This is a genomic window from Zobellia sp. OII3, from assembly GCF_002211465.1.
In the GTDB taxonomy this organism is placed as follows: Bacteria; Bacteroidota; Bacteroidia; order Flavobacteriales; family Flavobacteriaceae; genus Zobellia; species Zobellia galactanivorans.
Genome location: NZ_MWRZ01000001.1, coordinates 1,211,104 through 1,326,446, shown reverse-complemented (window position 1 = coordinate 1,326,446; position 115,343 = coordinate 1,211,104). Strand labels below are relative to the sequence as shown.

The window sequence follows — 115,343 nt, the reverse complement described above, 5'->3', positions numbered from 1 at the left end:
TACCCCGATGCGCTTTTTGAAAAAGTGGTCACCCGACGTGAACTGGAAAAGAATACGCTTAAGATCAAGTTAAACGACACTATTTCGCTCGATTTTCTCAACGAGGTGCTTTTCGAATACAAGTTCAAAAGAGTGGACTTCGTTACCGAACCCGGTGAATTCTCGGTTCGCGGTGGTATCGTCGATGTCTTCTCGTTTTCTAACGACGAACCCTATCGAATAGAGTTCTTTGGCGACGAAGTAGACAGCATCCGTACCTTCGATGTCGACACCCAGCTGTCTACGAACAAAGTGAACAAGATAAACGTCATTCCCAACGTTGCCAATAAATTTTTGGAGGAGAAACGACAGAACTTTTTAGAATACGTCGCTTCCGACACCATTGTTTTCGCCAAAAACACCGATTATATTTTTGACCGTTTGGATGATTTCTTCGGAAAGGCCATCGAAGCCTTTTCAAAGTTATCGCAAGACATCAAGCATTTAGAACCCGAGGCGCTTTTTATGAATTCGGATAGTTTTAGGAAACAACTGGGTGCCTTCGCCCTCATGACCTCGGAGGCCTCTACGACTTCCGAGCTGATCCATGGGGCCGTTACGGTGCAGTTCAACACCAAACCCCAGCCTTCGTTCAATAAAAAGTTCGACCTACTGATCGAAAACCTCAACACCTATAAAGACCAAGGCTACACGAATTATATTTTCTGTGCCAGCGATCAACAGGCCAAGCGCTTTCAGGCTATTTTTGAAGAGGTCAACGAACATGTACACTACCAGACCATAGTAACCCCCATTTACCAGGGTTTCATTGATGACGACCAAAAACTGGTCTGTTATACCGACCATCAAATTTTTGAGCGCTACCATAAGTTCAATCTCAAGAACGGATACGCCAAAAAGCAGGCCATTACCCTAAAAGAGCTCAACAAGCTTGAAATCGGCGATTATGTAACCCATATCGACCATGGTATCGGCAAATTTGGAGGACTTCAAAAAATAGATGTAGAAGGCAAAAAACAAGAAGCCATCAAGTTAATGTACGGTGAACGCGACATTCTCTATGTCAGCATTCATTCCCTCCACAAAATATCAAAATTCAACGGGAAGGATGGAACGGTTCCCAAAATATACAAATTGGGATCTGCCGCTTGGAAAAAACTCAAACAAAAAACCAAGAGCAGGGTCAAGAAAATTGCTTTCGACCTTATTAAGATCTATGCCAAACGACGTTTGGAAAAAGGATTTCAGTACGCCCCCGACAGCTACTTGCAAACCGAACTTGAAGCTTCCTTTATTTATGAGGACACCCCAGACCAGAGCAAGGCTACCGAAGACCTCAAAAAAGACATGGAAAGCGAACGCCCCATGGACCGCCTTATCTGTGGCGACGTAGGTTTCGGAAAAACCGAAGTGGCCATACGCGCCGCTTTCAAGGCCGTAGACAACGGAAAACAGGTTGCCGTGCTCGTACCTACCACCATCCTTGCCTTTCAGCATCACCGCACATTTAGCGAGCGCCTAAAAGAAATGCCGGTAACCGTAGATTACCTGAACCGTTTTAGAACCGCAAAGGAACGTAAGGAAACTTTGGCCAAACTTGAATCGGGGCAGGTAGATATTATCATCGGCACCCACCAATTGGTAAACAAAAACGTAAAATTCAAAGACTTGGGACTGCTCATTGTCGATGAAGAACAAAAATTTGGGGTTGCGGTAAAAGACAAACTGAAATCCATCAAGGAAAATGTTGACGTCCTTACCTTGACGGCGACGCCTATACCCAGAACCCTGCAGTTCAGCTTAATGGCGGCACGCGACCTTTCGGTCATAAAAACGGCCCCGCCCAACCGCTACCCTATTGAAAGTAGGGTCATTCGTTTTGGCGAGGAAGTCATACGCGATGCCATCAGATACGAAATAGAACGCGGCGGGCAGATTTTCTTCATCCATAACCGTATCGAAAACATAAAAGAAGTCGCTGGTATGATCCAACGGCTTGTCCCCGATGCCAAAGTAGGTATCGGCCATGGCCAAATGGACGGCAAGAAATTGGAAAACCTCATGCTTTCTTTTATGAACGGTGAATTTGACGTACTCGTTTCAACCACGATTATCGAAAGTGGTCTTGACGTCACCAATGCGAACACTATTTTTATCAACAACGCCAATAATTTCGGATTGAGCGACCTGCACCAAATGCGCGGCCGGGTCGGGCGTAGTAACAAAAAGGCCTTTTGCTATTTTATAACCCCGCCCTATGAATCAATGACCCCCGAAGCCAGAAAACGGATTGAGGCCTTGGCCCAGTTTACCGAATTGGGCAGCGGTTTTAATATCGCCATGAAAGACCTTGAAATTAGAGGGGCAGGAGATTTGCTTGGTGGTGAACAAAGTGGATTTATCAATGAAATCGGTTTTGAAACCTATCAAAAAATATTGGCCGAAGCCATTGACGAACTAAAAGAGAACGAGTTCAAGGACCTTTATGAAGAAGTGGAAGGCCACCAGCAAAAAGTATATGTAAAGGAAACACAGCTCGATTCGGACTTTCAACTGCTCTTTCCCGATGACTACATCAACAACATTACGGAGCGACTTACATTGTACACCGACCTGAACGATATTAAGGACGAGGAAAACCTTCAAAAGTTCGAAGCCCAACTGGTCGACCGTTTCGGGGAGCTTCCGACCGAAGCCGAAGATTTACTCAATTCGGTACGTATCAAATGGATAGCGAACAGTATCGGTATTGAAAAAGTGGTCATGAAAAAAGGAAAACTCATCGGTTACTTTATCTCGGACCAAGAGTCGGACTTTTATCAAAGTTCCATTTTCACCAAGGTCCTACGATTTGTACAAAGCCATCCACAGCATTGTAAGATCAAGGAAAAACAGACCCGAAACGGCCTTCGCCTGTTATTGGTGTTCGAGCGGATTACCTCGGTCGACAAAGCACTAAAGGCCATGGCGCCATTTACGGAAACAGTACAATCGGTTTCATAAAATGTTTTAATTCAGCTATATTAGTTTCGGCTAAGGTGGAAAACCTTAAGACCCTAATCATATAATTGACCAAACAACCCACTTTTATGAAACTTAAAATCTACCTTAGCATAGCGGCTACGCTACTTCTGTGCTTTAATTTAAGTGCCCAACCCCGAAAAGAACTTGTCAATGTAATTGTAACGCCCGACCGTACCGATTGGACTTACGACCTTGGCGAACGCGCCGAATTCTCGATTACAGTTTTAAGAAACAACGTGCCCCTAGAGAACATCTCCATCAATTACACCGTCGAAACCGACCCGGGTTACCGCTCCGTAAAAATATGGGACCAAGGAAACCTGACCTTGAAAAATGGAACGGTAAAAGTGAAGTCGCCTAAATTCAATACTCCGGGTTTTCTTCGTTGCACGGCTAGGGTAACGGTAGACGGAAAAGAATACAGTTCATACGCCACGGCCGGCTTTTCCCCCGAAAAAATAAAAGCTACAACCTCCTTGCCTTCAGACTTTGAAGCCTTTTGGAACAAGGGGAAAGAAGAACTTGCCGCCATACCCATGGACGCGGTTATGACCCTAATGCCCGAGCGATGTACCGATAAGGTCAATGTTTACCACGTGCAACTGAACAATATAAAAGGGAAGATCTACGGCATTCTTTGCACCCCTAAAAAAGAAGGGAAATACCCCGCCATTTTACACGTGCCCGGAGCTGGCATCCGCCCGTATTACGGTGATGTTGATGAAGCGGCACAAGGCTTTGTCTCCTTTACCATAGGCATTCACGGCATACCCGTAAACCTCGACCAACAAATCTATGACGACCTAAGATCGGGAGCCTTGGCCGGTTATAACACCATGAATTTAGACGACAAGGAAAACATGTACTACCGAAGGGTATACCTCGGGTGTATTCGGGCGGTAGATTTTCTGGAGAGCGTTTCGAACTTTAACGGCGAGGATATTGCGGTTACCGGAGGAAGTCAAGGTGGCGCCCTGTCTATAGTGACCGCTGCCCTTGATGACCGTATCGATTATTTGGCGGCCTTCTATCCTGCCTTGAGCGACCTCACCGGATTTCTGCAGGGCCGTGCCGGCGGATGGCCACAGATATTTCTTGACGATTTCACCAATACACCTGAAAAGATCGAGGTTTCAAAATACTATGACGTGGCCAACTTTTCACGCTTCGTAAAAGCGGAAGGTTGGTATAGCTGGGGCTATAACGACAATGTCTGTCCCCCCGCTTCCACCTATGCGGCATACAATCTTATTCCTGCCAAAAAAGAGCTCCATGTGTTTCAGGAAACCCAACATTGGACGTTTCCCGAGCAGCATGAACTTAAAAATAAATGGCTTTTTTCAAAATTGGGAGAATAGTAACAATCGCCATAAATAGTTATCTTTAATCCTATCGAAAAAAAACACTACTATGAAATTCAGGTTTGTACTCGTCCTCCTTGTTGCCTTGGGTTGCTTGCCCTTGCAAGCCCAAAACGCCGATTCGCTATACTTTAGACAGCATTATGACCTAAAGGAATACCGTATACCCATGCGTGATGGCGCAGAGCTCTTTACGGCCGTGTACACCCCGAAGGACAAGTCAAAGGACTATCCCATTTTACTGAACCGCACCTGTTACAATGCGAGTAAATATTCCAACTACAACTATAGCAACTACCCTTCAAAATACTTGATCGAAGACGGCTATATCCTAGCTTTTCAGGATGTGCGCGGAAGGTATATGTCGGATGGCGAGTTCGATAATATGCGCCCGAACATTCCCGGAAACAACCGCAGGAACAAAAAGGATATCGACGAAAGCTCAGACACTTACGATACCATCGACTGGATGATAAAACACATCAAAGGGAATAATGGCCGTGTGGGCATGTACGGTATTTCATATCCGGGGCATTACACCGCTGCCGGCATGATAGATGCCCACCCCGCCCTCAAAGCATCATCGCCCCAGGCGCCTATTGCCGATTTTTTCTTTGACGATTTTCACCATCAAGGAGCCTACCTAGAAAGTTATACCGCCGCTTTTGCCGTCTTTGGCTACCAAAAGGATAGCCTAACGAGAGACCCGTGGTATATGGACATGTTGATGCGCCTCTACGAAGACCCGGCAGCCGATGCCTATGATTTCTACTTGAAATTGGGGCCCCTGAAGAACATCACCAAAAACTACCATCATGACAATTTCTTCTGGAACCAAGTCGTGGAACACCCCAACTACGATGAATTTTGGCAAAAAAGGAACATCCTTCCCCATTTAAAGGATATTGACCATGCGGTAATGACCGTTGGCGGTTGGTTCGATGCCGAAGACCTCTATGGCCCCCTGAACATCTACAAGACCGTAGAAGCCACCAGCCCAAAGGCTAAGAACAGCATTGTAATGGGCCCTTGGGACCATGGCGCTTGGGCGCGCGAAAAAGGAAAGGCCATTCACAACCATATTTATTTTGGAGATAGCATATCTTCCTTCTTTCTTAAGAATATTGAACGAAAGTTCTTTGCCCATCACTTAAAGGATGAAGGCCCCGATACACTACCCGAAGCTTACATGTTCGACACGGGAACCAAAAAATGGGAAACCTTTGATACTTGGCCTCCCAAAGAAATAGAACCCGTAAGTCTTTATTTTGGTGAAAATGGTAAGTTGGGCATCAATAAGCCCATAGACGAAAAAGCAGTATTTGAATATACCAGCGACCCACAAAAACCTGTGCCCTATACTTCCCAAACGGAAGGACTGACCTTTACACCTAGAAAGTATATGTCAGATGATCAAAGGCAGGCTTCAAGGCGCCCCGATGTACTGACATTTCAGACCGATGTGCTTCAAGACAATAAGGTTTTGGCCGGAGAAATCATGGCGAAGCTAAAAGTGGCCATGACCGGAACCGATGCCGATTTTATCGTAAAACTTATAGACGTTTACCCCAACGACCACGAAAACTACGAGCATAACCCCGAAAACATTGTAATGGGCGGATACCAACAGCTCGTACGTGCCGAAGTATTTAGGGGAAGGTTCAGAAATAGCTTTGAAAAACCCGAACCCTTTGTCCCGGGCGAGCCTAGCGATGTTCATTTTCGTTTACAGGACATACTGCATACGTTCAAAAAAGGACACCGTATCATGATTCAGATACACAGCACCTGGTTTCCTTATATTGACCGAAATCCGCAGAAATACGTAGATAATATTTACAAGGCGAATGAAGACGACTTTATTAAATCGACCATAAAAGTATTCGGCTCTTCTTCGGTAGAAGTTGGGGGCACGCAAGACTGTTGCCCACCGGAACCTTTCCGTTCCAGGAATGAAAATGCAATAAAAGACTAGGGGATCGCTCTAAAACCGGTACTTTTGTACCATCATTTAAGAGCATAGAACCATGAAAAGATACCTTGTCGTATTTGCCTTGCTTACTGCCTTTTGGGTAGAGGCCCAGCATACTATTTCAGGAACCTTCACACCCGCCAACGAATACAAATATATATTGGCGTACCGATTAAAAACGGGCTCGCAGTCCTTTATAACGAATACCTCGATCAAAGACGGTAAATTTTCATTGCAAATACCGGAAAATGCCGAACCGGGAATGTATCGTTTGGTCTATGCCGTTCCACAAGACGAGTTCTATTTTGATGTCATTTACAACGGTAAAGAAGATATTGAACTGGCCTTTGACGCCGACAAAGGAGTCTCCTTCATTTCCTCAAAGGAAAACAAGATCATGACTTCCTATTTTCAGACCATGGCTTCCTTAATGGGCCAATTGGTCGATGTTTACATGAAAAAGAAATTTGACAAAAAGGAATTTCAGGAATGCACCTACCAATTAAAGACGACCCAAGAAGCCTATGAAGCACAGTCTAAAAACCTAATGGTAGAAAATTTTGTTTTAGCGAACCGACCTTATATCCCGACCGAATTTGAATCGGTTGAAGAATACGTCACGCATAAGAAAGAACATTATTTTGACCACCTCAAGCTCGACAATACAATTTTACAAGCTTCCGATTTTTTATCCGATAAGTTAAGAAATTACGTTTTCACGGCGTTACCAATGGAACCTAGGTCATCTGCCGAAACCGAAAGTATCATTCAAGACAACATTAAGAAGGTCGGTGCCAAACTTGCCCCAATATCGGATGCCTACAAATTCGACGTCTTTTATCGTTTATGGAAAATGAGTTCGAGCAGTGGATTGAACGAAACCACCGACTTCATATACAACACCTATTTAAAGTCGCTTGCCTCAGCTTCGAACGACCCGAACAAAGCGCGTGAAATAACGGTACAACACCGTTTACGTATAGGGGCCATTGCCCCTGAAATCGAATGGAAGGTAGGCCAGACCACCAAAAAACTCAGTACCATAAATGGGCCCGAAAATTACCTTTTGGTATTTTGGAGCAGCACTTGTTCGCATTGTTTAAAGGAACTTCCCGCCCTTCACAAGGAACTGAAAAATTATAAATCGACCCAAGTAATCGCCATAGGTCTAGAAGATGACAAGACCACATGGACTCCAGAATCGGCCAAACTGCCCGATTTCGAGCACGCCATTGCATTGGGAAGGTGGGAAAGCGATTACGCACAATTATACGATATTCACCAGACCCCTACCTACTATTTACTAGATTCGGAAAAGCGTATAGTGGCCAAACCCGAGAGCGATAAAGAAGTGGTAGAATTACTGAAAAAGTAATACCACTAAAGGGTTTTTAGGTCTTTAATGGTCTTAAAGGCTACATCTACTTGGGTATCGTCGACCAAAATAGTAAATTCGTTGGTAGTCGAGATGACTTCGTAGAGTACGATACCTTCCCACGCCAATCGTTGAAAAATAAAGTAATAGATACCTGGTACCGATACATTCTCAGCAGGAAGCTTAACGGTAATCGATGATAGGTTCTCTGCTTTTTGTGTGCATTTTTCATGCTTAAAAAGATCTTCTACCGTTTGATCCAAGGCATTGCTTACCACAATGTTAAGCTCATTAACGCCCCTTGAAGAGGTATAGAAGACATCTTTGTTTTTGTTTACGTGCTCGAGCAATAAGGTCTGGTTCTCTAGAATAGACTCCGAAACCAAAAAAGTGAAATCGGTGAGTGAGGAACGCACCGTTATTTCCCCAATATTTTTTAAGACCTTGATAATTTTATGGGTCGCCCTGAACTCAAGGTCATCGGACAAGCGCTTAAGGGCCATGACTATGGCTCCATTACGGATATCCTTACCTAATTCGTTCTCGATTTCGGGTTTTACAATTCTTGAAAGCGAAGTCAGGTTAATAATCCCTTGGGCTAAGGCACTTTGTAAAAATGGTTTCTTTTTAATGTACTGTTCGACTACGGAAGAAATCGTTTTCATGGGTTCATAAGATTGATTGATGAGCAAAAATAACATATTGTTACAAATAAAACAAATTGTGTCGTAAGCTTCTTTCCCAAAAAATTTTAGAAATGTCCCTTTTACCCTTAATACGGGACTTTTGAGCTATACCCCTTCCGAAAAAAAAGCTTTAAAAGTGATAAAATGCGCTTTCCAAATGCTCAATTTTAAAGATTTTCCGGTTCTTTAGAATGGTAATAACATCGAAACGCACCTCTACATCTAAGTCATTTTCAGTAGCGTAGTGATCTGCGGCACTGACCAATAACTTAATTTTTCCTGGCGTGATGGTTTCGGCAATAGGTATAATTTGATCATTGCTTCTCGCCCGTACTTCAACAATGGCCAAAATTTCATCCTTTTGTGCAATAATATCGACCTCCGCCTTCAGGTAGCGGTAATTCCTATGAAGGATACGATACCCCTTATCGACCAAAAAATCGACGGCGAGCTGTTCCCCTTCTTTGCCAAATTCGTTGTGTTTGCCCATAAAATCCTCCTTAAATCTTAATAAAAAGTGCAGTTCATCGAAAACAACAGTAGTGTAACATCAAAAATTGGAACTCGGCCGTAAATAAACGCACCGTATGTCGAAAATACCATAAAAGGCATACTATCCAAAATCTTTGTACGTTAAGAACTTGCCCCAAACACATGAAACGGTTCTTTAAAGCCTACATTTATTATGGAATATTTTATTAACTGTAATACGGCGTCCCTAGCTCCGTATACCACTCCCTTAGACAGAAACAGGGCGGCTCATCTGTACAGAAGACTAGGGTTCAGTGCTTCGGTCGAAACCATCGACCAAGCCGTTGGCGCAAATGCCAGCACCCTTGTCGATACGCTCATATCCCAAGCTTTGGGCGCACCGACTATACCCGAGCCGGAATGGGCCAACTGGAACAACAGCAACTACCCTGAAGACGACGACCTCAGCAATGAAATGAAGCGAACGCAGAAAAACGAGTTTAGCGTGGCCTATGCCAAAAACATGCTGAACAATAACCTGCGCGACCGTTTGAGCTTCTTTTGGAGCAATCATTTCGTTACGCAAATCGAAGTGTACCGATGTAACCCGTTTCTTTATCACTACGTAGAGTGCCTGCAGCGAAACGCCTTGGGCAATTTCAAAACCTTCGTTAGCGAGATCGGGCTTACCGACGCCATGTTGTATTATTTGGATGGCGCCTATAACAACGGTAACAACCCCAATGAAAACTACGCCAGGGAACTCTATGAGCTTTTCACCCTTGGTGAAGGAAACAATTATACCGAACAGGATATTATTGAAACCGCCCGTGCCATTTCAGGCTATGTTGAACGTGGGGAACTTGGCTGCGAACATGTCACCTTCGACCCTGAGAAACACGATTCCGGCAGCAAGACCATATTCGGTCAAACAGGGAACTGGGGCTATGATGACGTTATCGACATCCTATTCGAGCAACGCCCCAACGAACTAGCTTGGTTTATCTGTAAGAAGTTGTACGAGTTCTTTGTCCACCCCGATTCAAATGACGATGCGGGTAACGCACAAACCATAATTTTGGGTATGGCCGACACCTTTATAGCCAATGATTTTGAAATTGCACCCGTACTGTCCCAATTGTTCAAAAGCCAACACTTTTTTGATGACGAGGCCATCGGTGTAATCATCAAAAGCCCTTACGACCTTTATTTCAACCTATTAAAGGAAAGTAGTTTTAGTTATGACGATACCCTCATTTCCAGTGTGATCAATTATACGGGACTATTAAGCCAGGTTATGTTCAATCCGTTTGACGTAAATGGCTGGCAACGTAACCGCACATGGATCAACACCAATTTTATGATCGGTAGATGGTTGACCTCCGAAGCCCTCATCGAAGAGTTTTTCCAAGCCAACAGCGAACAGTTTAGAGTCCTTGGACTGGCCTTATCCGGTACTGACGGACAAACAAGCAGTAACCCAGACGTCGTTGCCAAGCCTATTATAGATTTCTTTCTTCCTAAAGGCCTACTCAACGAATCGGAATACCAAAAAGCTTATGACATTTTCAGAAGTGACATCCAACCCGAATATTACGAAGGAGGAACCTTTGAGACCTGGACGCTACAAACTTCTTTGGAAGGACCGAAACAAGTATATCTACTCTTGCAATATCTAGCCAGACAACCCGAATTTCAACTAAAGTAAACCTACTGATTATGTGCGATACTCATCACAACGATCCCTATAAAGGCCTAGAACACGATGGCCACGATCAAGAACATAAAGCTTGGAGCAGACGCTCGTTTTTACAGGCCTTGGGCATTGCAGGTTCGGGCTCAATGATGCTAGGAAGCAGTATGCTTTCGGCTTCGGCTCCCTCTCCCCTGACAGCGGCTATTGCCGCGGCAGAAACAGACAAAATTCTCATTCTCATAAGGCTGGCCGGAGGGAATGACGGCCTTAGTACGGTAATCCCCATGGAGCAGTACGAGTCGTATGCCAAAGCCCGCCCCAATATATACATCCCCGAGAGTAAGGTTTTAAAACTTACCGATGAATATGGTGTACCCTCTTATATGAAATCATTGGAACCCATGTGGGGCGACGGTAAATTTAAGGCGGTTCACGGCGTAGGCTATGAAAACCAAAGCCTCTCGCATTTTACAGGCTCCGATATTTTTGCCAATACCGACTTGACCACTACAGGTTTTAGCGGACTCAACACGGGTTGGATGGGACGACATTTTGAAAATACCTATCCCGATTATTTGATTTCCCCACCACCAGCACCGGCCGCAATTCAAATCGGACAGTTCGGGAGTTTGGTCTTTCAAGGGGAAGAAACCAATTATGCCTTTGTAACCTCAAACGTAAATCAGCTTGAAGAAATCGCCGAATCGGGCGTACGATATGGGCTTGACGATAGCCTCTACAACGATTGTATGTATGGCGACCAACTTAAATTCTTAAGAGGGGTGGCCAATACCACATATGAATATTCGGGAGTCATCCACGAGGCCTGGTCAAGGGGCAAGAACGATGTAGAGTACCAAGAAAACAGCTTTGCCAAACAATTGGCCCTCTTGGCCCGATTGATAAAAGGGAATTTGGGAACAAAGGTCTATATGATTTCCATGAGCGGTTTCGACACCCACGGAAACCAACCGCTGACCCACGAGCGCCTAATGAGCAATCTCTCTATAGCCGTTGACAACTTCTATGAAGATTTAGGCTATACCGAACAAGACAACAATGTTCTTAGTATGACCTTCTCCGAGTTCGGAAGGCGTATCTTCGAGAATGGATCTAAGGGCACCGACCACGGTAAGGCAGCACCTAGCCTGTTCTTCGGACCAGGTTTGCAAGGTAGCGCCTTTGTAGGCGAACACCCGACCCTCGACAATCCTGACGGCAGGGGGAACCTTGAGTATACCATGGACTTTAGGGACTTATACGCTACGGTCTTGGCCGAATGGCTCTGTGTACCCATACCCTTGGTAGAACAACATTTATTGGGCCATACCTATGCCCCTGTAAACCTTGGCTTCAATTGTAGTGGAACGGACTTTCCCGACATTGTCTATAGCGACGGCGAACCGACCATACCGACCACACCCGATGGTGTAGCCGATAAGCCGGTGATACCGAATGCCGAACAATTGAATGCCATTGTCCACAAACCGTTTTATCCTACGGCGAATTCACCACATATTTATTTGGAAATGCCCGTTACGGCCCATGTAGATATTCAGCTGTTCAACATTATAGGACAAAAAGTGGGCACAATCAGCAATGCCATCATGTCCGAAGGTGTGAACGAAATCAATATTAAGGAAAGAATTCCCGGGAATTTGGCCGCCGGTAAGTATATTTATCGCATTCAGGTGCAACAGCACAAGATGAGCAAATCGGTCATGGTAGCATAAATCGCCCCCAAATCACTCTATATATAAAACCTTCGTTATGGGCCTTCCATAACGAAGGTTTGTTTTTTATAGGCGAATAACAACGCCCGGGCCACGGCCCATTTCACAACGGTTACTTTCGGCTCTAAATCCATATCCCTTCCCCCAACCTCAAGACCCGCTCCCTTTCACCAAAAATCCCTTCATTTCAACTTTCCACAAAAACCTCGATACATCAACTTGTGTAATGCTAGGCAAAATCAGTACTTTTGCACCCTAATTCGAAATCAATGGCCGAAAAGCTAACACATCCAGAGAGATATACCATTACCGCCGCATTGCCTTACACCAACGGCCCCTTACATATTGGCCATTTGGCAGGCGTTTATGTACCCGCAGATATTTATGCACGCTATTTACGCCTCAACGGTAACGACGTTGCCTTCGTATGCGGAAGTGACGAACATGGTGTGGCCATCTCGATGAAAGCAAAAAAAGAAGGGATTACACCTAAGGAGGTCATTGATAAATACGACGGTATCATTCGCAAATCATTCCAAGAGTTCGGTATTACCTTTGACAACTACTCACGTACTTCAAGGGAAATCCACCACAAAACGGCTTCCGATTTTTTTGTAAAGCTTTACGAACAGGGTGATTTTATAGAAGAAACCACCGCACAGTTATACGACGAAGAGGCCAAACAATTTTTGGCCGACCGCTTTGTAGTGGGCACTTGTCCCAAATGTGGACATGAAGAAGCCTATGGCGATCAATGTGAAAATTGCGGTTCTACCCTGAACGCGACCGACCTTATCAATCCGAAATCTACAATTACCGGTACGGTGCCGACGACCAAAGAAACCAAGCATTGGTTCTTGCCCTTGGACCGATACGAAGATTTCTTAAAGGAATGGATTCTGGTCGGGCACAAATCCGATTGGAAACCCAACGTCTACGGCCAATGCAAAAGCTGGATCGATGACGGACTAAAACCCCGTGCGGTAACCCGTGATTTAGATTGGGGCATTCCCGTACCTGTAGAAGGAGGCGAAGGCAAGGTACTCTACGTATGGTTCGATGCGCCTATCGGCTATATTTCGTCTACCAAAGAATGGGCAGAACGTGAAGGCAAGGACTGGGAACCCTACTGGAAAGACGAAAACACCAAATTGATCCACTTTATAGGAAAAGACAACATAGTCTTTCACTGTATCATCTTCCCTGCCATTTTAAAGGCACACGGCGATTATATTTTACCGGAAAACGTACCGGCCAACGAATTCTTGAACTTGGAAGGAAACAAACTCTCCACTTCAAAGAATTGGGCGGTATGGCTGCATGAATATTTAGAGGAATTTCCAGATATGCAAGATGTGCTTCGGTACACCTTAACGGCCAACGCACCCGAAACCAAGGACAATGATTTTACTTGGAAGGATTTTCAAGCGAGAAACAATAACGAATTGGTGGCCATACTCGGTAACTTTATAAACCGCGTAGTGGTATTGACCAATAAGTATTACGAGGGCATTGTCCCTACTCCTTCGGAGTTCTCACAAGTTGACAAGGAAACCCTAGAACAACTTCGGAAGTTTCCGGAAATCATTTCAAGTTCCATAGAGCGCTACCGTTTTAGGGAAGCCGGCCAAGAATTGATGAATTTAGCCCGTTTAGGGAACAAATACTTGGCCGACGAAGAACCATGGAAGGTCATTAAACAAGATGAAGAGCGTGTAAAGACCATTATGTTCGTCGCGCTTCAGATTGCCACGGGTCTATCCGTATTAAGTGAACCGTTTTTACCTTTTACCTCGGAAAAACTTAAAAATATATTGGCCATTAATTCGGAGGAAGCCGTTTCCTCTTGGGCAGAAGTTTCAACCAAAGAAACATTACTTCCTGCCGATCATAAAATCAACAAGGCCGAGCTACTTTTTAGAAAAATAGAAGACAGCGAAATACAAGCTCAGCTAGACAAACTGGAAGCCACCAAAAAGGCTAACGAAAACGAGAACAAAGAACTTATGCCACAAAAAGACACGATTACCTTTGACGATTTTACCAAATTGGATATGCGTGTAGGGACCATTGTCGAAGCCGAAAAAATGCCCAAGGCCAAAAAATTGTTGGTTCTGAAGGTTGATACCGGACTTGACACCCGAACCATTGTATCGGGTATTGCAGAGAGTTTTACCCCTGAGGAAATCGTAGGCAAAAAAGTAACGGTTCTGATCAACTTGGCCCCACGCGCATTGCGTGGCGTTGAAAGCGAAGGAATGATTTTGATGACGGAAAATGCAGACGGAAAGCTGGTGTTCGTAAATCCTGACGAAGATGGTGTAGGTAACGGCGAAGGCATAAGCTAGCCCGTCGACACCTAAAGGTTTTATATTGGTATCAGCTATTTTCAACGGTCGTTAAAAAAGTCCTATGCAACTCATTCCCTTTCTCTCCAAACACACCCAACTCCCTCAAAAGAGTATTGAGAATACCGTGGAACTTCTGAACGAAGATTGTACCGTACCCTTTATCTCTCGCTATCGAAAAGAACGAACGGGCAATCTAGACGAGGTACAGATTGGGGCCATAGTACAGTTCAAGGCACAGTTCGAGGCTCTTGAAAAGCGAAAAACGGCAGTCATAAAGGCTATTGAAGAGCAAAATGCCCTGACCGACGAACTTCGCCTCAAGATAGAACAGACCGACGAACTCGTTACGCTTGAAGACCTATACCTCCCGTTCAAGAAGAAACGAAAGACCAAGGCGGAAACCGCCCGGAAAAACGGACTAGAACCCCTTGCTAAAATCATTATGGCCCAAAACCATAACGATATTGAATCGGCAGCCCTACAATATACCAACAATGAAGTCGCCGATGCGGACGAAGCCCTTGAAGGGGCCCGGCATATCATTTCCGAGTGGATCAACGAACGTATCTCGGTAAGAAACCAAGTGCGTAATCAATTGGAACGCAGTGCCCTGATCGTCACAAAGGTTATCTCTACCAAAAAAGACGAAGAAAAAGCACAAAAGTTCCGCGATTACTTTGATTGGAGCGAAGCTTTAAAACGTTGTCCCTCACACCGGTTATTGGCCATTTTACGTGCCGAAAACGAGGGTTTTATCCGCGTTAAGATAGAAATCGACTCCGACGAAATGCTTCGGCGTATCGAAGATCGCATCATAAAATCGAATAATTCGTGTACGCCCCAAATACAACTGGCCATTGCCGATGCGTACAAACGCCTACTTTTTCCTTCCTTATCGAATGAAATCCTCAAAAACGCCAAGGAAAAGGCAGACGACGACGCCATCAAGGTATTCAGCAAGAACCTAAAACAATTATTGCTCGGGGCTCCCCTAGGGGAAAAACGCATCCTGGCAATAGACCCCGGCTTCCGAACCGGCTGTAAGATCGTATGTTTGAGCGCCCAGGGAGAGCTCGAACACAATGAGACCATCTATCCGCATCCGCCTCAGAACAAGAGTTCAGAGGCCATAAAAAAAATCAGTTCGCTTTGCGATGCCTACAAAATAGAGGCCATTGCCATTGGCAACGGAACGGCTTCAAGGGAGACCGAACACTTGGTTAAGCGCATCCATTTCAAAAACCCTATGGAGGTTTTTATAGTGAGCGAAGCCGGAGCTTCAATTTATTCCGCCTCAAAAATCGCCCGTGACGAATTCCCTAATTACGATGTTACCGTCAGGGGTGCCATTTCCATAGGAAGGCGACTCGCCGACCCCTTGGCAGAACTGGTGAAAATAGACCCCAAATCTATCGGTGTCGGACAGTACCAGCACGATGTAGACCAAGGAAAACTTCAGACCTCATTGGATAGCGTAGTGGAAAGCTGCGTAAATTCGGTTGGGGTAAACATCAATACGGCCAGTGTACCCTTATTGAGCTACGTATCCGGTATCGGGCCGAAACTCGCGGAAAACATTGTCGCCTATCGCAATGAAAACGGAGCGTTCAAAAGTAGGACCGACATTAAAAAAGTAGCCCGGCTCGGCGGAAAGGCTTTTGAACAAGGAGCTGCCTTCCTGCGGATAAAAGATGCCAAAAACCCCTTAGATGACTCTGCCGTTCACCCCGAGAGCTATAACATTGTCCAAAAAATCGCAAAGGACCAAGGCATACCCGTCACCGAATTGATAGGAAACAGCAAGGCCCTAAAGAGTGTGGACCTACAAGCGTATTGTACCGAAACTATCGGCTTACCTACGTTAAAGGATATTGTAGAAGAACTTGAAAAACCCGGCCTTGACCGTCGTGAAAAAGCGAAGGTTTTTACTTTTGACCAAAATATAAAAACGATATCCGATTTGAGGGAAGGCCAGTTGTTGCCCGGCATTGTCAACAACATTACCAATTTCGGGTGTTTTGTCGACATAGGAATCAAGGAAAGCGGTCTTATCCACGTATCGAACCTATCGGATACTTTTGTTAAAGACGTAAATGCACATGTGAGCCTGCACGAGCAGATTATAGTAAAAGTACTGCAAGTGGATGTGCCCCGAAAACGCATTCAGCTAAAGCTGCACAAATAAGTAAGCACCACGCTATCTTGACATTTCACGCATCATAGCCCCTGTTACTTTTTATCTTTTTGATGATGGAGGCTTCTTCTAGGTTTCCATTGCCAAAAAAGCGAAGAATACCCCGTATTTCAAGGAAAGAAACAAAGCCATATACCTTGCCTTTTCGTTTATAAAATACCCTTACCATACAAGCGCTTCAAAAAATTAACACCTTAACCTTATTTAGATTTATTTAAAATAAGTACTTTTGGACTTCTATTTAGAATCAGTATTGTGTCAAAAAAGAAAAAATCCTCCAAAAAGAAGGATAAAAAAATAAAGAAAGCCGTCCTGCTACAGCAGAAGGTTGAAAAGGCGTTGGACAGTGACGCCAAGCTCAAGAGCAAGTGCTGTAAAAAATATAAAAAGGGCGAAAACAAAAGGTGCGGACGCTGCCCTTGTTTCGACCTTATGAAAAAAGTGGCCTAACCTCCTTCCCATCCGTTTGCCCTTTATTGATTGCATATAGCCCTATATTTGCAGCATGCTCAAGATTGCCTATCACCCCATTTACAAGCACTCCTTACCCGAAGGGCACCGATTTCCGATGCTTAAGTATGAATTATTGCCCAAACAACTCTTGCACGAGGGCACCTGTACCGCCGAAAACTTCTTTGAACCCGAAATACCGAACGACAAATACATTGTTGCCGTTCACGAGCCCGAGTATTTCTACGATCTCTTGAACTTAAAGATTTCCTCTCGTGATGCAAGAAAAATTGGCTTCCCCCTAACCGAAGACCTTATTGAACGGGAGCGCATCATAGCCGATGGCACCATCCAAGCCTGCCGCTTCGCCATTGAAAACGGCATCGCCATGAATATTGCCGGCGGCACCCACCATGCCTATACCGACCATGGTGAAGCCTTCTGTATGCTGAACGACCAAGCTATCGGGGCCCGATACCTACAGGCGCGCCAATTGGCAAAGAAAATCTTGATCGTAGACCTAGATGTCCATCAAGGCAACGGTACGGCAGAAATTTTCGGGAACGACACCTCGGTATTTACGTTTTCAATGCATGGGGCCAGCAACTATCCTTTTAAAAAAGAGCGTTCCGACCTAGACATCCCCCTAGCTAAATACACGGACGACACTACCTACCTATCCCTACTCAAGCAAACCTTGCCCCGATTGATCAGTGAGGAAAAACCCGATTTTATTTTTTATCTCGCCGGGGTAGATATTATCGGTTCGGACAAACTCGGCACCCTAGCCCTTAGTATAGACGGCTGTAAAGAGCGCGATGCCTTTGTACTAGAAACCTGCCATCGATTGCAAATACCCGTTCAATGCAGTATGGGAGGCGGCTACTCCCCAGCCATAAAAACCATTGTAGAGGCACATGCCAACACTTATAGGCTGGCCCAACAAATCTACTTTTAACCTCCCTCCTTTCGCCAATTCACCGGGCTATCTCGAGCTTACTATTCATTTATTTTGTAATTTAATGGGAATACCCCCCTTAAACCCCATATAAATACACCCCACCTAGCTGGCCGTGTCCATTTTTTTTAAGTAAAACATAGACACTTTACAGAATAGATTTAGTTTTGCCTGTATTATGAAAAAAACCATAGCCCTGCTGTTCACCATCTTTACGCTTGGTGTATATGCCCAAGACTCGATCGTATCGGTTCCCGAAAAACGTTGGGACATGTTCAAGTACGATATCGGAAATATGTTCAAAGGTGTAGCTTACTCCTATTCTAGACCATTTCAGTGGAAGGGCCAACAATGGGCGCAATTTGGGGGGGTACTCGCAGGTACCGGAGCGGTATATCTTGCCGACGAAGAAACGTCGGAGTTTTTTAAAAGACAAAGGGAAGGGGTACCTAACGTTTTCCGCGAATACGGCGAACTCTATGGAAGCCCCGAAAACAATTACTTGGCAACTTCAGGTGTGTATTTGGTAGGCTTGATTACCAAGAACGAAAAACTTCGTCGTACGGGAGTTCTATTGATATCGTCGGCTACCTCTGCAGGATTTTTGCAGCAAGTTTTAAAATCTGCCGTAGGTCGGGCACGGCCGGTGGCAGAAAGGGGGAAGGATACTTTTGACCCCTTCAATCCGCATAGGAACTACAATTCTTTTCCATCGGGACATGCCTTATTGGCCTTTACCAACGCCTATGCCATCGGTAAACAGTTCAAAAGTCCCTGGGTCAAGGCAGGGGTATATACCTTAGGCGCCATCCCCGGCATTTCACGTATTTGGGACGGTCAACACTGGTTGAGCGATTTTGTATTTGCCGTAGCCATCAGTGTGGCCACGGTAGAATCCATTGATCGCTATCTCGACCGAAAATACGATGAGAAATACAATGACCGATCCAAAAAAATGAGCTGGAACCTCAACTTCGGTCCCGGAACCTTGGGTGTGGTCCTTCAGTTTTAGACGGTAGCCCGTTAAAATATCAGATAGGTACTCAACACTAAAGCCGTAATAACGGCCCCTGCTATAAAGGCATATTTCCAAGGCTCTACACTAACCGCATCGGTTGTCATCGGTTGATAATCCGTATCTCTGGGATAGAGTTTCCCAATAAACAACATAATCGCGATATTGAGCACGAACAAAATAGCCATGACGTGTAAAAAATGCGGGTAGGCTTCGGCCTGGATCACACTCAACGCCTTGGCGTCGCTTATGCCGTTTTGTGCCGCTTCGGCCAGCGCCTTATCCACAAAATAGGGCTTGACCAAAAACTGACTGATCGAATAGAGGACCACTCCCGAAATTACCCCGACCTTGGCAGCAATGGCCGGCACCCGTTTAGTAAAAAAGCCTATTACGATAACCGTTAAAATAGGAATACTATAACAACCATTGGCCTCTTGCAACCACGCGAAAAGCCCCTGTGGCGCATTGGCGATCAGAGGAGCGACAAACATTCCCAAAATACCAAGAACAAGTCCGAACATCTTCCCCGCTTTTACGGTTTCAAGCTCGGTCGCACCCTTCTTGAAATACTGCCGATAAAGGTCGAATCCGAATAAGGTGGCACTACTGTTCAACAGACTGTTGAAGGAACTCAGTATGGCCCCAAAAAGTACAGCGGCAAAAAGGCCGGTAAATGTTGCGGGAAGTACGGTAGCCACCAATTTCGGGTAAGCTTGGTCGGGGTTATCAAGATTGCCCTCGAAAATATGCCAGGCGATGATACCGGGCAATACCACGATAATGGGAATCAAAAACTTGACCAAGGCGGCAAGTATCACCCCTTTTTGGCCTTCCTTAAGGTTTTTTGCCCCAAATACACGTTGTAAAATCACTTGGTTGGTACCCCAATAGAACATCTGTACCAGCATCATTCCCGTAAAAATGGTGCCAAACGGTATGGATGCATCAACATCACCCTTTACATTGAACTTTTCCGGATGGCTTTCCCAAAGCAGGCTTATTCCATCGGAAATACTTCCATCCCCAATGGCCAACAATCCAAAAACCGGAATAAGGAGTCCCCCGATCAAAAGTCCGATCGAGTTGATAAGATCGGAGACCGCCACAGCCTTCAATCCGCCAAAAATGGCATATATGATACCGATAATTCCAATACTCCAAACACAGAGCCACAAAGTAGCCGTATCCGAAAGTCCTAAAAGGGTCGGCAAATCGAACATGGTGCTAAAGGCCAAAGATCCGGAATACAGTACGGAAGGAATGACCACAATAACGTAACCCGATAAAAATAAGGCCGTGAGAATAGCTTTTGTACCGTGATCGAACCGATCTTCCACAAATTGGGGAATGGTCGTTATACCGCCTCGCATGTACCTGGGAAGCAGGAAAACCGCAGTAATGATCATGGCAATAGCGGCCAGTGTCTCCCAAGCCATAACCAATACCCCCTCGGTAAAGGCCTGTCCGTTCAGCCCCACGATCTGCTCGGCGGAAAGGTTGGTCAAAAGCAAGGAACCCGCAATGGTTATCGCCCCTAAGCTTCTTCCCGCCAAAAAATAACCGTCGGCGGATTTTTCATTGGTACTTCTGGTAGCGTACCAAGCGATTACCGCCACTAAGAGCGTAAACCCCACAAAAGAAATAATTGAAAGCATATCTTTGGTCTTTTAGTTGGTATTGGGCCTATGTAGGCGGGAACTATGGGTTGTCTATATTCTTTAATACGCGACACGGGTTGCCAACGGCCACCACATTCTCGGGGATATCTTTTACCACCACACTTCCGGAACCGATGACACTGTTGTTTCCTATGGTAACCCCAGGATTGACAATTACCCCTCCACCGATCCAAACGTTATCCCCTATCCGTATCGGTTTTGCGAATTCGATTCCAGAGTTACGGGCTTCAAACTCCAATGGGTGTGTAGCCGTAAGCAACTTTACCCCCGGGGCCATCATTACGTTCTTACCGATGTACACCGGTGCAGCGTCCAAAATAATACAATCAAAATTGGCATATGCGTTCTCGCCCCAATAAATATTGAAACCATAATCGCAGGTAAAGCGGTTTTCGATATAGAAATTCTTTCCGGTCTCGGCAAATAGCTCTTTAAAAAAGTGCTTGCGCTGCCGTTCTTTGTCCATGGGGATGGCCGCTATTTCCTGCATCAACTTTCGGGCCCGCAACCTGGCCCTTACCAACTCTTTATCACTTGGATCATAGGCTTGCCCGCTGATCATTTTCTCTTTTTCGGTCATGTGAACTCTACTCTATTTTCTCGGCCCTTATGATTCCGCATTCGGGAACCTCCACCTCTATTACCCCTTTCGAAAATACTACATTCTCCTCCCTTATCAAATTTCCTTGGCAATCATAGACTTTACAGGCATAAGCCCCCAAATCATTTAAAATTCGAACGACTACTTGGGTGGCTATTTGAGCATTCAAGATATCTATGTGCGTATAAGCCCCATCGAGCTCTACTACCCAAGCATCATAAACCCCAATAATGAGGTGTCCGTTCTTAGATACCCGTTGGGTGGGGTAATTGGCCAACGGTTTAGAAGGAAGGAAATATCCGTTCATAAGCACATCGGCATTTTCGTTCCAGTACTTCGTATAAAAGCCGATCATGTTTACGTATGCTTCGGGTGTCTCACTCAACATAACGGAAAGTTGGGGCACCCCAAAAAGCGTATTGATGACTTGAAGAGCCGCAATTTCCAAGGGTTCGTCCGCATGCCAGGTAACCATATCGGAGTGTACCGCAGTATTTCCGGCAAGCATACGAATATCCGCAATTCGCAATCGGTTCATGGTAGCATCTCCTGGGCAGTCGAAGGCTCTGAACATATTACCGTATTTACGCATCGCAGGTCCCGTATACTTCTGTCTGAACTCAATAAAGATTTCGGGGTTAATTTTTGTCAAGGCGTCTTTCACATCTGTCAACAAGCGATCAACAGCCCCATTTATCGACGCATAATCCGCATCTGGCCCCAATTTAGTCGGGGTATCTTTATAAAACCTAAAGTCGTCGATAAAATCAAGCTTGAAGCCGTCGAGGCTCCAATCTCGCGCGGCATTGGTATAAATATCGATAAGGTATTGCCTAACATCGGGATAACGTGGATCAAAAACAGGAGCCCATCTATGGTCTTCGGTCAGGAATTTCCCTTTAAAACGTTTGTAGGCCTTTGATTTTTCACCACAGAAGGGAACGGAGTACCAAAGAGCGATTTTCATACCGGTTTCATGTACACTTTTTACGAATTCCGCCATTTCAGGAATACGGTCTGGCTGCCAATCCCCCGTAAAATCATAGCCTCGGTTCGAATCGAAGGTTTGCCAACCGTCATCAATGATGATAGCTTTGTAGCCCAGATTTTTGGCCAATCGACATTCTTTCAAAAGCAAGGGTACATCGAGGTTCTGATGAAACTGGTACCAGGTAGAGTACAATGGCGTTTTAGCGATATCAGGTACATAGGCCGGCTTCAATTGCTCAAAGCTTTCCCACCACGAAGCCACCGCCCGAAGGCTATCGGAAAAATGCCGGTCTTGATAATCCAATCGCAATTGCACCTTAAAATTTTTAAGGGGATAATGTTGTTCCGTAAAAAAGGTAACGTGGCAATAAAAACAATTGTCCTCTTCACGTAAACGGGCATTCATTTCCAATTTATTGATGGCATTGGAGCAAGCGAAGGTCAAGACATTGCCATCGCTATTCCCAAATAGGGAAATTACGGGCGAATCGATAGAAATCCGCGATTCCATATTGTCAAGTTCCCAATCGGCTTGAATACGTTTATTGAAATCCGTGGTGGGTTTCCAAACGCCCTTTACGTTGATGGCCGGAACCTTCCATTGCAAGGTTATAGGTTTGGGCACCTCTTCGACATCATTGTTGACTTCAAAATCGTATAACGTTACCCCTTCATCCCCATATACCTTATTCAGGGTGGTACGGAAATTTTGTTTTTCCCCGATAATGATTATTTCCGGAAAGCTTGTAATGGTAGTGTTTGCAATCATCTCAATTATATGGCCAGTGATTAATTAATGGTTCGCTATCGTAAAATCCCTCCCAAAAAAGAGGAAATTCCCCTTTCATGGAATGTTTAAGTAAAACTCGTAGAAAAGACATCCCATATGTATTCTATACTATGATATTCTATGCTACTTTTCAAATATACAGTGTATCCTATTGACCACAAAACAAAATTGTGTCAATTATGCACTAATGAGCCTATTACCCTAAAAAACGCCTCAACCTCAGGGGCAAATCTCATCCTAATCTTCAGATTTTACTCCTTAAACCGACAAATAAAGAGGAATAAAAGTTTTGAAATATAGCTATTTTCCTAATTCTATATAGGAATAATCTTCATATGACACAAATACAACCCCATTTGTTAACCCAAAGAAGAAATGGGAAGATTTCGATACTAACAACGGGATATACTATGAAGCCTACGGAAGAATCAATGCTCCTTTCTTAATCGCTCGAGAACCAATCGGCCCACGGCCCTGCCCTGTTTAACGCCCAGTTCAATGGCCGGCCTATAGTGAATCCCCCCGTAAAGCCTGCTGATCGCTGCTTCTTCCGCTGCTTGCCAAAACGACTGAAAGCTTCTTGGAGGAAGGCCGTATGGTACTTCCGTAGCATCTACAAATGCATAATCATCGCCGAATACCCCGGTAAGCACCGTAGCTGCTGCACTTGACGCCACACTATGTCCAGACGTATGCTCAGGAAAAGCCGGCGTTTGCAATATAGGTTCCCAATCTTGGTCAATATAGTTATTGATATAGGTTTCAGGCCGGGTCAAACTGCTTTTATACTTCTGGTCCCAACAACTGATAAAGGCATCGGCCAGGGCCACCCCTAACATCGACATGGTTTCGGCAGCCTTTACCCCGTCGGCCTTTTGTTCTTCCAGTATCTGTGCAGCTATATGCATCCAATGGCCCCCAGGGGAAATTTGTTGTTGGAAATACATGACATGCCCCTTGGTGTGCGATATATTCGGGTTACAGTCCCAAAACTTCGCCACCTCCAACTTATCATCGTCAAGATTTTCCACCGTTTCATAGACCTCCATGGCTTCCTTATAAAATGGGGAGTCTTCGGCACTGTCAAAAGGCGTGGGCAGTCCTGGATCAAATTGTGCTGCCGAATCAAGTACAAAGGGCCGTAAGGTATTCCAATGCGGTTCAATGGCCTCCATATAGTCCGGTGGCGTAGGCCTCCAACGGCCCGGGTCATCACTGACCGAATATCGGGGCAATGCCGTACGGCGGAGATACCCATCTTTTGCCGCCCAAGCCAAGATTTCGCTTGCCAGGGTCTCCCCTAGATCAATTGAATTCCGATAAACTTCTTGGTCCATACCTATTTCCTTGACCTCCCCGAGCATCTTGTTCTTGATGGCCTCGACCTTGTCCAAATCAAAAACCAAGGATTTTCCCACCTGGGTAAACGCTACAATTGACACTAAGGGATAGTAATAATTCTTGGACGGATCAGGTGTCGATAACTCTTTTAACCCATTCAATCGGGACGACAGCGACAATTTTGTCGAGTCCATAAAGCGTATCCCTTCGTAGGCCGCAATATTGGAATAAGCATAGATCCTACTGGCCACCGGTGGGGTAAAAATATCAGATACGATTACATTGGTGAGTTCCCGGTTGTATCTCGACAAACTGCCTTCAAAATACGTATCTAACCGCTCTTTGTCGTGATTTGTTCCACAGGATACCATAAGCACCGTACATACGATAATAAACCTACTTAATCGCTTCATTTGTATACACTATTTTTGTGTTTCCTTCAGAGTCGGTAATTTCAATTTCTTGTATATTCCGATTCAATAAAATACTTCTTGAACTTTGGGATAAATAACCGGATCCGAGATAAAACTCTTTTCGATATTCCTTTCCGTTTTTCAATCTGACCGTTGCAAATGCCACATCGGCGGTTAGGGTCAATCGTTTTGAACCTGCCTTCGAAGGCCTCGACCCAAATACTTTCAAGGGACCGTTACTTTGGGCAGAGAGCACATACCTACCTTGTTCAGAATCCATAATCGCTAATCCGCTCGCGTCAAAATCGCTTAAAAAGCCACTTTTTTCCAAAGGAATACTTTCAAAAGACTCACCATCCCCCTTGAAAAACGCCCCCAAAAAAGCATCATACCGACCGGTGGCGGCTTCCGTTGCATATGAGTTACCGGTAAACAGTACATCTTCATTTCCGTCCCAATCAAAATCCCCAACTGCGATACCCTCAAGAGGTGCGGTCTGTAAAGTCAAGGGCAATGGCCGCAGTGCAAACTTTCCTCCCCCTAAATTTTCAAGATAACTACTAGCAAAATTATAGCTCTTGACCACATAGGCATCTTCAAGTTCTTCGGGCAAAAAAGATTTTTCAAAATTCGTTTCAGCATAAGACCTATAAGTCTTAAACCTGCTCCGCATCGCATTGACCTGTCCAATGATTTCATCCCGAGAATGGGCCAAATGGTTTTCGCCTTCTATGTAATAACACATTATAGGGTCTACACGGCCATCTTTGTCGTAGTCTTTGGCATAGATGCACAGCGGCTCTTCCTCAGTGGCGGTATATTTACTGTTCAGACCAAGGTTCCCTAAAATATAATCGGTATCGCCATCTTGATCAAAATCACCTCCATTGATACCGTTCCACCATCCTTCGGTTTTTGTTAGACCCGTCGTTTCCTTTTGTAAGACCAGCTTTCCATTCTCATTATGGAATACGACAATAGGCATAAATTCACCCACCGCAATAAGGTCGACCCATCCATCATTGTCATAATCGGTCCACAATCCGGAAGTAACCATGGTGAGTTCGTTCCACCCCTCAATCTGTTCACTTACATCAATGAACTTAGCTTCCCCACTTTCGCCTGAACGATTCTCAAGCAAGTAACTATGGGCGGGCATCGGATATTTGCCCGGGTCAACCCTACCTCCCACAAACAAATCAAGATCTCCATCTTTATCATAATCATTCGCTACCACGCAAGAACCACTCGTCCTGATTTCGGGCAAGGCATCGGACCGTTTAAAATTACCCTTGCCGTCATTCAAATAAAGCCGGTCTTGATATATCTCGGAATCAGCAGATACAACCACACCCCCACTGACCACATAGAGATCCTTATATCCATCGCCATTGGCATCAAAAAACAAGGCGCCCATATCTTCAAACATAGCCTCAAAGCCCATACCCGACCTAAAAGTACCATCCTCATTTTGATGAAATACTTTTCCCGATTGGCCCGAAGCCCCTCCTACGAAAAAATCTTCCAAACCATCACCATCTATATCAGCGACCGCAACCCCGGGTCCGTTTCGGGAATGCATGTGTGGTAAAATCGGCTGCAACTTAAAATCCACAACATCATCTTCATGATGTTCAAAGCTTACGCCCAGACTATCCGTTGCATCGATAAAAAATGTTTTTTGGGACATCTCTTCTTGAACTATGTTTTTAGAGGCATTCGATTGTTGCAAGCTCAGAGTCGTATCAACGGCTTGAGCGGTTAAGGCCTGATAACTCCCATCGGGCCACCATACTTCGACACTTTTTACCTCTAGTGCCTTGCCCAAACCGAAATGCACTACGGGATCAACACTGGATTCGTATCCCCGACTCAAGTAATGTTGATAGAACTGTTCCGAGTCTTCGGTAGTAACCTTCAATTTTGCACCTATCCCCTGAAGATTTCCCGGACTCCCTTTAAGTTGAATACGCAGGTAATGATTCCTTTCCTCAGGCGTCCCAACATTTTCATAGACAAAAGCAGGTTGGTCCATATTGTTGACCAAAAGATCTAGGTCTCCATCGTTATCCAAATCTGCGTAAGCCGCACCATGTGAACAACTACTTTTATCAACGCCCCAAACATCGGAGACCTTTTCAAAGGTCATATCTCCCTTGTTCCTATAGGCATAATTCGGAAGATCGGCCATGGGCAGTTCACTAATCGATTTCAGTTTTTGTTGAATCTTGGTATCGACATCCCCTACCGGGGTATCATAGGTCTTTTGATAATGAATATAATCCAAGTCGCCCAAATCCCTTAAAAAGCCGTTGGTAACGTATAGATCTTTACGACCATCGTTATCATAATCGGCCAAGAGCGGGCTCCAACTCCAATCAGTACTACTGATCCCGGCCAGAAAGCCGATTTCACTAAACTTGCCCTGGCCTTGGTTCAACTGTAAGGTATTGCGACTATACTGAGCATTATAACCCGCTTCCAACATGATTTGAAAACGATCATAACCCGTTGATGAAATGATCATTTTTTGTCTCTCATTATCTTCGGGACGCATGTCCAACACCAGAATATCAGGTTCCCCGTTATTATCGATATCGGCTACATCATTGCCCATACCTGCGTAAGAAGTATGCTTTATCTGTTCGGAAATCCGGTCTTTGAACGTACCGTCCTTTTGGTTGATATAAAGAATGTCATTACCGATAAAATCGTTGGAGACATACATATCGGGCCAGCTGTCGCCATTTATATCGGAAACCCCTACGCCAAGGCCATAACCCTCTAACAAAATACCGGCTTCCCGAGAAACATCCTCAAACCTACCGTTCCCCATATTTTTGTACAAACGGTCATTACTCACGGATTGTCCATCGACCTCCCTTGGTTTGCTCACATTTACGTTATATTCGTAAGCGGCAGGGTTGACCAAGAGGTACATGTCTAGGTCACCATCTTTATCATAATCAAAAAAAGCCGAATGCATACTTTGTCGTGTATCGGCCAGTCCGTATTCTTCTGCCCTTTCAGTAAAAGTCATATCGCCATTGTTGATATACAACATATTGGCCCTCTGCGCTACTTCGGCACTTCCCGACACGCAGATATAGATATCCAAAAATCCATCTTGGTTCACATCTACCATACTTACGCCCGTGCCCCAGCGGGAGTTCAACAGACCTGCAGACTCGGTAATATCTTCGAATTCCATATTACCCTTGTTGCGATATAATCTTCCAGAAACCATGTTCCCACTAAAATACACGTCGGTAAGACCATCGTTATCGATATCGCCAACGGCCACGCCGGCACCGGTGTATACATTCATGAATTCGAACACATTGATACTATCGTTTTCCGTAATGGTGTTCTGAAAATCGATTCCCGTCTTGGAGGCATCCAACAAACGGAAACGATGGGTTTTGTTCTCGCCACAACCCGTTAAAAGAAGGAAAAGGCCCCACACCAGCACAAACCGATTCATTTTCTTCATAGCGTATCCAAAATTTCGGTTTCCCTTCCGTTTCCATCCATAATTTTAACCGAGACGGCCGCTTCCGGAATAGCAATATTGCGACTCGTACTTGAAAGGTAACCGCCACCATAATGGATTTCCACTTTTTGCTTATCCCCATTTTCAAAAGTCATCAAGGCATATACGTCATTAGGCTTTGGAATATACATTCTATTTTTCATGGGACGATAAAAAGTTTTCAAACCCTCGTTGTTCCGCCCTACGACAACCAGTTCTTTCCCAGCGGCATTCAAACCCACCAGACTTTTTGCATCGCCTTCTACGAAAAATCCGCTTTGTGAAACATCCGCCAAGCCAAAACTTCCCGAGCCGTCCCCCAAAAACAACCAACCAATAGAAGCATCGTACCTACCGGAAAACACCTCGCCACCGTAAAAATTACCCACGGCGAGCACATCAAGATTCCGGTCACCATTGTAGTCTCCGACCATCATACCGTACATCGGGGCAATCTGGGCCGGTCTTGACAACTCTGAAAGTCTAAATTTTCCACTACCCAGATTCTCAAGATACGAATTGGCAAAGGTCTCACTTTTCACCACATGGGCATTTTCTATTTCTTCCTTCAAAAACGATTCCTCAAAAGTAGCCTCGGCATAATCTGAAAACGTTCTAAAACGCGAACGCATGGCATTGATCTGATCGATCAGGTCGTTGCGCGAGTGGGCCACGTAATTCTTACCATCTACATAATGACACATAACGGGATCAATTTGACCATTCTTGTCATAATCACTTGCGTAAATGCACAAGGGCTCTTTTGCACTTGCCTTGAACTTAGAATTGAGGCCAAGGTTGCCCAATATATAATCCGTATCCCCATCATTATCGAAATCACCCGAAACGATGCTATTCCACCAACCATGCGTGTGCGAAAGGCCGGTTTGTTCAGTAATCTCGGAAAATTGGCCTTTGTCGTTCCTAAAGAACCGAATAGCCATAAATTCACCCGTTACGATCAAATCTGGCCAATTGTCGTTGTTGAAATCTGTCCAGAGGGCGGAGGTAACCATTCCCAAGTCCTTAAAAACACCGCTAATAGACTGAGAGTCTTTCGTAAACTTTAGCTTACCGGGAACACTATTGTTTTGTAAAAGAAAGCTTTCAGGTGCCATTGGATATTCGCCCGGCCTTACCCGCCCACCGATGAAAAGGTCTAGATCGCCATCTTTGTCGTAATCTGCGGCCGCGGCCACCGACCCACTAACCGGCATATTCGGCAGTGCCCCTCTTTTAGTAAAGTTCCCACTGCCGTCATTCTCGTAGAGGCGATCTTGATAAGCCTTATCGCCCACCGGGAAGGAAGACCCTCCGCTCACTACGTATAAATCTTGGTCCCCGTCATTATCCACATCGAAAAACAGGGCGCCCATATCTTCATGTTCCGTTTCCTCAAATTCATAGGAGGTAAAGGAGCCCTCTTTTTCCTGTAGCATCAATACTCCGGCCTGCCCCCTAGCCCCGCCCATATAGAGGTCCTCCAAGCCGTCGCCATTACTATCGGCCACGGCCAATCCGGGTCCGTTTCTAGAGTGCATATGGGGCAATAACGCCTGAACCTTAAAGTCTACAAAATCGTTTTCGACATGTAAGCGATCAAGACCGATGCTATCGACAGACCGGAACCATGTACCCGATGCGGGAACCCGTGAATTTGGTTTTGTTTCTTCTGCATCTTCATAGGCTAATACCAGCTCTTGATTTGTTGAAATATTTTCAAGTTTTTGCATCTTGCCATCGGGCCAAATCACCTTTACACTGTCCAATGTTTTCAATTGTCCCACCCCAAAATGCAATGCTTGTTCTACGGTCGACAAATATCCGCGATAAGGGGTGAAATACTTTTTCTGTATACTATCATCATAAAAAACCTCCACTTGGCTCCCTAAAGCCTGTTTGTTCTTTTGAGGGCCTTTGAACTTAAACCTGATATACCTATTCATTTCCGAAGAAATCGTATTTTCATATAATCCGGCCGGATCGTCAATATTGTTTATGACCAAATCCAAATCACCGTCATTGTCTAAATCGGCATAAGCCATACCGTTGGAATAGGTAGGCGTATCAAAACCGACCTCTTCCGATTGGTCTTCAAAGCTTAAGTTTCCCGTATTTTTAAAAAAGTAGTTCGTTTCTTTTATCCCGGGCAGTTTGTTCAGCTCTTCAATGCGCTTTTTTCTATTGGCCTCTTCGGTTCCCATGGTAAGTACCCTGTCTCCGTAGACCATAAAATCAAGATTAGTGATGTCTTGCCGGTAGCCGTTGGTAATACAAAGGTCGTTAAGTCCGTCTTGATCAAAGTCGGCGAACAAGGCGCTCCAGCTCCATTCCGTAGCATCGATTCCCGCCAGTTGCCCGACTTCACTAAACGAACCATTGCCGTTGTTGAGCTGCAAGGTGTTTCTGATGTATTGTGGTTGATACCCATAATCAAGCCTAGTCCTAAACTGATCATAATTATTGCCCATCATGGTCAATTTCCAACGCTTATTATCGGGAGGAAGCATATCGAGAACCACCACATCCATATTACCATCATTATCGATGTCGGCAATATCATTGCCCATACCATTAAATGTAAGATGTTTGAAATAAGAGGCTATTTCATTTTTGAAGCTTCCGTCCTTCTGGTTGATATAAAGCAAATCGTCGGTAAGAAAATCGTTGGACACGTATACATCGGGCCAACCGTCTTCATTGATATCGCAGACCTCAACACCAAGACCGTAGCCCTCAATTAAGATACCCGATTCCAAGGAAACATCGGTAAACACCGGTTTCCCTTCAGTTTTTTTACCACTATCGTTTCTATAGAGTTTGTCTACCGAAGGAACTTTATCGGCCTTATCCTTAGGTCTTGCCGTATTTCTATTGAAATCGACCAGTGCGTTGTTCAATAGATACATATCCAAGTCGCCATCACCATCATAATCGAAAAAAACCGACTGCACGGAATAACTCGTGTCTGCCAAGCCCCATTTTTGGGCTTCCTCGGTAAAAAACAGTTTGCCATTTTCCATACCATTGTTAACGAACAGCAAGTTGGCCATATCTTCATCTTTCGCACCCCGCGGCCCCGCCCTACATACATAAATATCAGGATAGCCATCTTGGTTGATATCAACTATGGCCACACCGTTCGACCAGTTTGCAGAACCTACGTTAGCGGCCTCGGTAATATCTTCGAACTTAAAACCGCCCAGATTACGGTACAGTCGATTACTGACCATATTGCCGGTAAAATATATATCTTGTAGCCCATCTAAATCAAAATCGGCTATCGCCACCCCGGCCCCATTGTACATGTACTCAAAATCGAGTATGGTAAGGGAATCGCGTAATTGCAGCCTATTTTCGAATGTCAGCCCTGATTCGGATACCGCTATCGACCTGAACAAGGCATCCTTTTTTGCATCAGCACATGATATAAGAACCAATGCTGCAAACGTAAAGAGAACACGACAGAACAACCTTATTTTAGACCCGACCAACATGAAAGAAATTAAAAAATGCCTATGAATAGAAAGGAACCCAATCTAGGAGTTACTCAGAATTGGATTCCTTTCAGTAAAATTAATTTTTTTTAGGGACTCCCCTAGAAAGACTGATTAATATCCTGGATTCTGTTTTAGCAATCCTTTTGAACGGTCTATCTCTGTTAGCGGAAAAGGAAGCACATTGAACTTATCATCCCATGCGGCACCAAAAATATCGGCTCCGATACCCCATCTGGCTATATCGAAATACCTGTGCGGCTCCAAGGCCAACTCAACTCGTTTTTCCTGCATTAGCGCATCCATAGGATCTAAACCGCGATCAACAGGACCTAAACCTGCCCGCTCTCGGATGTCATCGATCTCATCGAAGGCCAGACCAACATCGCCTCCGCCCTGTATCAAAGCTTCGGCATAGAGCAATTTTAGCTCTGCAAACCTGAACCATCTTTCATTGTTAAAGTCGGCCGCACCATTCGGAGACCTATTGGCCCCAACTGCATTTTCCTTTCCTAAATACTTTTTGGCGCTAAGACCATTTGAAGACCATTCGGGATCATATGGTTCGGTAACTACTGAATTTGCCGACCAAACATAATAATCTTCACCTTCTTGGTAGATGGTAGTTTCCAACCTAGAGTCTCCCGCCTCATAAGCGTTCAGAAGGTCTTCAGAAGGTATAAACCAGCCTCTTTTCCCTCCAGGTGCCCCATTTGCAGCCCCCCAATGATAGCTTCGGGTCGTACCTTGCGAAGCTTTAAAATTTTCAGAGTGGGTATCATCGAACACCCAAATATTATCATCGGAAAATGGTCCGCCGAACTGAATTTCAAAAATAGATTCCGCGTTGTTTTCAAACAAGTGGCTAAAATTATTGCTATACTCCGGCATTAACATATAAGGCCCCCTAAGAACCACATCTTCCAAAGCAGTAATGGCCGCAGGCCAATCTTCTTTCCAAACATTGACCTTGCCTATATACGATTTGGCGGCCCAAGAAGTAGCCCTTCCCGTATTGGAACCATCCCATTCCTCTGGAAGACCGGCGGCGGCATCAGCCAAATCCGATAATATCGAAGCATACAATTCTTCTTGAGTTGCGTTAGGAAGTGCCAGATCATTAAGATCGGTCTTAACTTCTATGGCCAATGGCGGTGTACCGAACATTTTCAAGGCCTGAAAGTGAAACCATCCCCTTAAGAATTTGGCCTCGGCCCCAATAATGGTTTTATCTTCTTCCGACAACTCGTTCTCTCCCTCTAAGTTTTCCAGAACTAGGTTAGCCCTATAGATTCCTTCGTAGATTTGGGTATAGGCAGCTCCATAAGGAACATCACTAGATCGAATCAGAAGTTTATCAATGTCTTGTGACACTGCGTCACCCACTTCGGTATCGGCCTCCGCATCATCGCTAATGACTACGGAAATTTTCCAATACTCTCCGTTCTCCCCCAAGGTTTCTGCGCTGATACCCCATAAATCCTGAATAGAAGAATAGGAAGCGAAAATAGCCCCATCAAAGTCTCCCCGCGTTTTATAAAAAGTATCCGCGGTAACCCTATCCAAAGGCAAAAGATCCAGTTCTTTCTCTCCACACGAAAGTGCGAAGAGCACACTGGCAAGTATTATATATTTTTTCATGATAGCTATATTTTATATTAAGTGAACTAAAGTATGATTCTAATTAAATGTAACGGACCAACCCAATTGTACAATTCTCGGCAATGGAGAAGCGCCTCCGTCTTGACCGCTAGCCAATGTAAAATCACCTTTTTGAAAACTTTGGGTACGCCCCACCTCGGGATCAAAACCTGAATATTTGGTAAAAGTGGCCAAATTTTGCACCCCTACATAAAATCGCATTCTAGAAACAAAGTCACCTGTCCAGCCTTTCAACTTTTCCGCAGGAAGGCTATACCCAAACTGTATGTTCTGAATACGTAGGTAACCGGCGTCTTCAACCCAACGGTCAGAAAAACGGTTGTTACCATTGGGATCGTTTCTTACCAACCTTGGATGAGAGCTTGAGTTGGTAGTCCCTTCTCCCGTCCATCGATCGAGCACCTGCGTACTAAAATTATTTGCCCCATCCAAGCTTTCCAAGCTTGTACGTGCTTGGTTATACACCTGCTGGTCACCGACACCCCTGAAGTTAACAGAAAAATCAAAGCCATGATATTCGCCCTGAAAATTAAACCCATAGAAAAACCCGGGGAAAGGGCTACCCAAATAGGTTCTGTCGTTTGAATCTACCTTGCCATCACCATTGACATCTACAAAACGAATGTCTCCAGGAGATGGGGTGCCGTTGGCATCTGGCAACGCGGCCGCAACCTCAGCATCATTTTGATAAAGACCATCGGTCTTATAGCCGTAAAAATGTCCTAGGCTCTCCCCAACAATAGTACGGTGTGTATCAGGACCTCCTAGACCAGTAACGATCTGATCGATTTCCCCTAAATCCGTAACCTCGTTCTTAACCGTGGTAATATTGGCCCCGATGTTGAAACTAAAATCCCCTATTTCATCGCCGTAATTCACGGAGAACTCCACACCGGAGTTCTTGATCTCACCAACGTTCGCATCTACAGGCAAGAAGAAGCCTGATACGTACGGTACCGGAAGCCCCAACAAAACATCACTCGTTACCTTACTGTAGTAATCAGCGGTCATATTCAGCTTTCCGCCCATAAACGCCCCATCGATACCTACATCCAATTGCGTACTCGTTTCCCATTTAAGGTCCCTATTCGCAAAATTCGTGGGTGCAGGTGCGATCTTCGTATCTTGACTATCCCCTACCACGTATCTAATATTATTGTTCAACGCCAATAGGTATGCAAAGTTCAACCCTGTAAACTGGTTACCGGATTGCCCCCAACCTACACGAACCTTTAAATCATCTACAAAACCTTCCTGCGGAAAGAATTCTTCTTGAGAGATTCTCCAACCAGCGGAAACCGATGGAAAATAATCATCTCTATTACCTTGGGCAAACCTTGAAGTCGCATCCCTACGAACATTGAAGGTCGCTAAATATTTCCCCTGAAAATTATAGCTCAAACGACCTAACCATCCTTGCAAAACCCAATTATCGGCTTCATTGGCACCAGAAACCGTAGATCCCGTACCAGCAAAATTCTGGTTAAAAAGATCACGCCCCTGAAGTCTCACCTTATCAAATCGAAACTCGGTTTGCTCAAACCCGAAAAGGGCCGAAATATTATGATCGCTGCCAAAGGTCTTATCGTAAGACAAGGTTGTAGAAGGCGTAAGCGTCAATTCAACAGGACGCGATGACACCAATAGTGATTGTCTTGGATTATTCCCTGCGTAATCCGTAGCGGCCTGGTAATATTCACCACGTCCTACGTTATAATCCAAACCTAATGAAGCACGTAGTTTCAAGCCTTCAAGAATGGAAAGTTCCCCATAGAAATTACCTAGGACCTTTCGGTTTCGGATCGTGGTACTGTTAAGCCTAGTATCATTTCTCATGACATAGTTAGCACCCGTACCATCACCACTAGTCTCTGGATTTTCTAGGTTATAACCAAAAGGACCATCTCCGTAAATTTTATAATAAGGGGCGTTCAAGGCCGAATTGAACCCTGAAAAGAAGGCCCCCTCACTTTGTACCAAACGATCCGTTTGGCTTATTAACAAAGATTGTCCGAAACGCAATCTTTTCCCCACTTTAATATCGGAGTTCGCTTTAAACGAATATCTTTCGAATCCTTGAGCCAACTCGATACCGTCTTGATTCAAATAACCTCCCGATATCAAATAGTTGGCATTTTCACTACCCCCGCTTACCGTAACGTTATGGTTTTGAACAAAACCTGTTTTGAATATGGCATCTTGCCAATCAACAAATCCAGCGCCACTAAACTCGGATACATCACGCCCCAATTGACCCTGAATATCGATGTATTGCTCCACATCCAAAACATCGTAACGATCTCTTATCTGACTAAAGGAGGTATAGCCGTCATAATTAACCTTGGCATCACCGGCCTTACCTCTTTTGGTGGTTACTATAATAACCCCATTTGCCGCCCTGGCACCATAAATGGCCGCCGATGCCGCATCTTTTAAAACGTCAATGGACTCAATATCACTCGGGTTTATACCTGCAAGCGGATTAGAATCCGTAGTAGAAGAAGTGTTAACGGTAATGTTACTGGTCTGAACGATGGGCACACCATCGATCACCCATAAGGGATCGTTTACCCCTGGGGTACCTATACCGCGAATACGCACATTGATAGGAGCACCAGGATCCCCACTCCTATTGGTAATATTCACCCCCGACAGTGTTCCTGCAAGCACTTGATCCGGACTGGTAATCGGCTTAGATACGATTTCCGCACTGCTAAGTGACCCTACGGCACCGGTAAGATCGGCCTTTCGTTGTGTACCATATCCTACAACAACCACCTCACTGAGGGTTTGTGCATCTTCAGACATAACAACATTAATTGTGGTTTGACCAGCAATAGTCACTTCTTGCTTGGAATAGCCCACATAGGAAAAAACCAGGGTAGAGCTACCATCGGGCACCTCTATACTGTAATTTCCATCAAAATCGGAGACACTTCCTACAGTGGTTCCCTTTACCAAGACGTTTACACCGGGCAATACACCCTGCTCGTCAGAGGTAGTACCTGAAATTGTAGTTTGTGCGCACAACGATGTCACACTGAAGAAAAACAAGGCCACGAGCACGAAACCATGTGATCGAACCCTGTTTAATCCCTTAAAGTTCTGGTTCATAATGAGTAGTTTAAGTTAGTAATTAATTGAGTTAGTAATTTTTTCCTTTATCCTTTGTTACTTTAAATATGTTAATAAACACCAAAAAGCCTTTCGACCATATTATCACACAATCACCCTTAAATGACAATATATACCAATTTAACCCCTTTATTTTTAATAAAGCAAAAATTTATAGGATTTGATGTTCAAAAGTTTAACAAAATAAACATAATCTATGCTACTTTATGCTACTATCATAAAAATAAGTATTTTTTAAATACCAAAAACAAAAAAAACCGCTAAAATTGAGAAATACTCAATCTAGCGGGGAAAAATTATTAAATCGGAAATAAATCGACCTTGGTTATATCAAACCGAAACCACTAATCAAATGAAGTTATAAGGATTTACGCTTAAAGAGTTTTGATGTGACCATGACCTGCGAGACCATATTGTTTTTTATATGCTGCGCGGCCATTGTAGCCATATCCTTAAAATCCGTAGAAATGGTGGTAATTCCTCCAAAAGCGATTTCTTTGACCACATGGTCATTATGCGACAAGATACCGATATCTTCACCGATAGCCATATTGGAATTATGGCAATCGCGAAGAAGCTCCCATAAGGAAGTATCACTTACACAAAAGTACAAAGTTCCTTTTTCAAGACTGCCCGCCTCATAGTCTTCCTCAACCACTCCATTGATCCCGTATTCGGAAACAAACCTTTGAAACGCCTTGAAAATACCATCGGGATAATCCCTGTCATTGGCAAAAAAGAGAACGAAGCGCTTATATTTTTTAATCTTAGGAAGCAGCTCTACCAACTTACTTAGGGTATTCTCTTCAAACTCTTGGGAGATGTACGAATACTGTTCGGGCATTGGAAAATATCGGTCAACGATCAATAACTTCTGGGGGTCTATGCTTTCAAGCAACGGCCGTATGCTTAAATCAGGCATAGGGGCCACTACGTACATACCGTACTTTCCTTTTATATTATTGAATATGGTTTCAAAAACCGATACGTTGTTATGATGAAAAAAGACATCGATCTGGTACCGCTTGCCCAATTCCTTCCTGAAGGCATTATAGAATTCCTCTTGAAAACGTTGAAACGAAAACAACAAGAGGGCGATTCTCAGCGTCACCTTGGTCTCGTCACTGATAATAAAGTACCCCTTTAACTTTTTTGACTCTACGAGCCCCCTTTCCTTTAGCTCTTCGTAAGCTTTTACGATGGTTTTTCTGGCGTAGCCCACATCACCCACCATTTTATTGATCGATGGCAGTTTATCTCCGACCGAAAGTTCGCCGGTATTTAAAGCCTCCAAAACGCCTTGTACAAGCTGTTCGTGCTTGGTGAGGGTATTCACTTCTTTTAGTCGATGGATTATGTGGAGTAATGACATTTATATGATTCAGTAATTAAAACTAATTTGTAAGTTTAATAATACAAATTTTACACGAATATACGCCTAAAACAAAATTTATAACGTACAAAAACAAAAATATTGACCTAGGGATATTACTATGAAAAAAATCCAATTCCAAAAACATAAGTGCCATGACAAACCTTTCCCGTATTATACCAACCGCCTGAACAATGGGGCCTCCTTACAAACGGGCGCCTGCAAAACAAACCACTTCCGCCACAGAGCTACCACCCCCTTATTTTAAGTTATTTTTGATTAGATTCCAAAACTTTTGAATTATTACACAAGAAAGTAACAAGTCACAATGGTATCTAACTATGCTCTTCACTGGTCTGCTCCTCCATCTTCGCTATATGGGCCACCGTCTTGACCAATCGGTTATGGTTTTTCACGAACGGATTGCTCTTATCCCAAACATATCCGGCCAGTACTGCACAAATCTGTTCTTTTATGGTTTCATTCTCTTTATTGTGAAAGAATATGGTCTGAAGGTTTCCGGTATACCATTCCGCCACATAGGTCGAAAAGACATCTACCCCTTCCAGCATATAGTCGGTATATTCCGTTTGCCAATCCACTTCTTCCCCCTTGATCGACCTCGCTATTAACTGTCCCGCCAGATGGGCCGACTCAACGGCAAAGGTCACCCCGGAAGAAAATACGGGATCTAAGAATTCGGCACTGTTACCAGTAAGCACAAATCCATTTCCGTAAAGTTGTTTTACCGACTTCGCTATGTTCCTTATCATTCGAGGCTCAAATGTGTAGTCCACTCCATCGAACCGATCGAAATAATAGCTCGACAGCTTCATCATTTGTTGAAGTTTTTCGGTATTGCTTCCTTCCAACGACTCCAGATGTTCCGATTTCCCGACAAAACCGATACTCGTATATCCGTTAGAAAACGGAATGACCCACAACCAGGTATGGGTATCGATGACATCAAAAGTAATCATGGTTCCCTCCCTACCTTCAGGGCGGTTAACATCTTTTACGTGGGTAAATATGGAGGAATGTTGTGGTATTTTGGAAGGCTTCTCCAAATCTAACAACCGTGGCAAAACCCTACCGAAACCACTGGAATCAACAATAAACTTGGCCTGAACGCTAGATTCGTTTCCATCGATGTCCTTGACCGTGGTCACCGATGATCCGTCTTCAGCGAAACTAACCGTTGTCACCTCGTGTTCAAAAGCAATATCAACACCCCAAGACTGCAACTCATCGGTCAGGGCCTTATCAAAATCGGCCCGGGGCACCTGCCATGTCCAATCCCAGCCGTCCCCATGCTTTTTACTAAAGTCAAAATTACAGACCACCCCTTTATTGTTTATAAATCGGGCACCGTCCTTTACCTCAAAATTCATGGCCTTTAGACAATCCAACAGGCCCACGGCCTCAAAATGATCCATACAACGCGGAATCAAACTCTCCCCTATGACAAAACGAGGGAATCTACCCTTCTCCACGACCTTCACATTTAACCCCTGTTTATGGAGGTATGCGGCAGCCACCGAACCCGACGGTCCCGCCCCAATTATCAAAACATCAACCTTTTCCTGTTGCATATGCATCACTTTTATATGAGGCTCCTATGGTTTATGATCTCCATAAAATGAAGATACATGACCTGAAGAAGCGTATTGTCTGCTAAATTAAGACATTGATTCACTAATTATTATAAATTTGCAATCCAAAATCGCTAATTTTAGCTTAAGGAGTCTTATTTGAAGACGTCACTAAAATATTACAAATACCTCATAGAATCAACCATAGATGACGAAAATAAAAGGAACGTTGGGAATTGAAGAATTCTACAGAACCATCTTTAAAAACGAGCCAATATCAATAGACGAAAAAGTCATCAAGACCGTAAAAGACAGTTTTGATTTCCTAAAAGAGTTTTCAAAGAACAAAGTAATCTATGGGGTGAACACCGGTTTCGGGCCCATGGCCCAGTACAAAATAAAGGATTCTGAAACCATTCAGCTGCAATACAACCTGATCCGAAGTCACGCTTCCGGCACGGGCAATCCGATACCCCCAAAATACGTAAAAGCGGCAATGCTGGCCCGATTGAATACCTTAAGCCTAGGAAATTCAGGCGTACACCCTTCGGTATTGGAGGTTATGACCACTTTGATCAATCAAGACATCACTCCACTCATATACGAACATGGAGGCGTGGGCGCCAGTGGCGACCTTGTTCAATTGGCCCATTTGGCCCTGGTTCTTATCGGTGAGGGCGAAGTTTTCTACAAAGGGGTCAAAAGACCGACCGAAGAAGTTTTCAAAGAACTCAACATCACCCCGATAAAGGTAGAACTAAGGGAAGGTCTTGGCCTAATCAACGGAACCTCGGTAATGACAGGCATCGGAATCGTCAATACCATTTATACGCGAAGATTGCTGGAGTGGGCCATATGCTGCTCTTCCGCCATCAACGAAATCGTTCAGGCCTATGACGACCACCTATCGGAAGACCTGAACCACACCAAAAGACATAAAGGCCAGCGCGAGATTGCACGTGCTATGCGAAGCCACCTAAAAGACAGTACCCTTACGCGAAAAAGGGAACACCACTTATACGTAGACAACAATGGGGTATCCGTTTTTGAGGAAAAAGTACAGGAGTATTACTCCCTACGTTGCGTACCCCAAATTTTAGGGCCCGTACTAGACACACTCAACAATGTTGAAAGCGTACTTATAGAGGAGGTCAATTCAGCCAATGACAACCCCATCGTCAATGTAGAGAAAAAACACGTCTACCATGGCGGCAATTTTCACGGCGACTATATCTCCTTGGAAATGGACAAACTCAAACTGGTAGTCACCAAAATGAGCATGTTGGCCGAAAGACAACTTAACTATCTCTTAAACTCAAAACTCAACGATATTCTGCCTCCTTTCGTAAATTTAGGCACCTTGGGACTCAACTTCGGCATGCAAGGGGTACAGTTCACCGCCACCTCGACCACTGCCGAAAACCAAATGCTGTCAAACCCCATGTACGTTCATAGTATACCGAACAACAACGACAACCAAGACATTGTCAGCATGGGCACCAATGCGGCCAATACCACCAAAAAGGTTATCGAAAATGCTTTTGAGGTACTTGCCATAGAAATGATCACGGTCGTACAGGCCATAGAATACCTTGACCTTAAAGACAAGGTTTCGTCCAAGACAAGAATGATGTACGATGCAGTTCGTAAAATAGTTCCCCCGTTTAAGGAAGACATTGTAATGTATCCTTATGTAAATCAAGTGAAGAACTATATTATTAACCATCAAAACAAAGAAGTAAAATGAAAACATTAGCATTTTTATTGGTACTCCTTATCAACTCATCGACTCTTCTTGCACAAGAGTATGCCTTGGTCAGGGAAAATGGAAAATTCGGTTTCATCGACAAAACGGGAGCATACGTAATCGAACCTCAATTTGATCAAGCGGATAGCTTTTCCGATGGACGTGCCGCAGCACTTCAAGACGACAAATGGGGCTACATAGACATTTCGGGAAAATTTGTGATCCAACCTGAATATGACAGGGTAAAAATGTTCAATTCAGGACTTGCCTTGGTACTGAAAGATGACCAATGGCGTTACATCGACACCTCGGGCAAAGAATTAAAAACCCCTGCCAGCGAAAAGTATTACGATTTTGAAGAAGGAGTCGCCCTTTTTCGTTCAGGAGAAAAAATAGGTCTCTTAGGCACTGACGGCAAACTCATTCTAGAGCCTACTTACGACGCCATAAAGAAATTCAGGAATGGCCATGCCAAAGTGAGCAAGGGCGAACTTTGGGGCATGATAAACACTTCGGGGAAAGTGGTCATACCCGTAGAATACGAAGAAATAGGAAACACATATAAGGAAGCCGGTGTTTACGGAAAAAAAGATGGCACCTTTGGTATCATCCACAACGGAAGCTTTAACCCTATCGACAACGCCGACAAGGTCTACAACTTTCATGGAGATTCTAAACTCACTTACGCCTCCCGCGCCAAAAAAACGGGTTTTGTAAATAGCAAAGGAGAATGGGTATTAGAACCAAAATACGATAAGGCCAGGGCCTTCTCCCTCGGTTTGGCCCCTGTTGCCATCGGCAAAAAATGGGGATACATCAACGAAAAGGGCGAAATGGTCATTGAGCCCCAATTCCGCGATGCCGAAGTATTTTCAACAAACGGTTTTGCTCCCGTAAAGGACAAGGCCTGGGGGTTTATCAACACCTCTGGCAAGGTCATCATTCCAATGGAATACGGTATTTCAGGGAATTTTGCCTTTCTAAAAGGATCTGAAGAAAAAGGTTTTGTCAATGGCCTGGCCCGGGTAAAATCAAAAAAAGGCTGGGGATATTTTAACGAACAGGGGCAATTATTGGGCGACAAATGGTTTCAGAACGCCGAACCCTTTGTATCCGTCAAATAAAAACATTCCTTTTTTTAACTACTAAATTTCGCTAGTTTTAATTAAAACTAGCCGAACGACCAAGGTATGCCCAACCGTTCAGTAAGTGTTCAAAACATATATAACTTAAATGAAAGAAAAGAAAGCGGAAAAACAAAAATACGCACTGGTAACCGGTGGCTCTAGGGGAATAGGACGGGCAGTTTGCATTCAACTGGCCAAAGACCTCGATTACCAAATTCTTATCAACTACAACAGCAATAAGGCAGCTGCCGAAGAAACCCTTAAGCTTGTAGAGGAAGCGGGGGGAAAGGGTGAATTGCTACCATTTAGCGTAACCGACGCAGAAGCGGTCAAATCGGCTTTGGACAATTGGCACCAAACCCACGAAAACGATATCATTGAGGTCATCGTGAACAATGCAGGAATCACGCAGGACGGTATGTTCATGTGGATGAAATACGAAGACTGGTCCAAGGTCATAGACACTAGCCTGAACGGTTTTTTCAATGTAACCAACCACCTCATTCAAAAGCTTTTGGTCAACAAATACGGCCGCGTCATCAACATGGTTTCCGTATCCGGCCTCAAGGGCACCCCCGGACAGACCAACTATTCCGCGGCCAAAGGCGCGGTCATAGGGGCCACCAAGGCATTGGCACAAGAAATCGCAAAAAGAAACGTTACTGTAAATGCCGTTGCACCAGGTTTCATACGAACCGACATGACGAACGACCTTGACGAAAAGGAATTAAAACGGATGATACCCGCAAACAGGTTCGGAGAAGCCGAAGAAGTAGCACACGTAGTCTCTTTTCTCGCTTCAAAAAAATCGGGTTATATTACAGGTGAGGTCATCAATATAAACGGCGGTATATATTCATAAAATTACAGTAAGGGGCAATGAAAAGAGTCGTAATCACGGGTATGGGTATTTATTCTTGCATTGGCAAGAATCTTGACGAGGTAAAGACCTCCCTGTTCGAGGGAAAGTCGGGCATCTCTATAGATGAAGAACGCCTTAGCTTTGGATACCGTTCCCCTCTTACCGGCAAGGTAGAAGAACCCAACCTAAAGAAACTACTGTCGAGAAGACAGCGCCTTAGTCTCGGGGAAGAAGGCCAATACGCCTACATGGCGACCATTGAAGCCCTAAAAAATGCCCAAATAGAAGATCATTTTTTTGACGAAAATGAAGTTGGTGTTATTTACGGCAATGATAGCACCGCAAGATCGGTAGTAGAATCTACCGATATTTTACGCGAAAAGAAAGACACCACCTTGGTAGGTTCAGGGGCTATTTTCAAAGCCATGAACTCTACCATTACCATGAACCTGTCTACCATATTCAGGCTAAGGGGCGTCAACTTTACCATTAGTGCCGCCTGTGCCAGTGGATCTCATGCCATCGGCATGGGCTACCACCTTATCAAAAGTGGTTTACAAGACTGTATCATTACGGGCGGGGCCCAAGAAATAAACAAATTGGCCATGGGCAGTTTTGACGGACTCGGGGTTTTTGCCACACGCGAAGGCGACCCGACAAAAGCCTCAAGACCTTTCGACCAGGCCAGGAACGGATTGGTACCCAGTGGCGGGGGAGCGACCCTAATCTTGGAAAGTTACGAGTCGGCCGTTAAAAGGGGCGCACCCATTTTAGGCGAAATCATCGGCTATGGTTTTTCATCGAACGGAGGACATATATCGACACCAAACGTTGACGGCCCCTCGCGGGCCATGCGCAATGCCTTGCAAGATGCAGGTCTTGACGCCTCTGCCATAGATTACGTAAACGCCCATGCCACATCAACACCGGTAGGTGACGCAAACGAGGCAAAAGCCATATACGAAGTCTTCGGCGAACACAATCCGCCCATAAGCTCAACAAAATCGATGACCGGCCATGAGTGCTGGATGGCAGGTGCAAGTGAAGTCATTTACGGAATGATCATGATGCAAAATTCTTTTGTCGCCCCCAACATCAATCTTGACAACATTGATGAAGATGCGGCGAAATTAAACATAGTTAAGGAAACGTTAAATAAAAAAATTGACGTATTTTTGTCAAATTCATTCGGGTTTGGTGGTACAAACTCCGCTTTGATATTAAAAAAATGCTAGCGAAAGATGGTGATGACCAAAGAACTTATAATACAAAAAATAGATGATTTCCTAATCGACGAGTTTGAAGTCGAGGAAGAGGAAATCGCTGCCGATGCCAACCTTAAAGATACCCTAGGTCTAGACAGCTTAGACTTTGTTGACCTTGTAGTAGCCGTTGAGAGTAATTTTGGTGTAAAATTAGTAGGTGAAGACTTTGTAAATGTCACCACCCTACAAAACTTTTACGACCTGATAGAGCGCAAACTTCACTGATATTCCCCTGAGAAAATCCTAAAATGGCAACAGAATGGAAAGGAAAGTCCAAAGGCACCGTTTTAGGGTATAGAATCTATATTTTCTTTATCAAAAAACTGGGGCTGGGAGCTTCATACCTGCTTCTGCATTTTGTGGTCTTGTACTACTGCATCTTTTCCGTTGACAGCACCAGGTCTATTTTTTATTACTTCCATAAGAGACTGGGGCATTCGACCCTAAAAAGTCTTTTCAATATCTACAGAAGCTACTACATTTTTGGCCAGACCATTATTGACAAAGCCGCTATATCGGCCGGTCTTCGAGATCGGTTCACTTATGAGTTTGACGGAATAGAAAAGATCGAGCAACTGCTTTCCGAAAAAAAAGGAGGCATTCTACTAAGCGCCCACATCGGAAATTTCGAGGTCGCCGAATTTTTTCTACAAGATGTAAATGCATTTTCTTCGATCAACTTGGTTACTTGGGACCAAGAGCACGAAGAGATCAAGGCCTACATGGAGAGTGTTACTTCTAAATCGAACATCAAGCTTATCTTGATAAAAGAAGATATGTCGCATATCTTTGAAATACACACCGCCCTGACCAATGGCGAACTCGTTTGTTTTACGGGCGACCGATATATTGAAGGATCCAAATTCTTAGAACAACAGCTCTTAGGGGCCACCGCCAAATTTCCGCTAGGCCCTTACCTACTGGCTTCACGTTTAAAGGTTCCCGTCTTGTTCGTTTACGTAATGAAAGAATCGCGAAAACACTATCACCTATATGCTAGAACCGCCGAAGTAAAACGCGGCGACGCCCAAGGCTTACTTGAAAAATACACCGACAACCTCGAATGGATCATTGCCAAATATCCATTACAATGGTTTAATTATTTTGATTTTTGGGGAGATAAGACAAATAAATAAGATATTTGAACTATCCCTAAAGTACCCGTGAATCATTTATTGCTCAATGACCATCCTATAACCGAAAGCAAATGAAAGAAGTACTCGTTGTATATTACTCCCAGACCGGCCAGCTACGGTCCATTATAGACTCCGTAATATCCCCCTTACAACAAGAATCGATCAATATTACCTACCATCAGATCCTTCCTAAAACCCCTTATGGGTTTCCATGGAAAAAGGAAAGGTTTTTCGATGTATTTCCGGAAGCCTTCCTTCAAATTCCCACAGAAATCAATACCCCAGATGCATCGGTCTTATCGCGCAAATACGATTTGGTCATCTTAGGACATCAAGTATGGTACCTCTCGCCTTCCATTCCCTTAAATTCATTTTTAACCTCCGAAGCCGCAAAAACACTATTGAACGATACTCCGGTTATTACGGTCATCGGTGTACGTAATATGTGGGCCATGTCGCAAGAAAAGGTGAAAAAAATACTTATAGGCCTTAACGCCAAACTCGTCGGAAACATAGCCTTGGTCGATAAAAGTCCCAACCACGTTAGTGTAATCACCATCGTGTACTGGATGCTTCAGGGGAAAAAAGACCGCATGTGGGGAATTTTCCCCAAACCCGGCGTATCGGAAAACACCATAGCCTCGGCAGATAAATTTGGCCATCCGATCAAAGAAGCCCTTATGGCCTCCGATTTTTCTACGCTACAAGAAAAACTGAACGATTTAAACGCATCAAAAATCAGTAACCTACTGGTTCAGATGGACAAGCGCGGCAACCTATTGTTTTCAAAATGGGCCAATCTCATTAGAAAGAAGGGAAATCAAGGCGATCCTGCCCGAAAAAAATGGCTACGTTTGTTCAACTATTACCTGATATTTGCCATTTGGATAATCGCACCTATAGTTTTTATTGTATTTTTGCTCACTTATATCCCTATGTACAGAAAAATCCAAAGGGAAAACAAATATTACGCCTCTGTTGATTATAAGGAGTAAGACCGACACATGAAAAACGCCTACATTACCAAAATATCCAAGTTTCTGCCCAATTCCCCTGTCGAAAATGACCAAATTGAAGATAAATTAGGGTTTATAGACGGACAAAAATCCAGGGCTAAAAGCATCATCCTACGCAATAACAAAATTAAAAAGAGGTACTACGCCATTGATGAAAACGGCAATGTAACCCATAATAATGCCCAGCTCACCGCAGCGGCGATAGAAGAGCTTTGCGACGCCAATTTCAGCAAAGACCAAATAGAGCTTTTATCGTGCGGCACCTCTACACCCGATCAACTTTTGCCTTCCCATGCCGCCATGGTACATGGTGAATTGAAAAACGGCAACATGGAAATCAATTCGGCATCGGGAGTTTGCTGTTCAGGAATGAACGCCCTAAAATATGGCTATATGGCCATAAAAGTGGGCCAAGTAAACAATGCGGTCTGTACCGGTTCGGAAAAAGTTTCGACTTGGACCAAGGCCGATTTCTACCAAGAAGAAATCGAGCACCTTAAGGCCTTGGAAGAAAACCCCATGATCGCCTTTGACAAAGATTTTTTACGATGGATGCTTTCCGACGGATCCGGAGCGATGTTGGTGGAAAACGAACCCAAGGGAGACACTCCATTAAAAATCGAATGGATGGAAGGCTTTTCGTACGCCTTTGAAATGGAAACCTGTATGTATGCCGGCGGAGAAAAACTTGAAAACGGCGAGCTAAAACCTTGGAGCGAATTTGCCCCTGAAGATTGGGCGAAGAAATCGGTTTTCGCCATTAAGCAAGACGTAAAGCTACTTGGGGAGAACATCTTGAAAAAAGGGGTCGACTGCCTAAAAGAAGTATACGAAAAACACGGTATCGGTCCTGATGACGTCGACTACTACCTTCCCCATATTTCCTCGTATTTTTTCAAACAAGGACTCTACGACGAAATGAAAGACCGAGGTGTGGAAATGCCTTGGGAAAAATGGTTCTTAAACCTTGAACACGTGGGCAACGTAGGCGCTGCTTCCATATATCTAATGCTTGAAGAACTTGTTGCATCGGGCAAATTGAAGAAGGGCGATAGAATTTTATTACATGTGCCCGAAAGCGCACGTTTTTCATACACCTATGCCTATTTAACAGTGTGCTAGCATGAACTTATTGAAAACGCCCCTTATCGATAGTGAGTTTCTACAGAATTTAATCCCGCAGAAACCACCCTTTATCATGGTGGGCAAATTACTTCACTATTCAGAGAAGAAAATCATATCGGGCTTTGTCGTTCCCGCAGACAATCTATTTGTTTTTGAAAAACGCTTTATGGCCCCCGGCCTTATAGAAAACATGGCACAGACCGTAGCCCTGCATACGGGCTATAAATTTTACCTGGCCCAACAACCTGCACCTACCGGATATATCGGGGCCATAAAAAAGGCCACCGTAAACGCCCTCCCCTTTGTAGGCCAAGAATTGGAAACCACCGTAGAGATCTTGCACGACATGATGGGAATTACCATGGTATCGGCCACGGTTACCTGCGAAGGTATAGTACTGGCATCAAGTGAAATGAAAACCGCACTGGCAAACTAATTTGGAAGCACGGACCAACATAGATATCAAGAATTTTTTACCGCACCGTGAGCCTATGCTCATGGCCAACGTAACCCCATATCTAGACGAAACCTCCGTAGAGACCTGTTTTAAGGTGGAAGCCTCGTGCATTTTTGTAAAAAACGGACACCTATCGGAAACCGGACTCATTGAAAATGCGGCCCAAACCTGTGCTACCATAGTAGGACAAAGCTTTTTTGACGACAAGGACAAAGACGGGAATAAAAACAAGGTCGTTGGCTATATCAGTGCCGTAAAAAAAGTCGAGGTTTTTGCCCTACCGAAAGTAGGCGAAACCATAACGACCAAAGGGGAACTGATTTCAAGGTATGACAACGAAGCCTTTAGCAGCTGCACCATTGCTTCTGAAACTTTCAGAAATGGAGAATTAATCGTAGCTTGTACTTTGAACTTTTTGATCCATGAAGTTTAAGAGGGAAAAATTAATAATCCCCCAAATTAACGAACAGTGAAAAAAGAAGAAGTACCACAAGATAAAGGCCTGTTAAATTCTGCCCACACCAAAGAACTTACCTATGCCGTAGACGAGAATGGCGAATATACCACAGCCCTTAGTTCTGGCTGGGACCCCAAGACCATCGCACTCAACAACGCCATAAAAGAAATCGAGGAGCGTGTTGCCAAGGCCAAAGAACGCGTTCAAAATAATGAGACCAGCCCCATTGAATACTATATGGAACTTCACAAAATGGACCTCCCTATCTTATCGAGCTATGTGGGTCTCTGGCAATGGCGCGTAAAGCGACATTTTAAGCCCAAAATTTTTAAAAAACTGAGCCAAAAAACCCTTCAAAAGTATGCCGATGTCTTCGAAATCAGCATTGAAGAACTGAAACATATTTCTTAAACATCCCCATGCAAATAGAATTTACCCATAAACAATCTGCGCACTGCGAAAATGGTGTGGTAAGCAACTTAATGCGCCACAATGGTTTTGAGGTGAGCGAACCCATGGTTTTCGGCATTGGGTCGGGACTATTGTTCTGCTACATCCCTTTTTTAAAGGTCAACCATGCGCCGGTTGTAACCTACCGGGCCATGCCAGGCCTTATCTTCAATCGATTTGCCAAGAGGGTAGGCATAAAAATAAAGCGCGAAAAATTCAGTAGTCCCGAAACGGCAAAGGCACGGCTCGATGAAAATTTACAAAAGAACAATCCCGTCGGACTTCAGGTAGGGGTCTACAACCTCTTGTACTTTCCCGACGAATACCGCTTTCACTTTAACGCCCACAATTTGGTGGTCTACGGCAAGGTAAACGGAAACTACCTGATCAGCGACCCCGTCATGGAACAGGTCACCACCCTGACCGAAAGGCAACTGGAAAAAGTGCGTTTTGCCAAAGGCGCTTTTGCCCCTAAAGGCCATATTTACTATCCGACCGCCTTTCCTAAAGAATTGGAATTGAAAAATGCCATTATCAAAGGCATCAAACAAACCTGCCGAGAAATGACGGCACCCGTACCCATAGTGGGCTATAAAGGCATAAAGACAATCTCAAAACTGATCCGCAAATGGCCTAAGAAAAAAGGGGCCAAGGCGGCCAACCACTACTTGGGCCAAATCGTTCGCATGCAAGAAGAGATAGGAACCGGAGGCGGTGGGTTTCGTTATATCTACGCCGCTTTTCTACAAGAGGCCAGCCAAGTACTCGGCAACGAAAAACTCAAGGAACTTTCAAAGGAAATGACCAAAATCGGTGACGACTGGCGCGATTTTGCCGTAAATGCATCCCGCATCTACAAAAACCGCAGTGCCCAAGACGATGCCTATAACAAAGTGGCTGATGAACTAGATGCCATTGCCGATAGCGAAGCGGCCTTTTTTAAGAAATTGAAAAAAGCGATTTAGCATCGACCGAAGTCCGATTCACTAAAAAGGAAAAACAAGACTTTATCTTAGAATTTTCGATTAGTTTTGACATCATGATCCAAATCAACGATCTTTCAAAAAAGTACAAAAGTGCCGACGATTTTTCCGTCCGGAATTTGGATTTGACCATAGCGGAAGGGGAAATTTTCGGACTTTTAGGTCCCAATGGAGCAGGAAAGACCACCCTTATTTCTATGTTGAGCTCTTTATTGAAACCTACTTCCGGAAGTTTTACGATCGACGGATTGAACTTCAAAGAGCACAAGAACCAACTTAAGCAGTTGATAGGCATCGTTCCACAGGAATATGCCCTCTACCCTTCCCTGACCGCCTATGAAAACCTCGTGTATTTTGGAAGCATGTACGGACTTAAGGGACAAGCGTTAAAGAACGATATCAATTCGCACCTTGAAACCATGGGGCTATCAAAGTTCGCCCATAAGAAAATAAAGGCCTTTTCGGGCGGTATGAAACGCCGCATCAACCTTATATCGAGCATTCTGCACAAACCCAAAGTACTATTTTTAGACGAACCTACCGTAGGTGTAGATGTGCAGTCGAAAAATGTGATCATGGCCTATCTAAAAGAATTGAATGCCTCGGGAACGACCATTATTTACACCTCCCACCACTTGAACGAGGCAGAGCAATTTTGTACCCGCGTTGGCATTATCGACCACGGTACATTGGTTTGTTTGGGCAAACCCAAGGAACTTATCGCCCAGGAAGAAAATGCCGAACACCTAGAAGAGGTATTCTTGGCAAAAACCGGTAAAGCCCTACGTGACCATGCATAAACTTTGGGCCTCTACATACAAGGAGTTTTTACTCGTAACACGCGACATCGGGGGCTTGGCCGTACTATTTCTGATGCCCTTGCTATTGGTGATCGTTATCACCACCATTCAAGACAATTCATTCAAGTCCGTAAAAGAGACCAAACTGCCGATCCTATTGGTCGATCTTGACAAGGGAAAAGTATCGGAAGACATCTTACAGGGTTTAGCCGACTCCAAATTATTTCAAGTGGATATGGCAGCTACCGATGAGGAAGCCAAAGCACAAGTACTTAAAGGCGACTATCAACTGGCCATCGTCATACCTGAAAACCTATCGTCGGAACTCGAGGTCAAAATCAACGAGAACGTAGACGGCATTCTTTCTAAATTCAGCGATAACGAAGAAAGCATTCCCGAGCCTAAATCGATAGCCAAGTCCAAGGAAGTAAAACTTTACTTTGATCCGGCTACGCAGCAATCGTTCAAGAGCTCGGTTCGCAGTAACATTGACAAGATGATCTCAAAAATAGAGACCGAGACCATCTACAAGGCCTTTCAAGAGCAGTTGACCGACGATCCCTCGGAACAAATCTTTGAGACGGAGCAATTCATCACCTTTACCGAAATTGTACCCAGCAAGCACAAAGAAGCCTTGATCCCGAACTCTACCCAGCACAACATTCCCGCATGGACGCTTTTTGCCATCTTTTTCATCATTCTGCCCCTGGCCATTAATATGGTCAAAGAAAAAAATCAAGGGACTTTTGTGCGATTGAGGACGAACCCCGTATCGTATGCCACCGTTCTTGGCGGTAAAACCATAGTGTTTGTAGGCGTTTCCTTGGTGCAGTTCGCCTTAATGTTGGCCGTGGGCATTTTTCTCTTCCCCCTAATAGGACTTCCTAAACTCGATGTTTCGGGCAGACTGCCCCTTTTGTTCGTGGTGGCCTTCTTTGCAGGTCTGGCGGCCGTTGGCCTTGGCCTGTTGCTGGGCACCATTGCCAAGACCCAAGAACAGTCGGCTCCTTTCGGTGCCACTTTTGTGGTCATCTTAGCCGCTATCGGAGGGGTTTGGGTCCCTGTTTTTGCCATGCCCAAATTTATGCAGTTGCTCTCTAACCTATCACCAATGAATTGGGGGTTAAGTGCATTTTATGATGTATTTTTGCGCAACGCAACCTTTATTGAGCTTATCCCCGAAATATCGCTTTTACTCGGTTTTTTCGTAATCACAACGCTCATTGCCATTATCTATAACGAAAGAAAAAATGCCGTCTAAAACTAAAAAAGAAATTAGCTTCACAAGTGAGGTACGTGTACGTTTTGCGGAAACGGACCCATTGGGCATTGTCTGGCACGGCAATTATATTCAGTATTTTGAAGATGGGCGCGAAGCCTTTGGACGCCACCATGGCATTTCGTACCTAGATCAAAAAGCCCACAATTTTTCCACCCCCATAGTCAAATCGGTCTGCGAGCACAAACTACCTTTGAGCTATGGCGATGTGGCCACTATAAAAACCACCTATGTTGACTGTGCCGCCGCTAAAATGATTTTCAAATATGAGATTTACAACCCAAAGGGGGCCGTGGTCTGTACCGGGGAGACCGTTCAGGTCTTTGTGGAATTGGGTGGAGAACTCTCATTGGTAATCCCTCCATTTTTTGCCGAATGGAAGAAAAAAGTAGGCCTTTTAGATGGATAGTGTTTACCTCTCACATAACAATATTGTTTCCGCTTACGGACTCGATAGCGCAGCCGCGATAAATGGTATTAAGAACGAAGTATCCGGACTCACCTTGGTGAACGACCCCGACGTGCTTCCCAACCCTTTTTACTCTTCCCTGATCGACCAAAAAAGCGTGCATGAGGCATTCTCGAAGCTCAACCCCCAAGAAGCCTATACCCGACTCGAACAAATCCTTTTGGTCTCTTTGGCCGACACCCTTAAGAAATCGGGTATCCCCCTAACGGACAGGGTCGGACTCATCATATCGACTACCAAAGGCAATATCGATGTCTTGGATGCCGACAGCCCTTTCGATGAAAACAGGGCCTACCTGAGTGAACTGGGAGAAAAAATAAAGTCCTTTTTCGGCTTCAAAAACGAAGCCTTAGTAGTATCCAATGCTTGTGTTTCGGGAGTTTTAGCCTTGGCCGTAGCCAAGCGCCTCATTCATCAAAAACGCTATGACCACGTATTCGTGGTTGCCGGAGACTTGGTCAGCAAATTTATTTTATCGGGCTTTAACTCGTTTCAGGCCTTAAGCGAATCTCCCTGTAGACCGTATTGTAAGACCCGGGCAGGAATCAATATAGGCGAAGTTGGCTGCAGTATTCTCGTAACCAAGGACAAAGACCGACTCATTGATGCATCCGTTCGTATACTCGGGGAAGCCTCGTGCAACGATGCCAACCATATATCGGGACCCTCCCGAACGGGCGAGGGCCTTTATCGCAGTATTACATCGGCCATGGACCAGGCCCAACTAGCACCCAAGGCCATAGATTTTATTTCGGCCCACGGTACGGCTACCATGTACAACGACGAAATGGAGGCCATTGCCTTTAACCGCGCCCATATACAAGACAGCCCCCTAAATAGCTTAAAGGGCTATTTTGGGCATACCTTAGGGGCTTCCGGTCTTTTGGAAACCATTATCGGCATGTATTCCTTACATTCGAACACTTTGTTCGCCTCCCTTGGCTTTCAAGAGCTGGGCGTTTCGCAACCCCTGAACATCATACAAGAAACCTCCGCCAAGGAAAGCAGTGTTTTTCTAAAGACAGCTTCGGGTTTCGGAGGTTGCAATACAGCGGCAATCTTTCAAAAAGTCAATCCATGAATATGCCCGGTTACCATATAAAATCATATTGCCGCATAGCCAATGGAAAAATTTCCAGAAATGGAAAAGTATTGTTTTCCGATGCCTCCGAAGAGTTTCCGGCCTTTATAAAAGCGGCTTACAAACAATTTGAAACCGACTATTCCAAGTTCTTCAAAATGGACAACCTCAGTAAATTGGCCTTTATGGGTGCCGAGGTGCTATTAAAAGACCAGGAAGAAAAAAATACCGCCCTTGTGCTTTCAAATAAGGCCTCAAGCTTAGACACCGACCGTAAGCACCAGGCCGCCATTAGTGACCGATCAGGCGCATTTGCCAGTCCGGCCGTATTCGTCTACACCCTCCCAAATATCTGTATGGGCGAAATTAGCATTCGCCACAAACTGTATTCTGAAAATAGTTTCTTTATATTTGCCGAGTTTAACCCCCATTTATTGTCAGATTATGCCAATGATCTGCTAGAAACGGGCAAAGCCGATGAAGTACTATGCGGCTGGGTTGATTATGATAAAGGAAAATATGATGCGTTTTTATACGTTATCGCTAAAAAAGGTTTGTTGCCCCATGATACCGGAGAACTGACCAAATTATACAGAACAAAATGAGCGAACTTAAACAAGAATTGAAGGAGAAAATCATCGAGCAATTAAACTTGGAAGATGTTTCCGTTGACGAAATCGCAAATAACGACCCGCTTTTTGGAGAGGGTCTTGGTCTTGACTCTATCGATGCGCTAGAGCTTATTGTAATGCTCGACAAAGATTACGGCATTAAATTGGCCGACCCGAAAGAAGGGCGTAAGATTTTTGAGTCTATCGATACCATGGCCGCCTATATTGCGGCGAACCGATCGAACTAAAAATCCCTCGTTTTTTAAGCTACCTGGCACACCGACCTATCGGTCGTAAGCGGTATACAGAATTCGCACTTAAGTCTAAGATTCGTATTTTTATTCTATATCTATAATACTTCCAAATTAATATGTGCAAGGGCGTAGCAATTACGGGAATGGGAGCAATTTCCGCCATTGGGAACAATGTGCAGGAAAACTATGAGGCGCTGGTCTCTGGCAAACTTGGCATTTCTAGAGTTTCAAAAATAGATACCGTTCACAAAAACGATATCATGGTAGGCGAAATAGGGATGACCAATACCCAATTAAAAGTAAAATTGGGAATAGCCGAAGAAACGGCCGTATCAAGAACGGCCCTATTGGCCATGCTTGCCGCAGAGGAAGCCGTATCACAAGCCGGAATAACCGACATCAACGATTGTGAGACCGGACTCATTTCCGGAACTACCGTAGGTGGTATGGACCAATCGGAAAAATATTATTTTGAATATTTTGAAACCGACGAACATTGGGGCCATATCAATGGACTTCATGCGGGCGATTCTACACAAAAACTGGCCGACCATCTTGGCATATCAGAGAGTTTTGTCTCTACCATAAGTACCGCTTGTTCATCGGCTGCCAACGCCATTATGTTGGGGGCACGAATGATAAAATCGGGGCAATTAGACCGTGTTATCGTGGGGGGCACCGATAGCCTGTGCAAATTCACCATCAACGGTTTCAAGACTTTGATGATTCTCTCCGACACCTACAACACGCCATTTGACGACAACAGAAAAGGACTTAACCTGGGTGAGGCCGCGGCCTACCTTGTGTTAGAATCCGATGAGATCGTAAAAAGGGACCAGAAAAAAGTATTGGGTTACGTAAAAGGCTACGGCAATGCCAATGATGCCTTTCACCAAACCGCCTCCTCTGAAAATGGGGACGGTGCCGTATTGGCGATGGAAAAGGCCTTAAAAGTTTCAGGCTTGACCCCATCCGATATCGATTACATAAACGCACACGGAACCGCAACACCGAACAACGACCTTTCCGAAGGCCGTTCCTTACTTCGTATCTTCGGCGACAAAGTGCCCGAATTCAGTTCAACCAAGGCCTTTACGGGCCATACGCTGGCCGTAGCAGGTGGTATAGAGGCCGTATATTCGGTTTTGGCATTACAGAACAACGTAATTTACCCTAACCTCAACTTTACCACCCCGATGAAGGAATTTGAACTGCTTCCGCAAACGACGGTAAAACAAAAGGAGTTGCACCATGTACTCTCCAATTCTTTCGGGTTCGGCGGAAATTGTTCCACTTTAATCTTTTCCAAAGAAGCCTAATGAAACCAGTATATATAAATAGCGTAGGTTCGGTTTCGGCCCAAAAAACCTTTGACAACAGCGAGTTTCTAAATGAAATTACGGAGTACAACGCGAGCACGGTACCCGTAATCGACCCCAATTATAAGGAATACATTCCTCCTGCGGCCGCACGCCGTATGGCCCGAGGTATAAAAATGAGCACGGTAAGTTCTAAAAACGCCCTTAACGAAGCCGGAATAGAAAACATAGATGCCATTATCGTAGGCACCGGACTGGGCTGTATTGGTGACTCCGAACGTTTCGTTAGCGATATCATCAAGAACGATGAGCAGTTTTTAACCCCTACCCGCTTTATTCAGTCATCACACAATACCGTGGCAGGGCAAATTGCGCTTGGCCTAGGTTGCAAAGGACACAATTTCACCTTTGTACATTCGGCCGTTTCGTTTGAATCGTCTTTGATCGACGCCAAGATGATGATCGAAAACGATGAAGCCGAAACCGTTCTTGTCGGCGGTGTAGACGAATTGGTAGACCACCATGTGGAAACCCACCGTTTGATCGGGCATATCAAGAAAGAACCTGTAGCCTCCCAAGAGCTTTTGCAATCGAAGACCGAGGGCATGGTAATGGGTGAAGGCGCCCACTTTTTTGTGCTTTCGAATCAAAAAGCCCCCTCTTGTTACGCCGAACTGCTTGCCGTAAAAACATTCAACACCCTATCAAAAGAACGCCTCGAAGAAAAAGTACTCGCCTTTTTAGAACGGCAACAACTTAATATCGATGATATAGACCTTGCCATACTCGGTAACAATGGCGATGTTAATTTTGACACTTATTACGACCAGCTGGGCTCTTCCTTGTTAAAAGATACGCCCCAAGCCTATTACAAACACCTTTCGGGTGAATTCGATACTGCAACGGGATTTGCTTTTTGGTTGGCCAATAAAATTATAAAGACACAGACGGTTCCCGAAGTGGTACAACTCAATGCAATCGTCCCTGCAAAGCTAGAGACCATTTTGATATACAACCAATATAGAGGAGAAAACCACAGCCTTACCTTAATTCGCAAATGCTAAGGCGGAAAAGGGTAAATACCGCTGTTGTTTTTCTTTTGCTGCCCTTGGTCGCGCTATGCTTTATGGAATACCTACCCTGGTGGCCGGTTTTTGCGCTTTTGTTCCTTTGGTTCTCCCTTACGGTTTTTGGCTCATTCTTTATCCAGTGGAATTACCATCTCACCTCAAGACACTCCAACAAAAAAACTGAAAACAATTGGGTCGCCATTACGTTTGACGATGGCCCGAACCCTGAATTCACCCCCAAAGCACTCGAACTATTGGCAAAATACAATGCCAAGGCGACCTTCTTTTGCGTTGGACAACGGATCGAGAAACATCCGGAAATTTTAAAACAGATCATTTCCCAAGGGCACGCCATTGGCAACCATACTTACTCACACGCCAATACTTTCGGTTTTTTTTCGTTAGATAAGGTTTTGAACGAGCTCGTTCAAACCGAAAACCTTGTGCACACCTTGACCGAGAAAAAAATAAAACTCTATCGACCCGCTTTTGGGGTGACCAATCCGCAGATTGCAAAAGCGGTAGACAAACTAAAAGTACACAGCATAGGGTGGAACGTACGCTCATTGGACACGACATCAAGGTCGGAAGAAACCGTCTTAAAACGAATAACGCACAAGGTATCAAAGGGCGATATTATACTGCTGCACGACACCAGCGAAAAAACAATCGCCGTTTTGGAACAGTTATTGTTATTTTTGCGGAAGAAAAATCTCAGTTCGGTCACTGTTGACCGTCTACTAGAAATCGAAGCTTATGCGTAAGATACTTTTTCTTATCCTTTTTATTTCCGTTTCGGCCGTTGCACAAAAGCAAATGACGCCGGACGAAGCCACGGCGCTAAAGGCCAAGGTAAAGACCCGGGCAGAGGCGATTACCACGGTAATGAGCGATTTTACCCAATACAAGCACCTAGACTTCCTATCAGACGATATCGTATCACAGGGCCAATTGGCCTTCAAGGCCCCCAACCTGGTCAAGTGGCAATACACCAAGCCCTTTGCCTATTCGGTCTTGTTCAAAAACGAAACCCTATACATCAACGATGACGGTAACAAGAGTAATATGGACGTGGGGTCGAACAAAATATTCAAACAGTTGAACCAACTCATTACGGCCAGTATACGTGGCGATATGTTCGACGACAACGAGTTCAACATCAAATATTTTAAAATAAACGATTCTAGTTTGGTATACTTTCTTCCGAAAGACGAACAGTTTGCCAAGTTCATCAAAGCCTTTCACCTTTCCTTTAACGCCAACGGCGATGTAACCGAGGTGAAAATGATCGAACCCTCAGACGACTATACCCAAATTAAATTTACCGATCGTGTCGTGAACAAAACCTTGTCAGATGCGGTCTTTACTCAGTAGCCTTTGCCTTTTTCTATGGGTCGGATGCGCTTCTTACCCTGCCAAAAATGGGTTTGAACCCCGCACAGAATCTTCTCAAGAGCTTCAAAACCCCTATTTTTCAAATCCCGAGAAAGACTATGTATACAAGGCCAAAATCGATGCGTTCAACAAATCGTTCGGAGGTATTTTTATCGTCAAAAAGTTGGGGCCCGACCATCATCGCATTGCGTTTACCACCGAAATAGGCAATACCATTTTCGATTTCACCTTTAAGGAAAACGACTTCGTGGTAAACCGGATTTTAAAGGAATTGGACAAAAAAGTACTCATCAATATCTTAAAACGGGATTTTAAAGCGTTAATACAGGAACAATCGCAAGTAAGGAATCAATTTAGCCTAGATGGCGATACCGTATTACAGAGCGACATCCTATCTAAAAAACATTATTTTTATTACAAGAGGGGGCAGCTGAACAGAATTGCCCGAGTTGACCGAAACCAAAAAAAAGTAGAATTCTTCTTTAGCAATATCGATGACCAGTTTGCCAAGGAAATTGAAATAGCACACTACAACTTCAAACTTCATATTACATTAAAATCGTTCAAATGAAAACCGTAAAACTTCTTATCATGCTAGTGGTTTTTTGCAGCACGGGCATGACCATGGCACAGACGCGCCCCGGTATAAAGGTAGGTCTGAACAGTTCGAACATCAGTAACACCGCGCTTGATACCAAATCGGGAATATACATAGGCGCCTTTGCCGACATTTCACTAACGGATTACTACTCCTTACAGCCCGAAATCCTATATTCCAATCAAGGGGGCAAATCGAATTCCGACGCATATGGCGATCTAAACATCAACTATATTTCCATCGGCATACCGAACAAATTTTATGTAAGCCCTGACAAGGGATTTCATTTTATACTGGGTCTTGGATTGGATATTAATTTTGACAACAATTTTGTTAACTTGACCAACTTTAACGTCGATGATGAAATCTCGCCTCTAGATGTCGTCGTTTTTGGAGGAATAGGCTACGAGTTTGATTTTGGCCTGATACTTGAAGCAAGGTACAAGCAAGGAACCATAAGCGTTGACTTCTTTGGCGAAGACGATTATTACGAAGAAGCCGGAAGCAATCTCAATGGGGTATTTCAAATAGGTGCCGCATACAAATTTAAATTATAAAGGACATGTTGATCGAAGGATTGTATTCCGTTGAAAGTTTTGAAAAGGAAGGGCAGAACGTAACTGCCACGGTTAAACTGAACGCCGCGCATGATGTTTTCAAGGGCCATTTTCCCGGCAACCCCGTGATGCCCGGCGTATGTATGATCCAAATCATCAAAGAACTCACCGAGCAGGCCACGGAAAAAATGCTGTTTCTTTCGGTCGCCACGAACGTGAAGTTCATGGCCATTATCAATCCCGAGAAAAACGACACCATTCAACTCAAGCTGACGATTACGGAGGAAGAGGCTATCGTAAAAGTGAAGAATACCACAACTTTTGACGATACATTAGCCTTAAAATTAAGCGCTACCTTTAATATTCTAACCTAGATTTTATGCACTTAAAACTAGTTCTGTTCGCTTTTTTTTCACTTTTATCCCTTACAAATCCGGTAGATTTGTCCCGGGTAAGAACAGCCTATGTTGAAGCTTCAGGTAATGAAAGCGCCACCATTGCACTAAACGACGACCTGGTTTCGGTGGCCAAAACCGACAACAAAACGCTAGTAGCCTTTAAAGGGGCGGTGACTACAATGATGGCGAAATACGCCAAAGGAATAAAAGAAAAAAAGACCTTTTTTAAGGAAGGGGCGGAACTTTTGGAATTTGCCATAGCGGCAGAACCCGATAATGTTGAAATACGCTGCATCCGTCTAAGCGTTCAAGAGAACGTACCCAAGATTACGGGGTACACCAAAAACATTGAGGAAGACAAACAATTTATAATCGAGAACTTCAATACCATCCCCAATAAGAACAGCAAGGATTTCGTAAAAGGGTATATTTCAAAATCAGAAGCCTTTAACGAATCAGAAAGGCAATTGTTACAAGGTTCGTAATACGTATCTTTGCTGAAAATTCAGAACCTGTTTTCTGAACCCTTTGAAAAAAATTGCTCGTGCCGACCCTTACCCCATCACTTCAAAATACCATGCAGCAGCTCAATTGTTGCGTATTGGTGCCCACTTATAATAATGCGGGGACACTAAAGCGGGTGCTTGACAGTATTTTAGAACGTACCGACGCCGTCATCGTAATAAACGACGGGGCCACTGATGCTACGTCCGACATCCTAAAAAACTATCCGACAATAGAGCAAATCCATTTGCCGGAAAACAAAGGTAAGGGCAATGCCCTTCAAGTAGGGTTTAAGGCCGCTATTTCCCAAGGATACGATTATGCGATAACCATAGACTCCGACGGGCAGCATTTTCCCGAAGACCTCAGCGTTTTCTTAGATGAATTGCAAAAGGAAGAAACCCCAAACGTGCTGTATATCGGCTCACGGAACATGCAACAAGAAGATGTTCCCGGCAAAAGCAGTTTTGGCAACAAGTTCTCCAACTTTTGGTTCTGGTTCGAAACGGGAACCAAGCTTCAAGATACCCAATGCGGCTACCGTCTATACCCGCTGCATGCCTTAAAAGACCTAAAGTTCTATACCCCGAAATTCGAATTTGAAATAGAGGTCATCGTTCGTTTGGCCTGGGACGGCACCCTTGTAAAAAATGTGCCCGTCCGTATTTTGTACGACGAAACCGAAAGGGTATCGCACTTTAGGACCGTACCTGACTTTGCTCGGATCAGCGTGCTCAACACCTGGTTGGTCATCGTTACGATTTTCTACATAAAGCCTCGCAACTTTATTAGGAAAATAAAAAAAAAAGGGTTTAAAAAATTTTTATTGGAAGACCTGCTCCGCAGTGACGACTCCCCAAAAATAAAGGCCTTATCCATAGCCCTTGGCATCTTTTTGGGCATTGCCCCCTTTTGGGGCTTTCAAACCATACTCGTTTTTGCCCTGGCCACGGTCTTTCGACTGAACAAGGCCATCACTTTTGCATTTTCGAATATCAGCCTCCCGCCCCTAATCCCTTTTATTGTCTATTTTAGTATTAAAATCGGGGTATGGATAACCGGCGAAGAGGTTTCCTTTTCCATGGAACACATGACCGAAAATTTTGGAATGCTACAAAACCTAAAGACATATCTTATCGGCAGTTTTGCCTTGGCCATTATGTCCGCCCTACTTTTCGGCATCATAGGTTATCTAACGATTGTATTCTTCGGAAAGAAAAAAATAATCGTAGACAATGGGTAATTTTTTCTTTAAGGCATATCGACTCATAGCGCGAAAACGCAAATTATCATTAGCGGTACTTCTATTGGTAGTGATGGGCCTAGCTACCATTGTTTCCAAAATACAGTTTGAAGACGATATCACCTCGCTCATTCCCGCCAATGAAGAAGCGCAACGCATTCAAAAGGTCTTAAAGTCGATTACATTTACCGACAAGATCATCATCAGCATACAAAAAGACGAAGAAGGCAGCGTAAACGACCTTACCCAATACGCCAAAGACCTTCTCGATAGCCTAGAGCAAAACCAATCGGAGTTTATTAAAAACGTACAAGGCCGGGTCAATTCCGATGACGTACCCAAGACCCTAGACCTAGTATACGAGCATCTACCCCTATTTTTAGAACCCGATGACTATCCACAGATTGCCCAAAAAATAAACTCTGACAGTATTGCCCATATCACTGCCGAAAATTACAGGACGCTTATCTCACCATCGGGTATCGTTGCCAAAAAGACCATTGTAAAAGACCCTTTGCGGCTCTCGTTCATTGCGCTTAAAAGGCTACAGGAATTAGGTGTAGGCGAAGATTTTAAATTAAAGAACGGTTTTCTTGTCGACCAAGAGGAAAAAAACATCCTTCTTTTTCTAACCCCGGCCTATGGCTCCAACGAAACCGACAAAAACCTACCCTTTTCAGATGCCTTGTACGAACTGCAGAACCAACTGAACGCAGCCTATACCGGCAAGGTGCACAGCGAATACTATGGGGCCGCCTTGGTTGCCGTAGCCAATGCCAAACAGATCAGAAGCGACATCCAATTTACGGTAAGCATAGCCATGACCCTGCTCATCGTTATTTTAATGCTTTTTTACAGAAAACTGGCCCTGCCCTTTATCCTTTTCCTGCCTACATTGATCGGCGCACTATTATCGATTGCCTTTTTGTGTATTCTTCGCGAAAAGATTTCGGCCATATCCCTGGGCATAGGTTCGGTACTCTTAGGGGTCACCCTTGATTATGCCCTGCATATACTGACCCATATACGAAACGGAAACGGGGCGGAAAACCTCTACAAAGAAGTAGCCCCCTCCATTTTAATGAGCAGCCTTACTACGGCATCTGCCTTTTTATGCCTCCTCTTTTTAGAATCACAGGCCTTGCAAGACCTCGGTATTTTTGCGGCGGTCAGTGTATTGGGCGCATCGGTTTTTGCCTTGCTCTTTGTCCCACAGGTCTACTCCGCAAAAAAAGCGGTGAGCTCTAGACGCACCATTTTAGATCGGGTGGCATCTTTTGATTTCCACAAATCGAAATGGGCCATTATGGGGCTAGTACTTTTTTCCGTCATTAGCATCTTTACCTATAACAAGGTGGTCTTCAACAAAGATATTGCCAGGCTGAACTACGAGACCGAACTATTGCGCGATGCACGAAAACGATTGGAAACCTTAACGGACATCAGTTCAAAATCCATTTACCTGGCCACTTATGGTAACGACACCCAGACCGTATTAGGACAGAACGATTCGCTCTACAACATTCTAAAAACCCTCGAAGCGAACGACAAAATACTAAGCTTCAGCTCTGTAGGCGGACTCATACGGGCAAAAAGGACCCAAGAGGAAAAAATAGCCCTGTGGAAGGATTTCTGGAGCACCAATAAAATCAAAACGACCCAAAGGGAGCTGATCGAAAGCGGAAACGAATTCGGTTTTAAACCCACTACCTTCAACAAGTTTTACGATCTGCTGAACGCCGATTTCGAACCCCTAGAGGTCGACGACTTTGTTGCCATAAAATCGTTTTCCCTTGATGATTATATCGTAAAGGACGAAAACGGAACCACCATCACCTCCCTGATAAAGGTAGATGAAGACCATATCGACCTTATTCGCGAGCAGTTCGAGAACTCGCCCAACACCCTGCTCATTGACCGCCAACAGGTAAACGAAACCTTTTTGGGCAATTTAAAGAACGATTTCAATAGCCTTATCAGTTATTCCTTGATCGTGGTGCTATTTATTCTCTTCTTTTTCTACCGCAGCCTTTCCCTGACCGTAGTGACCAGCATACCCATATTTCTCACCTGGTTTTTGACCGTGGGCATCATGGGCCTTTTCCATATTGAATTCAATATTTTCAATATCATCATCTGTAGTTTTATTTTCGGTCTTGGGGTAGATTACAGTATTTTCATAACCAACGGCTTGCTTACCGAATACCGTACTGGGGAAAAGGTGCTACACACCCATAAGACCTCCATATTACTTTCGGTCATTACCACCATTGCAGGCGTTGGGGTCTTGATTTTTGCCAAGCATCCCGTACTGTACACTATTTCTACCGTTTCCTTAATCGGGATCCTTTCGGCGGCCTTTGTGGCCTTTACCGTTCAACCCCTGCTCTTCAGGCTCTTTATCGGAAGTACCGATAAACGCCCTATATCATTGCGCTATTTTATACATTCGGTATTGTCGTTCGGGTATTTTGGTACGGGAGGATTTTTGTATTCCATATACGGATGGGCCAAATTAAAACTATCGCCCCAAAGCCGGATGGAAGAAAATATCGGCTTTCATCGAGCGGTTTCCAAACTCATGGGTTCGGTGTTGTACACCAACCCCTTTGTATCCAAAAAAATAAAAAACCTCAGTAAGGAAACCTTTGAAAAACCCGTAATGATCATTGCCAACCACACCAGCTTTTTAGACATTCTGGCCATTGGCATGCTCCACCCTAAAATTGTATTTTTGGTAAACGACTGGGTTTACAATTCGCCCGTATTCGGTAGTGCGGCAAAACTGGCAGGCGCCTATCCTGTTTCTGGAGGTATAGAAAACGGCGAGGCCTATTTAAAGGAAAAAGTCGCCCAAGGATTCAGCTTGATCGCTTTTCCCGAAGGCACGCGTTCTTCCAGCAACAAGATCAAACGTTTTCACAAAGGGGCCTTTTATTTGGCGCAGCAATTTGAATTGGATATTCTTCCGGTACTGATACACGGTAATTCCGAAGTGCTACCAAAGGGAAGTTTTATTATTCGCGATGGTAGTATCACCGTAGAACTATTGCCCAAGATCAAGGCCAACGACCCTAAATTCGGCAAAAACTATAGCGAACGTGCCAAGCAATTGGGCGCCTATTTCAGGAAGGAATTCCAAAGGCTTAGAAATGAAATCGAAGATCAAGACTATTGGACCAAAACCCTTTTGGAAAACTATAGATACAAGGGCGATGTGGTTTACAAAAGCGTCAAACTTGACTTGGCCGCCCATAAAGAAACCTATACATCACTTTTAAAGCACATAGGAAAGAAAACCAAAATGGTACACCTGTCGCAAGACTTCGGACAGCTAGACCTAATGCTTGCCCTAGATTCCATCGACAGGAAAATAACGACATATTTGGCCGACCACGAAGCGGCCTTGTTGCTAAAGAACAACTTTTTGACCCAAAACTACAGTAAAATAAGCCTTGCCAAAAATATGGCCCAGGCACTGGAAGCCGATGCCGAGCTCGTTCTGGTCGATATAAAAATGGAAAGCCGGCAACTGGCCAAGCTTTTGGGCGATACGGTCGAGACCTTGATTTTATTGAAAGAAGCACAACAAATGGAATTATCGCCTATAGAAGCATTAGGTTTCGTTCCCAGCCAACAAAATGATAACTTTAGGTTATTAAAAAAACGACGCAGTTAATGAACCAACATTATGACGTAGTGATAATAGGCAGTGGTATGGGCGGACTTGTTTCGGCCATTATCATGGCGCGTGAGGGCAAAAGTGTCTGCGTATTGGAAAAAAACAACCAATACGGGGGCAACCTACAGACCTTTGTACGCGAACGTACTATTTTTGATACGGGTGTTCATTATTTAGGAGGATTGGAAAAAGGCCAAAACCTCTACCGTTATTTTGAATATTTAGATATTCTAGACGGACTGCACCTGACCCGTTTGGACGAAGACGGTTTTGACCTGATCACATTTGATGGCGATCCAAAGGAATATCCCCATGCCCAAGGCTACGAAAATTTTGAACGCAGACTGGTAGAAGAGTTTCCCGAAGAAAAGGAAGCCATTCATCAATATTGTAAAAAACTACAGGATACCTGTGGAAAGTTTCCGCTGTATAACTTAAGACTCGGCAAGCCATATCATGACGATACCGAGCTTTTTACCCTGCCCGCCAAAAAGTATATTGACTCCATCACCGAAAACGAGAAGCTGCGTGCCGTGCTTGCCGGCTCCAACCTTTTGTATGCAGGCGAACCCGACAAGACCCCTTTCTACGTACACGCACTTTCCATAAACTCGTACATACAAAGCTCGTACAGGTGTGCCGATGGCGGTAGCCAAATTACCAAATTGCTCATAAAACGTTTAAAGGAAAACGGGGGAAAAACCTATAAACATTGCGAGGTAACCAAGTTCAACGTTGAAGATCAAAAGGTAGTTTCGGTGGTAACCAAAAAGGGAGACATCATAAAAGGCGACCTGTTCATTTCGAACATAGAACCGAAGATTACCATAAAAATGGTGGGGCAAGAGCATTTTAGAAAATCGTACACCAAACGTATAGAAAGTATAGAAAGTACTATTTCCGCTTTCAGCATCCATATTGTACTCAAACCAAAAACCTTTAAATACCTAAACCACAACTATTACCATTTTAAGGACTATAACGCAGTTTGGAATTCGCACAACTACACCCAAGAATCATGGCCCGAAGCCTATATGGTATCTATGGGGGCCCGTAAAAACCAAGGCGAATGGGCCGACCAATTGACCGCCATAACCTATATGCGCTATGAAGAACTCGAACCATGGTCCGGCACTTTCAATACCGTTACCCAAAAAAACAGTCGGGGCGAGACTTACGAAGAATTCAAACAGACCAAAATAGAAGCGTTTTTATGCGCATTGGAAAAAAAGTTTCCGAATATCCGTGAAAGCATTCAATCGGTTCATACCTCTACCCCTTTATCATATAGAGACTACATAGGCTCTAACGAAGGCTCGATGTACGGGTATGCCAAAAACGTAAACACCCCCTTAAAGACCTTTATCTCGCCGCGCACCAAAATAAAAAACCTGTTTTTTACGGGGCAAAGCATCAATATGCACGGCATTCTAGGGGTAACCATCAGTAGCGTGGTCACTTGCTCGGAAATCTTGGGCAGCGAATACTTAGTAGAGAAAATAACCAAAGGAAGTACAAAGACCAATAAAAAAATAGATGCATAATGGGACAGTTTAAGACAACTTCTATCGAACGGGTAGAAAACATCTCAAAAGCGGATTTTATCAAACACTACTACAAACCGCAAAAGCCTGTCTTGATTACCGGATTGACCAAAGATTGGCCAGCCTACGAAAAATGGAAGCTAGACTATATCCAAGAACGTGCGGGAGACCAAATTGTGCCCTTGTACAACAACGAACCCGCCAAAGACAAACAAAGTGTATACGCTCCGGTCAAAGAAATGAAATTGAGCGAATATATCGAAGTCTTAAAGACCGAACCTACCGACCTCCGTATTTTCTTTTATAATATCTTAAAGGAAATGCCCGAACTTCTCAAAGATTTTCAATACCCCGATATCGGCCTGAAGTTCTTTAAAAAGCTTCCTGCCTTGTTCTTTGGAGGAGGAAAATCGAAGGTATTTATGCATTACGACATCGACCTGCCTGACAGCATGCACTTTCATTTTGACGGCGACAAGGTGGTCAATCTCTTTTCCCCCGAGCAAACGCAATACTTGTACAAAGTACCTTTTTCCATACACAATATCGAGAGCATAGATATGGACAACCCCGATTTTGACCAATACCCGGCCCTACAATATGCCGAAGGTATACGTGCCGAAATGAAGCATGGGGACGCCCTCTATATGCCCAGCGGATATTGGCACAGCATACGCTACCTGAACGGAGGTTTTTCTATGACCCTACGTGCCTTGCCCAGGCACCCGCTCCGTTTCGCCAACATGCTCTACAACGTAATGGTCATGCGCCATATCGACAATATCATCAGAAGCTACCGCGGACAGAAGTGGCTCGATTTCAAAGACCGATGGGCCATAAAGCGCACGGAAAAGAACCTAAAACTCAAAAAAGACAGCTAAGGCCCGTACTTTTGCCCTAAAATTGTTTCTTTCATAGCCGATTGACATAATGCCAAAAAAAATAGTTTCAAACATATACGTTCTTCTAGGCCTAGCCTTGCTTTTGGGCTCATGTGGCGTTTCGCGATCATTGAAAGACCTTCCCGACGTAAGTATCTATGAAACCAAGCTGCCCCCTAGGCAACAACTCTCTGATTCTACCTACCGCCTCGGTACCAACTTTTTGACCAAGAACCCCCAAGGCCTTTACGAACTCTATGTTTCGGGAAATCCTTACGAACTGGGACTTAAGACAGGTAGCCTAACCCAAGAGCTTTTTCAGGAACAAGAGCGGGTCTTTGTAGAGAAAATAGATGAGCTCGTGCCCTCAAAAGGAAAGCAAAAAATGCTCAGAAAGTTCTTGGCCTGGTTCAACCGAAAAATGTACAAGAACATTGACGAGCAGTACAAGGCCGAAATCTATGGTATTTCGCAATACGCCTCAAAAGATTATGATCGCATTGCGGCCCCTTACCCGCGTGTCATGTACTTTCACGGGGCACACGATATCGGCCATGCCCTACAAGACCTCGCCCTGGTAGGCTGCTCTTCCTTCGCCGCCTGGGGACCACATACCGAAGACGGCAAACTTATCATCGGTAGGAATTTCGATTTTTACGCCGGCGACGATTTTGCAAAGAACAAGATCATTGCATTCGTTGCTCCCGATCAGGGCCATAAATTTATGTCGGTGAGCTGGGGCGGTATGATCGGCGTGGTTTCCGGAATGAACGACCAAGGCCTGACCGTTACCATCAACGCGGGCAAGTCAAAATTCCCCTTGGTGGCCAAAACCCCCATATCATTGGTTACCCGGGAAATCTTGCAGTACGCCTCTACCATAGAAGAAGCCATTGCCATTGCCAAAAAACGCGAGGTATTTGTCTCCGAATCGATTTTTGTGGGAAGTGCCAAAGACAAAAAAGCGGCCCTCATTGAGGTTTCACCACATAACTTCGGTGTGTACGAGGTAGAAAACGGCAATCAGCTCGTTTGCTCCAACCACTTTCAAAGTGAAGCTTATGCCGATGATAAAAAGAACCAGAAACATATCTTTGAAAGCCATTCGAAATACCGCTACCAACGTATGGAAGAGCTTTTGGAAAACACCCCAAAAGTAACCCCCAAGAGTGCCGTAAGCATCTTAAGGAACAAAAACGGACTCGAAGACAAACATATCGGTTACGGAAACGAAAAAGCCCTCAACCAAATGTTGGCACACCACGGCATTGTCTTTCAACCGGAAGACCTTTTGGTCTGGGTTTCTAGCAATCCCTATCAATTGGGTGAATTTGTAGCTTACGACCTAAAGGAAGTATTCGGCACAGCCGACCAAAACCAAAAGACACGCCCCATATCTTCGCCCGATAGGAACATAGCCCCTGACCCTTTTTTGAGAACCTTGGCATATCGGCACTACGAACGTTATCGAAAATTAAGGCGTCAGATTACGGAGGCCATGGTCTCGGAAGAAGAAATCGAACCGGCCCTATGGACTGAATTTATAGCCGTAAACCCCGATTTTTGGGAGGTGTATTTCCTTAAGGGGAAGTATTACTATGAAAACCGAAACTACAAGGAAGCCTTAGACGCCTTCGAGAAAGCCAAGACCAAAGAAGTGACCACGGTACCCGATAAGGAATCCATAGACACTTATATTAAAAAACTAAAACGGAAGCTCAAATAAATGATTCCAGAAATAGAAAAAGCATCGTCCGAAAAAATAAAAGCCTTTCAAGAAGAAAAGCTTCAAGAGCTGATTGCCTATATAGCCGAAAAATCGCCTTACTACAAGCGCGTTTTTAAGGAACATGACATTAAAGTATCGGATATCAGAACCCTTGAGGACCTAGCCAAGCTTCCGGTAACCACCAAAGAAGAGCTACAGCATTACAACGATGATTTTCTGTGTGTACCCAAATCGCAGATTATTGATTTTGTAACGACCTCGGGCACCTTGGGCGACCCCGTAATCTTGGGGCAGACCGACAAAGACCTTGACCGATTGGCCCATAACGAGGCCATATCCTTGGCCTGCTCGGGTGTTGGCGAAAATGACATCATACAAATGACCACGACCATGGACCGTCGTTTTATGGCCGGTCTGGCCTACTTTTTAGGAGTCAGAAAATTGGGTGCGGGTATCATCCGTGTGGGAGCAGGTATCCCCGAACTACAATGGGACACCATTCTCAAATTCAGGCCCACCTATCTAATTGTGGTGCCCTCCTTTTTGCTGAAATTGATCCAATATGCCGAAACACATGGTATCGATATCAATACCTCAGGGGTCAAAGGAGCCATTTGTATAGGCGAATCGTTAAGGAACCAAGATTTTTCATTGAACGTTCTGGCCGATAAAATAAAGTCGAAATGGAACATTGAACTCTACTCCACATACGCCTCGACAGAAATGAGCACGGCTTTTGCCGAGTGTTCCGAACAACGCGGGGGACATCACCACCCCGAACTCATCGTTGCCGAGATCTTAGATGACAACGACCAGGCCGTTGCCGATGGCCAAGAAGGGGAGCTTACGATCACCACCCTAGGTGTTGAGGCCATGCCCTTGTTGCGATTTAAAACCGGGGATATTGTCGTGGCCCATACTTCTCCCTGTGTCTGTGGCAGAAATACCATGCGTTTAGGCCCAGTAATAGGACGGAAGAAGCAAATGATAAAATACAAGGGCACTACCCTCTACCCTCCTGCCATGGACAACCTTCTGAACGATTTTGAAGAAGTGGAAGGCTATGTGTTCGAAATCTACCAAAACGAAATCGGCACGGATGAAATCCTTATAAAAATCGCTTCATCTTCAGCCGACCATAAGTTGATGCAGGCCATTAAAGACCATTTTAGGTCTAAATTGAGGGTTTCTCCCAATATTGAAATCTGTCCTAATGAAGAGATTCAGAAATTGCGGATGTCGAAGCTGGGAAGGAAGCCTATCAGCGTAATCGATAAGAGGCAGTAACACCTATCTTCGGCTGCGCTTGGCCACACATTTTACTTTCCGATCAGATACAGTCCCATTTGAATTTTCCAGTAGGGCATCTTGCCTTCAAAATATTCGAAGAATACTTTTAGGCCTTCGGCATCCTGAAGTTCAGATTGCGCTTTTTTGATGCTTTTGATCTCATCGGAAGAAATAAACTGCCCCAAATCTACGGGAGCCCCTTCGGCATGGGCCTTTTGCAGGTGGGTATAGATACTACTTTCCTGTATTCCCCGTTGTTTGGCGATATCTTCAACGGAAAATCCCTCCTTCAACAATTGAAATGAAAGCTGGTGACTGGGATTCTTTTTCGCCTTTTTTCGCTTCTTTTCCGCTTTATGTTCGTTGATTTCCTTCAAGAATATGGCCGCATATTTTTCCAGCTTCGCTTGACCTACCCCGGAAATTTCCATGAACTCGGTTTCGTTCTTAGGAAGTTTTTCCTCCATATCCTTTAAACTGGCATCGCTAAAGACCACATAGGCAGGTACCCCTTGCTCCGCCGCTACTTGTTGCCGTAGCAACCGAAGCTTTTCGAATAGTCCTGACGCACTGGCCTTGGTTTTTCGTTCCTTTTTCGGTTGGGCCTTTTGTTTTTCTAAAATGGCAAGCTGTATTTTTTTGTCTTCGTAAAGCACCTGTTTGGCCAATGGAGTAAGCGCCAAGCGACCGCCTTCCCTAAAGTTTATGGAAAGGACCCCTTGGTTGAGCAATTGAATGATATACTGCTGCAGGTCTTGCCATGATACCTCCTTTACCGCCCCGTAAGTCTTTATATGTTGATAGCCCTTCTCGAACACCTGGGCGTTTCGAGCCCCGCGAAGCACATCGACCAACATGCCCATAGCTTCCCGTTCTTTTAAGCGTGCCACGCCAGAACAGATTTTTTGTGTGAGTACGGTAGCATCAAAATACTTTGGAGGACGCTTGCACATATCGCAATTGCCACAATTCTCGACCATATGTTCCCCGAAATAGTTCAGCAGGGCGATCCGTCGGCAACTTAGGGCTTCTGCAAACTGCTGCATACGCTCTAACTTGGCGTATTCCACATCGGCATTCTCGCTCGAGGAAATAAACCTGCGGAGTTGTGCCACATCGGCAAAACTGTAGAAGAGCAAGGCTTTTGCAGGCAGGCCATCACGTCCGCTACGCCCGATTTCCTGATAGTAGCCCTCCACATTTTTGGGCAGGTTGTAATGGATTACCCATCGCACGTTGCTCTTATCAATGCCCATTCCGAAAGCAATGGTCGCCACAATGATAGGTACACGGTCGGTAATGAAATCTTCTTGTACCTGACTCCTTTCCTCGGCAGGAAGACCGGCATGATAGGCTTTGGCATCAAAACCCGATGCCAACAGTTTATCCGCAATGGTCTGTGTACTTTTTCGGCTGAGGCAGTAGATGATTCCACTTTCGTTCGGCCGTTCCGAGATAAAATCAAGAATCTGCGAAATTCGGTCTTGGGCCGGACGCACCTCCAAGGAGATATTAGGGCGATTAAAGGAGGCCAAATGGCGTAATGCACCGGGAACGCCCAACTGTTCCAAAATGTCGTCTTGGGTCGTGGTATCGGCCGTAGCCGTCAAGGCAATTAGGGGTACTCCGGGAAATTGCCGCTTTAGGGTCCCCAACTGCGTATAGGCCGGACGAAAATCGTGCCCCCAGGAAGAGATACAATGTGCCTCGTCTATGGCAAAAAGGCTGATGGTGATTTCAGATAGGATATGTTGTACCAAGGCCAAACTTTCCGGAGCCACATAGAGCAACTTCAATTCGCCTTTCACTAATCGATTCTCAACTTCCAGCCGTTTTTCGGGTGCTAAGGAGCTGTTGAAATAGGCCGCGGAAATACCATTGGCGGTCAAGGCATCCACTTGATCCTTCATCAGGGCAATCAGCGGGGAAATAACAATGGCCGTTCCGTTCATGGCCAAGGCCGGAAGCTGAAAGCAAAGCGACTTCCCACCGCCCGTGGGCATTATGGCCAAAACGTCTTTTTTGGCAAGTACATCGCTGATTACGCTCCATTGGTTGGGCCGGAACGAATCGTAGCCAAAATTCGTCTTTAAAAGGGGAAGGAGTTCTTGTTCTGTTGTAAGCGTCATGTAATAAGTATAGCGATTGTTTTATAAAAGTACCGATGTAACAAATGAAGCGAGGCCAAAAAACTTAAAATAGCCCCTTGGAGTCGCTTCATTTGCAAAGAACGGCATATTCTATTTACCCAACATCAAAAGTTCGTTACAACGTACTTCGGTAATATATCGTTTTTCACCCTCCTTGGTCTCGTACGAGCGGTGGGTGAGCTTGCCCTCTACGGCCACCTGTTTTCCCTTGGTCAAATAATTTTCTACGATTTCGGCCGTCTTTCCCCAGGCCACCACATTGTGCCATTGGGTATCGTCTACACGCTCACCCTGGGCGTTTTTATAAGTTTCCGTAGTAGCAATGGAAAATTTGGCCAGTTTATTGCCATTGTCCATGTTTACAATTTCTGGGTCTTGGCCCAAGTTTCCAATCAACTGTACTTTGTTTTTTAAGGCGTTCATTTTACTAATTTTTACGTTAAACAGTTCATACTATTGAACCACTGCGATTCAACACTGCAAACCTAGAACGGCGACCAAATTCTAATCGGTTACAAAACAATTGTTTTCGTTTGTAAACGTTTAAAAACGTCTTATTTATTGAATACAAACATTTTATGTTTTGTAAGAAAATTTACTAATTTTAGTACGTATTATACACCCAGTCATAATAACCTACTAAATGCTAAACATGAGAATACTAGACCGATTTTTTAAAAGACAGAAAAAATACTTGGACACCCCAGAGCATTATAGAGCTTTCTCTGCACACCCTAAACGGGCCTATTGTCAACTCTCCAATTTACTCGATAATTCGTCTGCAATTGAATTTCTTCAAAACCACACACTTAAACTCAAGCACGTACCGTCGGGAACAAGCCTCGAACTTAAGGAGCTCATCGATTATCATGTGATTTTTGTCGTAACATGGGATACCTATTGTGCGAAATCGATCGGGTCCTTAAAGCGAAAGGTTGAAAACAAGGAAATATCAAAATGGTGCCTAGTCTTATTTGAGGAAACCAAAAAGGACGTAAAAGCGAACAAATCCGATTCTTGGTATTACGACCATATTTATGTTCTTGACAAAGATTCGAAAGAATTTGCAGCCAAACTGGGCAGGGTGCCTTTGATTGTCAGCAATGACGATACAGGAAAGGCAGGACAGTTTATAACAGGCTTGATCGAATAGCAAACATTGCCTAGAACTAAGAACGGAACAAGGACGCGAAGCCTATCACATTAAGGGAGGTAGTCCCTTTCCCCAAAACCAGGCCCTTTGTAAACAAGTGATTATACATGAATACTAGGGCATAATTATTTGAGTTATTATAAAATACGATCGCAGTAATAACCATAAATAATTTAAAAAAAAACAAATATGGGTTGGGATATAAGTTATCATCCAATATCGGAAAAGCAAATAAACGAATGGTATTTTGACGTACTCGACAATCAAAATTTAATAGAGAAACGCGCAACCGAAAATAAAATTGAAGATTTCTACAAGGAAAAGTATGAGAACACGATCAACGTAGCTTTAGAAACCAAGCAGAATGATATTTTTGACAAAAGCCATGGCTATTACGTTGCCGTTGTCCAAGGCTTTTTTGAAAAATTTTTCTACACTAGAGGCGCTGCCCTTTCCTTTTCCGAGAAACCTTTTCTTCAGGCGTATTACAAAAAATGGAATGAAATAGTGCCCAGTAAAAGGTTAACCGAACAAGTGCACAATGCCATTATAGAGAATTATTGTTCGGGCGTTTATATTCCTGCCAACAAAGTAGCTGAGCTATTAGAAGATTATGAAAATAAGCCTGAAGTCAAAAGTGAACTGGACAATTTGTTTTCGTACGACAGGATCAAGGTGTTTTTAAAGGCTTTAAACTATGCGAAAGACCATGATTTAGGCCTGCTAGAGGCAACAGAAGTTGTGGAGCCCAATCCCTTGGACTTAAACCAATCTTCTTGCTATTCAAATCTGTTGAACTGCGACCCAGAGGGAGCAATACTATACCGGCAAGCCGCCATGGAACAAATTGCGGAAATTGAAAAACAAGAGAAATTAAAAGAAGGGGAAATCGCTTCAAACGCAGAATATAAAGTAAGAAATATTGCCCCCGAAAAGAAAGAGGCGAAAAAAGGATTTTGGAAAAAACTATTCAGAAAATAAGTTAGGGCCGAGAATGCGCTATAATTCCTTCGGATTTTGGCCCAGTGCCCAATAAACAGAACCCCCTTTAAAACATACAGCAAATGGGAATAATCAGAATAGAAAGTGCCACAGGAGCAAAAATATACATCAACGAAAAAGACCATGGCACCATAAAAAAGGGAACCCAAGAATATGAAGTAGAAAACGGTCCATGCGAAATTTATGCCAAAGCCGGTTGGTGTACGAGTCAAAAACGCACTGTAAACCTTAGCGAGGCACAAAGCGTAACATTTACCCTAAATACTTTTAAGTATGAGGGTGTCGCTAAAGCCATTTTCATGTTATTGGCACTACTTCTTGTGCTTACGAAGATCATGATACTAGGCATCATAGCGGGACTAGTGTTTTTGTATCCATTGTATTATCTGACCATAGGAAAAGATAAATACTTCGAGCTCGTTGAGAAAGAAACTAGCGACAAGGAAAATGTACAAAGCGTATAATGGCACCATTATAAGTGCTTTTTTTACTGTGATGGGCAACCGCTTTAGATTCAGACCGAGACGGGCAAATAGGGTTTGGGGCTATTGAGAGTTTAAATTTAGTAGTTTTGGTTTCATCTAGTAAGACTATAAATTGATGTTACCCAAAAACAACATCCGGAACAATATATTTGTCAACACCCTAATAACAAATTAGGGTGGTATGTGACAAACTAATGGCCCGTGTATGTTTGCGAGCCCAGCAAAACCCAAAGATTTGGTGACTAAAAGAAATTGAGCTATAAGCTTCACCCTAAAACAAACAGAATTTATGAAAAAAACTTTTTTGTTCCTGACATTATTTGCCTTGGCCTTTTCCGCCCAATGCCAAGACGCAACCGTTGAAAAATCGACATATGGGATACAAACAGGGGTTTTAGGACTCTGGTTTCACAACGAAAGTAAGTTAAGTGACCTATTTGCCTTGAGAAGTGAAGTGGGGCTCGATGCCGGTTTTTTCGGAGGCAGCGTTTTTTATGACGATGGAACAGGATATTTACTGATTCCCACCATTTCGGTTGAACCAAGGTGGTATTACAACTTAAAGAAACGAGCTTCAAAAACTAAAAATACGGCAGATAATGCAGGTAATTTTGTTTCCTTAAAAACCAGTTTTTTGCCCGATTGGTTCGTTATATCGAATTACGAAAACATTAATGTTATTAACCAGCTGACAATAATACCCACTTGGGGAATTCGAAGAAATATCGGAAATCATTTGAACTACGAAGCCGGTATTGGAATTGGTTACCGCTATTCTTTCGCAAAAAGTGCCGGATTTTCTGAAAACGAAGGAGACGCCGCCGCGAACTTACACCTCCGCATTGGATATCGATTTTAGAACCAAAAAGCAGCTCGGGACCCAGACCCATACCGCAAAGTGATTCTGCCTCTAACAAACCGAGAGGCAAAACACAAGAGATTACAAGGTTTTCCTGATTTTTAGATCATCAAGATGACAAAGGGATAAAGAAAGAAAAAACTAACCGCACTCTTGAAAGATGACCTTGTAGCATTTAACCTTTGCAAAAAATCCAAAACTTTCAGCCCCTACGTAATGAGCATTTTTATAAAAACCTTATCCATCGTTCTTTTTTTGTCCGTTATAGGCCCCAATAGAATGCACCTATCGCAAGAGAAACCGAAAACGGAACCAGGGACTTTACCATCGGGCATATATCTATTAAACGACTCCGCAGGCGTTAAAAGGGTTCTAGAAGATAAGCCTAACGAATACTATTTTATTCAAAAAAGACCTTGGTTACCTATCGGTAATTTTGACAAGGTTAAACGAATATGTCTGGAGCAGAAATATTTTAAAGCATCCGAAAAACAGTGCGGACTATCTTTTACATTAAACCCAAAAGGGCGGTCCGAAATACAAAACCTATCTAGCATTGGCATGAGAACCCGCCAAAAGCTGGGGCTTATCGTTAAGGATGAACTTATCTTTGCACTTCATGTAGGTTCCGAAATAAATGGCGAATCTTTTTTTATAGAACTGTATAATTCCAAAGACGAAATGAAACGACTTGAAAAAATGGTCAAAAACGAATTAAAAGAATTCAAATAAGTCCTGTATTGCCCCATAATGATTCCCAAAACAGAAATAGAGCTAGAAACCTGGATGAAGCGGCATTGCTATAATTTTAATAGTTATTCCATAAACGGAAACGCAATTCTCGAAGGGTTCGGAATCGATAAAATCAAGGGCGAATTCATTTGGTATTACACCGAACGCGGAATCAAAGAAAACATCAAAATTTTCAATACGGAAAAGGAGTTGATCGCCTATGCCTTTGATCAAATTCAATCGGACAAATGGGCGAAAACCCATTGTATCGGAATGACAACTTCAAAGGAAGAGAAAATCAAATTATCCGAAGAACTAAGAAAACGAGATATTGAATTCATTCAAGATGAGATTCCCTATTTCGGACCAGAAAGGCCCGCCTACAGAACTTTTGTTTTGGGCTGCGATGTGCTAAAAACAAAAGACTTAAAAAGTAAGTACTTCAAAACCGTATAGAATTCCATACCAAAGCCTAAAGCGTATGGCCCGGTCCTTTAATCCTCTAAATCAAAATACGCCGCGATCTCTTCATACGACATCTTTTCAAAATTCGGTCGAGAAGAACGCCCTGAGAGACTCACCCCACCGGGAATCATGACATATCTGTACTGCGGTTCGGCAATGGATGAGCCTGTAAGCTCATGCTCCGAAAGATCCGTATCGTCTATAGAATTTACATCAAACCGAACCTCTCCGTAATCAGAAAAATGGATGGCCACAAAATCACGACGTATGGCAAAGCTCGCATGGTCAAAAACAAGGGGCAATTGGTATACCGCATTATTCGAACTTCTGTAAAAGCCCAATACAATACCGCCATTATTTAAAAAATCTTGAGTCAGTTTAGCTTCTATAACTCTCATTGATTTGTAGCTTGCCTCATCGCTAAAATTAAAGTCTTGGTCCAGCCAGTCACTATACATTACATTGACAGTCCCTGGTTCGCCTTGGTCTCCCTTATCCCCTTTTGGGCCTTGTTCCCCTTGGGGTCCTTGAAGACCTGTTTCCCCTTGTGCTCCGGCATCACCATTCACACCATCTTTGGAACATGAGGCCAATGCAATCGTAAATACCATTACCATACTAGTCAAAATCTTTACAGTAGTTTTCATATTTCAATTTTATCTGTTTGTTGTACTACTTCATACCCAAACAGCAGCAAAGGTTAACATCAGGAAGAAAAAATAACCATTTCTCCCAGACTCCCCATTTCTGGTCCCAACCAAAAAAAGCATCTCTTTATGCCGTTTCCCCCGGCATTGCGTATTTTTCACGGACAAACCAAATCCCTTCCTTAAAAACGTAGTATGCGTAAAGAAATTAATATCGATACGTGGAATAGAAAAGACCACTTTGAGTTCTTTTCCAAATTTGACGAGCCCTTTCACGGCATTGCCACAAAAATAGATTGTACGGAAACCTACAAAGCCGCAAAGACTAATGGTCATTCCTTTTTTCTATCCTACTTGCACAAATCATTGGTTGCCGTAAACAGAACGCTTGAATTCAGGTACCGGATCGTCTATGGCAAGTTGTACGAGTACGAGACCATTAATGCCTCGCCGACCATCAACAAAAAAAATGGTGCTTTTGGCTTTTCGCATGTAAAATATCGCGAGGACTTTAAAGATTTTCTTGCCCTGGCCCTACCGGCCATAGAAAAGGTTCGGAATTCAGACCGGCTCATGCCGCCTGAAGAATCGGGAGAGAATGTAGTGCACTGCTCGGCCATTCCTTGGGTGGATTTTACTTCGATCTCACACGCCCGCCACTATGCCCGGCCCGATAGCTGTCCGAAGATTACTTTTGGGAAAATGACTGCCGACGGCGATCGACTGTTTATGCCTGTTTCCGTTCATGTACACCACGCCTTGGTAGACGGGTATCACGTAGCGCAGTTTCTCGAGAAGTTTCAAAACCTAATGCTGGAATAACGCCAAAACTTCGAGTACAATAAAAGGGCTACGGAAATATTCCGTAACCCTTTCAACTCAACTAACATGCAACTCACTATAAACTGCCCCCTAGTAACCAGGGTTCTGCGGAAGTAAATTAGGATTCTTTTCAATTTCGGCCTGAGGAACCGGGAACAGATCAAACTTCTCAGAGTAGATGGTAACAGGCCTGTTGTCAACTGGAAAAGGCTCTAGTTCCATTTCCCCAGTTACAGGGTCGACATCCAGTACCTTCATTCCCGTAAAGATTTTATTGTTCAATACTTCTACGCCCATGCCCCATCGTTTAAGGTCCCAAAAACGGTGACCCTCCAAGGCCAATTCAATTTTGCGCTCATGTACGATCCTATCGAACATATCGGCTTTTGAGAGTCCTGCGGGCAAGTCGGGCTGACCCGCTCTTGTACGCACCCTGTTGATGGCATCATAGACCGACGCATCTGGACCTGCTACCTCATTTTGTGCTTCGGCATAGTTCAGCAATACCTCTGCCAACCTCATCTCTATCCAACTTTGCTTGCTTTGTCCAAAATCAACACCAAAAGGCGCGCTTTGATCCATAAATTTTCTAATGTAGTAGCCGGTTATGGTATGTAGGCCGGTACGCAAAGGGGCATCTACCCCGTCGGGAAAAAGCAAATCCATTTTCCTGCCCATAAAATCGGCTCCTTGATACAATATGGTAGCGTAGAACCTTGAGTCCCTTCCTTCGTAAGGCTTTAAGGGATTATACCCAGATGCCGGATCCGTAATCGGCAGACCATTGGCCATTTCATAGCTATCTACAAACTCTTGCGTAGGGTTACATTGCGAACCCCAATCAGCCCTATAACTGAACGGCAGCATTACCTTATCCATCGAATGGCCCTTGTCGGTACCGTTAAAAAGGACTTCAAAAATAACCTCTGGATCTCCGCCATAGGTTTGAAACAAACCTTCGTAATCTGAAGACAGGGTGTACCCGTTCCCGTCAATGACGGCCTTCGACAATTCTGCGGAACGCGCATAGTTTTTAGCAAACAATTGGGCCCTTCCGTTAAAGGCCCATGCGGCCTCTTTTGTGGCCCTTCCGATTTCAGAATCGGGAAGTTCCGATACCGATGGCAAATCGGCAGCAGCAGCGGTAAACTCTTGATCGATATACTCGTAAATCTCATCTACCGGGGTTCTGGGCAACAATAGTTCATCATCGATCGATTGCAACTCTTTGATCAAGGGTACGGCCCCATATCTTCGGGCCAGGTCGAAATATTGAAACGCCTTTACAAAACGGGCCTCTGCCGTAACCCTGGCCTTGACCTCATCATCCAACTCGCTATCTTTAATATTGGCCAGAATGGTATTCGCCAAGTATATTCCTTTGTACAGGGTTTCCCAGTTGTCCAAAGGGTTATTGGTAGCATCCATCAAACCGGGACGAATCACCTTCCACGTTTCGATCCAAGCACTTTTGGTCATGGCTATATCGGTATTGTTATCCAAGATGGAAGAAAAACCATAGGCATTGTTTCCCGGCTGATTGTCCTGCCCCCTTCCCGGGAAACCTACGGGCATATAGTTATACAATCGATACAGAACAGATTCTACATAACCTTGGTCATTATAGACCACGTCTTCACTAATAATATCTAAGGGTTCTCTTTCTAAAAATCCGTCTTCACATGAAATTGCAAATGCAAAAATCACGACCAGGGACATATATATTTTTATCCTTTTCATTTTTTTAATTTTAAAAATTTACACTAAAACCAAGGTTTACCCGTCGTAACTGGGGATAATAGAGGGAATTGCCACTTTCCTCCAAAGGTCGTTCCGGATCATAGAAGTCATATTTTGAAAAAGTCAAGAGATTGTTTCCGGAAACAAAGAAACGAATCGAATCAATTCCCAATTTATCCATTACGGCATCGGGCAAATTGTAACCTACTTCTACATTTCTCAACTTTAAATACGATCCATCGATCATCCAGAAGGTAGAGGTACGCTCATTATTCGGGGGTGTATTGAAATAGGCCCGAGGGAAGGTCGCATTCTCGTTTCCTTCCCTGTACGAATCCAAAACCCTTTCGCGAATGGCATTCGACCCTAGGCTAAAAGCACCGATATAGGCATAGCTGTTATAATCGGTAGCGCCCTGAAAACTGGCGTTCAAATCAAGGTTCTTGTAAGACATGGATAGGTTTAGGCCATATACGATTTCTGGAATAACACTCTTTCCAATTTGTTGGACATCAAAACCATCAATAACATCATCGTTGTTGATGTCTTTGTACTTGATATCACCGGTTTTAAGCGAGGCATTGCCTTGACCATCTTGGTCGGCCCATCCATCTATTTCTTCCTGTGATTTAAAGAGGCCTTCGGAAGTATATCCGTACAATTGATCAAAGGGTCGGCCTGTTTTTCGTATTCTATCCTCAACGTCTTCGGGCTCATCGATAAAGATGACCTCACTGGTGGCCTTGGTCATATTGGGCGACAGCTCAAACTTAAAATTCTCACCGATGCGCCCCTTGTAGGTCAAGGCCAATTCAAAACCTTTGTTATCTACAATACCGAGGTTTTCTTTGGGCAAACTGGCACCAAAGCTTTTTGGAATGGAAGCATTTCGGGCAATCAAGATGTCTTTGGTTCGCTTACTGAAAATATCGAATTCACCCGAGAGACGGCCTTTCCAAAGGCTAAAATCCAAACCAAGGTTTTTGGCCGTTGCCGTTTCCCATGTGATGTTCGGGTTGGGAATGCCCGTATCTTGAATACCGGGCTTATACGCCCCCGAAGTTCCGATGACGGACCCTGAGTTAAAGGTATAGCCCGACAAGAATTGAAACGGCCCTACCCTATCGTTACCGAACTTACCCCATGAAGCCCTAAGCTTTAGGGTCTCTATGGCATCCACACCCGATAAAAATCCTTCTTCCGAAATCTTCCAACCCACAGAGAAAGCGGGGAACGTACCCCATCTTTTATCTTTTGGGAAGTTATAAGACCCATCATGCCTTACATTGGCCTGAAACAAATATTTGTCCGCATAGCTGTATGTTACACGTCCAATATAACCTTGTCTTGCGCTTTCAGAGGCCGTTCCGTCAGAAATCTGGCCCGTTGCCCCACCGGCAAATAACTGGTCAATAGAGGGCGAAACAAAACCTTGGCGGCCTGCTTCTATATTTTTCCTTTCGTTGTCCACCTTCTCATAAACGAACAGGGCCCCTAAATTATGCTTCCCAAACGCCCTGTCATAATTCACAAAAAACTGGGTGGTCTCTTGCACGATTTCATCATAGCCCTCGGTCAACGTAATGTTCGAAATGCTATTGAATGGGGTATAGATATTATTGACCGGATCCGATACGTAGAAGGTATAAGGCTCCTTAAACTCCTTTTCGTTTTTAAAAGAATGGTCATAATTGTACTTGAAAGTAGTGGTCAATCCCTCAATGGGGATATCGTATTTCAATTTAAAATTACCTTGGAACACGTTCCAATTGGTCCTTTTATACCCTGAATATATCGCCTCGCCAATAGGATTGATATTCACACCATTATAGCCTAATCCACCTGGTTCGACACTATCGGGCACATACGCCGGCGAGGTGGGTTGGGAATTCAATAGTGAATTAAAGGGTGAATTACTTGAATCGCTTATTTTCTCTTTTCTTCCCGCCAAATCGATTCCGAGGGTAAACCGGTCGGTTAAATCAATGTCTACGTTGGCCCTTACATTATACCTTTTAAAAGAAGAGGTTTCATACAACCCTTTTTGATCGAGCATACCTAAACTTGTAAAATACCTGACCCTTTCGCCACCCCCACTTACGGTAATACCTTGTTGTTGGATCGGTGCCGATTTACGGATTACCTCTCCCCACCAATCGGTACTGGGCAAAGTTCCGTTTTGGTATTGCTGTACTTGTTCATCTGTAAAAGCCGGGTTATCGCCACTGTTCAAACTGGCTTCATTAAAATACTCGGCAAATTCGCCCGCGTTGAGCATTTCGGGTACCTGTACCGCAGATTGAAAACCAAAGGAACTGTTATAACTTATGCTCGGTGCACCCAAGGCACCGCGCTTTGTCGTTACCAAGACCACACCGTTGGCTGCACGTGCCCCATAAATGGCGGCCGAAGCGGCATCTTTCAATATGGTTATACTCTCTATGGCGTTCGGGTCGAGCCGATCAATACTACGCTCCACTCCATCGACTAAAATAAGTGCACTGTTGTTTCCGAAGGTACTTTTACCTCGAATCAAAAATTCCCCTCCATCGGCACCAGGCTTGCCCGTTTCCTGTCGAGTAATGACCCCTGGTAATTTTCCCGATAGATTCTGCGTCAAACTTGGGGTAGGCGCAATATTTACCTTTTCTCCCTTTACCACTGCTACCGCGCCGGTCAAATCACTTTTCTTTTGGGTTCCGTAACCCACTACTACAACCTCCTCCAAAGACTCTGCATCTTCTTCCAAGGTTACATTGATGACCGTTTGTCCGTTCAAGGCAACTTCCTTCGTCTTGAACCCCACATAACTGAACACCAAAGAGGCATCGTCGGCAACATTGTCCAAGGCATAGTTTCCATCGAAATCAGCTTGGGCACCGTTATTGGTTCCTTTTACAATTACATTGGCCCCCGGCAAAGGTCCATTGCTATCGGAAACGGTTCCGCTCACCGAATTTTGGCCCATAACGGCCAAACTTGTCAAAAACAACATCATACAGAGCAAAGTCTTGCCATGTATGAATGTCTTAAATTTAGGGTTGGTTTTTTTCATAATTATTGAGTTAAATAGTTTCTGACCCAAAGAACTACAACTACAAAATATTTGAGGTGGAAAATGAGGTTTAAAAAAGGGGGTAAATAAGGCAGGCCCATTTTTTGTCATAATCGACCGCTGTCATCCCTTTACCTATATCCCTAGAATTTTGACCCTAAGCGCCATAGCCGAATTGCTACGTACCGTTTCTCGATTGGGTCAGCATTTCCCCCTATCGCTTCCTTTAATGTGCCATCCATTTCTTTTCTTAGGAAAAACATCATTACGGACACTATGATCAGAAAAGGAACACAGGTAAAGTGGAAATGGGGTTCGGGCCAGGCCCAAGGAAAAGTGGAAGACACATATTCGGAATCGGTCACCCGAAAAATCGAAAATCATGAAATTACCCGCAACGGCTCGGCCGACAATAAAGCCCTCTTAATCAAACAGGAAGACGGCAGTGATGTATTGAAGCTCGAGAGTGAGGTTGAACGCATCGATTGATACGGTTTAAGACGAAACCATGCTTTTTTTAGGATATTCAAAGGCATTTCAAGAAATTGCACATCAATTGACCTGATTATGGATAAACCCTTTATTGCCGACCAAACCTTTAAGGGAAGCGACCTGACCAAAAACAAACTGCCCAAAGGGGATTACGAAAACTGCACTTTTGAAGGTTGCGATTTTTCAGATGCCTACCTCGACAACCAAAATTTTATGGAATGTGAGTTTATCGACTGTAACCTCAGCAATGCCAACATTCGCCATACCACTTTTAAGGAGGTATCCTTCTCCCATTGCAAAATGATGGGACTCAAATTTGAAGATTGCAATACCTTTCTCATCGGTTTTGGTTTTAACGATTGCACGCTCAACTATTCCTCTTTCTACGGACTCACTTTAACAAAGCAACAATTTGTCGACTGTAAAATGATTCAAACGGACTTTACCGAGGCCCTTCTCAAAAATGCCATTTTCGACTCATGCGACCTAGAAAATACCATTTTCGAACGCACCGACCTAGAAAAGGCCGATTTTAGAACGGCCATCAACTTTAATATAGACCCTGAAAAAAACAATATCAAAAAAGCCCGCTTCTCAAAAGAGGGTCTTATTGGCCTCTTAAACAAATATGACTTATCAATAGAGCCTTAATTTTTGAATGCGTTTAAAAACGGATAATTATGTATCTTACAACTCCGTAAACCTATAGACCATGCGCTATTTTATTTGTGCTTTATTTTTTGTTGTATCGGCCGCACATGCCCAAAACACTACGGCACTTCCGGAAGGGGCCGCGTCGCCGAAGGCCACGTTAAACGATATTTCTTGGATGCAAGGCCATTGGTCGGGCGAAGCCTTTGGGGGTATTACCGAAGAAATATGGGGCCCTCCATTGGGAGGTTCCATGATGTTTTCCTTTAAGCTGGTATCCGACGGCCAAGTTGGTTTTTATGAACTGGGACACATTCGCGAGCTCGACAACACCCTAGTATATGAACTCAAGCATTTTCACGGTGATTTAAAGGGATGGGAAGAGAAAGACGAAGTGCAATCGTTCAAATTGGTAAAAGTAGACGGTAAGCGCGTGTATTTTGAAGGATTTACCTTCGAAAAGGTAAGTAATGACGAAATCAATATTTACGCCCAAATCGGCGACGAAGATGGTTCCGCCGAGGAGGTAACCTTTAACTTTAAAAAAGAATAAGGTGAAAAAAAAGTGTTTGGATTGTGGCCGGGAAATTATAGGCCGTATCGACAAAAAATTCTGTTCCGACTATTGCCGAAACGCCTACCACAACAAGGCGAACAAAGACGCTAACAACCTCATTCGCAATACGAACAACCGCTTGCGAAAGAACTACCGGATTTTAGATAGCTTCCCCCTAAAAGACGGCAAGACCACTACCACCAAGGCAAAGTTGTTGGACAAGGGCTTCGATTTCGATTTTATCACCAACCTCTACACTACCAAAAAAGGCACGGTCTACTACTTTGTGTACGACTTGGGCTACCTACCACTCGACAACGATGTCTATATGATCGTAAAGCGGGAATAAGTACTTCGGGGCCATACTAGCACAAAAAAAATGCTTTCCATAGGAAAGCACTCGTGTTCATCTATTGGCTATGCGTTTGGGGAGAACGTGACATTACCAATTGTGGCCTGTTAATTTCAGAGCGGCAATAACAATGTCCTTGCGGCTAATCTGACCGACCAAAATACCGTCTTTCATAACCGGAAGCCTTCTTCTATTGTGCTTATCAAAGATGCTTGCGGCGTCAAAAATTGAGATATCATGGGGAATTGTCTCAACTTCCTTCGTCATAAACTTCTCTACACTTTTGTCTAGAATAGGCTGGTTGAAATACCGACTTTCGGAAATCTGCTTCATACAGTCGGCCTCTGAGATAATGCCAACCAAAAAACCATTGTCATCCATGACAGGACCACCCGAGATGTTGTGCTTGGTAAACAGCTCCATAACCTCTAGAATAGACTGATCAGGCTTAAATGTCACCAGTTTCTTGGTCATGTAGTCTGAAACCAATATGGGCGCGTCATACTCTTTCTTGACATCGACTTTTGCCCGAGGGCCTTGAAAACTTTTTATTCCCATATAGTATAGTTTTTATTGCCTAGCGGCAGATTAGGTTAATTACTAAAGATAATGAATTTTTTAATAAAATATTCAGTTATTCGACGTATTACCTATTAGATTATTCTTAATTTATGTAAAATAATACCAATTTAAAAAAATCCGCCCTTTTCAAAAAAACCGGATTCGACTAGAATTTTATATTTAAAATTGAGAACTTTAACAAATGAGAAAATTCCCCGCCACCCTCTCCTTTCTACTTCTGGTCGCCGCCATCTATTGGGGGTTTCACACTTCAATGCCGGTTTACCAAGAAGATAGTTCCACAGCGGCATCGGCCTTTTCTACCGATCGCGCATTAAAACACGTAAAAAAACTATCCCAAGAGCCCCATGCCGTGGGTTTTCCCGGGCATAAAAAGGTCCAGGACTACATCGTTTCCGAATTGGAAAAAATGGGATTGCAAACTTCCCTGCAAACCGATTATGCGGTCGGCGACTGGGGGAATATGGGCAAACCCGAAAACATTATCGCCCGAATAAAGGGAACCGAGAACGGTAAGGCCTTACTTCTACTTTCGCACTATGACAGCCATCCACACTCCGCTTTGGGCGCCAGTGATGCCGGTAGCGGCGTGGCAACCATTCTAGAAGGGCTACGCGCCTTTCTATCGGAAAAGCAAAAACCCAAAAACGACATCATCATATTGTTCACCGATGGGGAAGAACTGGGTTTGAACGGAGCCGACCTCTTCGTCAACCGGCACGAATGGGCCAAAGATGTGGGCCTTGTACTCAATTTCGAGGCCAGGGGAAGCGGAGGGCCAAGCTATACCTTTATTGAAACCAATAGGGGCAACCAACATTTAATACGTGAGTTTATCAAGGCCAACCCCAAATACCCCATGGCAAACTCCCTATATTACAGCATCTATAAAATGCTTCCGAACGATACCGATCTGACCGTTTTTAGGGAAGACCGCGATATCCAAGGGTTCAACTTTGCCTTTATCGACGATCACTTTGATTATCACACCGCCCAAGATGCCTACGAACGCCTGGACAAAAAAACATTGGCCCACCAAGGTAGTTACCTAGCCCCCTTACTAGAGCATTTTAGCCAAACCGACCTCAGCCAACTGCAAAGTCCCAATGACTACGTTTACTTTAACATGCCCCTTTTCGGTGTTGTTTCCTATCCCTTTGATTGGATTTGGCCCATGTTCCTATTGGCCATTCTTTCCTTTATTGGTCTTCTAATATATGGGTTTAGAAAAGGGGCCTTGACACTGAAGGGAGTTTTTGCCGGTTTTGTCCCCTTGCTTCTTTCCGTTATTACCAATGGCCTCGTCGGGTATTTCAGTTGGCCCGCGTTAAAATGGGCCTACCCCGAATACAAGGACATGCTGCACGGCTTTACGTATAACGGCTACGCCTATATTTTTGCCTTTGCCTGTCTTGCCATAGCCATTTGTTTTGGCATTTATCATAAGTTCAAGAAGTTAACAACGGCCGATTTGCTCGTGGCCCCTTTAGTGCTATGGTTGATAATCTGTGGGCTTATGGCCCAGTATTTACCAGGGGCAAGCTTTTTTACCATACCCGTATTCGCCCTTCTTGCCGCGGGCTATGTAGGCATAAACCAAAAGGCTCCCGATGTGCTGCCCTTGCTGTTTTTAAGTTTACCGGCCCTATGGCTGTACACCCCCTTGGTCAAAGGTTTCCCTGTGGGACTCGGCCTTAAGATGTTGGTCGGCTGTACCTTATTGGTCACGCTTACCTTCTTTCTCTTGCTACCGCTATTTGCTAGGTACCGACATAAAAAGAAATGGGCTTATTTGGCACTGCTCGTTTTTATCGGTGCCATGGCCTACGCCCATATACACTCAGGCTTCAATACCGAAAACGGTAAACCGAGCAGTCTGGTCTACATTCTAGATACGGATAGCCAAACGGCCCAATGGGCCAGTTACGACCAAGTACCCATTACGTGGAACCAAACTTTTTTAGGGGAAGGCAATAACAGTATCGAAAAGCTGAACCAACATACCATCGGCAGTAAGTACAACACCGTATTCACGCGGTCTACAAATGCCCCTTTGAAAACTATCGAAGGTCCGAACATAGAAACCTTAAAAGACACGCTCATCGGAAACGACCGAAAGCTAATACTATGCGTTACCCCGCAACGCCACGTAAACCGGCTTGATGTTTTTACCAAAACCACGAATTTAAAAAAGGTAAAGGTCAATCAACTTGAGCTATCCCCTTTTTATCTCAACCAACGGAAATCGACAAAGCTGGTTACCCATTACATCACTGACGACGCCTATACCGAACTTGAAATCACCATCCCAAAAGACAGTGTTCTCGAGCTTACATTTTACGAAGCGTCAAACGACCTTCTGACCCACCCGCTCTTTGAAGTACCGGAACGGCCCGAAAACAGTATCCCTATGCCCTTTGTACTCAATGACGCCATCATAACCACAAAAACAATCAAATTTGAATAATACCATAGCCATTATGGGCTGCGGCTGGCTCGGCCTGCCCTTGGCCAAAACCTTTATAACTAAAGGGTATCGCGTAAAGGGAAGCACCACTTCGGAAAGCAAGCTCGACGCCTTATCCGGCCAAGGAATCGAGGCTTTTCAGATTTCTCTTTCCGAGACCGCAATCACCGGGGACATCCATTCGTTTTTTAGCGATGCCGATACGCTCATCTTGAACGTCCCCCCTAAACTTCGGGGCGGCAATAGCGAAAACTACGTTCAAAAAATGAAGTTGGTACGCGATGCCACCATAGCCTCGACCATCAAAAATGTTATTTTCGTGAGCAGCACCTCGGTATATGGCGATATAGATGGTGAAGTAACCGAAAAGACCCCTCCCCAACCTTCCACCGAATCGGGCCGACAGCTCTTGGAGTGCGAACGGCTGTTTCAAAACGAGGAAGAATTCAAGACCACGGTCATCAGGTTCGGAGGTTTGATCGGGCCAAATAGGCATCCGGTCACCATGCTTTCCAAACGAAAAAACTTAAAGAACGGCAAGGCCCCTATCAACCTCATCCATTTAAACGATTGCATAGAAATCATCGTTCAAATAGTTACGAAAAATTGGTGGTCGGAATTGTTCAATGCCGTCTTCCCGTATCACCCTACAAAAATTGAGTACTATACCTTACAAGCACTCCAAAACAAAATTCAACCACCTGAATATGATAGCAATACAAACGCAAAAGGAAAGCTAATTCACTCGCGAACCCTTACAAATGTTAAGAAATTCAAATTTACGACAACGTTGTAGATTCGTTTCACAACAGCTCTGGCACGTTTCACAACAAACTCGGCCAATAGTTGTTAACGCACCCTGCATTTCGTCGATTTAAGACTAACTTTGGAGCCTAAATTAAAACTATTTGCCATGGAAAATTCAGGTTTAAGAAGCCAGATTTTGATTGAAATCAAAAATCTGATCGCTTCGAGCTGTACCAAGCAAAAAGTTCCCCAAAAAATGAAAGACCTGCATGTAGCGCTATTAAAACACCACTACAACGCAGTTCATGTGTCTATCGATTACCATAGACGGAGGGTTGAAATGGACATCGTCATGGATGACAATGATTATGATCCGAAAAAAGTGAATCTTAGTATTCCAACATTGTCGACCAACCTGTGGTATAAGCATCTATACGACTTCTTGGGGTCATGTATAGATCAAGAGCCAAAAAGTATTGCTTTTTACGCCATGCTTTTAAAATCGTACCGAAACAACGAGCTTTCGTTGGTTGCGTAGTACAACATGTAAAACTATATCAAAAAAGGTGCCTAAACGGCGCCTTTTTTTATGCCCAAAACTCCATTATGCTTTTATTCACAGCTACATACCGATAATATTCTTAATTTTGCCCACCTGAAGAAAAATTAAAGAACCATAAATAAGGAAACATGAAGAAGATTATCGCCGTTTTGCTTTTGAGCATCGGTTTTTCAGCAACAGCACAAACGAAAAGCGACTTACAGAAACACTATGAGGCCTTTTATAATGAAATGCGGCTCCAGGGTGATGTAAACGGGGTAATCAACGCGCTAACCCATCTGAATGTGATTTCGCCCTCTAAGGAGCGCAAAGACACCTTGGCCTTTGTGTATGCGAACAACAATCAACATATGCAGGCCTTGAATACCATCGGTATTGAAAAAGAGGCTTCCGATTCTGACATGGCCGTACAAGTGAAGGCCATATCACTAAAGGCCCTCAACCAACCCAAGCGTGCCCTAGAGCAGTTTGAGGAACTTTTCAAGAGAACCCCAAACCCTTACTTGGCCTATGAACTGGCCGATCTTAAAATCCAAACCGGCGACCTTGCCTCTGCTACCATCAATATCGATTACGGCATAGCAAATGCCAAAGACGATATGAAATATGCCTTTTATGAAAGACAACAACCTTATGAGGTACCTTTAAAAGCGGCCTTTTTACATTTAAAGGCGCTTACCATATTTGACAACAACAAAGACAACATAGACGCTGCCATAGCAAAAATCGACGAAGCCCTTGCCTTGGACCCAAATTTCAATTTGGCCAGTTTGAGCAAGCAGGCTCTTGAATCTAGAAGAAACTCACCTGCAGAGGAAGATAAAAAGGAGTAACTTTTATATAACCTTATCTTGTGCCGCGTATTGCAATTTGCAGTGTGCGGCGCTTTTTTATAACCATCTGTTTATTCTGGCTTAACATTGGCCTGCATCGAATATTGGAACTTTAAGGGCAATTTAAATAACCTTAAATCCAACTTTACGATGAAAAAACTATTGATTTTCATGGTAGGCCTATGCCTACTAAATTCTTGTGACCACATTGACGACTTTATAGGTGGCGGACCCACCACGCCAGTTGAAGTATCTCCGGCGGAAGTCCTTGAAGCAAACACCCAATACCCACTACCCTACAGCGTTCTATCCACTATAAACAATACGGTCGAAATTAGAAACGGAGGTTTCGGTTCCGGAGCTACCTCCCACCCTACCAAAGGCAACGAATTCTACGCTATAACCGACCGCGGACCGAATACCGATTATTTGGATGGAAAAAAATTTCCAGTAGCCTCATATACCCCTCGTATCGGCCATTATAGGGTAACCGAATCTGGAAAAATCGAACTGTTGGAGGAAATTCTTTTAAAAGACCCTTCCGGCCAGTTAATTTCAGGAATACCCAATCCGGAAGGAAAAGGAGCCACAGGGGAAATTCCTTACGATGCCGATGGAAATGCCATTGCCTTCGATGATTTCGGATTAGATTCCGAAGGTATCGTTGCCCTAAAAGACGGCACGTTTTGGGTCTCCGACGAATACGGGCCACATATTGTCCATTATAATGCCAATGGCGTTCAATTGGAAAGGATATCCCCGATAGGTGTAAACGAAGATACGGGTGACCGAAAACTGCCTGCTGTCTTTGCCAAAAGAAGGGCGAACAGAGGAATGGAAGGTCTTGCCGTTACTCCAGATGAAAAGACTTTGGTAGGCATTATGCAATCGACCATGTACAATCCTGAAAAAATACAATCGAATATTACCCGTATCGTAACATTCGACTTGGAAACAGGCTACACCAGACAGTACGTGTATGTTCAAGAAACGGCCAATCTTTCAAACTCTGAAATTACGGCAATCTCCAACACCGAGTTTTTAGTGGTTGAACGTGACGGCAAATTTGCAGGAGCAGGTGCCGCACAAAAACATATTTACAAAATCAACTTGGCAGGGGCCACCGATATAAGTGGTAGCAACCCAAAAAATGAACTCGGTCTAATGGTCGGAGACAAAACCATTGAACAATCTACAGCCGAAGAATTGGCCGAGGCAAACATTGTGCCCGTTCAGAAAGAACTTGTAGTTGATTTGGTAGCCGAATTCGGATATCGCCACGACAAACTAGAAGGTATCTGGCTTGTTGACGACAATACGCTTGGTTTTATAAACGATGATGATTTTACCGTTTCCGACAATGATGGGGATGGCGTTATAGAACAGAAAATACTTCCGGGCAGTACCGATATAGATGCCAGTTCACTTTACTTGGTCAAGGCAAATTTCTAATTGACCTATCTTCCCGATTCAAATAAAATGCGGCTTACCCAACTCTTGTGTAAGTCGCTTTTTTTTAGAGGTCTAAAATCAAATCGGTATCCAAGGTATTGTTTACGACCACATTGAACTGGTTTCTAAAAGCGTTGTAGGCTTCAATCATTTGAACAACCGATTCCTCTGGATCGGTTCTATAAAACAAATCGCCCTTTACTTTTAGCGCGTAGGTCTTGAATACCTTTTGTCGACTTTTTACCTGTGGAATATTGAAAGCTTCGGGATAGGTAGATTCTTCCAACTCATTTTGTTTGGCCACAAGGTTCTCGATCACCAAGTTCAGGTCGTCACGGTTGGCCACCGTATAGAGCGCATCAAAACTAGTTTCGAGTGCGGCAAACTCCGCCCAATCCTTCAGAATGGCTTCGGCCTTAGGTTTAACCGCTAGCTTTTTATCCCAGTTTTCGGTATTTATCTCATAGCTTTCGGTATTCTCAGCCGTCGATTCCTGTTTCTCTTCCTTGCAGGAAAGAAACAAAACCAGCATCGCACTAAAAAAGAAGATTCTTTTCATAAAGCGAATGTACAAATTTTAAGAAACGCTATCTTTATTACACAACTCATTTAACGCCACATTAATGCAAAAATCCATTCTAATCATAGGTGCTTGTGGTCAAATAGGCACAGAGCTCACATTGGCCCTTCGTGACAAACACGGTAAGGAAAACGTGATTGCCAGTGACATTCGCGAGGGAAGCGAAAACCTGATGGATTCTGGGCCTTTCGAGGTTTTGGACGCTACCGATTACGACGCCCTTGAAGAAATTGTGGCCTATTACGAAATCAGCGAGGTCTACTTGATGGCGGCCATGTTGAGCGCCACCGCGGAAAAATTTCCGATGCGCGCCTGGAACCTGAACATGAATTCGCTTTTTAACGTACTCAACTTAGGTAAGGAGAAGAAAGTTGACAAAATATTCTGGCCTTCAAGTATTGCCGTTTTCGGACCGAATACCCCAAAGGAACATACCTTACAAAGCACCATAATGGAACCCAGTACCGTATACGGCATTAGCAAACAATCAGGTGAACGCTGGTGTGAATACTACTATCATAAATTTGGGGTCGATGTACGAAGTATACGTTATCCCGGACTTATCAGTTGGAAGACCATGCCCGGAGGAGGTACCACCGATTATGCGGTGGAAATTTACCATAAGGCCTTGTCGGAAGGTACATATACCTGTTTTTTAAAGGAAGATACTGAATTGCCCATGATGTTTATGGACGATGCCATAAGGGCCACACTACAACTCATGGAAGTCGATAAGGAAAACGTAAAGGTGCGCGCTTCATACAATTTAGCGGCCATGAGCTTTACCCCTGCTCAAATTGCGGAGCAAATTAAAAAGCACATCAAGGATTTCAAAATATCGTATAAGCCCGATTTTCGCCAGGCGATCGCCGATTCATGGCCCAGTAGCATTGACGATTCAAAAGCCCGTACCGATTGGGGCTGGCAAGCCCGTTTCGATCTTGAAAACACTACGAAAGAAATGTTGGAAAATTTGGCTCCCTAAGACAAAGATTCCAACAATCTAACGCAGAAATCCGAATGCTCAAATAAAATTCCAAGCCCACGAAATAATAAAAGAGCTATCCGGAGGTGTTATTTTCATCTTATTTTTTGGCATAAGGTTTCTCATCGGCCTTCTTGGAAACGATAATAAAATTAGACCGACGGTTTTCCAAATGTTTCTGGTCGCTACATTTTACGCCATTGGAACATTCATTTTTCAAACGGTATTCACCGTATCCATTGGCACTTTCAATTCTGTCCGCATCGATGCCTTTTGAAAGGAGGTAGCGTCTTGTTGATTTGGCACGATCGTCCGATAATTCCAAATTGTATTTATCGGTACCCCTGGAATCGGTATGGGACTCGATCTTGATCTTGATGTCGGGGAATTTCTCCATGGCAAAGAGTACCTTGTCCAATTCAATTTCCGCCCGGGCGGTGATATCAGATTTGTCGTATTCAAAATAAATCGGGTTCACCCTGATTTTCTCTACGTTGCCCTCTTTCTCTACCAAGCTATCAAAGGGTGTTAGGTAAATTTTATTACCGACAGATGGCGCTTCAGGGTTTTCACCCGTTTCTATTACTATCGTTTCCTTAGAATACCCCGCCTTTGAAAAAACAATCGTATTTTTCTTGTTACAGGGAAGGGTAATATTGAAATACCCCAAGGCATCGGTTCTGTGAACGACAATAAGTTCATCGACCGTATTTTTAAGTTCTATATTGGCTTCGGCGATCGGTTGACCCGTTTGTTGGTTCAACACATAACCGGAATATTCAAGACAATCGGTAGCCTTTACTTTTTCAAAGCGATAAATATCATCATCGCCCTTACCTCCCGCTCGGTTGGAAGCAAAATATCCGTTGCCTTTTTCATCTTCCCTTATGAATGAAAAATCATCCATATTGCTGTTCAAGGGTTTTCCTAGGTTCAGGGGCAGGGAATAATCGGTCTTTGAAGAAATTACCGACCCAAAAATATCCAAACCTCCTAAGCCGTAATGGCTATCGGATGAAAAATACAGGACATCTCCATTGATAAAGGGAAACATTTCCCTACCACGGGTATTGATCGCAGGACCGAGGTTCATGGGATCGGAAAGTACCTCTCCGTCATTGTTAAGGTCTACTACGTAAATATCACTTTCACCATAGCCTCCGGGCATGTTCGATGTAAAATACAGGTGTCTGCCATCTGGGCTCAAAGCCGGATGTCCGCAAGAGTAGTCTTTACTGTTAAAGCTCAATGAGGTTACATTTATAAGCTCGTTATTGCTTATGGTCCCCCTTAAGATCTGCATGTTCGACAAGCCCTCTTCGTTGGCGCTGAGTTTATTCTTCTTTTTGAGATAGTTTCGGGTAAAATACACGGTTTGGCCATCCCAAGAAAAGGTCAGCGTAGCGTCATGGTAAGACGACTCAAGGTTTTCCAGATATTTTTCGGGTACATAACTCGCATCGCTAGGGCGGGTTATATATAGATCCAAATAAGGTTGTTTGTTCCAAGGGTATAGTTCCCCATTGGACTTGATAGTGTCGCGCGCCGAGGCAAAGATCAACCCATCGTTAAAAAACATAGGGCCAAAATCAGATTTAGCACTATTAAAAGCTTGGTTGACCACCTCGTATTTCTCTTTTTGTGTGAGAGTACTGTCCAAGTGTTTTTTCTGAGCCAACATCATGTTCAATCGTTTCTCATCGGTATAGAACTCCCTGAGCAATTCATCGGCCCTATCGATTTGCATGCTCGCCTTGAGGCTTTGCACCAGTTTAATAATATTGCCTTCTCCGACGTCCTTACCTTTGATCAGGTAGAGTTTTTCATACCATTTTACGGCTTCTTGATACCTATTCATATTGAAATAGCTATCGGCCAGGCGTTGTATGACATCAAGGGAAGGCCTCTTTTTTTCAGCCGCCAAATCACTGTACAGCTCAATGGCCTTATCGAACTTAAAATCCTCAAAATAAGAATTGGCTCTTTCTTCCTTGCTCTGAGCAGTAACCATAAGGCATGTACCCATAAATATGTATAGTACTATTTTTTTCATGATTGTCGGTTTTTAGAAGAATCTAGGTGACAGAGCCCTTTTTTGGGCATTGAACAGATTGTATTTGAGAATGATTTCGTGCGAACCATCGTTATAGCTTTTTAAACCGGTCGTAGAGTAATCATACGCATATCCGAGAAAGAAGCTTTTAGAAATGTGCAGACCGGCCAAGGCACTGATGGCATCGTTATACCGATAAGCCAAGCCCAAGGCCAATGTTTCCTTGATCAGAAAATTACCCGACACATCTACGGTTATAGGTGCTCCCGCCACATGCTTTGTCAGAATTGCCGGCTTGAACTTCAAGTTATCGGATAGATCTAGAACATAACCCGCCATCAAGTAATACTGACTTTTTCGGTCCGTTACCTCTACTTCGTCATCGTTGTAGATTTGCGAGTTCAAAAAATTGTGGGTAGACAGGCCAACATACCAGTTGCTGCTATAGAAATAGGCGCCGGCACCGAACACCGGTCGGATTTTATTTACGTTTTCTGCAAATACGGGGTCTAGGCCGTCTTGGTAAATCCCTTTGGACCAGTCGACTTTTAGGACATCGATCCCGGCATTGACGCCCAGCGATAGCTTGGTGGTATACCCCGTTGGTATCTCATACGCAAAGGTTCCATTGATATCAAGGTCGTTTGCGGCCCCGATATTATCGTTAATAGCCGTAAGCCCAAGGGCGATACGTTCGCGTAATTTCCCCTGTACCGAAAGGGACTGGGTTTCGGGGGCGCCGTCTATGCCGACCCACTGCGAACGATGCAAAAGAGTTGCCTCTAGCGTACCGCTGGCCGAGTAGCCCGAATTCAATACGGCTGTATTATACATATATTGAGTGTACTGCGGAGGTTGTTGACCGTAGGCCACGCTCATTTTAAATGCGAGATAGCAGACCATAACTATCTTTATAGTAGTACAAAGTGCTTTCATAATAGGTAAAGGTTTGGTGTGAATAGTTAAAGAAAAGCGTGTTATCTAGCCAATTGCAGCCAACCGACGAGGTTTCTTTCCAACTCAGGAATCGTAATGGAATAGTAATACGTTCCTGAAGGCAAATGATCTCCACTGCTCAAAACGCCTTTGACATTTGCTAGCCCGTTCCATGTATTTCGGTAATCCTTGGCTTTGTAGACAAGGTTTCCGTTTCGGTTATAGACTTCCAAGGTATTGGAGTAATCTTCTATACATTGTATGGTAAAGAAATCATTGAAACCATCATTGTTCGGGGAAAACTCATTGAAAACCTTAAGACAGAATTCCTCTCCCATAACCACGCCACAGCTCTCTACCTCAACATTTTGAGAAAGCATTTTATTGGGGCTACATGTCGATTCATCTACATAGGAAACGCTGATTTGGGTATCGATCAACTCGGTCCACCTTACGGTTGCAAAATCATCGGTAGAAGTTCCTCCCTCTATGATTGTACCTCCCACAATCTCCCAAACATAATTTTGTTTATCGGCATTGGTCACATAGGTATACGAACGGTTTTGACAGGCATCCTCGAATTCACCGGTCAACGTGATAGGTGTAGAACCATCATCGACCAAACTCGTGGTAACCACCAACCGCTGACTGCTTTCGCACCCATTTTCGACCGCCGCAACATAATAGCTAAGGCCATCTTCTATGGGGGTGGAAGGATCGATAACATTTCCGCCCGAAGCACTGTCGTAGAACACTACATTGGTCTGGTCGGTTTGAATATCGCCTACTATGGGACTATCGCTTTCACAGAAAACTTGATCCGTGTCGTCGGTAGTCGGTGTTGGAACATCAATAATCTGAACACTAATCTGTACACGTGCCAGTATAGAAGTAGGAATATCTAAAATTCCCGCAAAATAAACCTGTCCGTCGACCAAGGGTGTATTGGCATCAATTTGCAATCCTGCCGTGAGGTCATCGAAGAAAACGATATCGTCAAGATCTACCTGCAAATCCGCTACGGTAGCAAAATCAGAGGCACAGAAAACCTGTAGCACATCGTCTATCACTAAATCAGGAAGGTCTACCGAAATTTCAGTGGAAACACTACAAAGAACACCTTGCAAAAAGGCTTCAAGGGTGTTATCTAGGTCGGATACCAGATCGAGTGCATCTACTGCAACGCTAAACGATGAATCGGCTCCCACAACCCCATCAAAAAGCTTTCCGTTTACGGCCAAGGAAATAGGTTCTCCTGCGACAACATCGCCCGATACGGTTCCGGTTACATCTACCGTACTGGTACCATCAAAAATATCAAGGAGATTATCTAGGCTTATCAAAGTTTCAGAATCAATAGATACCGTCTTTGAAAAATCTACCACATTGACCTCTACCGATTTCAAATCGCCAGAAACATTCTCGCAACCGGCCAAATCATCTTTCACCGACACAAAATACGTGTACGGAGATCCCACTTCGGTCAGCCCGGTTACGGTCAAAACACCATTGGAATCAATTTCATAAGTAACCCCACCATCTACCATTCCATCGGTAATTTCGGTGGTCTTTGTCCCATCAAGGTACCAAGTAAAGCTTCCGTTTACCGTACTTGAAGGAACAAGAACTACATTGTTCGAAGAACAAACAGGGTTTTCGTTGCCCAGAACCGTAATATCGGCCGCAGTCGGAATGGCAACGACATTTACTTCAACTTCGGTTCGAGGAGATTCCTCGGCGCAACCGATTTCGGCAGCGGCCACATAATAGGTCGTGTCCGAATTTAAGACCGGTGTGGTAAACGCATCACCCGAGTTTAAGGTTGCCAATAGGTTTCCGTTGTGTTCGGCATCGTACCATCTCAACTCTGTATTGGTAGTGTTTTGAATTTCCGCAGTTATGCTAGTAGCCGAACCCGCACAGATATTTAGGTCATCTGCGGTAGCGGTGATTACAGGTGTTTCAGGAGCCCTGTACACATCGTAAATTTTAATATTCTGATCGATACCGACACCGACCAAGGATGATAACCTCACCGTTACCCGATCTATAGGGCTTGCAGGATCAAAGCCTATAACGGCCGTTTGACCACTCTGTAACAGACCCAATAGGTCTAAATCCAATAAATTCGATAGACTCTCTGTATAGACAGGTGTTGCCGCACCGTTCTGACCGATTACCTCAATGGAGTCAGCAATATCCAATTGTAATAGAGAAGGGTCGATAGCAATCTCTACATAGTAATAATCATCTGTATCTTCCGGGCTATTGAAATAGATGGTCTGTTCTATATTGGCTGCCACACCGATAACTCCAAGTCCTAACTCAGAAAAGGTATTGCTATCGCCATCAATGGCCAAATGTGGGTCGGTCACTCCTGCGCCTCCTAAGTCGAGAAGGTCCAACGATATGCCGCTACCACTGTACGAAGTAAAACTAGGAGCTCCACATGGGGTATCTCCATCGCCATAAAAAGAGCCATAAACATCGAGATCTCTGGTTTGACTCAATCCGATCAATGATCCGACGCTGTTGGTCAAGCGGACCCTGTCATAGGCGCTTGTTGGGGTCACGGCAAGAAAATAAGTCCCTGCCTCATCAATAACAACCCTTGCCTCATCAGACGCAAAAGCATCGACAATTCCAGAATTCGATTGAAGGACAGTAGTATTGACATTACGGGCCTCAACAGTAAACTCTTGGTTTCCTATAAGCAGTACCCCGACTATATCGGATAGTAAATTCCCTAGACTGCCACCCAATAGGCTGGAGAGCAAATTGTCTTCGGTCTCAATTTTTAAATAACTGGTAGTATTCGCCGGTAGTGTGGACGGATAGGCGAGTTCCAAATGTCCGTCATAAGCACCAATTCCCACAGCAATACCAGAATTCGCCCTGATTGTCGCATTGGTTGTTAAATCGGTACCTATAGCATTGTTAGATAGATCTACTTCGTTTTCACTAGTAATAGCACTAGTATAAACCCTATCTTGAGCAAAAGAAAAAAAGCAAACAAACGAGAAAAGCAACAGCAAGTTTTGCCTTAAGGTAGTTTTACGTATCATAGGTAAAGAATGTTGGTTTAGGTCCTATAAAAAACTCCCTTGTACTAAATGTTATTGCCTACGCTATTATTTTTACTCCATGAAATGCATGTTTTTTCGATGAAATGCACAGCTTTTCGCATATTTTAATTCAATAATGTAGTTCATCGAGCGGAAAAAAAAACTAAATCGCACGTATTATTCCCTGAAAAACAATAATTTGGAAGGAAGTCATCGCATTTCCACCCCCTTTTCACCTTATTTTAGGCCATAAAAATGCCCCCTACTTCTGCGAAATAGGAGGCCAACCTAATATTGCTCCATTTAAGTGTATGTTATACTTTTTATCTTATAGAAAAAACAGCTGGGTAAAATAAAGTACCCCATTCTCGTCAGCGGTAACACTAACCGCCGTGTATTCAAAATTACCTTCCATAACCTTCTTGTGAATCGGGCTATTTTTCCATGCTTCAAGAATATCTTCGGCATTCGTAAAATCCATACCCAAGTTTTCAGAAACATAATCGGCCTTGGCATCTACAGATAATTTAGAAGCCCTTATATCAAAATTATCATGGCTGATCTGACCTTCCGAAATCATATAGGTGTTGTGGGCATTTGCATAACTGTAAGCAACCTGGCTAAACTTCAATGCATTCAGCCCGATAGAGACCCTATATTCATTTACTACATCCAGTACCTCTTTTTCTATATCGGAAACCGTTACTTCTTGAGCGGTAGAAGAAACCGATTTGTAAAGTTCATCTTCTTCCGTGGTAGAAGAAGAACATGAAGTCATTAAAACTGTAACTGCAATAAGAAGTAAAGTGTTGAATCGTACCATAACTTAAATGAATTTTATTGTTTCTTGTTTTGCTTAGACCTGAACGGCACATTGTACGGTCAAGTAGAAAAACAATACAAGTGGTACGCTTTACTCGTTGAGTTGTAAAAAACTAAATGTCAGACAGATACAATCGAAATTCATTGATTTTACATCGAACAAATAATGCATTAGGTCGGGATTTCGACCCTTAATCGGAGAAAGAAATTACTTGGACGAGACCCCTTTATCGGTGATATCGGCAAGGAGGTCAAAAAGGAAGGTGAAAGACATTTTGATGTGTATCACACCCATGTATTGAAGATAGATCCATGGGCTATGTCGGTAGGTCGAAAAGGGTAACCACCAAGAGAAAGTATACCTCTATTTTGGCATCCTTATATATAACAAAGAAGACCTCGCAAAACGAGGTCTTCTTTTTTCGGTCTATTATATAGGTACTACGGTATAGTATTATAGTTCCAAATTCGGACTATTTGATAGGGTGTTCGATTTAGATACTAAACCTTAACTTCTTTTCAATGGCCACGATCATTTCATTGGCAATGTCTTTTCCCGTTGCATTTTCGATGCCTTCAAGACCGGGGGACGAATTTACCTCTAAGAGCAAGGGGCCTTTGTTCGAGCGAATGATATCGACCCCGGCAACGGCCAGGTTCAAAACTTTTGCCGCCTTTTGTGCCAGTTTGCGTTCTTCGGAAGTGATCCTAATAATGGAAGCCTTGCCGCCTTGGTGGATATTGGCCCTGAACTCCCCTTTTTCAGCCTGTCTTTGCATAGAGGCCACTACTTTTCCGTTGACAACGAAACAGCGAATATCTTGCCCGTTGGCTTCCTTGATAAACTCTTGCACCAAAATATTGGTATTTACACTTTTAAATGCATTGATCACGCTCTCTGCAGCCTTATTGGTCTCGGCGAGCACCACCCCTTTTCCTTGAGTACTTTCCAGCAACTTGATAATTAAAGGTGCCCCATTGACCATTTTGATCAGGTCTTTGGTATCCATTGGGGATTTGGCAAAACCGGTTATAGGAATATGTATATCGTTCTTAGAAAACAATTGCGATGCAAAAAGCTTGTCCCTTGACTGCGTAATGGCCTCGGCCGTATTTTGGCAATAGACCCCAAGATTATCGAATTGTCGGATCAATGCACAACCATAAAAGGTAACCGAAGGTTTGATTCTCGGTATAACGGCATCGAAGGCATTCAGAATATTGCCCCCTCTATACCGGATTTCAGGCGAGTGGGCATCAAGCTTCATATAAGCCAGTTCTACGTTCAGAAAAACAATTTCATGACCACGGGCCTCAGCGGCTTCCATGATACGCTTATTACTATATAGGTTAGGGTTGCTGGCCAAGAGGGCAATCTTTAACCCCGTTTTCTCCTTAAAATAGGGAGCGTATTTTTGGTTAATGACCGCTTCGTCAAAATCCTGTATCTGATAATTGAGTGCAGGGTTTACAATATAACGTTCGTTCAGCGCCTCGCGCCCCAAGAGCATACGAAACTCCATGGTATCACGGTTGGCCAAGGTAAGCTCTATCTCGAAAGTCTCGTCTCCCAAGGTAACCGCAGTACGTACCACCAAGCGCTCTTCTGAGATTCCCGAAGAACTTTTTACCATTCTACGGTCTACCAACCGCGCCTGACAGGGTATGGAAATACTTCGGTTTTCTTGAAGCGGGCTTACTTCAAACTTTACCCATTCTTGGGTGCCCTTCATAATAATCTTTATGTTGGTCGCTTGTATGGACGATGTTTTGGCCCCTGAATCTACCCTTGCCTTTATGGCCGGGATACCCAAATTTTCAAACACGCACCATTCTTCGCTTCCTATAATCTTTAAGTCAGTCAAACTACACTTTTTTTCTTAGTTCAAATATATCTTTTCTTCTATCCTTCAAATTCCGTACAGCCCCAAATTGGTTAAGTTCGCGCAACAAATCGATATCTACGTCGGCTATTAAGATCATTTCGGTATTCGGTGTGGCCTCGGCCTTGATCCCATTGGTGGGGAAGGAAAAATCACAAGGTGTAAATACCATGGATTGGGCAAATTGAATATCCATGTTCTGCACATTGGGCAAGTTGCCAACACTACCGGCAATAGCCACATAGCATTCGTTTTCTATCGCCCTTGCCTGGGCACAATACCGCACCCTAGAATAGCCATTTTGGGTATCGGTCAAAAAGGGAACGAACAATATATCCATACCCTCATCGGCCAACAGGCGGCTTAGTTCAGGAAATTCGGAATCATAACAGATCAAGACGCCTATTTTACCGCAATCGGTATCGAAGGCCCTTAGTTGGGTTCCTCCTTGCATTCCCCACACCTTGGCTTCGTCAGGGGTAACATGTAATTTTTCATAACGCTCCATACTACCGTCACGCCGGCACAAATAACCTACATTGTACAAACGTCCATCGATCATTTCAGGCATGCTTCCGGTTATGATGTTGATGTTATAGGATATGGAAAACTCAGAAAATTTCTGTACAATATCACCCGTATGCCTAGCCAATTCACGAATGGCGTCGGAAGTGGACAAATGATTGTCCTTGGCCATCAAGGGCGCATTGAAAAACTCGGGAAACAGGGCAAAATCGGACCTATACCCTGAAACGGCATCGATAAAATACTCCGCCTGTTGCAGCAGTTCTTCCAAATCTTTATAGGGTCGCATCTGCCATTGTATAAGCCCTAAACGAATGACTTTTTTCTTGGTCGCCGCCTTTTTAGAAGGTTTTTGATAATAGATATTGTCCCACTCCATCAGAATGGCAAAGTCACTCGAGTCCTTATCGCCTTCCAAGTATCCCTTCATGACCTTGGCAGGGTGAAAATCGTTGCAGATCTGAAAGTTCAGTACAGGATCGGCAATTTCCTTACGGCGCACCTTGGCAATGTATTCTTTTGGGGTAAGCTCGCCCATGTATTTATGAAAATTGGGCATTCTTCCTCCAAAGACAATACTTTTAAGGTTCAACTTCTCGCACAATTCCTTTCGGTAATCGTACAAGCGACGTCCCAATCTAAGACCGCGAAACTGTGGCTTTATAAAGACCTCGATACCGTAGAGCACATCGCCCTCATCGTCATGCGTGGCAAAGGAATAGTTGCCCGTAATCTGCTCATAGGTGTGTTCGTCATCGAAACGGTCATAGTCTACAATAATGGACAGGGCCACACCGGCCAACTGTCCATTTATCTTGATTACCACCTGGCCTTCCGGAAATTTATCGATAAGCGATTTTATTTGCTTTTCTTTCCAGTAGGATCCAGGCATATTGGCATAGGCCGATATCATGGCATCTTTAAGCTCTTGATAATCATCAAGGCTTAAAAACTTCAACTCTATATTCTCTATATCCTCTATTTTCATCGAACAGGCGTTAAGCGGTAATTGTTACTATGAACAAAATTTTGGAATAGAGCTAAGAAGGGCCACTGCCCGAAGAACGGGCAACAAAGGTTTTGCGCAAACCGTAGAACGGCTCTAATCATCGTCTTGAGCCATATCTTCAGGGTCGGGCTCTACTACCGCATCTGGATCGTCATCATCAAAATCTTCATAATCATCTTCGTCGTAATTCTCCATAGTGTACTCAAGCTTCGCACTGATCTTCACCAAATATTTGGTGTCTTCGGTCAACACTTCAACAGCTTCAATACGTTCACCATTGGCATTTTTGAAGGAAATAATATTTCGATCATCATAACCATCGGGATAAGCCTCCACCAGAAGCTTCAACACTTCTGGGGTCAACTTTTTAAAGTCTACGATGACGCGCTTTAAATTTGTGTTTTCTTTTCTACTACTCATAAGTCTAGAAGATAAGCAAAAATTAATGGCGCAACAATGGTTGCATCGCTTTCTATTATAAATTTCGGGGTATCGATATCGAGTTTCCCCCATGTAATTTTCTCGTTCGGAACCGCACCCGAGTACGACCCGTAACTGGTGGTAGAATCACTGATCTGGCAGAAATAGCTCCAGAACGGTGTATCGGTACGTTCCATATCTTGATAGAGCATAGGCACTACACAGATAGGAAAATCACCAGCTATACCTCCTCCGATTTGAAAGAAGCCGATACCGTTTTTAGAGTTATCGGTATACCAATCGGCCAAGAAGGTCATATATTCAATACCCGATTTCATGGTACTGGCCTTCAACTCGCCCTTTAGCACATAAGATGCAAAGATGTTGCCCATAGTACTGTCTTCCCATCCTGGGCACACAATAGGTAGGTTCTTCTCCGCAGCGGCGTACATCCATGAATCTTTAAGGTCGATTTCATAATACTCTTCAAGCACCCCGGAAAGCAACATTTTATACATGTATTCATGCGGCAAGTAACGCTCCCCTTTTTCCTCGGCATCTTTCCATATCTTAAAAATATGCTCCTGCAACCTTCTAAAGGCTTCCTCTTCGGGAATACAGGTATCGGTTACCCTATTCAGGCCCTTTTCGAGTAAATTCCACTCATCTTGGGGCGTAAGGTCTCGGTATTCGGGAACGCGTTTGTAATGTGAATGTGCTACCAAATTCATGATATCCTCCTCTAGGTTGGCCCCTGTACACGATATGATCTGTACCTTGTCTTGACGGATCATTTCGGCAAAGATCTTGCCCAATTCGGCAGTACTCATCGCTCCGGCCAATGACACAAGCATTTTAGAACCTTTGTTCAATTGCTCTTCGTATGCCTTGGCGGCATCAACCAAAGCGGCAGCATTAAAATGCAGGTAATATTTTTCTATAAATTCGGAAATTGCTCCTTTAGTCTTCGTCATCATCAAATTTTAAACCGTTCGTACCTGATTTGTAATCTACATCGTAGGTATTGTCATATTCGTCATCTGACGCCTCACCCATAAATTTATAGCTTAGCATTTTATAATACAATTTAGCGGCAAGAAAATCTGAAGATTTATCCGCGGGATTGGGACAGAGCTCCACAATATCAAAGCCCACTACGTTTTTCTCCTTGAATACCTGTTTTAAAAACTCTAAGGTCTCGTACCAAAAGAGTCCCCCTGGCTCGGGAGTTCCCGTTGAAGGCATGATCGAAGGATCAAAGGCATCAAGATCAAAGGTAATCAAGACGTTGTCGGTCATGGCTTCGATTACCTTGTCCGTCCAATACTCATCATGTACCATATCGTGGGCAAAGAAGGTCTTTTCTTCGTCCATAAACGATTTTTCTATAGCATCCATGGAACGAATCCCTACTTGGATCAGATTTGTGGTCTGACTGGCTTCGTGAACCGCACAGGCATGGTTGTATTTTGTACCCTCGTACGACTCGCGTAGGTCGGCATGGGCATCGATCTGCAAAACGGTCAGATTATCGAAACATTCGTTAAAGGCGCGGATCGTACCTATCGAAATGGAATGCTCCCCCCCGAACAAGGTTACGAACTTGTTGCGCTTAATGTAATCTTTGGTCTGTTTATGAACAGCGTTTACCACGGCTTCCGGTGAGCTGTTCTCGGTTATGGCCTCGGCCAAATGAATGCCTTGCTCATACACCTCGCTATCGGTTTCGATATCGTAAAGCTCCATATTCTCGGAAGCCTCTAAAAATGCTTGGGGGCCCTTATCGGCACCTTTGCCCCAAGTACTTGTTCCATCATAAGGCACAGGTATTAAAACCACCTTGGCCGTTTCTAATTGTGCGAATTTGTCGGGAATGCCCGCATAATTCTTTGTTGTGCTCATCTTGATTGTTGAAGTTTATACGTTTGATGTAATTGCATGTTCGATAGTAGTATCGCTGGTGCCTACGGTAGATTTATCCGTTTTATAACCCAAAATATCCAATAGGTCTTCCGCCTTTTGTTGGGGACTAAAGACCTCATAGGTAAGATTGCCATCGGCATCCTTATCTATCAATATATGTTTGGGCTGGGGGATCAAGCAATGCTGTAGACCGCCATAACCGCCAATGGTCTCTTGGTAGGCCCCTGTATTGAAAAAGCCTATATACAAAGGTTTATCGCGTTTGTATTTGGGCAGGTAAATAGCGTTCATGTTCTGCTCACTATTGTAATAATCATCGCTATCGCAGGTCAAGCCACCCAAAAGCACGCGTTCGTACTCGTCGTTCCATCGGTTGATGGGCAACATGATAAATCGCTTGTTAATGGCCCAAGTATCGGGCAAAGTGGTAATGAAAGATGAATCGATCATATTCCATTTTTCACGGTCGTTCTGTTGTTTTTGGTAGAGAATTTCATAAATAGCCCCGCCGCTCTCACCAACGGTAAAACTTCCGAACTCCGTAAAAATATGGGGAACTGGCACATCGGCCTCTTCGCAAGTAATATTGATCTGGTTCAAGATTTCGTTGATCATATATTGATAATCGTACTCAAAGGCCAAGGAATTCTTGATGGGGAATCCTCCACCAATATTCAAGCTATCCAAAGAGGGACAGATTTTTTTCAAACGGGTGTACACTTTCAGACATTTTACCAACTCGTTCCAATAGTACGCATTGTCACGAATACCGGTATTGATAAAAAAGTGAAGCATTTTCAGCTCTACCTTGTCGTTGTCCTTGATTTCGTTTTCAAAAAACGGTACAATGTTCTTGTAGCCAATTCCCAAGCGAGAGGTATAGAACTCGAATTTGGGTTCTTCCTCAGAAGCTATTCGAATCCCGATTTTAAAGGTATCGTCTATAACGTCGGACAAAAGTCCGATCTCTTCGTAATTATCGATGATAGGGATACAGTTCCTATGGCCGTTATTGATCAGCCTCGCGATATTATCTACATACTGCTCGCGTTTGAAACCGTTACAGATTACATAGGCACTATCTTTTAGCTTTCCATCTTTTTTCAACTGCTCTACGATATTGATGTCAAAGGCCGAAGAGGTCTCGATATGGATATCGTTCTTGAGCGCTTCGTGTAAGATATGCTGAAAGTGCGAACTTTTGGTACAATAACAATAGTGGTATTTGCCCTTGTAGGCATTCTTTTCAATAGCGTTCGCAAACCAGTTCCTCGCCCTGCCGATATTCTCTGAAATTTTAGGCAGATAGGTGAATTTTAAAGGGCTCCCAAATTTTTCCACCACATCTCTAAGCGGTATGTCATGAAACTTCAAGTGCTCGTCCTCAAGGGTGAACTCCTCTTGAGGGAAAAAGTAAGTTTGATCGATCAGATCGATGTATTTTGTATTCATTGTGAATTCTTGTGAATGAAAATCGGTATATTTTTTTACTAAGGTGTGCTGTAAAGATTAAATAATTGTTACCGATGGTATCATATAAGAATTTGTTCCTGAGTAGTAGGAATAAAAAAGTAGTTGTGCTGGCTTTGCACAATAGTAGTAGAAAAATCGGAAGTTAGCTTTAAAATTCGGCCGCCCATCTGATGGGTTGCTATGAGATTTGACTTCCTAATCTCCCATAGCCCGAACATAGAAACACATTGCATAATGTTCAGCTAAAAGCTCTATACGCCTCTAGTTTTAAATCGCTAAAGACAGGACAAATGAAAACAAAAAAAAATTAAAATCAAGAATTTTCAAAAAAATTACGACAAAGCGTGAAAAAAAATTTTAAAAGGAGGTCCAAAAGCTAAAAATATAATGTAATTACCTTATTTTTAAACCATTAAAAATCCTCAACAAATGAAAACTACAATCAAAATTAGGACAAAATGCATGGTTTTATTCCTCATTTTGGCCACGACCCATCTTGTCAGTGCCCAAATGGCATCAAAAAGTTACCTTTTTGAAGAGCACATCGACCAAAAAAATACCACCCATGAGCTTCATATCAACGATGGTTACCTTGTACATACGGTCTACGAAAAAAGTCCGGCCCACTTTATAATGACCCGTGGAGGTTTTGTAAAAGTAGAAGGTAATCACCTTATTGTCGATTTGGAATTCAATTCCAATTACGAAAACGACCAACTGAAGACACTACAGATTCCCTTCGAACAAAAAGAGGATGCCCTTGTTCTTGAACTGAAATCCAGCGCTACTTTTAAACCGATTGCCCCCCTTACACAAGCCTTGGACGGGAAATGGCTTTTTGCCACACGCGGCCCCGATACCGGTCAAGAGCGCAGGGGCGAAGAAAACCCTAGAAAAACACTCAAACTACTTATGAACGGACGCTTTCAATGGATTGCCTACCATACCGACAGCATGAAATTTTTCGGTACGGGCGGAGGTTCCTTTAGTTCAAAAAACGGCCATTACACCGAAAACATAGACTTTTTCTCAAAAGACGATTCCCGTGTGGGAGCGACCTTAAAGTTCGACTACGAACTAAAAGGAAGCGATTGGCACCATACCGGAAACAATAGTAAGGGAGAACCCATGTACGAGATTTGGGCAAAAAGGTAGGACTGAATCGCCCAAGCACTGATAAAAACCAGTCTTAAGAAGGATTCGGTCGTTTACATACATATTGACCGGACCACCCCGCCCATAAAAAAATATGTATTTGATCAGATACATACAATGTAAGCCATCATATTCCGTTATAATCGGACAATATTAATTATGATGGCATGAATACCATTACCAAAGAACAGATAAAAGAACTGGAAGCGAAGCTAGAAGAAAACAAAAAGAGGATAAACGAATTGATCAAGAAATTCGATGTCTATAAAATATAAAAGCCCTTATCTAAAAAAGGACTTTTCTCTTTTTAGGGCTTAAGACCCCTTATAAAACAACAATTTAAGATAGTGACCTCGGCAAGAATTCACAATCAAAACAGGCACTTTTATTTTGTGCCGAGCAGTATGTAAAGTGGTTCCTAAAATCACATCTTCGATTCCTTTACCGTCATCTACGCCTATAACCAAAAAATCGACTTCTTCTTTCTTAACTATTCTGGAAATATCACTAGTGGCATTTCCAAATCCAATTTTATGATTTGCTTTATAACCCAATTGTCCAAGTCTTTTTTCATACTTCTCCATAACAAAACTATCCTCTTCCGTTTCATGATTCATTAACCTTTCTTAATGTTAGTGGCTTCCCGCACTTTCCTCCTTATAACGAGGTATTTTATATAATAGATTTGTCATTTCCAGAAAAATTTATATCAATCCCAATATCTTAGTAGGTAATTAAAACATCCTCTCAAAATACTTCTGCTTTACCGTGAGGTAGTTGATACCATTCCTTAAGTTTTGGTTTAAGAAAGAATAAAAAAATATGTTCTATAAGCACAAGATACCCTAAAGCAACAGACATAACTACAGTACGAATAACAATTACATTGGACTCAGGGGTAATTTCATCCGTCCTGTAATCTCACTTATTACCAAAGTAATATTTATAGGTATTCGATAAAATCATCACTTGACATAGCCCCCTTCTGACTTAAGAGAATTTCCCTATAATTAAATATATAACCGTTTTTCAAGAATTAGCATTTTTGCATTTTACAATCCCCAAAATTAACATAATATCATTTTTATTAAGATAAATTTTGGAATTGGCCAATTTGTTTTATATTTGCTAAGTAGCATAGACTATCATAGCACATATGTAATCATGCAAATAACAATCAACTAATAAGAAATCTTTATTAATTTTTATTATGGGAGAATTACTCAAACAAATTATGGGTTTTGCCTTTGCTCTACTGGGTAGTATTGCTTTTGCGCAAACCACACAGGTATCTGGGACGGTATCTGATATGCAAGGACCACTACCCGGCGTTAACATTGTGGTAAAGGGAACTACCAATGGGGTTACTTCAGATTTTGACGGAAATTATACGATTTCCGATTTAAGCACTGATGCCGTATTAGTATTCAGTTACATTGGGTTTTCAACTCAAGAAATTCCCGTTTCAAATCGTTCTACTATTGATGTAGAGCTTAGTGAAGATTCCGCACTATTAGATGAAGTAGTGGTCGTGGGCTATGGTACTCAAAGCCGAAGAGAGGTTACCGGTGCTATTGCTTCTATCAAGGCAGAAGATATTGCCCAAGTGGTTACAGGTAATCCCACAGCTGCCCTGCAAGGCAAATTGGCAGGTGTACAAGTTGAAACATTTGGTGGTCAGCCTGGTGGTTCCGCAAATGTCTTCGTGCGTGGGATCGGTTCGCTAACCAATTCTTTTCCGTTATATGTAATAGACGGAACTTTTGCCGAGAATATGGATTTTGTGAATCCAAACGATATTGAGTCGATTGAAGTATTGAAAGATGCTTCGTCTGCAGCAATTTACGGGTCTCGCGCCTCTAATGGTGTAGTATTGATTACAACAAAAAAAGGAATTCGGGACGAAATTTCAGTCAACCTAACCATAAGAGGAGGGGTTGAAGTTGCTTCAAAAAAACTAGATTTCTTGAACAGCGAACAATTTTTGGATTATCGAAGGGACTTTGAGACAAACGACGCGAGCGGTTTCCAAATCGATCCTGCCAATTTTTCTGAGAATGGAAGTCTTACCTATACTGATTGGCAAGATAAGTCTTTAGGTACCGGGCCAATTCAAGATTACGGCGTTTCTGTGGCGGGAGGCAACGAAAAGTCTAGATTCTTTTTTTCTACGAATTATTATAACCAAGATGGTATATTGGTTGGGTCGGGCTTTGAAAGAATCAATGCGCGGGTCAATAGTGATTTTAAAATAGGAAAATTTACCATTACGGAATCCATTGGTTTAACTCAAAGTAAAATTCAGGAGAACGAATATTTCGGATTTGAAGCTGCCACAGCACCTATTTTACGTTTTAACGTTCCTGAGAATGAAGGTGGGTTTGAAGCCCCGGTTAGGGAAACTGCAGGTTTCGGTGGTTTGAATAATTATGCTTTGGCAGTATTAGATGACAATCTTGAAACCAGAAGAAACCTACTAGGCAACATTAGTGTTGCTTATGAAATAGTGGAAGGGTTAACCGCAAAACTAAACCTAGGTGTCGATTACACAAACAGTTTTCGTGAAACATTTAGGCCGACTTATTTTATGAGCCCCACAGATGCACGTTTTAATGATAATCCACAAAATGACTTGACCCATGTTCGTTCCGAGTTCTTAAAAACTCAGATTGAACCTACCCTAAATTATAACAAGGAATTTGGCAATCATAAAGTAGACGTTGTTGTTGGTTATGGACAATTAAGAACACGATATGACTTGCTGGCAAACTACGTCGGCAATCTTCCGTCCAATGACATACGTACAACTGGTGCTGCAGGAGTTGATAACATTATTGGAAGCGCAGGTTTTAAGGAAGTTGACGGATTAATTTCCACATTTGGTCGTCTCAATTATTCGTTTGCGGGTAAGTACTTATTTACCGGTACGATTAGGCGCGATGAATCCTCCAAATTTGCGGAGGGTTTTCGTTCTGATGTTTTCCCTTCCTTTTCTTTAGGTTGGAGAATTAGTGATGAAGACTTTTTTCCTGAAAACGGTATTATCTCAGAAGCCAAATTACGTGGGGGTTACGGTGAGTTAGGTGCTCAAAATGTCGGCAATTACCTTTACCAGTCCGTTGTGGGCACCACCTCTTCCGCTTCGTTTGGAAATTCCATATTACCTGGTTTTGCCCAGACTTCATTTGCCAATGACGGATTGCAATGGGAGACCTCCTCTACGGTGAATTTCGGTATTGATCTTGGTTTCTTCGATAATGCATTGACCTTCTCGGCTGAATATTATAAAAAGGATATTGAAAACCTATTAGTAGCAGTACCTATTCCTAGTTCGAACGGTACTAACGTGCCTTTGACACAAAATGCAGGTGGTCTAGAGAATAGTGGTGTAGAATTCTTGGTGAACTATAGAAAAACCGAAGGGGATTTTAAATTTGATATTGGTTTTAATCTCGCTACTCAAAAGAGTACGTTGACCCAAGTTCCAAGTGAATTTTTTGGTCCTTCTGTAAACGAGGGAATTCAAAGCGTGAATATATTTAGAGCGGGTGAAGATCCAGGATCCTTTTATGGTTTTGTAGTTGATGGGGTTTATGACGATCAATCTCAAATAGATAGTGACCCTAACAGAAGTAATGACCCTAACATTTCTGCTCTTTCGCCTGGGGATTTCATTAAAAAGGATATCAACGGTGATGGGCAAATCAATAATGAAGACCAAACTATTTTGGGTAGTCCCGTTCCTGATTTCACTTACGGTATCAATCTTAATGGTGAGTATAAAAACTTTGATTTCAGTATTTTCATTAATGGTGTTCAAGGAAACGAAATTTATAACCAAGCGCGTGTCTTTAACACATTAAGTGCAGATGGTAATAAGTTTACAGACGTTTTAGATAGATGGAGTCCTCAAAATACAACAGGTAGTCTACCTAGGCCAACATCAACAGACCCAGGTCAGAATGGGCTTCCTTCATCGTATGCTGTTGAAGATGGTTCGTTTATTCGCTTGCAAAATCTTACTGTAGGTTACGATTTCTCAGAATATATTAAAACAGAATGGGTAAAACGTTTCCGTTTATCCATTACAGGTCAAAATTTGCTTGTGGTCACCAATTACTCAGGGTACGATCCTGATGTTGCCTCTACGAATGGAGCTCGTTCTAATGAAAACGATGGTTTTTTCGGATTCAGGCCTACTGTTAATTCAGTAACTGGTCGTGGTATTGATATTAGAGCATATCCAAGACCAACTGGAATTATTTTTGGATTGGAAGTAGGATTTTAAAAAAATAAAATAAAGACTATGATAACTATAAAACAATTTAAAATCATTGCGGTGATCGCATTACTCATTCCTTTCGGATGTAGTGATGAAATTCTTGATCAAACAAATCCAAATGAAATTGCTGTGCAAGGGTTTTGGAGAAACGCAGAAGATGCAAAATTAGCTGTGAACGGAATGTATCACCCAATCACCGGAACGTTTTTCTGGGGACGTATTGTACACGTTGGGGCATTGTTGAGAACAGACGCCATAAATCCTATTCCCTCCGGAGGTAATACTTCGCTTTCAACCTTTCAGGGAAGTCCTGGTGTGGCACGTTGGGCGCAAGAGCCATGGGAAGAAGCTTATAAATCGATTTTTCGTGCAAATTCCATTCTCGAAAACGTCAATGAAGAAAATGTTCCGAGTACAAGTGAACGTAACGAAATATTGGGGCAAGCACATTTTTTTAGGGCCTTCGTATATTTCTATATGGTCAATATGTACGGAAATATTCCTTTAGTGGATAAAACCCCAGACCCTAAGAACGATGAGGAGTTATTTCCATCTCAGGCTTCACCTCAAGCCGTATGGGATTTGATTATTGCGGATTTGCAACAAGCCGAGTCTTTATTGCCAAAAAGTTGGTCTGAAGAAGATTTGGGTCGGCCTACAAGTTGGGCGGCAACTGCTTTGAAGGGTAAAAGCCATCTGTACAGAAGTGGTTTGCTTAATACTGACGAGTATGCCCTGGCTGAAGCTGCTTTCAAAGAAGTTGTGAATAACGGCCCATACAATCTGTTGCCTTCTGAGCAATATCAAGAAAATTTTACGCAAACAAACGAGAACAATAGCGAATCTGTTTTTGAATTGCAATACCATCCAATTGGTAATGGTAATTTCGTTTGGGGTCAAGACATACCGAGAGCAGGAACCCAAGGTAATTTTGTTATTGAGTATGCTCCGCCAAGTCAAACACCAGATAATGGCCATGTAATCAACCCGTGGGTAAAAAAAGTATTTGAAACAAACAATGATGAGATAAGAAGAAATGCAACCTTGGCATATGATTATCCAAACAGTGTTGTTAATGTAGACATACCTTTTTCAGAAGGTCTTGCAACAGATATTGAGACAGTAAATTCGTTATTGGACCAACCACAGAATACTGGCTTGGAGCCAATTTTTTCCCGTAAATATTCCGGCCTAGAACTACCTGTT

General features: G+C 43.7%; 93 protein-coding genes (2 of these 93 only partly in view). 63 read left to right on the top strand and 30 right to left on the bottom strand.

The genetic code is table 11. The features are described from left to right. The 4 genes from mfd to B4Q04_RS05495 form a co-directional block, all read left to right on the top strand. On the top strand, nt 1-3,003 hold the 3' portion of the coding sequence (mfd, locus tag B4Q04_RS05510; protein WP_088696207.1) for a transcription-repair coupling factor. 402 nt of this gene lie to the left of the window's left edge; 3,003 of the gene's 3,405 nt are visible here — the last part of the coding sequence; its start codon lies beyond the left edge, outside the window; it ends in the stop codon at nt 3,001-3,003. A gap of 86 nt (nt 3,004-3,089) precedes the next feature. After that, a complete protein-coding gene (locus B4Q04_RS05505) occupies nt 3,090-4,382 on the top strand; it encodes an acetylxylan esterase (RefSeq protein WP_013993463.1) in 1,293 nt (430 codons plus the stop codon). Between the two features lie 52 nt (nt 4,383-4,434). Beyond that, nucleotides 4,435-6,360, top strand: coding sequence for a CocE/NonD family hydrolase (locus B4Q04_RS05500; protein ID WP_088696206.1), 1,926 nt, complete (start codon nt 4,435-4,437; stop codon nt 6,358-6,360). 52 nt (nt 6,361-6,412) lie between these two features. Further along, nucleotides 6,413-7,732, top strand: coding sequence for a redoxin domain-containing protein (locus B4Q04_RS05495; protein WP_088696205.1), 1,320 nt, complete (start codon nt 6,413-6,415; stop codon nt 7,730-7,732). A 5-nt stretch (nt 7,733-7,737) separates the two neighbouring features. Here B4Q04_RS05495 and B4Q04_RS05490 read toward each other — a convergent pair whose 3' ends face one another. Both B4Q04_RS05490 and B4Q04_RS05485 read right to left on the bottom strand, forming a co-directional pair. After that, entirely contained in the window at nt 7,738-8,397 is a 660-nt protein-coding gene (locus B4Q04_RS05490; protein ID WP_046287852.1) for an aspartate kinase, read from the bottom strand. A 151-nt stretch (nt 8,398-8,548) separates the two neighbouring features. Further along, nucleotides 8,549-8,908, bottom strand: coding sequence for a YraN family protein (locus B4Q04_RS05485; RefSeq protein WP_013993459.1), 360 nt, complete (start codon nt 8,906-8,908; stop codon nt 8,549-8,551). Nucleotides 8,909-9,103: 195 nt separating this feature from the next. Here B4Q04_RS05485 and B4Q04_RS05480 point away from each other — a divergent pair, with 195 nt between their 5' ends. The 7 genes from B4Q04_RS05480 to B4Q04_RS05450 all read left to right on the top strand — a co-directional run bounded on the left by B4Q04_RS05480 (nt 9,104) and on the right by B4Q04_RS05450 (nt 19,283). Then, complete coding sequence (locus tag B4Q04_RS05480) at nt 9,104-10,597, top strand: DUF1800 domain-containing protein (protein WP_088696204.1); 1,494 nt, start codon at nt 9,104-9,106, stop codon at nt 10,595-10,597. An 11-nt stretch (nt 10,598-10,608) separates the two neighbouring features. Continuing rightward, nucleotides 10,609-12,318, top strand: a complete 1,710-nt coding sequence (locus B4Q04_RS05475) for a DUF1501 domain-containing protein (protein ID WP_013993457.1) — start codon at nt 10,609-10,611, stop codon at nt 12,316-12,318. 269 nt (nt 12,319-12,587) lie between these two features. Further along, on the top strand, nt 12,588-14,666 hold the full coding sequence (metG, locus tag B4Q04_RS05470) for a methionine--tRNA ligase (protein WP_088696203.1): 2,079 nt from the start codon (nt 12,588-12,590) through the stop codon (nt 14,664-14,666). 64 nt (nt 14,667-14,730) lie between these two features. After that, nucleotides 14,731-16,854, top strand: coding sequence for a Tex family protein (locus B4Q04_RS05465; protein WP_088696202.1), 2,124 nt, complete (start codon nt 14,731-14,733; stop codon nt 16,852-16,854). Between the two features lie 264 nt (nt 16,855-17,118). Then, on the top strand, nt 17,119-17,313 hold the full coding sequence (locus B4Q04_RS05460) for a hypothetical protein (protein ID WP_088696201.1): 195 nt from the start codon (nt 17,119-17,121) through the stop codon (nt 17,311-17,313). A 55-nt stretch (nt 17,314-17,368) separates the two neighbouring features. Beyond that, a complete protein-coding gene (locus B4Q04_RS05455; RefSeq protein WP_088696200.1) occupies nt 17,369-18,271 on the top strand; it encodes a histone deacetylase in 903 nt (300 codons plus the stop codon). A 178-nt stretch (nt 18,272-18,449) separates the two neighbouring features. After that, nucleotides 18,450-19,283: a phosphatase PAP2 family protein gene (locus B4Q04_RS05450; protein ID WP_013993450.1), complete on the top strand. Its 834-nt coding sequence runs from the start codon at nt 18,450-18,452 to the stop codon at nt 19,281-19,283. Between the two features lie 11 nt (nt 19,284-19,294). On the opposite strand, the gene B4Q04_RS05445 is transcribed toward B4Q04_RS05450, so the two are convergent. From B4Q04_RS05445 to B4Q04_RS05400, 10 genes are all read right to left on the bottom strand, one after another. Then, complete coding sequence (locus tag B4Q04_RS05445) at nt 19,295-20,944, bottom strand: solute:sodium symporter family transporter (protein WP_013993449.1); 1,650 nt, start codon at nt 20,942-20,944, stop codon at nt 19,295-19,297. A 43-nt stretch (nt 20,945-20,987) separates the two neighbouring features. Continuing rightward, on the bottom strand, nt 20,988-21,548 hold the full coding sequence (locus tag B4Q04_RS05440; protein ID WP_013993448.1) for a sugar O-acetyltransferase: 561 nt from the start codon (nt 21,546-21,548) through the stop codon (nt 20,988-20,990). Nucleotides 21,549-21,555: 7 nt separating this feature from the next. Continuing rightward, nucleotides 21,556-23,328 carry a glycoside hydrolase family 36 protein gene (locus B4Q04_RS05435; protein ID WP_088696199.1) on the bottom strand — a complete coding sequence of 591 codons (1,773 nt, stop codon included), beginning with the start codon at nt 23,326-23,328 and terminating at the stop codon, nt 21,556-21,558. Between the two features lie 449 nt (nt 23,329-23,777). After that, nucleotides 23,778-25,103 (bottom strand): vanadium-dependent haloperoxidase, encoded by a 1,326-nt coding sequence (locus B4Q04_RS05430; protein WP_088696198.1) that lies wholly within the window; start codon nt 25,101-25,103, stop codon nt 23,778-23,780. Continuing rightward, entirely contained in the window at nt 25,087-28,596 is a 3,510-nt protein-coding gene (locus B4Q04_RS05425; RefSeq protein WP_088696197.1) for a VCBS repeat-containing protein, read from the bottom strand. Before B4Q04_RS05425 ends, B4Q04_RS05430 begins: the two co-directional genes overlap by 17 nt. Next, on the bottom strand, nt 28,593-32,036 hold the full coding sequence (locus tag B4Q04_RS05420; protein WP_161496046.1) for a VCBS repeat-containing protein: 3,444 nt from the start codon (nt 32,034-32,036) through the stop codon (nt 28,593-28,595). The genes B4Q04_RS05425 and B4Q04_RS05420 overlap by 4 nt, the downstream gene beginning before the upstream one ends. A 210-nt stretch (nt 32,037-32,246) precedes the next feature. Further along, nucleotides 32,247-33,773: a RagB/SusD family nutrient uptake outer membrane protein gene (locus B4Q04_RS05415; RefSeq protein WP_088696195.1), complete on the bottom strand. Its 1,527-nt coding sequence runs from the start codon at nt 33,771-33,773 to the stop codon at nt 32,247-32,249. A 39-nt stretch (nt 33,774-33,812) separates the two neighbouring features. Then, nucleotides 33,813-36,908: a SusC/RagA family TonB-linked outer membrane protein gene (locus B4Q04_RS05410; protein WP_088696194.1), complete on the bottom strand. Its 3,096-nt coding sequence runs from the start codon at nt 36,906-36,908 to the stop codon at nt 33,813-33,815. 379 nt (nt 36,909-37,287) lie between these two features. After that, on the bottom strand, nt 37,288-38,301 hold the full coding sequence (locus tag B4Q04_RS05405) for a GntR family transcriptional regulator (protein WP_088696193.1): 1,014 nt from the start codon (nt 38,299-38,301) through the stop codon (nt 37,288-37,290). A gap of 335 nt (nt 38,302-38,636) precedes the next feature. Beyond that, the gene (locus B4Q04_RS05400; RefSeq protein WP_013993440.1) at nt 38,637-39,893 is read right to left on the bottom strand and encodes an NAD(P)/FAD-dependent oxidoreductase; all 1,257 of its coding nucleotides are present in this window, start codon (nt 39,891-39,893) and stop codon (nt 38,637-38,639) included. A 208-nt stretch (nt 39,894-40,101) separates the two neighbouring features. Here B4Q04_RS05400 and hutH point away from each other — a divergent pair, with 208 nt between their 5' ends. The 32 genes from hutH to B4Q04_RS05240 all read left to right on the top strand — a co-directional run bounded on the left by hutH (nt 40,102) and on the right by B4Q04_RS05240 (nt 71,219). Beyond that, nucleotides 40,102-41,640, top strand: coding sequence for a histidine ammonia-lyase (gene hutH / locus B4Q04_RS05395; RefSeq protein ID WP_013993439.1), 1,539 nt, complete (start codon nt 40,102-40,104; stop codon nt 41,638-41,640). After that, nucleotides 41,637-42,764, top strand: a complete 1,128-nt coding sequence (locus B4Q04_RS05390) for a WG repeat-containing protein (protein WP_088696192.1) — start codon at nt 41,637-41,639, stop codon at nt 42,762-42,764. The genes hutH and B4Q04_RS05390 overlap by 4 nt, the downstream gene beginning before the upstream one ends. A gap of 109 nt (nt 42,765-42,873) precedes the next feature. Further along, entirely contained in the window at nt 42,874-43,629 is a 756-nt protein-coding gene (fabG, locus tag B4Q04_RS05385) for a 3-oxoacyl-ACP reductase FabG (RefSeq protein ID WP_013993437.1), read from the top strand. A gap of 17 nt (nt 43,630-43,646) precedes the next feature. Further along, entirely contained in the window at nt 43,647-44,864 is a 1,218-nt protein-coding gene (locus tag B4Q04_RS05380; protein WP_088696191.1) for a beta-ketoacyl-[acyl-carrier-protein] synthase family protein, read from the top strand. Between the two features lie 12 nt (nt 44,865-44,876). Then, the gene (locus tag B4Q04_RS05375; protein WP_046287850.1) at nt 44,877-45,119 is read left to right on the top strand and encodes an acyl carrier protein; all 243 of its coding nucleotides are present in this window, start codon (nt 44,877-44,879) and stop codon (nt 45,117-45,119) included. A 23-nt stretch (nt 45,120-45,142) separates the two neighbouring features. After that, nucleotides 45,143-46,030 carry a lipid A biosynthesis acyltransferase gene (locus tag B4Q04_RS05370; RefSeq protein ID WP_013993434.1) on the top strand — a complete coding sequence of 296 codons (888 nt, stop codon included), beginning with the start codon at nt 45,143-45,145 and terminating at the stop codon, nt 46,028-46,030. A gap of 71 nt (nt 46,031-46,101) precedes the next feature. Then, the gene (locus B4Q04_RS05365) at nt 46,102-47,025 is read left to right on the top strand and encodes a hypothetical protein (protein WP_088696190.1); all 924 of its coding nucleotides are present in this window, start codon (nt 46,102-46,104) and stop codon (nt 47,023-47,025) included. Between the two features lie 9 nt (nt 47,026-47,034). Then, entirely contained in the window at nt 47,035-48,168 is a 1,134-nt protein-coding gene (locus B4Q04_RS05360; protein ID WP_013993432.1) for a beta-ketoacyl-ACP synthase III, read from the top strand. 1 nt (nt 48,169) lies between these two features. Continuing rightward, nucleotides 48,170-48,607, top strand: a complete 438-nt coding sequence (locus B4Q04_RS05355; RefSeq protein WP_013993431.1) for a hypothetical protein — start codon at nt 48,170-48,172, stop codon at nt 48,605-48,607. Nucleotide 48,608: 1 nt separating this feature from the next. Then, nucleotides 48,609-49,061: an ABC transporter permease gene (locus B4Q04_RS05350; protein ID WP_231854807.1), complete on the top strand. Its 453-nt coding sequence runs from the start codon at nt 48,609-48,611 to the stop codon at nt 49,059-49,061. A gap of 36 nt (nt 49,062-49,097) precedes the next feature. After that, a complete protein-coding gene (locus tag B4Q04_RS05345; RefSeq protein ID WP_013993429.1) occupies nt 49,098-49,496 on the top strand; it encodes a hypothetical protein in 399 nt (132 codons plus the stop codon). Between the two features lie 8 nt (nt 49,497-49,504). Continuing rightward, nucleotides 49,505-50,500 (top strand): BtrH N-terminal domain-containing protein, encoded by a 996-nt coding sequence (locus B4Q04_RS05340; RefSeq protein WP_013993428.1) that lies wholly within the window; start codon nt 49,505-49,507, stop codon nt 50,498-50,500. 74 nt (nt 50,501-50,574) lie between these two features. Then, nucleotides 50,575-51,318 carry an ABC transporter ATP-binding protein gene (locus B4Q04_RS05335; RefSeq protein ID WP_088696189.1) on the top strand — a complete coding sequence of 248 codons (744 nt, stop codon included), beginning with the start codon at nt 50,575-50,577 and terminating at the stop codon, nt 51,316-51,318. Then, complete coding sequence (locus B4Q04_RS05330) at nt 51,311-52,579, top strand: ABC transporter permease (RefSeq protein ID WP_088696188.1); 1,269 nt, start codon at nt 51,311-51,313, stop codon at nt 52,577-52,579. The genes B4Q04_RS05335 and B4Q04_RS05330 overlap by 8 nt, the downstream gene beginning before the upstream one ends. Further along, nucleotides 52,569-53,006 carry an acyl-CoA thioesterase gene (locus B4Q04_RS05325; protein WP_013993425.1) on the top strand — a complete coding sequence of 146 codons (438 nt, stop codon included), beginning with the start codon at nt 52,569-52,571 and terminating at the stop codon, nt 53,004-53,006. Before B4Q04_RS05330 ends, B4Q04_RS05325 begins: the two co-directional genes overlap by 11 nt. Beyond that, a complete protein-coding gene (locus B4Q04_RS05320; RefSeq protein ID WP_088696187.1) occupies nt 52,999-54,147 on the top strand; it encodes a beta-ketoacyl synthase N-terminal-like domain-containing protein in 1,149 nt (382 codons plus the stop codon). Before B4Q04_RS05325 ends, B4Q04_RS05320 begins: the two co-directional genes overlap by 8 nt. Beyond that, nucleotides 54,144-54,752 carry a 3-oxoacyl-ACP synthase gene (locus B4Q04_RS05315; RefSeq protein ID WP_088696186.1) on the top strand — a complete coding sequence of 203 codons (609 nt, stop codon included), beginning with the start codon at nt 54,144-54,146 and terminating at the stop codon, nt 54,750-54,752. Before B4Q04_RS05320 ends, B4Q04_RS05315 begins: the two co-directional genes overlap by 4 nt. After that, nucleotides 54,749-55,006, top strand: coding sequence for a phosphopantetheine-binding protein (locus B4Q04_RS05310; protein ID WP_013993422.1), 258 nt, complete (start codon nt 54,749-54,751; stop codon nt 55,004-55,006). Before B4Q04_RS05315 ends, B4Q04_RS05310 begins: the two co-directional genes overlap by 4 nt. A 122-nt stretch (nt 55,007-55,128) precedes the next feature. Beyond that, nucleotides 55,129-56,331 (top strand): beta-ketoacyl-[acyl-carrier-protein] synthase family protein, encoded by a 1,203-nt coding sequence (locus B4Q04_RS05305; protein ID WP_088696185.1) that lies wholly within the window; start codon nt 55,129-55,131, stop codon nt 56,329-56,331. Continuing rightward, nucleotides 56,331-57,395: a beta-ketoacyl synthase N-terminal-like domain-containing protein gene (locus B4Q04_RS05300; protein WP_013993420.1), complete on the top strand. Its 1,065-nt coding sequence runs from the start codon at nt 56,331-56,333 to the stop codon at nt 57,393-57,395. Before B4Q04_RS05305 ends, B4Q04_RS05300 begins: the two co-directional genes overlap by 1 nt. Next, nucleotides 57,389-58,165, top strand: a complete 777-nt coding sequence (locus B4Q04_RS05295; protein ID WP_013993419.1) for a polysaccharide deacetylase family protein — start codon at nt 57,389-57,391, stop codon at nt 58,163-58,165. The genes B4Q04_RS05300 and B4Q04_RS05295 overlap by 7 nt, the downstream gene beginning before the upstream one ends. Then, the gene (locus B4Q04_RS05290) at nt 58,158-58,775 is read left to right on the top strand and encodes a LolA family protein (RefSeq protein ID WP_088696184.1); all 618 of its coding nucleotides are present in this window, start codon (nt 58,158-58,160) and stop codon (nt 58,773-58,775) included. Before B4Q04_RS05295 ends, B4Q04_RS05290 begins: the two co-directional genes overlap by 8 nt. Next, nucleotides 58,756-59,367: a hypothetical protein gene (locus tag B4Q04_RS05285; RefSeq protein ID WP_088696183.1), complete on the top strand. Its 612-nt coding sequence runs from the start codon at nt 58,756-58,758 to the stop codon at nt 59,365-59,367. Before B4Q04_RS05290 ends, B4Q04_RS05285 begins: the two co-directional genes overlap by 20 nt. After that, entirely contained in the window at nt 59,364-59,951 is a 588-nt protein-coding gene (locus B4Q04_RS05280; protein ID WP_088696182.1) for a porin family protein, read from the top strand. The genes B4Q04_RS05285 and B4Q04_RS05280 overlap by 4 nt, the downstream gene beginning before the upstream one ends. 5 nt (nt 59,952-59,956) lie before the next feature. Continuing rightward, nucleotides 59,957-60,325, top strand: coding sequence for a 3-hydroxyacyl-ACP dehydratase (locus B4Q04_RS05275; RefSeq protein ID WP_088696181.1), 369 nt, complete (start codon nt 59,957-59,959; stop codon nt 60,323-60,325). A 5-nt stretch (nt 60,326-60,330) separates the two neighbouring features. After that, nucleotides 60,331-60,834 (top strand): hypothetical protein, encoded by a 504-nt coding sequence (locus B4Q04_RS05270; RefSeq protein ID WP_013993414.1) that lies wholly within the window; start codon nt 60,331-60,333, stop codon nt 60,832-60,834. Nucleotides 60,835-60,926: 92 nt separating this feature from the next. Further along, complete coding sequence (locus B4Q04_RS05265) at nt 60,927-62,096, top strand: DUF2062 domain-containing protein (RefSeq protein ID WP_088696392.1); 1,170 nt, start codon at nt 60,927-60,929, stop codon at nt 62,094-62,096. Beyond that, nucleotides 62,089-65,775 (top strand): 1-acyl-sn-glycerol-3-phosphate acyltransferase, encoded by a 3,687-nt coding sequence (locus B4Q04_RS05260; protein WP_088696180.1) that lies wholly within the window; start codon nt 62,089-62,091, stop codon nt 65,773-65,775. The genes B4Q04_RS05265 and B4Q04_RS05260 overlap by 8 nt, the downstream gene beginning before the upstream one ends. Then, the gene (locus B4Q04_RS05255; protein ID WP_013993411.1) at nt 65,775-67,322 is read left to right on the top strand and encodes a phytoene desaturase family protein; all 1,548 of its coding nucleotides are present in this window, start codon (nt 65,775-65,777) and stop codon (nt 67,320-67,322) included. Before B4Q04_RS05260 ends, B4Q04_RS05255 begins: the two co-directional genes overlap by 1 nt. Beyond that, nucleotides 67,322-68,203, top strand: coding sequence for a cupin-like domain-containing protein (locus B4Q04_RS05250; RefSeq protein ID WP_013993410.1), 882 nt, complete (start codon nt 67,322-67,324; stop codon nt 68,201-68,203). The genes B4Q04_RS05255 and B4Q04_RS05250 overlap by 1 nt, the downstream gene beginning before the upstream one ends. Nucleotides 68,204-68,252: 49 nt before the next feature. Then, nucleotides 68,253-69,929: a C45 family autoproteolytic acyltransferase/hydolase gene (locus tag B4Q04_RS05245; protein WP_088696179.1), complete on the top strand. Its 1,677-nt coding sequence runs from the start codon at nt 68,253-68,255 to the stop codon at nt 69,927-69,929. Beyond that, the gene (locus tag B4Q04_RS05240) at nt 69,930-71,219 is read left to right on the top strand and encodes a phenylacetate--CoA ligase family protein (RefSeq protein ID WP_088696178.1); all 1,290 of its coding nucleotides are present in this window, start codon (nt 69,930-69,932) and stop codon (nt 71,217-71,219) included. Between the two features lie 32 nt (nt 71,220-71,251). Here B4Q04_RS05240 and recQ read toward each other — a convergent pair whose 3' ends face one another. Next, the gene (gene recQ, locus B4Q04_RS05235; protein WP_088696177.1) at nt 71,252-73,351 is read right to left on the bottom strand and encodes a DNA helicase RecQ; all 2,100 of its coding nucleotides are present in this window, start codon (nt 73,349-73,351) and stop codon (nt 71,252-71,254) included. 111 nt (nt 73,352-73,462) lie between these two features. After that, nucleotides 73,463-73,795 carry a single-stranded DNA-binding protein gene (locus B4Q04_RS05230; protein ID WP_013993406.1) on the bottom strand — a complete coding sequence of 111 codons (333 nt, stop codon included), beginning with the start codon at nt 73,793-73,795 and terminating at the stop codon, nt 73,463-73,465. 229 nt (nt 73,796-74,024) lie between these two features. On the opposite strand from B4Q04_RS05230, the gene B4Q04_RS05225 reads away from it, so the two are divergent. From B4Q04_RS05225 to B4Q04_RS05200, 6 genes are all read left to right on the top strand, one after another. Continuing rightward, entirely contained in the window at nt 74,025-74,525 is a 501-nt protein-coding gene (locus B4Q04_RS05225) for a hypothetical protein (protein WP_046287437.1), read from the top strand. 189 nt (nt 74,526-74,714) lie between these two features. Continuing rightward, on the top strand, nt 74,715-75,506 hold the full coding sequence (locus tag B4Q04_RS05220; protein WP_088696176.1) for a hypothetical protein: 792 nt from the start codon (nt 74,715-74,717) through the stop codon (nt 75,504-75,506). A gap of 83 nt (nt 75,507-75,589) precedes the next feature. Continuing rightward, a complete protein-coding gene (locus B4Q04_RS05215) occupies nt 75,590-75,991 on the top strand; it encodes a hypothetical protein (RefSeq protein WP_088696175.1) in 402 nt (133 codons plus the stop codon). Nucleotides 75,992-76,301: 310 nt separating this feature from the next. After that, nucleotides 76,302-76,871: a hypothetical protein gene (locus B4Q04_RS05210; protein ID WP_013993402.1), complete on the top strand. Its 570-nt coding sequence runs from the start codon at nt 76,302-76,304 to the stop codon at nt 76,869-76,871. A gap of 216 nt (nt 76,872-77,087) precedes the next feature. After that, nucleotides 77,088-77,603, top strand: a complete 516-nt coding sequence (locus tag B4Q04_RS05205; protein WP_088696174.1) for a hypothetical protein — start codon at nt 77,088-77,090, stop codon at nt 77,601-77,603. A gap of 18 nt (nt 77,604-77,621) precedes the next feature. After that, complete coding sequence (locus B4Q04_RS05200) at nt 77,622-78,059, top strand: hypothetical protein (RefSeq protein WP_088696173.1); 438 nt, start codon at nt 77,622-77,624, stop codon at nt 78,057-78,059. Between the two features lie 38 nt (nt 78,060-78,097). Here B4Q04_RS05200 and B4Q04_RS05195 read toward each other — a convergent pair whose 3' ends face one another. After that, nucleotides 78,098-78,715, bottom strand: a complete 618-nt coding sequence (locus B4Q04_RS05195) for a collagen-like protein (protein WP_123772335.1) — start codon at nt 78,713-78,715, stop codon at nt 78,098-78,100. Nucleotides 78,716-78,910: 195 nt separating this feature from the next. Between B4Q04_RS05195 and B4Q04_RS05190 the strand changes: the two genes are divergently transcribed. Further along, nucleotides 78,911-79,537, top strand: coding sequence for a chloramphenicol acetyltransferase (locus tag B4Q04_RS05190; RefSeq protein WP_088696171.1), 627 nt, complete (start codon nt 78,911-78,913; stop codon nt 79,535-79,537). Between the two features lie 90 nt (nt 79,538-79,627). On the opposite strand, the gene B4Q04_RS05185 is transcribed toward B4Q04_RS05190, so the two are convergent. Next, nucleotides 79,628-81,277 (bottom strand): RagB/SusD family nutrient uptake outer membrane protein, encoded by a 1,650-nt coding sequence (locus B4Q04_RS05185; RefSeq protein ID WP_088696170.1) that lies wholly within the window; start codon nt 81,275-81,277, stop codon nt 79,628-79,630. Nucleotides 81,278-81,287: 10 nt separating this feature from the next. Further along, the gene (locus B4Q04_RS05180) at nt 81,288-84,332 is read right to left on the bottom strand and encodes a SusC/RagA family TonB-linked outer membrane protein (protein ID WP_161496045.1); all 3,045 of its coding nucleotides are present in this window, start codon (nt 84,330-84,332) and stop codon (nt 81,288-81,290) included. A gap of 276 nt (nt 84,333-84,608) precedes the next feature. On the opposite strand from B4Q04_RS05180, the gene B4Q04_RS05175 reads away from it, so the two are divergent. The 4 genes from B4Q04_RS05175 (at nt 84,609) to B4Q04_RS05160 (ending at nt 86,380) form a co-directional block, all read left to right on the top strand. Continuing rightward, complete coding sequence (locus B4Q04_RS05175; RefSeq protein WP_088696168.1) at nt 84,609-84,821, top strand: DUF2945 domain-containing protein; 213 nt, start codon at nt 84,609-84,611, stop codon at nt 84,819-84,821. 78 nt (nt 84,822-84,899) lie between these two features. Continuing rightward, nucleotides 84,900-85,475, top strand: a complete 576-nt coding sequence (locus B4Q04_RS05170) for a pentapeptide repeat-containing protein (protein WP_088696167.1) — start codon at nt 84,900-84,902, stop codon at nt 85,473-85,475. Between the two features lie 61 nt (nt 85,476-85,536). Further along, complete coding sequence (locus B4Q04_RS05165) at nt 85,537-86,028, top strand: DUF6265 family protein (protein WP_088696166.1); 492 nt, start codon at nt 85,537-85,539, stop codon at nt 86,026-86,028. A 1-nt stretch (nt 86,029) separates the two neighbouring features. After that, nucleotides 86,030-86,380 carry a hypothetical protein gene (locus B4Q04_RS05160; RefSeq protein WP_013993391.1) on the top strand — a complete coding sequence of 117 codons (351 nt, stop codon included), beginning with the start codon at nt 86,030-86,032 and terminating at the stop codon, nt 86,378-86,380. A gap of 93 nt (nt 86,381-86,473) precedes the next feature. Here the strand turns inward: B4Q04_RS05160 and B4Q04_RS05155 are convergent, their stop codons facing one another. After that, entirely contained in the window at nt 86,474-86,941 is a 468-nt protein-coding gene (locus B4Q04_RS05155) for a CBS domain-containing protein (RefSeq protein WP_013993390.1), read from the bottom strand. Nucleotides 86,942-87,146: 205 nt separating this feature from the next. On the opposite strand from B4Q04_RS05155, the gene B4Q04_RS05150 reads away from it, so the two are divergent. The 5 genes from B4Q04_RS05150 to B4Q04_RS05130 all read left to right on the top strand — a co-directional run bounded on the left by B4Q04_RS05150 (nt 87,147) and on the right by B4Q04_RS05130 (nt 93,026). Then, complete coding sequence (locus tag B4Q04_RS05150; RefSeq protein ID WP_088696165.1) at nt 87,147-89,432, top strand: M20/M25/M40 family metallo-hydrolase; 2,286 nt, start codon at nt 87,147-87,149, stop codon at nt 89,430-89,432. Then, nucleotides 89,425-90,228 carry an NAD(P)H-binding protein gene (locus B4Q04_RS05145; RefSeq protein WP_088696164.1) on the top strand — a complete coding sequence of 268 codons (804 nt, stop codon included), beginning with the start codon at nt 89,425-89,427 and terminating at the stop codon, nt 90,226-90,228. Before B4Q04_RS05150 ends, B4Q04_RS05145 begins: the two co-directional genes overlap by 8 nt. Nucleotides 90,229-90,345: 117 nt before the next feature. Then, nucleotides 90,346-90,717 carry a hypothetical protein gene (locus B4Q04_RS05140; protein WP_046287436.1) on the top strand — a complete coding sequence of 124 codons (372 nt, stop codon included), beginning with the start codon at nt 90,346-90,348 and terminating at the stop codon, nt 90,715-90,717. Between the two features lie 152 nt (nt 90,718-90,869). Then, nucleotides 90,870-91,574, top strand: a complete 705-nt coding sequence (locus tag B4Q04_RS05135; protein ID WP_013993386.1) for a hypothetical protein — start codon at nt 90,870-90,872, stop codon at nt 91,572-91,574. Nucleotides 91,575-91,724: 150 nt separating this feature from the next. Continuing rightward, nucleotides 91,725-93,026: an esterase-like activity of phytase family protein gene (locus B4Q04_RS05130; protein WP_088696391.1), complete on the top strand. Its 1,302-nt coding sequence runs from the start codon at nt 91,725-91,727 to the stop codon at nt 93,024-93,026. A gap of 64 nt (nt 93,027-93,090) precedes the next feature. On the opposite strand, the gene B4Q04_RS05125 is transcribed toward B4Q04_RS05130, so the two are convergent. After that, a complete protein-coding gene (locus B4Q04_RS05125; protein ID WP_013993384.1) occupies nt 93,091-93,585 on the bottom strand; it encodes a hypothetical protein in 495 nt (164 codons plus the stop codon). 64 nt (nt 93,586-93,649) lie between these two features. Here B4Q04_RS05125 and B4Q04_RS05120 point away from each other — a divergent pair, with 64 nt between their 5' ends. Further along, nucleotides 93,650-94,591, top strand: a complete 942-nt coding sequence (locus B4Q04_RS05120) for an NAD-dependent epimerase/dehydratase family protein (RefSeq protein ID WP_088696163.1) — start codon at nt 93,650-93,652, stop codon at nt 94,589-94,591. Between the two features lie 100 nt (nt 94,592-94,691). Here the strand turns inward: B4Q04_RS05120 and B4Q04_RS05115 are convergent, their stop codons facing one another. The 10 genes from B4Q04_RS05115 to B4Q04_RS05070 all read right to left on the bottom strand — a co-directional run bounded on the left by B4Q04_RS05115 (nt 94,692) and on the right by B4Q04_RS05070 (nt 108,679). Beyond that, the gene (locus B4Q04_RS05115; RefSeq protein WP_088696162.1) at nt 94,692-96,644 is read right to left on the bottom strand and encodes an OmpA family protein; all 1,953 of its coding nucleotides are present in this window, start codon (nt 96,642-96,644) and stop codon (nt 94,692-94,694) included. Nucleotides 96,645-96,656: 12 nt separating this feature from the next. Further along, on the bottom strand, nt 96,657-97,580 hold the full coding sequence (locus B4Q04_RS05110) for a type IX secretion system membrane protein PorP/SprF (protein ID WP_013993381.1): 924 nt from the start codon (nt 97,578-97,580) through the stop codon (nt 96,657-96,659). 41 nt (nt 97,581-97,621) lie between these two features. Next, the gene (locus B4Q04_RS05105) at nt 97,622-100,645 is read right to left on the bottom strand and encodes a gliding motility-associated C-terminal domain-containing protein (protein ID WP_088696161.1); all 3,024 of its coding nucleotides are present in this window, start codon (nt 100,643-100,645) and stop codon (nt 97,622-97,624) included. A gap of 328 nt (nt 100,646-100,973) precedes the next feature. Continuing rightward, the gene (locus tag B4Q04_RS05100; protein ID WP_013993379.1) at nt 100,974-101,468 is read right to left on the bottom strand and encodes a CAP domain-containing protein; all 495 of its coding nucleotides are present in this window, start codon (nt 101,466-101,468) and stop codon (nt 100,974-100,976) included. A gap of 493 nt (nt 101,469-101,961) precedes the next feature. Continuing rightward, the gene (gene rimK / locus B4Q04_RS05095; RefSeq protein WP_013993377.1) at nt 101,962-103,332 is read right to left on the bottom strand and encodes a 30S ribosomal protein S6--L-glutamate ligase; all 1,371 of its coding nucleotides are present in this window, start codon (nt 103,330-103,332) and stop codon (nt 101,962-101,964) included. A 1-nt stretch (nt 103,333) separates the two neighbouring features. Then, nucleotides 103,334-104,863: a bifunctional GNAT family N-acetyltransferase/carbon-nitrogen hydrolase family protein gene (locus tag B4Q04_RS05090; RefSeq protein ID WP_088696160.1), complete on the bottom strand. Its 1,530-nt coding sequence runs from the start codon at nt 104,861-104,863 to the stop codon at nt 103,334-103,336. Nucleotides 104,864-104,977: 114 nt separating this feature from the next. Then, a complete protein-coding gene (locus B4Q04_RS05085; RefSeq protein ID WP_013993375.1) occupies nt 104,978-105,304 on the bottom strand; it encodes a hypothetical protein in 327 nt (108 codons plus the stop codon). Continuing rightward, nucleotides 105,301-106,278: a deoxyhypusine synthase family protein gene (locus B4Q04_RS05080; RefSeq protein ID WP_013993374.1), complete on the bottom strand. Its 978-nt coding sequence runs from the start codon at nt 106,276-106,278 to the stop codon at nt 105,301-105,303. The genes B4Q04_RS05085 and B4Q04_RS05080 overlap by 4 nt, the downstream gene beginning before the upstream one ends. Beyond that, nucleotides 106,265-107,206: an agmatinase gene (gene speB, locus B4Q04_RS05075; protein ID WP_013993373.1), complete on the bottom strand. Its 942-nt coding sequence runs from the start codon at nt 107,204-107,206 to the stop codon at nt 106,265-106,267. Before speB ends, B4Q04_RS05080 begins: the two co-directional genes overlap by 14 nt. Before the next feature lie 15 nt (nt 107,207-107,221). Beyond that, the gene (locus tag B4Q04_RS05070; RefSeq protein ID WP_088696159.1) at nt 107,222-108,679 is read right to left on the bottom strand and encodes an arginine decarboxylase; all 1,458 of its coding nucleotides are present in this window, start codon (nt 108,677-108,679) and stop codon (nt 107,222-107,224) included. 483 nt (nt 108,680-109,162) lie between these two features. Between B4Q04_RS05070 and B4Q04_RS05065 the strand changes: the two genes are divergently transcribed. Continuing rightward, nucleotides 109,163-109,855: a hypothetical protein gene (locus B4Q04_RS05065; protein WP_088696390.1), complete on the top strand. Its 693-nt coding sequence runs from the start codon at nt 109,163-109,165 to the stop codon at nt 109,853-109,855. Nucleotides 109,856-110,169: 314 nt separating this feature from the next. On the opposite strand, the gene B4Q04_RS05060 is transcribed toward B4Q04_RS05065, so the two are convergent. Then, a complete protein-coding gene (locus B4Q04_RS05060) occupies nt 110,170-110,472 on the bottom strand; it encodes a universal stress protein (RefSeq protein WP_088696158.1) in 303 nt (100 codons plus the stop codon). A 593-nt stretch (nt 110,473-111,065) separates the two neighbouring features. Here B4Q04_RS05060 and B4Q04_RS05055 point away from each other — a divergent pair. Together B4Q04_RS05055 and B4Q04_RS05050 are read left to right on the top strand one after the other, a co-directional pair. Next, entirely contained in the window at nt 111,066-114,143 is a 3,078-nt protein-coding gene (locus B4Q04_RS05055; RefSeq protein ID WP_236630969.1) for a SusC/RagA family TonB-linked outer membrane protein, read from the top strand. 18 nt (nt 114,144-114,161) lie between these two features. Further along, nucleotides 114,162-115,343 carry the 5' portion of a RagB/SusD family nutrient uptake outer membrane protein gene (locus B4Q04_RS05050; RefSeq protein WP_088696156.1) on the top strand. The gene runs 426 nt beyond the window's last position, so the window shows 1,182 of its 1,608 coding nt (coding positions 1-1,182); it begins with the start codon at nt 114,162-114,164; its stop codon lies off the right edge, out of view.

What these genes read in the sequence shown, in the direction of transcription:
- B4Q04_RS05505 (WP_013993463.1), top strand. Translation starts at nt 3,090, where the DNA reads ATGAAACTTAAAATCTACCTTAGCATAGCGGCTACGCTACTTCTGTGC.
- B4Q04_RS05500 (WP_088696206.1), top strand. Translation starts at nt 4,435, where the DNA reads ATGAAATTCAGGTTTGTACTCGTCCTCCTTGTTGCCTTGGGTTGCTTG.
- B4Q04_RS05495 (WP_088696205.1), top strand. Translation starts at nt 6,413, where the DNA reads ATGAAAAGATACCTTGTCGTATTTGCCTTGCTTACTGCCTTTTGGGTA.
- B4Q04_RS05490 (WP_046287852.1), bottom strand. Translation starts at nt 8,397, where the DNA reads ATGAAAACGATTTCTTCCGTAGTCGAACAGTACATTAAAAAGAAACCA.
- B4Q04_RS05485 (WP_013993459.1), bottom strand. Translation starts at nt 8,908, where the DNA reads ATGGGCAAACACAACGAATTTGGCAAAGAAGGGGAACAGCTCGCCGTC.
- B4Q04_RS05480 (WP_088696204.1), top strand. Translation starts at nt 9,104, where the DNA reads ATGGAATATTTTATTAACTGTAATACGGCGTCCCTAGCTCCGTATACC.
- B4Q04_RS05475 (WP_013993457.1), top strand. Translation starts at nt 10,609, where the DNA reads ATGTGCGATACTCATCACAACGATCCCTATAAAGGCCTAGAACACGAT.
- metG (WP_088696203.1), top strand. Translation starts at nt 12,588, where the DNA reads ATGGCCGAAAAGCTAACACATCCAGAGAGATATACCATTACCGCCGCA.
- B4Q04_RS05465 (WP_088696202.1), top strand. Translation starts at nt 14,731, where the DNA reads ATGCAACTCATTCCCTTTCTCTCCAAACACACCCAACTCCCTCAAAAG.
- B4Q04_RS05455 (WP_088696200.1), top strand. Translation starts at nt 17,369, where the DNA reads ATGCTCAAGATTGCCTATCACCCCATTTACAAGCACTCCTTACCCGAA.
- B4Q04_RS05450 (WP_013993450.1), top strand. Translation starts at nt 18,450, where the DNA reads ATGAAAAAAACCATAGCCCTGCTGTTCACCATCTTTACGCTTGGTGTA.
- B4Q04_RS05445 (WP_013993449.1), bottom strand. Translation starts at nt 20,944, where the DNA reads ATGCTTTCAATTATTTCTTTTGTGGGGTTTACGCTCTTAGTGGCGGTA.
- B4Q04_RS05440 (WP_013993448.1), bottom strand. Translation starts at nt 21,548, where the DNA reads ATGACCGAAAAAGAGAAAATGATCAGCGGGCAAGCCTATGATCCAAGT.
- B4Q04_RS05435 (WP_088696199.1), bottom strand. Translation starts at nt 23,328, where the DNA reads ATGATTGCAAACACTACCATTACAAGCTTTCCGGAAATAATCATTATC.
- B4Q04_RS05430 (WP_088696198.1), bottom strand. Translation starts at nt 25,103, where the DNA reads ATGAAGCGATTAAGTAGGTTTATTATCGTATGTACGGTGCTTATGGTA.
- B4Q04_RS05425 (WP_088696197.1), bottom strand. Translation starts at nt 28,596, where the DNA reads ATGAAGAAAATGAATCGGTTTGTGCTGGTGTGGGGCCTTTTCCTTCTT.
- B4Q04_RS05415 (WP_088696195.1), bottom strand. Translation starts at nt 33,773, where the DNA reads ATGAAAAAATATATAATACTTGCCAGTGTGCTCTTCGCACTTTCGTGT.
- B4Q04_RS05410 (WP_088696194.1), bottom strand. Translation starts at nt 36,908, where the DNA reads ATGAACCAGAACTTTAAGGGATTAAACAGGGTTCGATCACATGGTTTC.
- B4Q04_RS05405 (WP_088696193.1), bottom strand. Translation starts at nt 38,301, where the DNA reads ATGTCATTACTCCACATAATCCATCGACTAAAAGAAGTGAATACCCTC.
- B4Q04_RS05400 (WP_013993440.1), bottom strand. Translation starts at nt 39,893, where the DNA reads ATGCAACAGGAAAAGGTTGATGTTTTGATAATTGGGGCGGGACCGTCG.
- hutH (WP_013993439.1), top strand. Translation starts at nt 40,102, where the DNA reads ATGACGAAAATAAAAGGAACGTTGGGAATTGAAGAATTCTACAGAACC.
- B4Q04_RS05390 (WP_088696192.1), top strand. Translation starts at nt 41,637, where the DNA reads ATGAAAACATTAGCATTTTTATTGGTACTCCTTATCAACTCATCGACT.
- fabG (WP_013993437.1), top strand. Translation starts at nt 42,874, where the DNA reads ATGAAAGAAAAGAAAGCGGAAAAACAAAAATACGCACTGGTAACCGGT.
- B4Q04_RS05380 (WP_088696191.1), top strand. Translation starts at nt 43,647, where the DNA reads ATGAAAAGAGTCGTAATCACGGGTATGGGTATTTATTCTTGCATTGGC.
- B4Q04_RS05375 (WP_046287850.1), top strand. Translation starts at nt 44,877, where the DNA reads ATGACCAAAGAACTTATAATACAAAAAATAGATGATTTCCTAATCGAC.
- B4Q04_RS05370 (WP_013993434.1), top strand. Translation starts at nt 45,143, where the DNA reads ATGGCAACAGAATGGAAAGGAAAGTCCAAAGGCACCGTTTTAGGGTAT.
- B4Q04_RS05365 (WP_088696190.1), top strand. Translation starts at nt 46,102, where the DNA reads ATGAAAGAAGTACTCGTTGTATATTACTCCCAGACCGGCCAGCTACGG.
- B4Q04_RS05360 (WP_013993432.1), top strand. Translation starts at nt 47,035, where the DNA reads ATGAAAAACGCCTACATTACCAAAATATCCAAGTTTCTGCCCAATTCC.
- B4Q04_RS05355 (WP_013993431.1), top strand. Translation starts at nt 48,170, where the DNA reads ATGAACTTATTGAAAACGCCCCTTATCGATAGTGAGTTTCTACAGAAT.
- B4Q04_RS05340 (WP_013993428.1), top strand. Translation starts at nt 49,505, where the DNA reads ATGCAAATAGAATTTACCCATAAACAATCTGCGCACTGCGAAAATGGT.
- B4Q04_RS05335 (WP_088696189.1), top strand. Translation starts at nt 50,575, where the DNA reads ATGATCCAAATCAACGATCTTTCAAAAAAGTACAAAAGTGCCGACGAT.
- B4Q04_RS05330 (WP_088696188.1), top strand. Translation starts at nt 51,311, where the DNA reads ATGCATAAACTTTGGGCCTCTACATACAAGGAGTTTTTACTCGTAACA.
- B4Q04_RS05325 (WP_013993425.1), top strand. Translation starts at nt 52,569, where the DNA reads ATGCCGTCTAAAACTAAAAAAGAAATTAGCTTCACAAGTGAGGTACGT.
- B4Q04_RS05320 (WP_088696187.1), top strand. Translation starts at nt 52,999, where the DNA reads ATGGATAGTGTTTACCTCTCACATAACAATATTGTTTCCGCTTACGGA.
- B4Q04_RS05315 (WP_088696186.1), top strand. Translation starts at nt 54,144, where the DNA reads ATGAATATGCCCGGTTACCATATAAAATCATATTGCCGCATAGCCAAT.
- B4Q04_RS05310 (WP_013993422.1), top strand. Translation starts at nt 54,749, where the DNA reads ATGAGCGAACTTAAACAAGAATTGAAGGAGAAAATCATCGAGCAATTA.
- B4Q04_RS05305 (WP_088696185.1), top strand. Translation starts at nt 55,129, where the DNA reads ATGTGCAAGGGCGTAGCAATTACGGGAATGGGAGCAATTTCCGCCATT.
- B4Q04_RS05300 (WP_013993420.1), top strand. Translation starts at nt 56,331, where the DNA reads ATGAAACCAGTATATATAAATAGCGTAGGTTCGGTTTCGGCCCAAAAA.
- B4Q04_RS05295 (WP_013993419.1), top strand. Translation starts at nt 57,389, where the DNA reads ATGCTAAGGCGGAAAAGGGTAAATACCGCTGTTGTTTTTCTTTTGCTG.
- B4Q04_RS05290 (WP_088696184.1), top strand. Translation starts at nt 58,158, where the DNA reads ATGCGTAAGATACTTTTTCTTATCCTTTTTATTTCCGTTTCGGCCGTT.
- B4Q04_RS05285 (WP_088696183.1), top strand. Translation starts at nt 58,756, where the DNA reads ATGCGGTCTTTACTCAGTAGCCTTTGCCTTTTTCTATGGGTCGGATGC.
- B4Q04_RS05280 (WP_088696182.1), top strand. Translation starts at nt 59,364, where the DNA reads ATGAAAACCGTAAAACTTCTTATCATGCTAGTGGTTTTTTGCAGCACG.
- B4Q04_RS05275 (WP_088696181.1), top strand. Translation starts at nt 59,957, where the DNA reads ATGTTGATCGAAGGATTGTATTCCGTTGAAAGTTTTGAAAAGGAAGGG.
- B4Q04_RS05270 (WP_013993414.1), top strand. Translation starts at nt 60,331, where the DNA reads ATGCACTTAAAACTAGTTCTGTTCGCTTTTTTTTCACTTTTATCCCTT.
- B4Q04_RS05265 (WP_088696392.1), top strand. Translation starts at nt 60,927, where the DNA reads ATGCAGCAGCTCAATTGTTGCGTATTGGTGCCCACTTATAATAATGCG.
- B4Q04_RS05260 (WP_088696180.1), top strand. Translation starts at nt 62,089, where the DNA reads ATGGGTAATTTTTTCTTTAAGGCATATCGACTCATAGCGCGAAAACGC.
- B4Q04_RS05255 (WP_013993411.1), top strand. Translation starts at nt 65,775, where the DNA reads ATGAACCAACATTATGACGTAGTGATAATAGGCAGTGGTATGGGCGGA.
- B4Q04_RS05250 (WP_013993410.1), top strand. Translation starts at nt 67,322, where the DNA reads ATGGGACAGTTTAAGACAACTTCTATCGAACGGGTAGAAAACATCTCA.
- B4Q04_RS05245 (WP_088696179.1), top strand. Translation starts at nt 68,253, where the DNA reads ATGCCAAAAAAAATAGTTTCAAACATATACGTTCTTCTAGGCCTAGCC.
- B4Q04_RS05240 (WP_088696178.1), top strand. Translation starts at nt 69,930, where the DNA reads ATGATTCCAGAAATAGAAAAAGCATCGTCCGAAAAAATAAAAGCCTTT.
- recQ (WP_088696177.1), bottom strand. Translation starts at nt 73,351, where the DNA reads ATGACGCTTACAACAGAACAAGAACTCCTTCCCCTTTTAAAGACGAAT.
- B4Q04_RS05230 (WP_013993406.1), bottom strand. Translation starts at nt 73,795, where the DNA reads ATGAACGCCTTAAAAAACAAAGTACAGTTGATTGGAAACTTGGGCCAA.
- B4Q04_RS05225 (WP_046287437.1), top strand. Translation starts at nt 74,025, where the DNA reads ATGAGAATACTAGACCGATTTTTTAAAAGACAGAAAAAATACTTGGAC.
- B4Q04_RS05220 (WP_088696176.1), top strand. Translation starts at nt 74,715, where the DNA reads ATGGGTTGGGATATAAGTTATCATCCAATATCGGAAAAGCAAATAAAC.
- B4Q04_RS05215 (WP_088696175.1), top strand. Translation starts at nt 75,590, where the DNA reads ATGGGAATAATCAGAATAGAAAGTGCCACAGGAGCAAAAATATACATC.
- B4Q04_RS05210 (WP_013993402.1), top strand. Translation starts at nt 76,302, where the DNA reads ATGAAAAAAACTTTTTTGTTCCTGACATTATTTGCCTTGGCCTTTTCC.
- B4Q04_RS05205 (WP_088696174.1), top strand. Translation starts at nt 77,088, where the DNA reads ATGAGCATTTTTATAAAAACCTTATCCATCGTTCTTTTTTTGTCCGTT.
- B4Q04_RS05200 (WP_088696173.1), top strand. Translation starts at nt 77,622, where the DNA reads ATGATTCCCAAAACAGAAATAGAGCTAGAAACCTGGATGAAGCGGCAT.
- B4Q04_RS05195 (WP_123772335.1), bottom strand. Translation starts at nt 78,715, where the DNA reads ATGAAAACTACTGTAAAGATTTTGACTAGTATGGTAATGGTATTTACG.
- B4Q04_RS05190 (WP_088696171.1), top strand. Translation starts at nt 78,911, where the DNA reads ATGCGTAAAGAAATTAATATCGATACGTGGAATAGAAAAGACCACTTT.
- B4Q04_RS05185 (WP_088696170.1), bottom strand. Translation starts at nt 81,277, where the DNA reads ATGAAAAGGATAAAAATATATATGTCCCTGGTCGTGATTTTTGCATTT.
- B4Q04_RS05180 (WP_161496045.1), bottom strand. Translation starts at nt 84,332, where the DNA reads ATGAAAAAAACCAACCCTAAATTTAAGACATTCATACATGGCAAGACT.
- B4Q04_RS05175 (WP_088696168.1), top strand. Translation starts at nt 84,609, where the DNA reads ATGATCAGAAAAGGAACACAGGTAAAGTGGAAATGGGGTTCGGGCCAG.
- B4Q04_RS05170 (WP_088696167.1), top strand. Translation starts at nt 84,900, where the DNA reads ATGGATAAACCCTTTATTGCCGACCAAACCTTTAAGGGAAGCGACCTG.
- B4Q04_RS05165 (WP_088696166.1), top strand. Translation starts at nt 85,537, where the DNA reads ATGCGCTATTTTATTTGTGCTTTATTTTTTGTTGTATCGGCCGCACAT.
- B4Q04_RS05155 (WP_013993390.1), bottom strand. Translation starts at nt 86,941, where the DNA reads ATGGGAATAAAAAGTTTTCAAGGCCCTCGGGCAAAAGTCGATGTCAAG.
- B4Q04_RS05150 (WP_088696165.1), top strand. Translation starts at nt 87,147, where the DNA reads ATGAGAAAATTCCCCGCCACCCTCTCCTTTCTACTTCTGGTCGCCGCC.
- B4Q04_RS05140 (WP_046287436.1), top strand. Translation starts at nt 90,346, where the DNA reads ATGGAAAATTCAGGTTTAAGAAGCCAGATTTTGATTGAAATCAAAAAT.
- B4Q04_RS05135 (WP_013993386.1), top strand. Translation starts at nt 90,870, where the DNA reads ATGAAGAAGATTATCGCCGTTTTGCTTTTGAGCATCGGTTTTTCAGCA.
- B4Q04_RS05130 (WP_088696391.1), top strand. Translation starts at nt 91,725, where the DNA reads ATGAAAAAACTATTGATTTTCATGGTAGGCCTATGCCTACTAAATTCT.
- B4Q04_RS05125 (WP_013993384.1), bottom strand. Translation starts at nt 93,585, where the DNA reads ATGAAAAGAATCTTCTTTTTTAGTGCGATGCTGGTTTTGTTTCTTTCC.
- B4Q04_RS05120 (WP_088696163.1), top strand. Translation starts at nt 93,650, where the DNA reads ATGCAAAAATCCATTCTAATCATAGGTGCTTGTGGTCAAATAGGCACA.
- B4Q04_RS05115 (WP_088696162.1), bottom strand. Translation starts at nt 96,644, where the DNA reads ATGAAAAAAATAGTACTATACATATTTATGGGTACATGCCTTATGGTT.
- B4Q04_RS05110 (WP_013993381.1), bottom strand. Translation starts at nt 97,580, where the DNA reads ATGAAAGCACTTTGTACTACTATAAAGATAGTTATGGTCTGCTATCTC.
- B4Q04_RS05105 (WP_088696161.1), bottom strand. Translation starts at nt 100,645, where the DNA reads ATGATACGTAAAACTACCTTAAGGCAAAACTTGCTGTTGCTTTTCTCG.
- B4Q04_RS05100 (WP_013993379.1), bottom strand. Translation starts at nt 101,468, where the DNA reads ATGGTACGATTCAACACTTTACTTCTTATTGCAGTTACAGTTTTAATG.
- B4Q04_RS05090 (WP_088696160.1), bottom strand. Translation starts at nt 104,863, where the DNA reads ATGAAAATAGAGGATATAGAGAATATAGAGTTGAAGTTTTTAAGCCTT.
- B4Q04_RS05085 (WP_013993375.1), bottom strand. Translation starts at nt 105,304, where the DNA reads ATGAGTAGTAGAAAAGAAAACACAAATTTAAAGCGCGTCATCGTAGAC.
- B4Q04_RS05080 (WP_013993374.1), bottom strand. Translation starts at nt 106,278, where the DNA reads ATGACGAAGACTAAAGGAGCAATTTCCGAATTTATAGAAAAATATTAC.
- speB (WP_013993373.1), bottom strand. Translation starts at nt 107,206, where the DNA reads ATGAGCACAACAAAGAATTATGCGGGCATTCCCGACAAATTCGCACAA.
- B4Q04_RS05070 (WP_088696159.1), bottom strand. Translation starts at nt 108,679, where the DNA reads ATGAATACAAAATACATCGATCTGATCGATCAAACTTACTTTTTCCCT.
- B4Q04_RS05065 (WP_088696390.1), top strand. Translation starts at nt 109,163, where the DNA reads ATGGTTTTATTCCTCATTTTGGCCACGACCCATCTTGTCAGTGCCCAA.
- B4Q04_RS05060 (WP_088696158.1), bottom strand. Translation starts at nt 110,472, where the DNA reads ATGAATCATGAAACGGAAGAGGATAGTTTTGTTATGGAGAAGTATGAA.
- B4Q04_RS05055 (WP_236630969.1), top strand. Translation starts at nt 111,066, where the DNA reads ATGGGAGAATTACTCAAACAAATTATGGGTTTTGCCTTTGCTCTACTG.